Source organism: Pseudomonas sp. B33.4 (assembly GCF_034555375.1).
GTDB lineage: Bacteria > Pseudomonadota > Gammaproteobacteria > Pseudomonadales > Pseudomonadaceae > Aquipseudomonas.
This window is the reverse complement of record NZ_CP140706.1, coordinates 172672-288014: the sequence shown is the minus strand read 5'-3', so window position 1 is coordinate 288014 and position 115343 is coordinate 172672. Positions and strand designations below refer to the sequence as shown.

The 115343-nt window shown below is 59.6% G+C and carries 102 protein-coding genes and 1 tRNA gene (2 of these 103 only partly in view); 41 read left to right on the top strand and 62 right to left on the bottom strand.

Annotation, left to right across the window (positions count from 1 at the left end; translation table 11 throughout):
* A protein-coding gene (locus tag U6037_RS01250) for a Fic/DOC family protein (RefSeq protein ID WP_126359108.1) crosses the window boundary here: on the top strand, positions 1–37 show its final stretch. The gene continues 563 nt to the left of window position 1, outside the view; the window shows 37 of its 600 coding nt (coding positions 564–600); its start codon lies off the left edge, out of view; it ends in the stop codon at positions 35–37.
* A gap of 119 nt (positions 38–156) precedes the next feature.
* On the opposite strand, the gene U6037_RS01245 is transcribed toward U6037_RS01250, so the two are convergent.
* Positions 157–1698 (bottom strand): phosphoenolpyruvate carboxykinase, encoded by a 1542-nt coding sequence (locus tag U6037_RS01245; protein WP_007917942.1) that lies wholly within the window; start codon positions 1696–1698, stop codon positions 157–159.
* 182 nt (positions 1699–1880) lie between these two features.
* On the bottom strand, positions 1881–2783 hold the full coding sequence (gene hslO, locus U6037_RS01240; protein WP_322845535.1) for an Hsp33 family molecular chaperone HslO: 903 nt from the start codon (positions 2781–2783) through the stop codon (positions 1881–1883).
* Between the two features lie 105 nt (positions 2784–2888).
* Between hslO and U6037_RS01235 the strand changes: the two genes are divergently transcribed.
* On the top strand, positions 2889–3689 hold the full coding sequence (locus tag U6037_RS01235; RefSeq protein ID WP_077570224.1) for a phosphatase PAP2 family protein: 801 nt from the start codon (positions 2889–2891) through the stop codon (positions 3687–3689).
* 158 nt (positions 3690–3847) lie between these two features.
* On the opposite strand, the gene U6037_RS01230 is transcribed toward U6037_RS01235, so the two are convergent.
* On the bottom strand, positions 3848–4255 hold the full coding sequence (locus tag U6037_RS01230) for an RNA-binding S4 domain-containing protein (RefSeq protein WP_150649933.1): 408 nt from the start codon (positions 4253–4255) through the stop codon (positions 3848–3850).
* 116 nt (positions 4256–4371) lie between these two features.
* Here U6037_RS01230 and U6037_RS01225 point away from each other — a divergent pair, with 116 nt between their 5' ends.
* The 3 genes from U6037_RS01225 (at position 4372) to rimK (ending at position 6549) form a co-directional block, all read left to right on the top strand.
* Entirely contained in the window at positions 4372–5151 is a 780-nt protein-coding gene (locus U6037_RS01225) for an EAL domain-containing protein (protein WP_322847270.1), read from the top strand.
* 76 nt (positions 5152–5227) lie between these two features.
* Positions 5228–5647 carry an ATP-dependent zinc protease gene (locus tag U6037_RS01220; protein ID WP_231982547.1) on the top strand — a complete coding sequence of 140 codons (420 nt, stop codon included), beginning with the start codon at positions 5228–5230 and terminating at the stop codon, positions 5645–5647.
* Complete coding sequence (gene rimK / locus U6037_RS01215; protein WP_007949201.1) at positions 5644–6549, top strand: 30S ribosomal protein S6--L-glutamate ligase; 906 nt, start codon at positions 5644–5646, stop codon at positions 6547–6549. Before U6037_RS01220 ends, rimK begins: the two co-directional genes overlap by 4 nt.
* A gap of 201 nt (positions 6550–6750) precedes the next feature.
* Here the strand turns inward: rimK and U6037_RS01210 are convergent, their stop codons facing one another.
* Together U6037_RS01210 and ompR are read right to left on the bottom strand one after the other, a co-directional pair.
* Complete coding sequence (locus tag U6037_RS01210) at positions 6751–8064, bottom strand: ATP-binding protein (RefSeq protein ID WP_007917930.1); 1314 nt, start codon at positions 8062–8064, stop codon at positions 6751–6753.
* Between the two features lie 113 nt (positions 8065–8177).
* The gene (gene ompR, locus U6037_RS01205; protein ID WP_034151877.1) at positions 8178–8918 is read right to left on the bottom strand and encodes a two-component system response regulator OmpR; all 741 of its coding nucleotides are present in this window, start codon (positions 8916–8918) and stop codon (positions 8178–8180) included.
* 358 nt (positions 8919–9276) lie between these two features.
* On the opposite strand from ompR, the gene U6037_RS01200 reads away from it, so the two are divergent.
* The 7 genes from U6037_RS01200 (at position 9277) to tauD (ending at position 17713) form a co-directional block, all read left to right on the top strand.
* Positions 9277–11601 (top strand): Tex family protein, encoded by a 2325-nt coding sequence (locus tag U6037_RS01200; RefSeq protein WP_322845534.1) that lies wholly within the window; start codon positions 9277–9279, stop codon positions 11599–11601.
* On the top strand, positions 11601–11984 hold the full coding sequence (locus U6037_RS01195; protein ID WP_007917925.1) for a PaaI family thioesterase: 384 nt from the start codon (positions 11601–11603) through the stop codon (positions 11982–11984). The genes U6037_RS01200 and U6037_RS01195 overlap by 1 nt, the downstream gene beginning before the upstream one ends.
* A 213-nt stretch (positions 11985–12197) precedes the next feature.
* Positions 12198–13781: a glutamate--cysteine ligase gene (gshA, locus tag U6037_RS01190; RefSeq protein ID WP_064388987.1), complete on the top strand. Its 1584-nt coding sequence runs from the start codon at positions 12198–12200 to the stop codon at positions 13779–13781.
* A 330-nt stretch (positions 13782–14111) separates the two neighbouring features.
* Complete coding sequence (gene tauA / locus U6037_RS01185; protein ID WP_322845533.1) at positions 14112–15089, top strand: taurine ABC transporter substrate-binding protein; 978 nt, start codon at positions 14112–14114, stop codon at positions 15087–15089.
* Positions 15090–15105: 16 nt separating this feature from the next.
* Positions 15106–15900: a taurine ABC transporter ATP-binding subunit gene (tauB, locus tag U6037_RS01180; RefSeq protein WP_322845532.1), complete on the top strand. Its 795-nt coding sequence runs from the start codon at positions 15106–15108 to the stop codon at positions 15898–15900.
* Positions 15897–16736: a taurine ABC transporter permease TauC gene (gene tauC / locus U6037_RS01175; RefSeq protein ID WP_322845531.1), complete on the top strand. Its 840-nt coding sequence runs from the start codon at positions 15897–15899 to the stop codon at positions 16734–16736. Before tauB ends, tauC begins: the two co-directional genes overlap by 4 nt.
* Positions 16737–16870: 134 nt before the next feature.
* A complete protein-coding gene (gene tauD / locus U6037_RS01170) occupies positions 16871–17713 on the top strand; it encodes a taurine dioxygenase (protein ID WP_322845530.1) in 843 nt (280 codons plus the stop codon).
* A gap of 201 nt (positions 17714–17914) precedes the next feature.
* Here tauD and mgrA read toward each other — a convergent pair whose 3' ends face one another.
* The 3 genes from mgrA to U6037_RS01155 all read right to left on the bottom strand — a co-directional run bounded on the left by mgrA (position 17915) and on the right by U6037_RS01155 (position 22565).
* A complete protein-coding gene (mgrA, locus tag U6037_RS01165; protein ID WP_322845529.1) occupies positions 17915–18952 on the bottom strand; it encodes an L-glyceraldehyde 3-phosphate reductase in 1038 nt (345 codons plus the stop codon).
* A 66-nt stretch (positions 18953–19018) separates the two neighbouring features.
* Positions 19019–20338, bottom strand: coding sequence for an LLM class flavin-dependent oxidoreductase (locus U6037_RS01160; RefSeq protein WP_322845528.1), 1320 nt, complete (start codon positions 20336–20338; stop codon positions 19019–19021).
* Between the two features lies 1 nt (position 20339).
* Positions 20340–22565: a TonB-dependent receptor gene (locus U6037_RS01155; RefSeq protein ID WP_322845527.1), complete on the bottom strand. Its 2226-nt coding sequence runs from the start codon at positions 22563–22565 to the stop codon at positions 20340–20342.
* Between the two features lie 206 nt (positions 22566–22771).
* On the opposite strand from U6037_RS01155, the gene U6037_RS01150 reads away from it, so the two are divergent.
* Both U6037_RS01150 and U6037_RS01145 read left to right on the top strand, forming a co-directional pair.
* On the top strand, positions 22772–23809 hold the full coding sequence (locus U6037_RS01150) for a LacI family DNA-binding transcriptional regulator (RefSeq protein ID WP_322845526.1): 1038 nt from the start codon (positions 22772–22774) through the stop codon (positions 23807–23809).
* Positions 23810–23998: 189 nt separating this feature from the next.
* Positions 23999–24259: a hypothetical protein gene (locus tag U6037_RS01145; protein ID WP_322845525.1), complete on the top strand. Its 261-nt coding sequence runs from the start codon at positions 23999–24001 to the stop codon at positions 24257–24259.
* A gap of 24 nt (positions 24260–24283) precedes the next feature.
* Here U6037_RS01145 and betT read toward each other — a convergent pair whose 3' ends face one another.
* Positions 24284–26245, bottom strand: a complete 1962-nt coding sequence (betT, locus tag U6037_RS01140; RefSeq protein WP_322847269.1) for a choline transporter BetT — start codon at positions 26243–26245, stop codon at positions 24284–24286.
* Between the two features lie 400 nt (positions 26246–26645).
* Positions 26646–27572 carry a serine O-acetyltransferase EpsC gene (epsC, locus tag U6037_RS01135; RefSeq protein WP_016983653.1) on the bottom strand — a complete coding sequence of 309 codons (927 nt, stop codon included), beginning with the start codon at positions 27570–27572 and terminating at the stop codon, positions 26646–26648.
* Between the two features lie 190 nt (positions 27573–27762).
* Here epsC and U6037_RS01130 point away from each other — a divergent pair, with 190 nt between their 5' ends.
* The 12 genes from U6037_RS01130 (at position 27763) to U6037_RS01075 (ending at position 40092) form a co-directional block, all read left to right on the top strand.
* The gene (locus tag U6037_RS01130) at positions 27763–28755 is read left to right on the top strand and encodes a D-cysteine desulfhydrase (RefSeq protein WP_322845524.1); all 993 of its coding nucleotides are present in this window, start codon (positions 27763–27765) and stop codon (positions 28753–28755) included.
* Positions 28756–29062: 307 nt separating this feature from the next.
* Positions 29063–29863, top strand: a complete 801-nt coding sequence (tcyJ, locus tag U6037_RS01125; protein WP_095047088.1) for a cystine ABC transporter substrate-binding protein — start codon at positions 29063–29065, stop codon at positions 29861–29863.
* Positions 29863–30528 (top strand): cystine ABC transporter permease, encoded by a 666-nt coding sequence (gene tcyL / locus U6037_RS01120; protein ID WP_322845523.1) that lies wholly within the window; start codon positions 29863–29865, stop codon positions 30526–30528. The genes tcyJ and tcyL overlap by 1 nt, the downstream gene beginning before the upstream one ends.
* A 4-nt stretch (positions 30529–30532) precedes the next feature.
* Positions 30533–31282, top strand: a complete 750-nt coding sequence (gene tcyN / locus U6037_RS01115) for an L-cystine ABC transporter ATP-binding protein TcyN (RefSeq protein WP_322845522.1) — start codon at positions 30533–30535, stop codon at positions 31280–31282.
* A 470-nt stretch (positions 31283–31752) separates the two neighbouring features.
* Entirely contained in the window at positions 31753–32517 is a 765-nt protein-coding gene (locus U6037_RS01110) for a hypothetical protein (protein WP_322845521.1), read from the top strand.
* A 268-nt stretch (positions 32518–32785) separates the two neighbouring features.
* On the top strand, positions 32786–34027 hold the full coding sequence (locus tag U6037_RS01105) for an SfnB family sulfur acquisition oxidoreductase (RefSeq protein ID WP_322845520.1): 1242 nt from the start codon (positions 32786–32788) through the stop codon (positions 34025–34027).
* A 25-nt stretch (positions 34028–34052) separates the two neighbouring features.
* Positions 34053–35246, top strand: a complete 1194-nt coding sequence (locus U6037_RS01100) for an SfnB family sulfur acquisition oxidoreductase (RefSeq protein ID WP_322845519.1) — start codon at positions 34053–34055, stop codon at positions 35244–35246.
* Entirely contained in the window at positions 35246–36604 is a 1359-nt protein-coding gene (locus U6037_RS01095) for an LLM class flavin-dependent oxidoreductase (protein WP_322845518.1), read from the top strand. Before U6037_RS01100 ends, U6037_RS01095 begins: the two co-directional genes overlap by 1 nt.
* A 125-nt stretch (positions 36605–36729) precedes the next feature.
* Positions 36730–37539, top strand: a complete 810-nt coding sequence (locus U6037_RS01090; RefSeq protein WP_150649914.1) for a MetQ/NlpA family ABC transporter substrate-binding protein — start codon at positions 36730–36732, stop codon at positions 37537–37539.
* 2 nt (positions 37540–37541) lie between these two features.
* Positions 37542–38663 carry a methionine ABC transporter ATP-binding protein gene (locus U6037_RS01085; protein ID WP_322845517.1) on the top strand — a complete coding sequence of 374 codons (1122 nt, stop codon included), beginning with the start codon at positions 37542–37544 and terminating at the stop codon, positions 38661–38663.
* Positions 38653–39297, top strand: coding sequence for a methionine ABC transporter permease (locus U6037_RS01080; RefSeq protein WP_039756400.1), 645 nt, complete (start codon positions 38653–38655; stop codon positions 39295–39297). Before U6037_RS01085 ends, U6037_RS01080 begins: the two co-directional genes overlap by 11 nt.
* A gap of 168 nt (positions 39298–39465) precedes the next feature.
* Entirely contained in the window at positions 39466–40092 is a 627-nt protein-coding gene (locus tag U6037_RS01075) for a class I SAM-dependent methyltransferase (protein WP_322845516.1), read from the top strand.
* Between the two features lies 1 nt (position 40093).
* On the opposite strand, the gene U6037_RS01070 is transcribed toward U6037_RS01075, so the two are convergent.
* The 4 genes from U6037_RS01070 to U6037_RS01055 all read right to left on the bottom strand — a co-directional run bounded on the left by U6037_RS01070 (position 40094) and on the right by U6037_RS01055 (position 47660).
* Positions 40094–42346: a glycoside hydrolase gene (locus U6037_RS01070; RefSeq protein WP_322845515.1), complete on the bottom strand. Its 2253-nt coding sequence runs from the start codon at positions 42344–42346 to the stop codon at positions 40094–40096.
* Positions 42347–42436: 90 nt separating this feature from the next.
* Positions 42437–45499, bottom strand: coding sequence for an efflux RND transporter permease subunit (locus U6037_RS01065; RefSeq protein WP_322845514.1), 3063 nt, complete (start codon positions 45497–45499; stop codon positions 42437–42439).
* Positions 45496–46560 (bottom strand): efflux RND transporter periplasmic adaptor subunit, encoded by a 1065-nt coding sequence (locus U6037_RS01060; protein ID WP_322845513.1) that lies wholly within the window; start codon positions 46558–46560, stop codon positions 45496–45498. Before U6037_RS01060 ends, U6037_RS01065 begins: the two co-directional genes overlap by 4 nt.
* On the bottom strand, positions 46557–47660 hold the full coding sequence (locus tag U6037_RS01055) for an efflux RND transporter periplasmic adaptor subunit (protein ID WP_322845512.1): 1104 nt from the start codon (positions 47658–47660) through the stop codon (positions 46557–46559). The genes U6037_RS01060 and U6037_RS01055 overlap by 4 nt, the downstream gene beginning before the upstream one ends.
* A gap of 156 nt (positions 47661–47816) precedes the next feature.
* Here U6037_RS01055 and U6037_RS01050 point away from each other — a divergent pair, with 156 nt between their 5' ends.
* Positions 47817–49013: an AAA family ATPase gene (locus tag U6037_RS01050; protein ID WP_322845511.1), complete on the top strand. Its 1197-nt coding sequence runs from the start codon at positions 47817–47819 to the stop codon at positions 49011–49013.
* A 193-nt stretch (positions 49014–49206) separates the two neighbouring features.
* Here U6037_RS01050 and U6037_RS01045 read toward each other — a convergent pair whose 3' ends face one another.
* From U6037_RS01045 to U6037_RS00985, 13 genes are all read right to left on the bottom strand, one after another.
* The gene (locus U6037_RS01045) at positions 49207–50079 is read right to left on the bottom strand and encodes a transporter substrate-binding domain-containing protein (RefSeq protein ID WP_220557292.1); all 873 of its coding nucleotides are present in this window, start codon (positions 50077–50079) and stop codon (positions 49207–49209) included.
* Positions 50076–50858, bottom strand: coding sequence for an amino acid ABC transporter ATP-binding protein (locus U6037_RS01040; RefSeq protein ID WP_322845510.1), 783 nt, complete (start codon positions 50856–50858; stop codon positions 50076–50078). Before U6037_RS01040 ends, U6037_RS01045 begins: the two co-directional genes overlap by 4 nt.
* Positions 50855–51514 (bottom strand): amino acid ABC transporter permease, encoded by a 660-nt coding sequence (locus tag U6037_RS01035; protein ID WP_322845509.1) that lies wholly within the window; start codon positions 51512–51514, stop codon positions 50855–50857. The genes U6037_RS01040 and U6037_RS01035 overlap by 4 nt, the downstream gene beginning before the upstream one ends.
* A complete protein-coding gene (locus U6037_RS01030) occupies positions 51495–52160 on the bottom strand; it encodes an amino acid ABC transporter permease (RefSeq protein WP_008083580.1) in 666 nt (221 codons plus the stop codon). Before U6037_RS01030 ends, U6037_RS01035 begins: the two co-directional genes overlap by 20 nt.
* 908 nt (positions 52161–53068) lie before the next feature.
* Entirely contained in the window at positions 53069–53866 is a 798-nt protein-coding gene (locus U6037_RS01025; RefSeq protein WP_322845508.1) for a MetQ/NlpA family ABC transporter substrate-binding protein, read from the bottom strand.
* A gap of 166 nt (positions 53867–54032) precedes the next feature.
* A complete protein-coding gene (locus U6037_RS01020) occupies positions 54033–54965 on the bottom strand; it encodes a sigma 54-interacting transcriptional regulator (RefSeq protein WP_322845507.1) in 933 nt (310 codons plus the stop codon).
* Positions 54966–55019: 54 nt separating this feature from the next.
* The gene (locus U6037_RS01015; RefSeq protein ID WP_077570156.1) at positions 55020–55601 is read right to left on the bottom strand and encodes an alpha/beta hydrolase; all 582 of its coding nucleotides are present in this window, start codon (positions 55599–55601) and stop codon (positions 55020–55022) included.
* A gap of 383 nt (positions 55602–55984) precedes the next feature.
* Positions 55985–56386 (bottom strand): ExbD/TolR family protein, encoded by a 402-nt coding sequence (locus tag U6037_RS01010; protein ID WP_003220570.1) that lies wholly within the window; start codon positions 56384–56386, stop codon positions 55985–55987.
* 1 nt (position 56387) lies between these two features.
* Entirely contained in the window at positions 56388–57113 is a 726-nt protein-coding gene (locus U6037_RS01005) for a MotA/TolQ/ExbB proton channel family protein (protein ID WP_007919147.1), read from the bottom strand.
* A gap of 45 nt (positions 57114–57158) precedes the next feature.
* Complete coding sequence (locus U6037_RS01000) at positions 57159–57968, bottom strand: energy transducer TonB (RefSeq protein WP_322845506.1); 810 nt, start codon at positions 57966–57968, stop codon at positions 57159–57161.
* Positions 57969–58349: 381 nt separating this feature from the next.
* Positions 58350–58766: a hypothetical protein gene (locus U6037_RS00995; RefSeq protein ID WP_322845505.1), complete on the bottom strand. Its 417-nt coding sequence runs from the start codon at positions 58764–58766 to the stop codon at positions 58350–58352.
* A gap of 100 nt (positions 58767–58866) precedes the next feature.
* Positions 58867–60210 carry an aryl-sulfate sulfotransferase gene (locus tag U6037_RS00990; RefSeq protein ID WP_322845504.1) on the bottom strand — a complete coding sequence of 448 codons (1344 nt, stop codon included), beginning with the start codon at positions 60208–60210 and terminating at the stop codon, positions 58867–58869.
* 23 nt (positions 60211–60233) lie between these two features.
* Complete coding sequence (locus U6037_RS00985) at positions 60234–62594, bottom strand: TonB-dependent receptor (RefSeq protein WP_322845503.1); 2361 nt, start codon at positions 62592–62594, stop codon at positions 60234–60236.
* 165 nt (positions 62595–62759) lie between these two features.
* Here U6037_RS00985 and U6037_RS00980 point away from each other — a divergent pair, with 165 nt between their 5' ends.
* Entirely contained in the window at positions 62760–63704 is a 945-nt protein-coding gene (locus tag U6037_RS00980) for a LysR family transcriptional regulator (RefSeq protein WP_322845502.1), read from the top strand.
* 190 nt (positions 63705–63894) lie between these two features.
* A complete protein-coding gene (locus tag U6037_RS00975) occupies positions 63895–65511 on the top strand; it encodes an alkaline phosphatase family protein (RefSeq protein WP_322845501.1) in 1617 nt (538 codons plus the stop codon).
* A 198-nt stretch (positions 65512–65709) separates the two neighbouring features.
* Here the strand turns inward: U6037_RS00975 and U6037_RS00970 are convergent, their stop codons facing one another.
* The gene (locus U6037_RS00970; RefSeq protein ID WP_322845500.1) at positions 65710–66618 is read right to left on the bottom strand and encodes a TauD/TfdA family dioxygenase; all 909 of its coding nucleotides are present in this window, start codon (positions 66616–66618) and stop codon (positions 65710–65712) included.
* Positions 66619–66799: 181 nt separating this feature from the next.
* On the opposite strand from U6037_RS00970, the gene U6037_RS00965 reads away from it, so the two are divergent.
* Complete coding sequence (locus U6037_RS00965; protein WP_007917649.1) at positions 66800–67720, top strand: LysR family transcriptional regulator; 921 nt, start codon at positions 66800–66802, stop codon at positions 67718–67720.
* Between the two features lie 95 nt (positions 67721–67815).
* On the opposite strand, the gene U6037_RS00960 is transcribed toward U6037_RS00965, so the two are convergent.
* Positions 67816–68829, bottom strand: coding sequence for an ABC transporter substrate-binding protein (locus U6037_RS00960; RefSeq protein ID WP_322845499.1), 1014 nt, complete (start codon positions 68827–68829; stop codon positions 67816–67818).
* A gap of 387 nt (positions 68830–69216) precedes the next feature.
* Between U6037_RS00960 and U6037_RS00955 the strand changes: the two genes are divergently transcribed.
* The 3 genes from U6037_RS00955 to U6037_RS00945 are packed head-to-tail and all read left to right on the top strand — an operon-like array spanning position 69217 to position 73252.
* The gene (locus U6037_RS00955) at positions 69217–70815 is read left to right on the top strand and encodes an ABC transporter permease (protein ID WP_322845498.1); all 1599 of its coding nucleotides are present in this window, start codon (positions 69217–69219) and stop codon (positions 70813–70815) included.
* Positions 70812–71627, top strand: coding sequence for an ABC transporter ATP-binding protein (locus tag U6037_RS00950; RefSeq protein ID WP_322845497.1), 816 nt, complete (start codon positions 70812–70814; stop codon positions 71625–71627). The genes U6037_RS00955 and U6037_RS00950 overlap by 4 nt, the downstream gene beginning before the upstream one ends.
* A gap of 14 nt (positions 71628–71641) precedes the next feature.
* Positions 71642–73252, top strand: coding sequence for an arylsulfatase (locus tag U6037_RS00945; protein ID WP_322845496.1), 1611 nt, complete (start codon positions 71642–71644; stop codon positions 73250–73252).
* Positions 73253–73432: 180 nt separating this feature from the next.
* Here U6037_RS00945 and U6037_RS00940 read toward each other — a convergent pair whose 3' ends face one another.
* Positions 73433–74503: a fatty acid desaturase gene (locus U6037_RS00940; protein WP_322845495.1), complete on the bottom strand. Its 1071-nt coding sequence runs from the start codon at positions 74501–74503 to the stop codon at positions 73433–73435.
* Positions 74504–74603: 100 nt separating this feature from the next.
* Here U6037_RS00940 and U6037_RS00935 point away from each other — a divergent pair, with 100 nt between their 5' ends.
* Positions 74604–75608: an AraC family transcriptional regulator gene (locus tag U6037_RS00935; protein WP_322845494.1), complete on the top strand. Its 1005-nt coding sequence runs from the start codon at positions 74604–74606 to the stop codon at positions 75606–75608.
* 103 nt (positions 75609–75711) lie between these two features.
* On the opposite strand, the gene U6037_RS00930 is transcribed toward U6037_RS00935, so the two are convergent.
* Positions 75712–77097: a heavy metal sensor histidine kinase gene (locus U6037_RS00930; RefSeq protein WP_322845493.1), complete on the bottom strand. Its 1386-nt coding sequence runs from the start codon at positions 77095–77097 to the stop codon at positions 75712–75714.
* Positions 77087–77767, bottom strand: a complete 681-nt coding sequence (locus tag U6037_RS00925) for a heavy metal response regulator transcription factor (protein ID WP_016987597.1) — start codon at positions 77765–77767, stop codon at positions 77087–77089. Before U6037_RS00925 ends, U6037_RS00930 begins: the two co-directional genes overlap by 11 nt.
* A 135-nt stretch (positions 77768–77902) precedes the next feature.
* Here U6037_RS00925 and U6037_RS00920 point away from each other — a divergent pair, with 135 nt between their 5' ends.
* The gene (locus U6037_RS00920) at positions 77903–78388 is read left to right on the top strand and encodes a heme-binding protein (RefSeq protein ID WP_322845492.1); all 486 of its coding nucleotides are present in this window, start codon (positions 77903–77905) and stop codon (positions 78386–78388) included.
* A gap of 12 nt (positions 78389–78400) precedes the next feature.
* On the top strand, positions 78401–78811 hold the full coding sequence (gene uraH, locus U6037_RS00915; protein WP_008080038.1) for a hydroxyisourate hydrolase: 411 nt from the start codon (positions 78401–78403) through the stop codon (positions 78809–78811).
* Between the two features lie 163 nt (positions 78812–78974).
* Here the strand turns inward: uraH and U6037_RS00910 are convergent, their stop codons facing one another.
* On the bottom strand, positions 78975–79652 hold the full coding sequence (locus U6037_RS00910) for a Crp/Fnr family transcriptional regulator (RefSeq protein ID WP_322845491.1): 678 nt from the start codon (positions 79650–79652) through the stop codon (positions 78975–78977).
* 84 nt (positions 79653–79736) lie between these two features.
* Between U6037_RS00910 and U6037_RS00905 the strand changes: the two genes are divergently transcribed.
* On the top strand, positions 79737–80264 hold the full coding sequence (locus tag U6037_RS00905) for a DUF962 domain-containing protein (protein WP_322845490.1): 528 nt from the start codon (positions 79737–79739) through the stop codon (positions 80262–80264).
* A gap of 115 nt (positions 80265–80379) precedes the next feature.
* Here the strand turns inward: U6037_RS00905 and U6037_RS00900 are convergent, their stop codons facing one another.
* The 6 genes from U6037_RS00900 to dibA form a co-directional block, all read right to left on the bottom strand.
* On the bottom strand, positions 80380–81369 hold the full coding sequence (locus tag U6037_RS00900) for a sulfate/molybdate ABC transporter ATP-binding protein (RefSeq protein ID WP_003220514.1): 990 nt from the start codon (positions 81367–81369) through the stop codon (positions 80380–80382).
* A 3-nt stretch (positions 81370–81372) separates the two neighbouring features.
* A complete protein-coding gene (cysW, locus tag U6037_RS00895) occupies positions 81373–82245 on the bottom strand; it encodes a sulfate ABC transporter permease subunit CysW (protein ID WP_008080021.1) in 873 nt (290 codons plus the stop codon).
* Between the two features lie 13 nt (positions 82246–82258).
* A complete protein-coding gene (gene cysT / locus U6037_RS00890; RefSeq protein WP_038367238.1) occupies positions 82259–83077 on the bottom strand; it encodes a sulfate ABC transporter permease subunit CysT in 819 nt (272 codons plus the stop codon).
* Between the two features lie 154 nt (positions 83078–83231).
* Positions 83232–84245: a sulfate ABC transporter substrate-binding protein gene (locus U6037_RS00885; protein WP_034151823.1), complete on the bottom strand. Its 1014-nt coding sequence runs from the start codon at positions 84243–84245 to the stop codon at positions 83232–83234.
* Between the two features lie 146 nt (positions 84246–84391).
* A complete protein-coding gene (gene oscA, locus U6037_RS00880; protein ID WP_007917682.1) occupies positions 84392–84574 on the bottom strand; it encodes a sulfur starvation response protein OscA in 183 nt (60 codons plus the stop codon).
* Positions 84575–84787: 213 nt separating this feature from the next.
* Positions 84788–86707, bottom strand: coding sequence for a phosphodiesterase DibA (gene dibA / locus U6037_RS00875; RefSeq protein WP_322845489.1), 1920 nt, complete (start codon positions 86705–86707; stop codon positions 84788–84790).
* A gap of 146 nt (positions 86708–86853) precedes the next feature.
* Between dibA and desA the strand changes: the two genes are divergently transcribed.
* Together desA and U6037_RS00865 are read left to right on the top strand one after the other, a co-directional pair.
* Positions 86854–88038 (top strand): delta-9 fatty acid desaturase DesA, encoded by a 1185-nt coding sequence (gene desA, locus U6037_RS00870; RefSeq protein WP_242208792.1) that lies wholly within the window; start codon positions 86854–86856, stop codon positions 88036–88038.
* Between the two features lie 143 nt (positions 88039–88181).
* Positions 88182–89171 (top strand): sensor domain-containing diguanylate cyclase, encoded by a 990-nt coding sequence (locus U6037_RS00865; RefSeq protein ID WP_322845488.1) that lies wholly within the window; start codon positions 88182–88184, stop codon positions 89169–89171.
* A gap of 136 nt (positions 89172–89307) precedes the next feature.
* Here the strand turns inward: U6037_RS00865 and U6037_RS00860 are convergent, their stop codons facing one another.
* The 3 genes from U6037_RS00860 to gabD form a co-directional block, all read right to left on the bottom strand.
* Positions 89308–90519 (bottom strand): response regulator, encoded by a 1212-nt coding sequence (locus U6037_RS00860; RefSeq protein ID WP_322845487.1) that lies wholly within the window; start codon positions 90517–90519, stop codon positions 89308–89310.
* A gap of 137 nt (positions 90520–90656) precedes the next feature.
* A complete protein-coding gene (gene gabT / locus U6037_RS00855) occupies positions 90657–91934 on the bottom strand; it encodes a 4-aminobutyrate--2-oxoglutarate transaminase (RefSeq protein ID WP_007917687.1) in 1278 nt (425 codons plus the stop codon).
* 185 nt (positions 91935–92119) lie between these two features.
* On the bottom strand, positions 92120–93562 hold the full coding sequence (gene gabD, locus U6037_RS00850) for an NADP-dependent succinate-semialdehyde dehydrogenase (RefSeq protein WP_007917688.1): 1443 nt from the start codon (positions 93560–93562) through the stop codon (positions 92120–92122).
* A gap of 442 nt (positions 93563–94004) precedes the next feature.
* Between gabD and U6037_RS00845 the strand changes: the two genes are divergently transcribed.
* A tRNA-Arg gene (locus U6037_RS00845) sits at positions 94005–94081 on the top strand.
* Between the two features lie 76 nt (positions 94082–94157).
* Here the strand turns inward: U6037_RS00845 and U6037_RS00840 are convergent.
* The 5 genes from U6037_RS00840 to U6037_RS00820 all read right to left on the bottom strand — a co-directional run bounded on the left by U6037_RS00840 (position 94158) and on the right by U6037_RS00820 (position 97977).
* The gene (locus tag U6037_RS00840) at positions 94158–94448 is read right to left on the bottom strand and encodes a hypothetical protein (protein ID WP_416221696.1); all 291 of its coding nucleotides are present in this window, start codon (positions 94446–94448) and stop codon (positions 94158–94160) included.
* A complete protein-coding gene (locus U6037_RS00835) occupies positions 94445–95041 on the bottom strand; it encodes a hypothetical protein (RefSeq protein ID WP_322845486.1) in 597 nt (198 codons plus the stop codon). The genes U6037_RS00840 and U6037_RS00835 overlap by 4 nt, the downstream gene beginning before the upstream one ends.
* Positions 95038–95619 (bottom strand): RNA polymerase sigma factor, encoded by a 582-nt coding sequence (locus tag U6037_RS00830; RefSeq protein WP_322847267.1) that lies wholly within the window; start codon positions 95617–95619, stop codon positions 95038–95040. The genes U6037_RS00835 and U6037_RS00830 overlap by 4 nt, the downstream gene beginning before the upstream one ends.
* Before the next feature lie 30 nt (positions 95620–95649).
* Positions 95650–97329 (bottom strand): VWA domain-containing protein, encoded by a 1680-nt coding sequence (locus U6037_RS00825; RefSeq protein WP_322845485.1) that lies wholly within the window; start codon positions 97327–97329, stop codon positions 95650–95652.
* Between the two features lie 87 nt (positions 97330–97416).
* Positions 97417–97977 (bottom strand): YbhB/YbcL family Raf kinase inhibitor-like protein, encoded by a 561-nt coding sequence (locus U6037_RS00820; RefSeq protein WP_242208786.1) that lies wholly within the window; start codon positions 97975–97977, stop codon positions 97417–97419.
* A 140-nt stretch (positions 97978–98117) separates the two neighbouring features.
* On the opposite strand from U6037_RS00820, the gene U6037_RS00815 reads away from it, so the two are divergent.
* Positions 98118–99641 carry an FAD-dependent oxidoreductase gene (locus U6037_RS00815; RefSeq protein WP_322845484.1) on the top strand — a complete coding sequence of 508 codons (1524 nt, stop codon included), beginning with the start codon at positions 98118–98120 and terminating at the stop codon, positions 99639–99641.
* A gap of 96 nt (positions 99642–99737) precedes the next feature.
* Here U6037_RS00815 and pgaD read toward each other — a convergent pair whose 3' ends face one another.
* The 15 genes from pgaD to U6037_RS00740 form a co-directional block, all read right to left on the bottom strand.
* Entirely contained in the window at positions 99738–100271 is a 534-nt protein-coding gene (gene pgaD / locus U6037_RS00810; RefSeq protein ID WP_322845483.1) for a poly-beta-1,6-N-acetyl-D-glucosamine biosynthesis protein PgaD, read from the bottom strand.
* A complete protein-coding gene (gene pgaC / locus U6037_RS00805; protein ID WP_007917696.1) occupies positions 100268–101623 on the bottom strand; it encodes a poly-beta-1,6-N-acetyl-D-glucosamine synthase in 1356 nt (451 codons plus the stop codon). Before pgaC ends, pgaD begins: the two co-directional genes overlap by 4 nt.
* Before the next feature lies 1 nt (position 101624).
* A complete protein-coding gene (gene pgaB, locus U6037_RS00800; RefSeq protein ID WP_322845482.1) occupies positions 101625–103622 on the bottom strand; it encodes a poly-beta-1,6-N-acetyl-D-glucosamine N-deacetylase PgaB in 1998 nt (665 codons plus the stop codon).
* 12 nt (positions 103623–103634) lie between these two features.
* A complete protein-coding gene (gene pgaA / locus U6037_RS00795; RefSeq protein ID WP_322845481.1) occupies positions 103635–106115 on the bottom strand; it encodes a poly-beta-1,6 N-acetyl-D-glucosamine export porin PgaA in 2481 nt (826 codons plus the stop codon).
* A gap of 258 nt (positions 106116–106373) precedes the next feature.
* Positions 106374–107879 carry a YdgA family protein gene (locus tag U6037_RS00790; protein WP_322845480.1) on the bottom strand — a complete coding sequence of 502 codons (1506 nt, stop codon included), beginning with the start codon at positions 107877–107879 and terminating at the stop codon, positions 106374–106376.
* Between the two features lie 292 nt (positions 107880–108171).
* Complete coding sequence (locus tag U6037_RS00785) at positions 108172–108807, bottom strand: NADH:ubiquinone oxidoreductase subunit N (protein ID WP_322845479.1); 636 nt, start codon at positions 108805–108807, stop codon at positions 108172–108174.
* A 93-nt stretch (positions 108808–108900) separates the two neighbouring features.
* Complete coding sequence (locus tag U6037_RS00780; protein WP_322845478.1) at positions 108901–110343, bottom strand: efflux transporter outer membrane subunit; 1443 nt, start codon at positions 110341–110343, stop codon at positions 108901–108903.
* The gene (locus U6037_RS00775; protein ID WP_064389057.1) at positions 110340–111242 is read right to left on the bottom strand and encodes an HlyD family secretion protein; all 903 of its coding nucleotides are present in this window, start codon (positions 111240–111242) and stop codon (positions 110340–110342) included. The genes U6037_RS00780 and U6037_RS00775 overlap by 4 nt, the downstream gene beginning before the upstream one ends.
* Complete coding sequence (locus U6037_RS00770; RefSeq protein WP_007917703.1) at positions 111239–111448, bottom strand: DUF1656 domain-containing protein; 210 nt, start codon at positions 111446–111448, stop codon at positions 111239–111241. Before U6037_RS00770 ends, U6037_RS00775 begins: the two co-directional genes overlap by 4 nt.
* A complete protein-coding gene (locus tag U6037_RS00765) occupies positions 111445–113508 on the bottom strand; it encodes an FUSC family protein (protein ID WP_322845477.1) in 2064 nt (687 codons plus the stop codon). The genes U6037_RS00770 and U6037_RS00765 overlap by 4 nt, the downstream gene beginning before the upstream one ends.
* Complete coding sequence (locus U6037_RS00760; protein ID WP_103306495.1) at positions 113505–113933, bottom strand: MarR family winged helix-turn-helix transcriptional regulator; 429 nt, start codon at positions 113931–113933, stop codon at positions 113505–113507. Before U6037_RS00760 ends, U6037_RS00765 begins: the two co-directional genes overlap by 4 nt.
* A 143-nt stretch (positions 113934–114076) precedes the next feature.
* Positions 114077–114358, bottom strand: a complete 282-nt coding sequence (locus U6037_RS00755) for a type II toxin-antitoxin system RelE/ParE family toxin (protein ID WP_322845476.1) — start codon at positions 114356–114358, stop codon at positions 114077–114079.
* Positions 114348–114593 carry a type II toxin-antitoxin system Phd/YefM family antitoxin gene (locus U6037_RS00750; protein ID WP_095122322.1) on the bottom strand — a complete coding sequence of 82 codons (246 nt, stop codon included), beginning with the start codon at positions 114591–114593 and terminating at the stop codon, positions 114348–114350. The genes U6037_RS00755 and U6037_RS00750 overlap by 11 nt, the downstream gene beginning before the upstream one ends.
* A gap of 94 nt (positions 114594–114687) precedes the next feature.
* Positions 114688–114933: a DUF2789 domain-containing protein gene (locus tag U6037_RS00745; protein WP_322845475.1), complete on the bottom strand. Its 246-nt coding sequence runs from the start codon at positions 114931–114933 to the stop codon at positions 114688–114690.
* A 129-nt stretch (positions 114934–115062) separates the two neighbouring features.
* Positions 115063–115343 carry the 3' portion of a YbaK/EbsC family protein gene (locus U6037_RS00740; RefSeq protein ID WP_322845474.1) on the bottom strand. It continues 181 nt past the right edge of the window, so the window shows 281 of its 462 coding nt (coding positions 182–462); its start codon lies beyond the right edge, outside the window; its stop codon occupies positions 115063–115065.

Sequence of the window (115343 nt, the reverse complement as noted above, 5' to 3'; positions counted from 1 at the left end):
CTTTGACCGCTGCATTGGCGAAAAGCTGGCTCTTTAAGTGGCAGTATTCTGGTAGTTAAGGCCATTTTCTGCGGGAATATTGCCAGTTAGTCTTGTTTTCGCCCACAAAAAAGCCGCCCCTAAAGGGCGGCTTTTTCATTCACTACAAACCAAGTCTTACAACTTCGGCCCTGCAGCCTTGATCGCGTCGCTCACTTCGAACTTCTTGAAGTTCTCGATGAACAGACCGGCCAGTGCTTTCGCCGCCTCGTCGTACGCAGCCTTGTCAGCCCAGGTGTTGCGTGGGTTGAGCAGGTTGGTTTCAACGCCCGGTACGGCCAGTGGCACGTCGAGGTTGATGGTGTCGAGGTGTTCGGTGGCTGCACCGATCAGCGCGCCGCTCTGGATCGCTGCGATCACCGCGCGGGTGGTCGGGATGTTGAAGCGCTTGCCGACGCCGTAGCCGCCGCCGGTCCAGCCGGTGTTGACCAGGTAGACCTTGGAGCCGAAGCCGCGGATGCGCTTGATCAGCAGTTCGGCGTATTCGCCAGCCGGACGCGGGAAGAACGGTGCGCCGAAGCAGGTGGAGAAGGTCGACTTGATGCCGCTGCCGGAACCCATTTCAGTCGAGCCCACCAGTGCGGTGTAGCCGGACAGGAAGTGGTAGGCCGCTTGTTCTTCGTTGAGGATCGACACTGGCGGCAGTACGCCGGTCAGGTCGCAGGTCAGGAAGATCACCGCGTTTGGCTCGCCACCGAGGTTGTGCTCGGAACGCTTGGCAACGTGTTCCAGCGGGTACGCGGCGCGGCTGTTCTGGGTCAGGCTGACATCGGCGTAGTCGGCGTGCTTGGCGTCGTCGATAACAACGTTTTCCAGCACAGCGCCATGCTTGATGGCTTTCCAGATAACCGGCTCGTTCTTCTCGGAGAGGTCGATGCACTTGGCATAGCAACCGCCTTCGATGTTGAACACCACGCCTTCGCCCCAACCGTGTTCGTCGTCACCGATCAGGTAACGGCTTTCGTCGGCCGACAGAGTGGTTTTACCGGTGCCCGACAGACCGAAGAACAGGGTCACGTCGCCTTCTTCGCCGATGTTGGCAGCGCAGTGCATTGGCAGCACGTCAGCGGCCGGCAGCAGGAAGTTCTGCACGGAGAACATGGCTTTCTTCATCTCACCGGCGTAACGCATGCCAGCGATCAGCACTTTTTTCTGTGCGAAGTTGAGGATCACGCAACCGTCGGAGTTGGTGCCGTCACGCTCAGGCACGCACTCGAAGTTGGCCACGTTGAGCACTTGCCACTCTTCACGACCGGCCGGGTTGTACTGGGCCGGGTTGATGAACAGGCAACGACCGAACAGGTTCTGCCAGGCAGTCTGGGTGGTCATTTTCACGGCCAGGTAGTGATCTTCCGCCGCGCCTACATGCACGTGGGACACAAAGTGCTCTTGCGCGTTGTTGAACGCCTCAACGCGAGCCCACAGCGCATCGAACTTGTCGGCCGGGAACTTGCGGTTGATCGGGCCCCAGGCGATAGCGGCCTGGGTGGAAGGCTCTTCAACGATGAAACGGTCAACAGGCGAACGACCGGTGCGGTGACCAGTGCGAACAACCAGAGCGCCGGTATCGGCAAGCTCGCCCTCACCGCGATTCAAGGCTTCTTTTACCAGATCATCGACACTCAGATCGGTGTACACGGCGTTATTGGCTTGCGTCATGAGATTCCCCGTCGGCCAGTGGCCGAGTGTGCTCCAAACGTTTTGTAGTAGAAAGTCGTGCACTACTACCGCGACAAAAAGTGGGCCGGATTATGCCAGAAACGCCCAAAAAGAGTAGGGTCCTCCCGTCGTAACGGCGATATTCCGTCGTTACGCAGTGAATTTACCTGCGCTGAACCGTTTTAGTGCCGGGTATCTGACGGCGTGTCGACGCCTGCACCAGCGAACAATTGAGCAATATCGGCCGCGTCGAACAGGTATTGCTGATTGCAGAACTGGCAATCGATCTCGATAGTGCCGCCGTTCTCTTGAACCAATTGCTGTGCATCCTCAAGACCCAGACTGACCAGCGCGTTGCCCGAACGCTCGCGTGAGCAGGTGCAACGGAAACGCAGGTTCTGCACATCGAACAGACGCACCTGCTCTTCATGATAGAGGCGGTGCAGCACGGTTTCGTTGTCCAGGCTCAACAGTTCATCGGCGGTGAGGGTGCTGGCCAGCGCAGTGATGTGCTGCCAGCTGTCAGCGCGCTCTTCTTCGTCTTTCAGACGGTCGGCCGGCAGTTGCTGCAAGAGCATTCCACGGGCGCGACGGCCGTCGGCGAACAACTTGAAGCGGGTGCCGACCTGTTGCGACATGACGAAATAATTGGTGAAGCATTCCGACAGGGTTTCGCCGTCGAGATCGACGATGCCCTGGTAGCGCTGGCCGACAGTCGGGTCGACGGTCAGAGTCAGATCGCCGCCCGGCATCAGGTCGGCAAGGGTTGCGTCGGGTGCGATCTGCTCGGCGTTGTAACGCGCCAGACCACGGATATCGCGCTCGCTGGAGCATTCGATCATCAGCAGCGGAATCGGCCCTTCGGAACGTGCCTGCAGAATCAGCAAGCCATCGAACTTCAGCGTGCCCACCAACAACGAGGCCGCCGCCATCAATTCGCCGAGCAATTGCGCTACCGGCTCGGGGTACGGGTGCTTGGCGAGAACCTCGGCATAGCTGCGCTCAAGCGCAACCAGTTCGCCGCGCGTGTCGCTGTCATCGAAGATGAAACGTTGGGTGAAATCGGTGTCCGCTAGGTCGGTCATAATTTTGGGTATCTGAATGTGGTGACAAAATGGTTACAAGACGTGAAAATTTGCGCTTCTTGGCACCCTTTTTGGTGCCGACTGCTCTGCCATGGGAGGCATTTTATGAACAATCCGGGTTTGTTCCAATCTAGGTGGAACCTCGGCCGGCTGGTTCTGTGCAACGTAGTGCCGTTGGCGCTACTGGCTTTCTGGTTATGGCCTACGGGCAACGCGCTGTGTGTGATTTTCGACGAGTGGCTGTTCCGCTCACTCAACGCACCGCTGGCCAGCAACCCGATATGGCTCCACATCTGGGCAATTGCAAGTCTGCGACCGTTCGACATCGTCGTTGGCCTGATTCTGCTGACGCTACTGATCAAGGGCGATTGGGTGTTCAAGGCCATTGACGTGCGTCGCGCGTTTTTCGGTTTTTTCTCGATCCTGCTGTTGATGGTGGTGATCCGCGCGCTGTTTTCCAAGTTCGCTGACCATATGGACTGGCAGCACAGCAGCCCGTCGATGGTGCTGGAAGGTGCGGTACATATCAGCGATTACTTCCCGCATCTGGAGAAGACCTGGGAGCTGAAAGACCGCTCGGGCCAGAGTTTCCCGGGGGATCACGCTTCGGTATTACTGATCTGGGCGCTGTTCATGGGGGTGTTCAGCCGCACGGTCGGCCAGTTTGTGACGATCTGGGGCCTGGCGCTGTTGTTCATGCTGCCGCGACTGGTGGCCGGTGCGCATTGGGGCCAGGACGATTACATCGGCGGTGTGCTGCTGGCGGTGTGGGCGTTGGGCTGGGGTTACTACACGCCATTTGCGTATCACGCCTCGAACTTCTGGTTGAAAGTGACAGCGCCGATATTCGCGCTGCTGGGCAAGTTGCCGCTGGTGTCGCGGATGAGTGTGGTGCGTAGCGCCTGATACCGCGTCGAGTGTGGCGAGTGCTGCGCACTCGATCGCGGGCAAGCCACGCTCCCACAATGATTTTCAGCGTACACAAATCATGTGAGCACCTGAGAAACCTGTGGGAGCGGGCTTGCCCGCGATGGCGTCAGCACAAGCAGCGCAGAAGTAAGTTTTTACTCGTCGTTACTGCTGCCGCGAAACTTGAACAAATCCCGCCGCTGCTTTTTGCTCGGCTTGCCGTCGGTGCTCACCCCCAGCGACCCCGCCTTGCGCATCGCCGCTGCTGCTTCACGCTTGGCAATGCTCGCCTCAGTCTCCGAATACAACGTCTGTGCTTCAGGCGCCCCACGCCGCACAATCGACAACGCCTCGACCTTTACCGTGCGCACTTCAAACCCGGTACGAATCTCGAACTCATCGCCAATCCGTGGTTCTTTGCCAGGCTTGCAGCGCTCGCCGCGACAATGCACCTTGCCACTTTCAATCGCTGCTTTGGCCAAGGCACGGGTTTTGTAAAACCGCGCAGCCCACAGCCACTTGTCGAGACGGACCTTGTCGTCCTCTTCGCTTTTTTGTGCCATTTGAATTCCTCGTTCGGCCAGTAGTCGGAACTGTACTACCGTTTCTGTCAGGCGCAAGAACTCGGCCCTCCAGATAGAATGTGAGCTTGGCCGGTTCATCGGCATGGAGTGATCGAGTGACTAAATTTCCGTCTTCATTAACCTCGAACAACACCGGTTGCCAGGGCTGTCAGCACAGTGAACCGTTGGGCTTCGATTTTGCCTTTGCCTACCAACCTATCGTCGATCTGCGCAACCAGTCGGTTTTCGCCCATGAAGCGCTGGTCCGTGGGGTGCGCGGTGAAGGCGCACTGACTGTGTTGGATCAAGTTACAGAAGACAACCGCTACCGTTTCGATCAGCTCTGCCGGACCCGCGCCATCGAAGGCGCGGCCAATCTAAATATGCAGACACATTTGTCGATCAACTTCATGCCCAACGCGGTCTATCGTCCAGAGCTGTGCATTCGCAGCACACTGGAGGCGGCAAAAAAACACCATTTCCCGATTGACCGACTGATTTTCGAAACACTGGAAAGCGAGCACGTAGATAACTATCGCCATTTGACCAATATTCTGCGTGAATACCGCGAATTCGGCTTCAAGACCGCCATCGATGATTTCGGTGCCGGTTATTCGGGGCTCAATCTGCTGGCTGATTTCCAACCGGACCTGATCAAACTCGACATGGCGCTGATCCGCGATGTCGATCAAGACCGTGTTCGTCAGGCGATCGTCCGGGGGATTGTCACAATCTGTGCGGAGTTGGACGTTACAGTCATTGCCGAAGGCATTGAGAGCGCCGGTGAACGGGACTTCCTGGCGGACTGTGGAATATTTCTGATGCAAGGCTACTGGTTCGCCAGACCTGCATTCAAAGCATTGGCCCAGGTAACACCTGAGGCTTGGAAGCGTTAATCGTTGGTTGTTCCTATTGAAGACATTTGACCATTTGACCGTTGTCGGTCTGCGCGAGTGGGTGGCGCTCCCGAATTTGGGAGTCGCGGGCCTGCGGGCGAAAATCGACACCGGCGCCAGCACCTCCAGCCTGCATGCCACCGACATCGAGCCGTTCGAGCGTGACGGTGAGAAATGGGTGCGTTTCACCGCGCACCTGGGCACGGTGGTGCAGTTGCGTCACCGTCGCTGCGAAGCTCCACTGGTAACCCGCAAAACCATTAAAAGCTCCAACGGCCATGCGCAGGTGCGCTACGTGATCAGCACCACCCTGGCCCTTGGAGATCGAGTGTGGCCGGTCGAGTTCACTCTCGCCTGCCGCAAGTCCATGCGCTATCGCCTGTTACTCGGTTCCAAAGCCCTGATCGATGGTCAGTTGGTAGTCAATCCGGGCATCAAATATGTACAAGACAAGCCGGTGTTCCCGGTATCTACCTCCTCCACAGGTGTTGCATGAAGATCGCTGTGCTGTCGCGGAACCCGCGTCTGTATTCCACCCGCCGTCTGGTCGAAGCCGGAACCGAGCGCGGGCATGAAATGGTAGTGATCGACACCTTGCGCGCCTACATGAACATCGCCAGCCACAAGCCGCAGATACACTATCGCGGCAAACCGCTGGAGGGCTTCGATGCGGTGATTCCGCGTATCGGCGCGTCGGTGACGTTTTATGGTTGCGCGGTGTTGCGCCAGTTCGAAATGATGGGGGTGTTCCCGCTCAACGAATCGGTGGCTATCGCCCGTTCACGGGACAAGCTGCGTTCGCTGCAATTGCTGTCGCGTCGCGGTATCGGCCTGCCGGTGACCGGGTTTGCTCACTCACCGGATGACATTCCTGACCTGATCGACATGGTCAACGGCGCGCCGCTGGTGATCAAAGTGCTGGAAGGCACCCAGGGCATCGGTGTGGTGTTGTGCGAAACCGCCACGGCGGCGGAATCGGTGATCGAGGCCTTCATGGGCCTGAAGCAGAACATCATGGTTCAGGAATACATCAAGGAAGCGGGCGGCGCGGATATTCGTTGCTTCGTGGTGGGTGACAAAGTCATCGCCGCAATGAAACGTCAGGCCAAACCCGGTGAATTCCGTTCCAACCTGCATCGCGGCGGCAGCGCCAGCCTGATCAAGATCACCCCGGAAGAGCGCATGACCGCGTTGCGTGCGGCGAAGGTCATGGGCCTGGCTGTGGCGGGTGTGGATATCCTGCGCTCCAATCACGGGCCGTTAGTGATGGAAGTGAATTCGTCACCGGGCCTGGAAGGGATCGAGACCACCACCGGTAAGAATGTGGCGGGGATCATCATTGAGCATCTTGAGAAGAATGGCGGACCGAATATGACCCGCACCAAAGGCAAGGGCTAGAGCCAAGAGCAAAAGCCCCTCACCCTAACCCTCTCCCAAAGGGAGAGGGGACTGATCGGGGGATGCTTAAGAGATACGCCGACCTGATCTGGCTGTGCCGAATCCAAAATCGCCCCAGTCTTTCAGGTCGACGTATGACCCCAGACACCTCGGTCAGCTCCCTCTCCCTCCGGGAGAGGGCTGGGGTGAGGGGCTTTTGATCTACACAGCATCGCGCGGCAACATCAACCCCAACGGCAGCCGCACCCGTGCTTCCAATCCACCCCCGGACCGGTTACGCAATTCAACATTGCCGCCATGCATCGAAGCAATCCGCTTCACGATCGCCAAACCCAAGCCAGTACCCTTCCCGCCCCGCGCACGATCGCCCCGTGTAAACGGGTTGAAGATCGCCTCCAGCTCCGAAGGATCGATCCCCGCGCCACGGTCCATCACACTCAGCACCACATACGGCGCACTGACGTCACCGGACACATAAGCCGCGACTTCCACGTGACCGCCGGCATGATTCAAGGCGTTGCCGATCAGGTTGTTCAACAAGCGTTTCATCGATACCCGACGCAGCGGAAACGGCTGGATCGGCTCCAGACGCAAACGTACCTTCTCTTCATTCTGGTTATACGGCGCCGCAACCTCGCGCACCAGATCAGTCAGATCCACCTCTTCCACCGACTCGTCGCGACCATCACGAATAAACGCGAGGAACTGGTCGAGAATCGCGTCCATGTCTTCGATGTCGCGCACCATGTCATCGGTCAGGTCATTGCGATCGCCCATCAACTCCAGCGACAGCCGCAGCCGCGTCAACGGTGTGCGCAGGTCATGGGACACGCCGGCCAGCATCAACTCTCGCTCGCGGCCGGCCTGCTCGACGTCTTCAGCCATCTGATTGAAGGCGCGATATACCTCGGTCATTTCGCTCGGTGTGTCGCTGATTGGCAGACGCACGCTACGACCCTGACCCAGTTGCCGAGCGGCATACACCAGACGCTTCAAGGGTTGGTTGAGCTGGCTGACGAAAATCCACGCTGACGCCGTCGACAACAAGCCGATGGCGAGGAACCAGCCAAGCACGTTCCAGATTTTCTGACCGCGTAACGGGTGCGGATACAACGGCACCTTAAGCCAGCCATCACCGAGGCTCGGCGCGCGGACCCACAACGCCGGCGGCGAGTGCATGCGCAAGCGCACTTCGGTGTCGGCACCAAGTTCCGCCTGCATTTGCCGTTGGTAGATTTCGCTGTACGGCCAGTGCTGTTCGCCTTCCGGCACACCGGCGCCAACCACGCGGATCAGGGTCGCGGCATCAGCGATCTTCGCGCGGTTTTCTTCATCGGCGGCCCAATAGGCGCGCAACGTCAGGGCGACGCCGTGGCTGTATTGGCGGTCCACCAGCACGTCCTCGTTCATCAACAGATAAACCAGGGTCAGCGCCTTGGAAAACAGCACGACGATAAGCACCAGCCAAAGGGTGCGGGAGAAAAAACTTTGGGGGAACCAGACGGGGGTTTTCATCTATAACCGCTACACACTTGCAGGAGCGAGCAATGCTCGCATATTGCGGATTGCGAGTCTGCGGGCATGGCTGTTCAACCAAAACCTGCAGACCCGCTCCTACAAATCACCGATCACTTGGTGGCGGCACCATCGGGTACGAATACGTAACCCACGCCCCAGACGGTCTGGATATAACGCGGCTTCGATGGATCAGGCTCGATCATGCGGCGCAGACGGGAGATCTGCACGTCGATGGAACGCTCAAGGGCATCCCACTCGCGGCCACGGGCCAGGTTCATCAGTTTGTCGCGGGTCAGCGGCTGACGCGCGTTCATCACGAGGGCCTTGAGTACCGCAAACTCACCGGTGGTGAGCATGTGCACTTCTTCGCCGCGTTTGAGTTCGCGGGTGGCCAGCGACAACACGTAATCACCGAAGGTGACGTTTTCATCTTCACTGCCTGGCGCGCCCGGTACCGGAGCAGCCTGACGACGCAGGACGGCTTTGACGCGAGCCATCAGCTCGTCCGGGTTGAACGGCTTGGCCAGATAATCGTCGGCGCCCAGTTCCAGGCCCTTGATGCGGCTCAACTCATCGCCCTTGGCGGTGAGCATGATGATCGGAATCTGGTTGTTGGCGCCACGCAGGCGGCGGCAAGCGGTCAGACCGTCTTCGCCGGGCAGCATCAGGTCGAGGACGACCAGATTGAAAACTTCACGCGACAGCAGACGATCCATCTGCTCGGTGTTCGGTACGGTACGGGCACGGTAGCCCTTGCTGACGAAAAAACGTTCCAGCAGGCTGCTCAGCCCCGGATCGTCGTCAACGATGAGAATTTTTTCGCCTTCAGCAGTTTGTGCAGTGCTGCTCATTGGATGCTCCTTTTAGCTCGGCGCGCATTATGGCGTAGCTGCCGTTATACGCACCGTGTGCATTGTTAGCAGATTTTTCCTTCACTGCCAGAAAACCGGGGTTTATGCCTACAGACTGCGACGCCCCCGAATGACAGAACGCTGGTTATAATGCGCGGCGTTTTGTGCCAGGCAACGTCTGAATCGTTACCGCAGGTGGCAGGCTTTTTTTCCTGTCGCGCGCAGTAATTGTTCGATTTCACGGGTCAATGGGCTGCCTTTTGACCCAGGCAGCGGCAATTTTCTAGCCGCTCAACCAGACTCCGGGCCTTTATTTCCGTGCCTGCGAGCCTGATTTCACAATATGTCAGGTGGTTTTATGGACAGCATCAACAGCCGCATTGCCGAGGAGCTCGGCGTACGCCCACAACAGGTCGAAGCGGCCGTCGCGCTACTCGATGAAGGCTCTACCGTTCCCTTCATCGCCCGTTACCGGAAAGAAGTCACCGGCAGCCTCGATGACACCCAGTTGCGTCACCTGGAAGAGCGTCTGCGCTACCTGCGAGAACTCGACGAACGGCGCATCAGCATCCTCGCCAGCATCGAAGAGCAAGGCAAACTCACCCCTGCCCTCGAGCGCGACATCAAACTCGCCGACACCAAGACCCGCCTCGAAGACTTGTACCTGCCGTACAAGCAGAAGCGCCGCACCAAGGGCCAGATCGCCCTGGAAGCCGGCCTCGGCGACCTCGCGGATGGTCTGTTCAACGACCCGAATCTGGCCCCGGAAACCGAAGCGGCACGTTTCGTCGACGCCGAAAAAGGTGTGGCCGATGTGAAGGCAGCCCTCGAAGGCGCCAAATACATCCTCATGGAACGCTTCGCCGAAGACGCCAGCCTGCTGGAAAAACTGCGCAACTACCTCAAGCAGGAAGCGACCCTCAGTGCCCGCGTCATCGCTGGCAAGGAAGAGGAAGGCGCCAAGTTCCGCGATTACTTCGAACACGACGAACCGCTGAAAAGCATGCCGTCGCACCGCGCGCTGGCGATTTTCCGTGGCCGCAACGAAGGCATCCTCAGCTCTGCTTTGAAAGTCGGCGACGAACTGCCGGGCACCATGCACCCGTGTGAAGGCATGATCGGCCAGCAATTCAACATCCAGAACCAGAACCGCCCGGCTGACAAATGGCTCGGCGAAGTGGTGCGCTGGACGTGGAAGGTCAAGCTCTACACCCACCTGGAAACCGACCTGCTCGGCGAGCTGCGTGACGGCGCCGAAACCGAAGCGATCAACGTGTTCGCCCACAACCTGCACGACTTGCTGCTGGCCGCCCCGGCCGGTCCGCGCGCAACCCTGGGCCTCGATCCGGGCTTGCGTACCGGTTGCAAGGTTGCCGTGGTCGACTCCACCGGCAAACTGCTCGATCACGCCACGGTTTACCCACACGTGCCGCACAACAAGTGGGATCAGACCATCGCCATTCTGGCCGCCCTGTGCGCCAAGCACTCGGTTGACCTGATCGCCATCGGCAACGGCACCGCCAGCCGCGAAACCGACAAACTGGCGATCGAACTGATCAAAAAATATCCAGCGATGAAAATGACCAAGGTCATGGTTTCCGAGGCCGGCGCATCGGTGTACTCGGCGTCGGAACTGGCGGCCAAGGAATTCCCGGACCTCGACGTGTCGATCCGTGGCGCGGTATCGATCGCTCGCCGTCTGCAGGATCCACTGGCTGAACTGGTGAAAATCGATCCGAAATCCATCGGTGTCGGCCAGTACCAGCACGACGTTTCGCAGCTGAAACTGGCGCGTGGTCTGGACGCTGTGGTCGAGGATTGCGTGAACGCCGTCGGCGTTGATGTAAACACCGCTTCGGTGGCACTGCTGGCCCGAATCTCCGGCCTCAACTCGACGCTGGCGCAGAACATCGTGACTCACCGCGATGAGCACGGCGCGTTCAAAACCCGTGCAGCCCTGAAAAAAGTCGCACGTCTGGGCGAAAAAACCTTCGAACAGGCGGCCGGCTTCTTGCGCGTGATGAACGGCGACAACCCGCTGGATTCCTCGGCCGTTCACCCTGAAGCCTATCCGCTGGTGCAGCGTATTGCCGCTGAAACCGACCGTGATATCCGTTCGCTGATCGGTGATGCCGGGTTCCTCAAGCGCCTGGATCCGAAGAAATTCACCGACGAGACGTTCGGTCTGCCAACCGTGACCGACATCATTCAGGAACTGGAAAAACCGGGCCGCGACCCGCGTCCGGAGTTCAAGACGGCCGAGTTCCAGGAAGGCGTCGAAGATCTGAAAGACCTGCAACTGGGGATGATCCTCGAAGGCGTCGTCACCAACGTGACCGCGTTCGGCGCATTCGTCGACATCGGCGTGCATCAGGATGGTCTGGTGCACATCTCGGCGCTGTCGGAGAAGTTCATCAAGGATCCGCGTGAAGCGGTGAAGGCCGGCGACGTGGTGAAAGTGAAGGTCATGGAAGTCGACATCCCGCGCAAACGTGTCGGCCTGTCGATGCGCATGGGCGACACCCCGGGCGAGAAGATCGACGGTGCCCGTGGTTCGCGCCCGGGCTCGGCGCAGCGCCAGCCTTCGAACAATGCGCCACGCAAGGAAACTGCCACCGCCGCACCAGTGAACAACGCGATGGCCTCGCTGTTCGCCAACGCCAAGCAATTGAAGAAACGTTGATGGAGATTCCGGCCGGGCTCGTCGAGAGCGCGTTTTTCAAGCTGTTGGGCTGCCGCCTGCACAGCCTGGAAACCGGGGTGGCGCAAGTTGCCCTGGTGCTGGAACCGGAGCTGCGCAATCGCGGCGGCAAATTGCACGGTGGCGCGCTGTTCAGTCTGGTCGACATTGCCATGGGGCTGGCCTGTTCCAGCACCCACGGCTTCGATCAGCAGAGCGCGACCATCGAGTGCAAGATCAACTATATCCGCGCCGTTTCCGACGGCGAGGTGCTGTGCACGGCGCGGGTGATTCACCCGGGCCGGCGCACACTGGTGGTCGAAGCCGACGTGATGCAGGGCGACAAACTGGTCGCAAAAGCACAAGGCACGTTCGCTGTCCTGTAGCTAGACGCCATCAATTTGAGTTAATTTCGGCGCTGCGTCTGCGGCGTCGAACTTTTCCGTGCGCGCAATAGCCAGATTCAAGGAGTGAAGTTGGCGATCGACACGGGCCGTTGTGGCTCAAAAACCAGGCGATAACGCCAGTTTCAACTTCACCCTTGTAGACCGTCCTGCCCACCCCCATATTGGGGCGACTGACGCGTGAAGGAATCCAAATTGAGCGAACTTCTCAACCGCCGCCTGGCTCTGCTCGGCGAGCGCGCTAACCTCTCTCTGCTCGAGCAGTGCCTGCACGGTATCGAACGTGAATGCCTGCGCGTGACCAGCGAAGGTCGCCTGGCGCAAACGCCGCACCCCGAAGCCTTGGGTTCCGCGCTGACCAACGAACAGATCACCACCGACTACTCCGAGTCGCTGCTGGAATTCATCACGCCCGCCCTGCCCGATCCGGCTGATACGCTGGCGAGCCTGGACAAGATTCACCGCTTTGCCTACAGCAAACTCGGCAACGAGTACCTGTGGAGTCCATCGATGCCGTGCCCGTTGCCGGCCGAGGAAGACATCCCGATCGCCTATTACGGCACCTCCAACATCGGTCAACTCAAGTACGTCTACCGCAAAGGCCTGGCCCTGCGGTACGGCAAAACCATGCAGTGCATCGCCGGGATTCACTACAACTTCTCCCTGCCGGAACAGCTCTGGCCGCTGCTGCGCGAGACCGAAGGGTTTGTCGGCACGGATCGCGACTTCCAGTCGTTTTCCTACATCGCGCTGATCCGCAACTTCCGCCGCTACAGCTGGCTGTTGATGTACCTGTTCGGGGCGTCACCGGCGCTGGACGCCGGTTTCCTGCGTGGTCGTTCGCATCAACTGGAACAACTCGATCCGGACACACTGTATCTGCCGTACGCCACCAGCCTGCGCATGAGCGACCTCGGTTATCAGAGCAACGCTCAGGCCGGTCTGACGCCGTGCTACAACGATCTGGCGAGCTACACCGACAGCCTGCGCAAAGCCGTGGCCACACCGTACGCGCCGTACGTTGAAGTCGGCACGCACAAGGATGGTGAGTGGGTGCAGCTCAACACCAACATCCTGCAGATCGAAAACGAGTACTACTCCAACATCCGCCCGAAACGCGTGACTTACACTGGCGAGCGGCCGATTCAGGCGCTGGTGGCCCGGGGCATTCAGTACGTCGAAGTGCGCTGCCTGGACATCAATCCGTTCCTGCCGATGGGCATCGACCTCACCGAGTCGCGTTTCCTCGATGCGTTCCTGCTGTATTGCGCGCTGAACGACAGCCCGCTGCTGACCAACACCTCGTGCGGCAACGCCACCTCGAACTTCCTCAGCGTGGTCAAGGAAGGTCGTCGTCCGGGCCTGCAATTGCAGCGCGACGGTGAATCGGTGGAGATGAAGACCTGGGCGGCCGAACTGCTGGAGCAAATCGCCCCGCTGGCGGCGTTACTGGATCAGAGCCATGGCGGCGATGCGCACAGCAAGGCGCTGGACGCGCAACTAGCCAAGGTCAGCGATCCGTCCCTGACGCCATCCGCGCAGGTGCTGGCGGCGATGGCTGAGCATAAGGAGAGCTTTGCGCAGTTCTCGCTGCGTCAGAGTCAGGCGCATGCCGAGTTCTTCCGCAGCGAGCCATTGGCGGCGGATGAGCAGGCTAAGTTTGAGGAGTTGGCGCGTACTTCTCTCGCTGCGCAGGCTGAGCTGGAGCAGAACGAAGTGGGGGATTTTGATGTGTTTGTCGGGTCGTATCAGGCAAGCATTCTCGCAATCAGTAACTGAAGAGCCCCTCACCCTAACCCTCTCCCAGAGGGAGAGGGGACCGACCGGGTTGTTGGTACGAAGTACACCGACCTGAAATACCGAGCCGAACCCAGGCCTTGAAAAGCATAAAGGTCGGCTCCCTTTCCCCCCTCGCCCCCTTGGGGGAGAGGGCTGGGGTGAGGGGGCAAAGATCTAACGTCGAACGCAAGATCCGAAATATCCACAATCCCCCGAGCCTTAGATTTTTCCGCTCATAAGCTCATTCTAAAAAGTTATTTATTTACTGATTCTTAGATCATTTAGTCTCCTTTCACGCCGACGCTCGGTCGCCTGATTTGGAGCTTTTCAATGAAACTGAATTTCCCGCTTCGCCTGCTGGCCGTGGCCTCTCTGGCTGCCGCGAGTTTTCTGGCTCAGGCCGCCGACCTCACCGTCGCCTACCAAACCACTGTTGACCCGGCGAAAGTCGCCCAGGCCGACGGCGCTTACGAAAAAGCCACCAAAGCCGACATCGCCTGGCGCAAGTTCGACAACGGCGCCGACATCATCGCCGCTATCGCTTCCGGTGATGTGCAGATCGGCTACCTTGGTTCGAGCCCGCTGACCGCCGCGATCACGCGCAAAGTCCCGGTCGAAACTTTCCTCATCGCCACCCAGATCGGCGCCGCCGAAGCACTGGTCGCGCGCGACGGTTCCGGGATCAAGACCCCGCAAGATCTGATCGGCAAGAAAATAGCCGTGCCGTTTGTATCGACCGGTCACTACAGCCTGCTCGCCGCGCTGAAGCACTGGAACATCGATCCATCGAAAGTCACCGTGCTCAACCTCGCGCCGCCAGCGATTGTTGCGGCGTGGAAACGCGGTGATATCGATGCCACCTACGTTTGGGATCCGGCACTCGGCGTGGCCAAGGAAAACGGCAAAGTGCTGATCACTTCCGGCGAGCTGGCCAAGTTCGGCGCGCCGACCTTTGATGCGTGGATCGTGCGCAAAGACTTCGCCGAGAAGCACCCGGAAATCGTCACCGCGTTCGCCAAGGTCACCCTCGACGCCTACGCCGATTACCGCAAAGACCCGAAAGCCTGGCTCGCCGATCAATCCAACGTCGACAAACTGGTGAAACTCTCCGGTGCCAAGGCCAGCGATATTCCGTTGTTGCTGCAAGGCAACGTCTACCCGCTGGCGGCTGATCAGGTCGTCACCCTCGGCGCACCGACCACCAAAGCCATCACCGACACCGCCGCGTTCCTCAAGGAGCAAGGCAAGGTTGAAGCCGTGCTGCCGGACTACGCGCCGTACGTCAGCGCCAAATACATCACCAACTGATCGGGAGTTAACTGCGATGGCCTTGCTACAGCTGGAGCGCATCAGCGCACAGTACCCGGGCAGCCCGACACCGGTGCTGGCGGATATTTCTCTGACCCTGGGGCCTCAGCAATTGCTGGTCGCCCTCGGCCCGTCCGGCAGTGGCAAGACATCGCTGTTGAACCTGATTGCCGGTTTCGTCGAACCGAGCGCCGGGCGCATCACCCTCGACGGCGTGCCGGTCAAAGGCCCGAGCGCCGAACGCGGTGTGGTGTTCCAGGACGACGCCTTGTTGCCTTGGCAGGACGTGCTGGCCAACGTTGCATTCGGTCTGGAACTGGCCGGTGTCGCCAGGGACAAACGCGAAAAGATCGCCCGTGAAATGCTCGCGCTGGTGGACCTTTCCGGTTTCGAAAACCGTCGCATCTGGCAACTCTCCGGTGGCCAGAAACAACGCGTCGGCCTCGCCCGCGCCCTCGCCGCTGACCCGCGTGTGTTGCTGATGGACGAACCCTTCGGCGCCCTCGACGCATTCACCCGCGAGCAGATGCAGGAGCTGTTGCTGCAAGTCTGGCAGCGCACCGCCAAGCCGGTTTTCCTGATTACCCATGACATTGAAGAAGCGGTGTTCCTCGCCACTGACCTGATTCTGCTCGCGCCGAATCCGGGGCAGATCGTTGAGCGCCTGCACCTGGATTTCGGCCAGCGCTACGCCGCTGGCGAATCCGCCCGTGCGATCAAATCCGATCCGCGTTTTATCGAAACCCGCGAACACGTGCTGAGCAAAGTGTTCTCGCAACGCAGCGCCGGGCAACGGCAGGAGCGCGCATGAGCAGTTACGACGTTTCCTCGGCAGCGGTAAAACCCGTCAGTGCTTCGGTGGCGATTCCGGTACGCCGCAGCCTCAGCACACGCTGGATCAGCTTGCTGACGCTGTTTGCCTTGTTGGCGATCTGGTGGGCGGTGACGGCCACAGGACTGATCGAGCCGCTGTTCCTGCCGCCACCGTCCGCCGTGCTGCAGAAGGGCTGGTTACTGGCGACTACCGGTTACATGGATTCGACCTTGTGGCAGCACTTGGGCGCGAGCCTGAGCCGCATCGGTCTGGGCCTCGGTTTTGCGATCCTGACCGCCGTGCCAGTGGGTATCGCCATTGGTGCCAACCGCATCGCCCGTGGCGTGCTCGATCCGCTGATCGAGTTCTACCGCCCTATTCCGCCGCTCGCCTATTTGCCGCTGATCGTGATCTGGTGCGGCATTGGCGAATTGTCGAAAGTGCTGCTGATTTATCTGGCGATTTTCGCGCCGATTGCCATCGCTACCGCCACCGGCGTGCGCACGGTTGATCCGGCGAAATTGCGCGCGGCGCAGACGTTGGGTGCGACGCGTTTGCAGCTGATTCGCCATGTGATTTTGCCGAGCGCATTGCCGGACATTCTCACGGGCGTGCGCATTGGTCTGGGCGTTGGCTGGTCGACGCTGGTTGCGGCCGAACTGATTGCTGCCACCAGCGGCTTGGGTTTTATGGTGCAGTCGGCCGCGCAGTTCCTGGTCACCGACGTGGTGGTACTGGGGATTCTGGTCATCGCCCTGATCGCCTTCGCCATGGAAATGGGCCTGCGCGCCCTGCAGCGCAAACTGGTGCCGTGGCACGGCCAGGCCCACTAAAACTTTTTGAATCCCCCTGTAGGAGCTGCCGAAGGCTGCGATCTTTTGACCTTGCTTATAAAGATCAAGATCAACAGATCGCAGCCTTTGGCAGCTCCTACATAGGGTGATGACCGGAATTGAAGAGAAAGACCATGAGCAGCCTCCACATCACCCCGTTAAGCTCGGCCCTCGGCGCGCAAATCAGCGGCGTCGACATCAGCCAGCCACTGAGCCTGGAACACCGCGACGCGATCGAGCAGGCGCTGCTCAAATACCAGGTTTTGTTCTTCCGCAACCAGCCAATCGAACCGCCACAACAGGCGTGCTTTGCGGCGTACTTCGGTGACCTGCACATTCACCCGATCTACCCGAACGTGCCGGAACAACCGGAAGTGCTGATCCTCGACACCGCCGTCACCGACGTGCGCGACAACGCGATCTGGCACACCGACGTGACCTTCCTGCCGACGCCGGCGATGGGTGCGGTGCTCAGCGCCAAGTTGCTGCCGGAGTTTGGTGGCGACACGTTGTGGGCCAGCGGCATTGCTGCGTATGAAGCGCTGTCGGCGCCGATGAAAGGCTTGCTTGAAGGGCTGACGGCGACGCACGATTTCACTCGCTCTTTTCCGCTGGAGCGTTATGGCAATACGCCTGAAGCATTGGCGCAGTGGGAAGAGGCGCGACGCAAGAATCCACCGCTGTCGCACCCGGTGATTCGTACACATCCGGCCAGTGGGCGGCGTTCGTTGTTCGTCAATGAAGGCTTCACGTCGAAGATCAATGAGCTGTCGGAAACCGAGAGCGAGGCGATTCTGAAGTTTCTGTTCGCCCATGCAACGCGGCCGGAATTCACCATTCGCTGGCGTTGGCAGCAGGACGATATTGCGTTCTGGGATAACCGCGTGACCCAGCATTACGCGGTGGATGATTACCGGCCGGCGCGGCGGGTGATGCAGCGGGCGACGGTGTTGGGGGATGTGCCGTTTTTTCGTTGAGCCGTTTTTTACAGCAAAAGCCCCTCACCCTAACCCTCTCCCGGAGGGAGAGGGGACTGAATGGGGGATGCTTTAGAGGTACGCCGACCTGATATTGCTTTGCTGAATCCATAATCGACTCGGTATTTCACGTCGATGTAAGACGCAAGACACCTCGGTCGGCTCCCTCTCCCTCAGGGAGAGGGCTGGGGTGAGGGTGAATCACTCCGCCGTCGAAGGCCTCTCCCAAAGATTGATCCCACCCTCCTGGGCAAACCGGTCAATCTCCGCCAGTTCTTCAACACTGAAACTCAGATTCTTCAACGCCCCAACGTTCTCGATAATCTGCTCCGGCCGGCTCGCACCAATCAACGCCGAGGTCACCCGTGGATCACGCAGCGTCCACGCCAGCGCCAGTTGCGCCAGGCTCTGGCCGCGACGCTTGGCGATCTCGTTCAACGCCCGCACATGAGCAATGTTGGCGTCGGACAGATGCGAAGCCTGCAACGAACCACCGCCCGGACGATTGACCCGCGCATCCGCCGGCACGCCGTTGAGGTATTTGTCGGTGAGCAGACCTTGCGCCAGCGGCGTGAACGCGATCACGCCAGTACCGAGTTCATCAGTGGTATCCAGCAGATCTTTTTCCACCCAGCGATTGAGCAGGTTGTACGCCGGTTGATGGATCAACAGCGGTACTTTCCACTCTTTCAACAGCGCCGCCATCTCACGGGTTTTTACCCCGGAATACGACGAGATACCGATGTACAACGCCTTGCCCTGCTGTACGGCGGTGGCGAGGGCGCTGGCGGTTTCTTCCAGTGGGGTGTCCGGGTCGAAGCGGTGCGAATAGAAGATATCCACATAGTCCAGACCGAGCCGTTGCAGGCTCTGGTCGAGGCTGGCCAGCACGTATTTGCGCGAGCCACCGCCCTGACCGTAAGGGCCGGGCCACATGTCCCAACCGGCCTTGCTGGAGATGATCAGCTCGTCGCGGTACTGCTTGAAGTCTTCACGCAGCAAGCGGCCGAAATTAGTCTCGGCGCTGCCGTAGGGCGGGCCGTAGTTGTTGGCCAGGTCGAAGTGGTTGATGCCCAGATCGAACGCGGTGCGCAGCAAGGCGCGCTGGGTGTCGATCGGCGTGCTGTCACCGAAGTTATGCCACAGGCCCAGCGACAACGCCGGCAGCACCAGACCGCTGCGGCCGACGCGGCGGTAAGGGATGGAGTCATAGCGATTTTCGGCAGCGGTGTAAGTCATCGAATCCTCTCTTGTCTGTCTTGAAATGGGTGTCGACTTCATCGCTAGCAGGCTAGCGATTGGGTGCTACAAAAATCTATTGCCGGGTCGAGCGAGACCAAGGTTCTGGCGCAACGTCCGCCCCTCATACTCCGTTCTGAACAACCCACGCCGTTGCAGTTCCGGCACCACGCCATTGGCGAAGTCTTCGAGCCCGCCAGGCAGGTGTGGCACCAGCACGTTGAAACCGTCCGCAGCGCCCTGTTCGAACCATTCCTGTAAGCGATCAGCGATCTGCTGCGGCGTACCGACCAGGCTGTAATGCCCGCGTCCGCCAGCAATCTTGCGACCCAGTTCGGCAAGGCTCAGGTTCTCCCGCCCCGCCAACTCAGTGAGCAATTTCTGCCGGCTCTGCTGGCCGCTTTCCGTCAGCGGTAAATCCGGTAACGGCCCGTCCAGCGGGTACTTCGACAAATCGAAGTTGCCCAGCATACGCCCAAGCAAGGCGACGCCAACCTCGGGTTCGACTAATTGCTGAAACGTTTCACATTTTTCCTGCGCCTCGGCTTCGGTGCGGCCGACGACGACAAAAACTCCGGGCATGATTTTCAGCGATTCGGCGTTGCGCCCGTATTTCGGCAAGCGCCCTTTGAGATCGGCGTAGAACGCTTGGGCATTGGCCAGCGAGGTCTGCGCGGTGAACACCACTTCAGCGGTCTGCGCTGCCAATTCGCGTCCGGTTTCCGAAGAGCCGGCCTGGACGATCACCGGCTGCCCCTGCGGCGAGCGCGCAACGTTCAGCGGACCTTTGACCCGGAAGTGTTCGCCGACGTGATCCAGTACATGCAGCTTCGAAGGGTCGTAGTACGCTCCGCTGGCCTTGTCGCGAAAGAAGGCATCATCCTCCCAGCTATCCCAAAGCCCGGTCACCACCTGATGAAATTCGCGGGCACGGCTGTAGCGTTCGGCATGACCAATATGTTCGTCGCGGCCGAAATTCAGCGCCTCGGCAGCATTGTCCGAGGTCACCAGATTCCACCCCGCACGCCCACCCGACAGGTGATCAAGCGAAGCGAATTTGCGTGCCACGTGATACGGCTCGTTGTAGCTGGTGGTCGCCGTCGCAATCAGGCCGATGTGTTCGGTTACCGCACTCAGCGCCGAGAGCAACGTCAGCGGTTCAAAGTGATCGGAGCGCGCCATGCGACTGGCGATGTTCTGGGTCGGCGCGGCGACGCTGTCAGCGACAAACAACGCATCGAATTTCGCCGCCTCGGCGATCTGCGCCAGCCGTTTGTAATGGGTGAAATCCAGACCCGCATTCGCCGGCACTTCAGGATGACGCCACGCTGCCACGTGGTGCCCGGTGGCCATGAGGAACGCGCCGAGTTTCAACTGTCTGCTCATCTCAGAAATCCTTGCGCAGTTGCACGCCGAAGTAGCGCTCGTCATCCCGAGGAACGGCGCGATAAATGTAATTGCCACCGCTGGCGAGCAATGGTGAATAGGACTTGTCGGTGAGGTTCTTGCCCAGCAACGCGACGCGCCAGCCATTGCTGTAGTCAGCCAGGGCGACACTGGCGTTCCACAGACCGTAGGCGCCTTGCTTGGTGTCGGCGTTCTGGCTGATGTCGTACTGCACTTCGCTCTGCCAGCTGTAGTCGGTGCCCAGTTCGATATCCAGACCGTTATCCAGCGGGATGCTGTAGTCGGCGCGCACGTAGCTTTTCCAGTCTGGACTGAACGGCAGCGGTTTGCCGTTGACGTTGCACGACGCTGCTGCACCCGCCGGGCAGGCGAATTCATCGATGCGGGCACGGGTGTAAGCGAGTGCACCGGAGAACTTCAACTGCTGGGTCGCCTGCAAGGCGTAATCGAGTTCGACGCCTTCGGTGCTGACGCTGCCGGCATTGATCAATCGCGTCACCACTTGCCCGGCGACGGTGTCGAAGAAGTTCGCCTGATAGTTGTCGTAGTCGCTGTGGAACACCGCGAGGTTGGTGGTCAGGCGATTGTTCCAGCTCGTCGCTTTGATCCCCGCTTCCCAGGTATTGGAGGTCTCCGGTTTCAGCGCTTCGGTGTCACGCGGCTGCATGTTGAAGAACACGTTGTAAGCCGGACCTTTGTAGCCGCGCGAGTAGGTCAGGTAAGTGGTGACCGTATCACTCAGGTCGTACTGCACGCCGAGTCGGCCGGACCAGCCATCTTCATCCACTGAACCGGAACTGCTGGTGGCCGGTTGAATGCCGCTGACGGTGGTGGCCGAAGTGGAGACGCGGCGGTGATCGTATTCGAGATCATCGTGGGTGTAGCGCAGGCCGGCGATGCCGCGAAAGTCGGAGGTGAAGTTAAGCGTGCTCTCACCGAACACCGCATAGCTGTCGCTGGTGGTGCTGTAGTTGGCGACGCCACGGTCGGTGCGCGTGGTGGTGGTCAGCGTGCGCTGATAGGTCTCATCGTCCTTGCCGTGCATGTAGAACAGGCCGCCGACGTATTCGAGAAATTCGCCTTTGGGTGAGGCCAGACGTAGTTCTTGCGAGTATTGATCGAAGGCCAGATAGCCCTTGTCCGCCGTGCCGGGAAAGGCTGCGGTCACCGTGCCGAGACGGTCGCCGTCCTGATACTGGGTGTTGTCCCAGCCGCGCCATGCGGTAATCGAGGTCAGCGTGTAATCGCCCAGTTGCCAGTCGAGCTGGCCGGACAGGCCTTTGTTGATGTCCTCAACGTGGCTGCGCGTGTCGGTGTTGATGTCGCGGTTGTGGCTGCTCGCATTGACCGGGCTCAGCGCGTTGGCAAAAGCCGGGGTCAGCGACTTGCTGACCACTCCATTGGGGCCGTCGTCGTGGGACTGCATGTAGTCGGCAATCAGGGTGAAGGTGATGTCGTCGTTCGGGGTGAATTCGAGTTTGCCGCGCACGCCGCGATGGTTGTAACCGTTGACCTCCTGGCCGTTGTGCTGGTTGTCGACGTTACCGTCGTAGCTACCGAACAGGGTGCTGATCGAGCCTTTCAACGTGTCCGGAATCAGGCTGCCGCCGATGCCGAATCGAGTGCGGCTTTCGTTGCCGCTGTAGTACGACTGATCGATGTAGCCATGGGTCTCGGCGGTCGGCGCCTTGCTGGTGATGTTGAGCACGCCGGCCGAGGCGTTTTTGCCGAACAGTGTGCCCTGTGGGCCGCGCAATACTTCGACGCGCTCAAGATCCAGCAGATCGAGCGTGGACTGCCCCGGTCGCGCATACACCACGCCATCAATCACCGTCGCCACGGTTGGCTCAACGCCCGGCGAGGTGGAAATCGTACCGACGCCGCGCACAAACAACGAGGTGTCTTTGTTCGACGCGCCAGTGCGGAAATTCAGCGACGGTACTTGCTGAACGATGCTCGCCACGCCGTTGCGGTTATCGCGCTCAAGCTGCTCGCCGTCGATCACAGACACTGCGACCGGCACTTTTTGCAGCGACTCTTCGCGGCGCGTGGCAGTGACGGTCACGGATTTGAGTGTCGGCTCTTGATCTGCGCTCTCGGCGGCGAAGGCGTTGGGCAACGGCAACGCCACCAACCCCGTCAATAACCAGCCGGCGGCGCGAATGGATTGCGCCAGTGTGTGTGTCGCCCCAGGAATATTGTGCATGCTCTGCCCGCTCGAAATTGGCCCTGATCCGCTGCCGTTCTGCGACGACAGCGCCTGAATCGGTGTCTTGGGCATTCGCTCGAGCGAGTAGCAGACAACGCGCTTTGTTAGCGCTAACATCGCCAGTATTGGCAAGCCACGCATAGAGCGTCCAATACTGAAAAATTACTTTTATATGCGATTTTGTTTTTAAGAAGGATCGAGCCTTGAGCGAAGAACAACCGCGCAAACGCCGTGGCGCCGGACGCGTGACCCTGAATGCGGTGGCACGTGAGGCCGGGGTTTCGGCGATTACCGTGTCGCGCTATTTCAATCAGCCCGAGCAGGTGTCGCCCGAGCGCCGCGAACGCATCGCGGCGGTGGTGGCCGAGTTGGGTTATGTACCGAATCTGGTGGCCGGCGGGCTGGCCTCCGCGCGGGGAAAAATCGTCGGGATGGTGATTCCGAACATCTCCGGGCCGATCTTCGCCAATACCATCCAAGGCTTCAGCGACACTCTCAGCCGGCATGGCTATCAGCTGTTGCTGGCATCAAGTTACTTCAGCGCCGAGCAGGAAGAAAACGCGGTGCGCGCGTTTCTCGGCTGGTCGCCGGCGGCGCTGGTGCTCACCAGTCACTTTCACAGTGCCGGCACGGAAAAGATGATCGCCGAGGCGGATGTTCCGGTGATTGAAACCTGGGATTACCAGCCGGATCGCGAGCCGATGCAGATCGGTTTTTCGCACTTTGAAGTGGGCGTGGTGGCAGCGAAGTATTTGCTGGGCAAAGGCTATCGACGGATCGCCTTCGTGCAGAACAGTGCACCGGGCGACTTCAGCGCACTGGAACGCCGCGACGGTTATGCAGCGACTTTAAAAGAATCCGGCCTGAAACCCTGGGTCTTCGCTCCCGACGCTGAGCGCGCACCATTCGAGGCCGGCAAACAGGCGATGGATGCGCTGATGAACACCACACCGCGCCCCGACGCGATCATCTTCGCCAACGACAACCTCGCCGCTGGCGGCTTGCTTGCCGGGCAACGCGCGGGTTTAAAAATCCCCGAAGACTGCGCCGTTCTCGGCTTCGGTGATTACCCTTTCGCCGAGATGCTCCTGCCCAGCCTGAGCACGATCAAACCACCGGCGCTGGAGATTGGCGTGCTGGCTGCAACACGCGTACTGGAAAGCCTTGGCGTGTTGCCGAGCGACGAGATACAACGCCTGAATCTGCTGCAATGCCAAGTTATCGAACGCGAAAGTACCTGATGAGTATGGCAGGGGCTGGATTGGCTATGCTCTAAAGGACACAGAGGTGGCCCTTTCGCGAGCAGGCTCGCTCCCACAGGGATTTCCTGTGTACATGAAATTTATGTCCAGCCGAGATCCATTGTGGGAGCGAGCCTGCTCGCGAAGGGGCTCTTCCCGGCACTGCACCTTCATCAGGCAGAACGCCCCATGCACACCGCCATCATCATTTTCTTCGGCCTGGTCCTGCTCGCCCTCATGCTCTACATCGGCGAGCGCATCGGCTTCAGCCGCCAGACCATGGCCTACGGCTTCGCCGCCCTGTGGCTGGCATTGACGGTGATTAATGGCGCGGTGGGTGTGGTGCATGCGAAGCAACCGCTGGGTTCGGAAATAGCGATTGGCAGTGCGGTGTTCGGCGTGCCGCTGGCGGCGATGGTGTTGTTCATGGTGCTGAGCGCCGAGTCGTAAAACGTCCCGGCGCTCAACTGCCAATTAACGCACCAGATGCAGGAACTGCATGTGGCGTTCGTACTGGTCGAGGATGTCGTTGATGATCTGCTCTTTGGTGTAGCCGACCAGATCGTAGTCCTGACTGCCCTCGCTCAAATGCACTTCGGCGCGGTAGTAGCGGCGATTGTTGAGCTGCTTCGAGCCCATCCCGCCACGCGCGAAGGACGGCGTGAAGTAGCCGCGCATCTGCACCTGATAGATGAATGGATGCGCATCACCGTGGCCGATTTCGAGGCTGACGCTGTCATTCGCCGGATCCGGCTGGGTGACCACGTTCAGGCCTTTCTCAACGAACACCGCCGTCACTTCTTCAATCGCCGGACGCACCGTGGTGTCCATGAAACGGTACACCTCGTCGCGCGACGGGAAGTGCACCGCCTGACTCAGACGCTGACGCCAGCCGCCCGTGCCGCGTCGCGAACCGGAGACCGGTGCCAGCGAATGCAACTGCGCGATCTGCTTCTGCGACTCGAGATAGAACGCCTTGTGCAGGCCCCACATCATCAACAAAAGAATCAGCGAGAACGGCAACGAGGTCAGCACCACCGCTGACTTCAGCGCATCGATGCTGCCGGAGAACAACAGCGCACTGGTGATCAGCGCAGTCATCGCACCCCAAAACACCCGCAGCCATTTCGGCCCGTCTTCGTCCGGGCTGCCACCCTTGGCCGACAGGGTCGAGAGCACCACGGTGCCGGAATCGGCAGAGGTGACGAAGAACACGAAGCTGATAAACACCGTCACGGCGATGACGGTTTTGCTCCATGGATAGGTTTCCAGCAGCAGGTAAATACTCATCGACGGGTTGTCGAGGGCCGACATGCCCAGCGCGCTCATGCCGTGGTTGAGTACCTGATCGATGGCGCTGTTGCCGAAGATCGACATCCACGCGAGGGTGAAACCGAGCGGAATCAACAGCACGCCGAAGACGAATTCACGGATGGTGCGGCCACGGGAAATCCGTGCGATGAACAGACCCACGAACGGCGACCATGCAATCCACCAGGCCCAGTAGAACACCGTCCAGCCGCCGAGCCAGTCGCTCGGTTTGTCGTAGGCGTAGAGGTCGAAACTCTTCATCGGCAAGGCGCCGAGGTAGTCGCCGATGTTCTGGATCAAAGTGTTGAGCAAGTGCTGGGTAGGCCCGGCAAACAACACGAACAGCAGCAGCGCACAGGCCAGCAGCATGTTGATGTCGGACATCACCCGCACGCCTTTATCGACGCCGGAGACCGCAACAATGATCGCCGCGCCCATCATCAGCGTGATCAGGCCGACCTGAATCCACTGGGTGTGAGCGATGCCGAACAGGTAGTCGAGACCGGAATTGAGGTGTAGCACACCAAAGCCCATGTCGGCGCCCAGACCGAACACCGTGGCGATGATGCCGAAGCCGTCGACCGCGTAACCGATCGGGCCGTTGATGCGTTTGCCGATCAGCGGATACAGCGCCGAGCGCAGCGCCAGCGGCAGGTTGTGGCGGTAAGCGAAGTAGGCCAGCGCCATGCCGACGAAGGCGAACACGCCCCAGCCATGCAGGCCCCAGTGCAGAAACAGAACCTGCATTGCCTGACGCGCCGCATCCGCCGTGCCGGCCTCGCCTTGCGGCGGTTGCAACATGTGGGTCAGCGGTTCCGAGACGCAGAAGAAGAACAGCGTGATGCTGATCCCGGCGGCGAACAGCATGCCGGCCCAGGACAAGTAACTGAATTCGGGTTCGTCGTGGTCGGCACCGAGTTTTATCTTGCCGTAGCCGGATAAGGCGGTGACCACCACGAAGACCAGATACAGGGTCATCGCGAGCATGTAGTACCAGCCGACCGTGTTGGCCGCCCAGTTTTGCGCTTGCAGCAGCCAGGCGCCGGCCTGTTCAGGCATGGCGATGACGACGAGACCAAACAGCAGAATGACCGTCGCGGCGAAGTAGAACACCGGCGGATTCATGCGTACCAGACCGCTGGCGGGAGTAGACGATGCACTCATGAAACGTGCACCTCGAGGGGTTGAAACGTGGCTGAAATGATCGGACTCAGCAAAGGCAAGCCTCCTGTTGTGAGCGGGCAGCGAACCACCGGTTTAACTTGAATGAACGTTCAAGTTAAACATGGATGGGGGGGTAAGGACTAATCGTACGGCCAGGCGGTAGTTTTCCTACGCTAGCTCAAGGATGGGTATGACGCGGGTTTGAGGGTATTCGTTCACTGGAGAATTGGCTGATTGCCATTATCTTGATTCGGTCTGAAAACCATTCGCGAGCAGGCTCGCTCCCACATTTGAAACGCATTCCAGTGTGGGAGCGAGCCTGCTCGCGAAGAGGCCAGATGCCGCAACGCAATTTCAGAGCCTACTTCTGCGTCCCGTCATCATGTTGCAAATTCGCCTGGGTCAGATTGCACCCCGCCGGCACGCTGCGCGTCAGCCAGACATTGCCGCCAATGGTCGAACCCTTGCCAATGGTGATCCGCCCGAGAATCGTCGCCCCGGCGTAAATCACCACATCATCTTCAACGATCGGATGGCGCGGATGGCCCTTCTGCAACTGGCCGTCTTCATCCGCCGGGAAGCGCTTGGCGCCCAACGTCACGGCCTGATAAATCCGCACACGCTCGCCAATGATCGCCGTCTCGCCGATTACCACACCCGTACCGTGATCGATAAAGAAGCTACGGCCGATCTGCGCGCCCGGATGGATGTCGATGCCGGTCGCCGAGTGGGCGATTTCCGCGCTGATCCGCGCCAGCAACGGCAATCCGGCGCGATACAAATGATGCGCCAGACGATGGTGAATCACCGCCAGAATCCCCGGATAGCACAGCAGCACTTCATCGACACTGCGCGCCGCCGGGTCACCGTGATAGGCCGCCAGCACATCGGTGTCGAGCAGCGTGCGCAACCCCGGCAACGCCAAGGCAAAGTCCTGCACGATCTGAATGGCACGAGCCTCGACTTCGGTGTCGGCCTGCGCACTGTGGCGGGCGACGTAACGCAGTTCCAGACGGGTCTGCGCCAGCAAGGCATTCAGCGCCACATCAAGGGTGTGGCCGACGTAGAAATCCTCACTCTCTTCACGCAGATCCACCGGCCCCAGACGCATCGGGAACAGTGCACCACACAGCGCTTCGAGAATCTCCGCCATCGCCGCCCGCGACGGCAACTCGCGCCCACCCTGCTCGCCGGACGCGCGGCCGTTCTGTGCCCGCCACTGATCCCGCGCGCTGCGCAGTTGACTGACGATGGTCTGCAATTGCCAATGGCTGGAACGCTCGCTCACGGTAAAGACTCCTCACGGGCGGCCGGACTGTCTGGCCGCGTCAACGGCGCCTACTTTACGTCATGCTCGCGAAGGCGAATTAAGAACCGATAGTGCTGGGCTCAGTCGATTTGGCTATAAGCGATTGGCAGTTGCCCCTGCAAAAGCGCGTGCCTATAGTCCTTTCATCTTTCTCCGCCAGTACGGAATCATGATTAAGAATCAGCTGGATCGCTTTAACCGCCTCGACCTGCTCGGCCATCCGACGCCGCTGGAAAAACTCGAACGCCTGTCGTCCTGGCTCGGCCGCGAGGTGTACATCAAGCGCGATGACCTGACGCCGCTGGCCATGGGCGGCAACAAGCTGCGCAAACTCGAATACCTTGCTGCCGATGCCCTGGCGCAAGGTGCCGACACGCTGATCACCGCCGGTGCATTGCAGTCGAACCATGTTCGCCAGACCGCCGCACTGGCCGCCAAACTGGGTCTGGGTTGTGTGGCGCTGCTGGAAAATCCGCTGGGCACTGACGACAGCAACTACACCGGCAACGGCAATCGCCTGCTGCTGGATCTGTTCGACACCAAGGTCGAACTGGTCGACAACCTCGACAACGCCGACGAACAACTCGCCGCCCTCGCCGTGCGTTTGCGCAGCAACGGCAAGAAGCCGTATCTGGTGCCGATCGGCGGCTCGAATGCGCTCGGTGCGCTGGGCTACGTGCGCGCCGGTCTGGAACTGGCTGAGCAGATCAAGGACACCGGTCTGGATTTCGCCGCTGTGGTTTTGGCCTCTGGCAGCGCCGGCACTCACAGTGGTCTGGCCTTGGCCCTGGCTGAAGTGCTGCCGCAATTGCCGGTGATTGGCGTGACCGTCTCGCGTAGCGAAGAAGATCAGCGGCCGAAGGTTCGGGGCCTCGCCGAACGTACGGCGGATCTGCTCGGCGTCGAGCTGCCGGCCAGTTTCAAGGTCGAGTTGTGGGATGAATATTTCGGCCCGCGTTATGGCGAGCCAAATGCCGGGACGTTGGCGGCGGTGAAATTGCTGGCGAGTCAAGAAGCGGTGTTGCTCGATCCGGTGTACACCGGCAAGGCCATGGCTGGGTTACTCGATGGTATCGGCCGTCAGCGTTTCAATGAAGGCCCGATTATTTTCCTGCACACCGGTGGCGCGCCGGCGTTGTTTGCCTATAAGGACTTTCTCTGACTGATCGTTCCCACGCTCTGCGTGGGAATGCAGCCCGGGACGCTCTGCGTCCTTTCGACGCTGGAACGCGGAGCGTCCCTTGAGGCGTTCCCACGCATAGCGTGGGAACGATCATATATACACATTAGATCTAACAAATTAGATATTAAGTATTTTCAAGTCTAACGCAGTCATCTTATAGTCTCGCCGCAGGCGAATTTCGCGCAAGACGCATAAGCTGCTTTAAGGCAGGATAGCGCTGTCGTCGAAATCATAAATTCGCCAACTTTCCTTAAGCGTCTTCCATAAGAAAACACAGGGGCTCGTCATGAATTTTTCCGCACTACGTCGCAATCTGCTGGTGGGTTCGCTGGGCCTGGCGCTGAGCGCCGGTCTGATCGGCCAGGCAGTGGCCGGTGAGCAGCTGCAACAGATCAAGGACAAAGGCGTTATCAACGTCGGCCTGGAAGGCACTTACCCACCGTTCAGCTTCGTTGATGCCGATGGCAAGCTGTCCGGCTTCGAAGTTGAATTCTCTGAGGCGTTGGCCAAAGAGCTGGGTGTGAAGGTCAAGCTGCAGACGACCAAGTGGGATGGCATCCTCGCGGCGCTTGAGTCCAAGCGTCTGGATGCAGTGATCAACCAGGTGACCATTTCCGAAGAGCGCAAGAAGAAGTATGACTTTTCCGAGCCGTACACCGTTTCCGGGATTCAGGCGCTGGTGCTGACCAAGAAAGCCGCCGACCTGAACATCAAATCCGCTGCCGATCTGGGTGGCAAGAAAGTCGGCGTGGGCCTGGGCACCAACTACGAGCAGTGGGTCAAAGCCAACGTGCCGACCGCTGACGTGCGCACCTATGAAGATGATCCGACCAAATTCCAGGACCTGCGTGTCGGCCGTATCGACGCCATCCTGATCGATCGTCTGGCCGCACTGGAATACGCGCGCAAAGCCAAGGACACCACTGCCGCAGGCGAACCGTTCTCTCGTCAGGAAGCTGGCGTTACCTTGCGCAAAGGCGAGCCTGAACTGCTGGCTGCAGTGAACAAGGCTATCGAAAAGCTACGCGCTGATGGCACGCTGGCCAAGCTTTCGGAAAAATACTTCAGCGCTGACGTCACTAAATAATGGAAGCAACTTTCCAAATCGTACGGGAGGCCTTGCCCTTTTTGCTCAAGGGCATGTACTTCACTGTCATCCTCAGCCTGGGTGGCATGTTCTTCGGCTTCCTGCTCGGCTTCAGCCTGGCGTTGATGCGTCTGTCGCGCTTCAAGGTGGCGAACTGGATTGCCCGCATCTACGTGTCGTTTTTTCGCGGCACGCCGTTGCTGGTGCAACTGTTCGTGATCTATTTCGGCTTGCCACAGGTGGGGATCGAACTCGATCCGATCCCGGCCGCCATGATCGGCCTTTCGCTGAACATGGCGGCCTACATTTGTGAAATCCTGCGATCTTCGATCAGCTCGATCGAACGCGGTCAGTGGGAAGCCGCTGCGAGCATTGGCATGACCCGCGCGCAAACCCTGCGGCGGGCCATCCTGCCGCAAGCGATGCGTACGGCATTACCGGCGCTCGGCAACAGCTTCATTTCACTGGTCAAGGACACTGCACAGGCCGCCACGATTCAGGTGCCGGAGTTGTTACGTCAGGCGCAGTTGATCAGCGCACGTAACTTCGAAATTTTCACCATGTACCTTAGTGCCGCACTGCTCTACTGGATTCTGGCCTCGGTGCTCGCGCACCTGCAGAACAAGTTGGAAGAGCGGGTCAATCGGCACGACCAGGAGTCCTGACCCCATGATTGTCGTGGAAAAACTGACAAAGCAGTTCAAGGGTCAAGAGGTGCTCAAGGGCATCGATCTTGAGGTGAAAGAAGGCGAAGTCGTCGCGATCATCGGCCCCAGCGGTTCGGGGAAAACGACGTTCCTGCGCTGCCTGAATTTCCTTGAACAACCCACCAGTGGCCGGATCAAGGTCGGCGATATCGAGATCGATACCAGTCGCCCGTTGAACCAGCAGCAAGCGCTGGTGCGCAACCTGCGCCAGCACGTCGGCTTCGTGTTCCAGAACTTCAACCTGTTCCCCCATCGCACCGCGCTGGAGAACGTCATCGAAGGCCCGATCGTGGTCAAGAAGATGCCGCGCGAAGAGGCTGTTGCTCTAGGCAAAAAGCTGATGGCAAAGGTCGGGCTCGCCGGCAAGGAAGACGCTTATCCGCGTCGTCTCTCGGGTGGTCAGCAACAGCGCGTGGCGATTGCCCGGGCGCTGGCGATGGAGCCGGAGGTGATCCTGTTCGACGAGCCGACTTCGGCTCTCGACCCGGAACTGGTCGGTGAAGTGCTGGCGACCATTCGCGGTCTGGCCGAAGAGAAACGCACCATGGTGATCGTCACCCACGAAATGGGCTTTGCTCGCGATGTGGCCAACCGTGTGGTGTTTTTCGACAAAGGCGTAATCGTCGAGCAAGGTGAAGCCAAAGCGTTGTTTGCCAACCCGAAAGAAGAACGCACCCAACAGTTTCTCAGCAAGTTTCTGAATCACGCCTGAGAACTTTATTGCACTATCGGAAACTTCCACGGATGGAAGTTACCTTTTATCAAATCCCACCCCACACCTCACCCTTATCCAGAAAACCTTATTCGACGCAGTACATATATATGTTCTGCAACAGATAATGCCTGCCTGAAACCCACGCCACCTCGCATGAGCGCATTCGAATAAATCTGCACAAAAATCCGCATAAAGCCCTAAGTTCCGTGGTCTATTTCGCTTTAGCACCTAGGCATACGGCCACCGCAACGTAGGAAGCTTCTGATTAACTCGTAATTCACGGTTTAACTAATATCGTCTATTGACACCCCTTCCCACACACTCTTATCTAGTCGACAACCAGCACCACTTAGTTCAACAACCCCGTATTCAAGCTGAATAAAAGTTAAAGTTTTATTGCCAGTCTATTCACGCCTTTTGTTCTTTCAGAAACGGACTTCGCTGCAAGGCTTCATGGAGAGAAATCGATGACCCGCACTTCGCATACCCCCGAACTGGCAGCGCCGATCCTCGCGCCAGCGCAAAAAACCGGCATCAATCTGACCGCCGCCGCACACCTGCAGATTGAGGTACCGCCCTACCCCGATATGGACAGCGGAGACCTCATCGAGCTGTTCTGGAACAAATGCTATGTCGCTTCCAGAGTGCTGACGGCCGGTGACGTCGGCACCGCAGTCAGCCTGCGGGTGCCGGAGAGTTTCATCGCCAACGGCACCGCGCGCATTCACTACCGGGTGATGCAGGTCGGTCAGGGTCCGGCGTTTTCGGCGGCGACGCGAGTGCAAGTCAAACTGGACTGCCCCGGTGGTCAGCCTTCAGCGCTGAGCGCGGATGAAAACCAGCAATTGGCACCCGTGACAATCCCCGACGCGATTCGCCGCCAGGGCGTGAATCCGAACCAGATCAAACGCGGTGTTCCACTGACCATCGAGCCTTACCTGAACATGGCCGAGGATGACGCGATTACCTTGCGCTGGGGCGATGTACGCATGGATCTGGCGCCGATCACCGCCGCGGATGTCGGCTTGCCGATTCAGGTCTGGGTCCCACCGTCGGTGATTGTCGAAGCGGGCGAGGATCTGCGGCTGGACGTGACGTATTGCATTCTCGATCGGGTCGGCAACAACTCACGCTGGGCACCGCCACGCACCTTGAAGATCGGCTGCGTAAATCCGTATCTGAAAGTCCCTCTGAGGCAGGAACTCAAGGCGGCCGAATCGCGCCAGGCCTGATGCGCTTTACTGATGACGAGGGGGCGAGCCCCCTCACTTGAAACTCTTAACCAACCCGACCATCACCCCTTCTATACATATTCCTAAAAGTTAGTTTATTTAATATTTATACACGCTTAGGGTATATGAACCGGACCACCGGACATTCTTTCGTTCGCCGCACTTTTGCGGCGTTTTTCATGAGATGTGAGGTAGGTAGTATGGTCCGGAACACAATCACCCCAGTGCAGATCGCCAGGGCATTGCGTGCAGCCAAGGAGCGGCACTGATGTCCAGTCTGGCAGACGCAAACGTCCAGTCGGATCTGGACATCGCCCCACTGTTGTTGCCCGCGCAGGTCTTGCGCAACGACGCCCAAGCCATCAAGGCCGCCCATGAACTGGCGCAAGTCGCCCGCGTGCAGGCTGCCAAACGCGACCGTCAGCGCAAGTTGCCGTGGTCAGAAATCGAGCAATTCACCCGCAGCGGTCTGGGCAGCATTGCCATCCCGCGTGAATACGGTGGTCCGCAGGTTTCGTTCGTCACATTGGCCGAAGTATTCGCGATCATTTCTGCCGCCGATCCGGCGCTGGGACAGATCCCGCAGAACCAGTTCGGCATCATCAATCTGGTGCTCGGCAGCGCCACCGAAGCGCAGAAAAAGCAGCTGTTCCAGAGCGTTCTGGAAGGCTGGCGCATCGGCAACGCCGGCCCGGAACGCGGCACAAAAAACACCCTGGAGCTGAAAGCGCGGATCACCGCCCACGGTGATGATTACGTGATCAACGGCCAGAAGTTCTATTCCACCGGCGCACTGTTCGCGCATTGGGTGGCAGTGAAAGCGCTGAACGATGACGGCAAGCAAGTATTGGCCTTCGTCCGTCGCGGCACGCCGGGGCTGCGCATCGTTGATGACTGGTCGGGCTTCGGTCAGCGCACCACTGCCAGCGGCACGATTCTGCTGAACAACGTGCGTGTCGAATCGAACTTGGTGGTCGACAACTGGAAGATCAACGAAGTCCCGAATACTCAGGGCGCAGTGTCGCAGCTGATTCAAGCCGCGATCGACGCTGGCATCGCCCGTGGCGCCATTGATGACGCCATTGAGTTCGTCAAAACCCGCGCACGGCCGTGGATCGACGCCAAGGTTGATCGCGCCAGCGATGACCTCTACGTAATCGCCGACATCGGCAAACTGAAAATCGAACTGCACGCCGCCGAAGCGCTGCTGCGCAAGGCCGGGCAGGTTCTCGATCAAGTGCACGCCGCGCCGCTCACTGCCGAGTCCGCCGCCCGCGCTTCGATCGCTGTGGCCGAAGCAAAAGTGCTGACCACTGAAATCTCACTGCTCGCCAGCGAAAAGCTTTTCGAACTGGCCGGCAGCCGCGCCACCCTCGCCGAATTCAATCTCGACCGCCACTGGCGCAACGCGCGGGTGCACACGTTGCACGACCCGGTGCGCTGGAAATATCACGCGGTCGGCGCCTACCGCCTCAACGGCACTTTGCCGGCTCGCCATTCCTGGATCTGAGACGACCAGACATCTGGAGAAAAACATGACGCTTTCCCATCACGTCGCGGTCATCACCAGCGATGAGCAAGCCCTGATCGTCGCCAGCGACCTGGCCGAAGACTTCAAACGCGACAGCGCCCTGCGCGACCGTGAACGTCGCTTGCCACTGCCGGAACTTGATGTATTTTCCCGCTCGGGCCTGTGGGGCATCAGCGTGCCGAAAGAATACGGTGGCGCTGGCGTGTCCAACGTGACCCTGGCGAAAGTCATCGCCCTGATCGCTCAGGCTGACGGTTCGCTCGGGCAGATTCCGCAGAACCATTTCTACGCGCTGGAAGTGCTGCGGGTGAACGGTAGCCATGCGCAGAAACAACGGCTGTACGCCGAGGTTCTCGCCGGCCAACGCTTCGGCAATGCCTTGGCAGAACTGGGCACCAAAACGGCCCACGACCGCGTCACCAGTCTCAAACGCGACGGTGACGGCTATCGCATCAATGGCCGCAAGTTCTATGCGACCGGAGCGATTTATGCTCAGCGCATTCCAACATCGGTTGTCGATGAAAACGGCGTGCAGCAACTGGCCTTCGTCCCGCGCGACAGCCAAGGCTTGACCGTGATCGACGACTGGAGCGGCTTCGGTCAGCGCACCACCGGCAGCGGCTCCGTTGTGTTCGAAGACGTGTTCGTCTCGGCTGAAGACGTGCTGCCCTTCCAAAGCGCCTTCGAACGGCCAACCACTGTTGGCCCTTTGGCGCAAATCCTTCACGCCGCCATCGACACCGGTATCGCCCGCGCCGCTTACGAAGACGCGCTGCACTTCGTGCGCAGCAAGACCCGGCCATGGATCGATTCCGGTAACGACAAAGCCACCGAAGACCCGTTGACGCTGAAAAGCTTCGGCCACTTGAGCATTCGCCTGCACGCCACGGAGGCGTTGCTTGAACGTGCTGGCGAATTCCTCGACGCCGCGCAAGCCGAGACCAACGCCGAGACTGTCGCCGCCGCATCCATTGCCGTTGCCGAAGCACGGGCCATCAGCACCGAAATTTCCCTGGCCGCCGGCAGCACGCTGTTCGAACTGGCCGGCAGCCAGGCGACCCTGATCGAACACGGCCTCGACCGCCACTGGCGCAATGCCCGCGTACACACGCTGCATGACCCGGTGCGCTGGAAATATCACGCGGTGGGTAATTACTACCTCAACGATGAAAACCCTCCGTTGCGAGGGACGATCTGATGAGCGCCGCGAAAAAGAAGATCCTGCTCAATGCGTTCAACATGAACTGCATCGGCCACATCAACCATGGCCTGTGGACGCATCCGCGCGACACCTCGACGCGCTACAACACCATCGAATACTGGACTGAACTGGCGCAGTTGCTGGAACGCGGACTCTTCGACGGGCTGTTCATCGCCGACATCGTCGGCGTGTATGACGTCTATCAGAACTCGGTCGACGTACCACTGAAAGAGTCGATCCAGCTGCCGGTCAACGATCCGCTGCTGCTGGTTTCAGCCATGGCTGCCGTGACCAAAAATCTCGGTTTCGGTCTGACCGCAAATCTCACTTATGAGCCGCCGTATCTGTTCGCCCGACGCATGTCGACGCTGGATCATTTGAGCCGTGGTCGTGTTGGCTGGAACATCGTCACCGGTTACCTCGACAGCGCCGCCAAAGCCATGGGCCTCAGCGAACAGGTGGAACATGACCGTCGCTACGATCAGGCCGACGAGTACCTGGAAGTGCTCTACAAACTCTGGGAAGGCAGTTGGGAAAACGGCGCGGTGCTCAATGACCGCGAGCAGCGCATCTACGCCACTCCGGAAAAAGTGCACAAGGTCGAGCACAAGGGCGAGTTCTATCAGGTCGAGGGTTATCACCTCTGCGAACCGTCACCACAACGCACGCCAGTGCTGTTTCAGGCGGGCAGTTCCGATCGCGGTTTGCTCTTCGCCGGGCGTCACGCCGAGTGTGTGTTCATCAGCGGCCAGAACAAGCCGTCGACCAGGGTTCAGGTGGACAAGGTGCGCGCCAGTGCCGTCGAAGCGGGACGCAACCCCGAGGACATCAAGGTGTTCATGGGCCTTAACGTCATCGTCGGCGCGACCGAAGAGGCCGCATGGGCCAAGCACGCCGAGTACCTCAGTTACGCCAGCGCCGAGGCCGGCGTCGCACATTTTTCCGCGTCGACCGGCATCGACTTTTCCCAGTACGAAATCGACGAACCGATCCAGTACGTGAAGAGCAACGCCATTCAGTCGGCTACCAAGAACCTGCAAAACAACGACTGGACCCGGCGCAAATTGCTCGACCAGCACGCCCTCGGTGGTCGTTACATCACCGTGGTCGGCTCGCCTGAGCAAGTCGCGGATGAACTGGAATCGTGGATTGCCGAAACCGGGCTCGATGGTTTCAATCTGACCCGGATTGTTACGCCAGAGAGCTATGTCGATTTTATTGAACTGGTGATTCCAGAGCTGCAGCGGCGCGGGTCGTACAAGACCGCGTACGACAACGGCAGCCTGCGCGAGAAGCTGTTTCACGGTGAGGCGCAGCTGCCCGAGCAACACACCGGATCCTCATTCCGCCGCTAAAAGCATCGCTGGCAAGCCAGCTCCCACAAGGGTCTGTGGTGTTCACAAAACCTGTGGGAGCTGGCTTGCCAGCGATGAGGCCGCAACAGACACCACAAATCAATGCACTGACTGGAAAACTCATCATGACCCAGAAAACCCTGTCCCACCCAGTCAAAGCACTGGCCCTGGCCCTCGGCCTGTTCAGCTCGGCCGTGTTCGCCGCCGACGCACCGTTGAAAATCGGCACCACCGCCGCCTTCGCCATCCCGCTGGAAGCTGCCGTTGAAGAGGCCTCCAAACAAGGTCTGAAAGTCGAACTGGTGGAGTTCACTGACTGGATCGCGCCGAACGTCAGCCTCGCCGCCGGCGACATCGACGTGAACTACTTCCAGCACATCCCGTTCCTCGAAAACGCCAAAGCCGCCTCGGGTTTTGATCTGGTGCCGTTCGCGCCCGGGATCATCAACAACGTCGGCCTCTATTCGAAAAAATATAAAAGCTTCGATGAGCTGCCAGAGGGCGCCAGCGTCGCCATCGCCAATGACCCGATCAACAGCGGTCGCGGTTTGCAACTGCTGGCCAAGGCCGGTTTGATCACGCTGAAACCGGGCGTCGGCTACAAAGCCACCGAAGATGACATTGTCGCCAACCCGAAGAAGATCAAAATCCTCCAGGTCGAAGCCGTACAACTGGTGCGCGCCTACGACGACGCCGATCTGGTCCAGGGTTACCCCGCCTACATTCGTTTGGCGAAGACCTTCGATGCCGGTTCGGCGCTGCTGTTCGACGGCCTCGACCACAAGGAATACGTGATCCAGTTTGTTATCCAGCCGAAGAGCAAAACCGATCCGCGCCTGATCAAATTCGTCGACATCTACCAGCACTCGCCAGCCGTTCGCGCGGCACTGGATAAGGCCCACGGCAAGCTGTATCAAGCCGGTTGGGAAAGCTGAGCATGACGGCCGCGATCCAACGGCGACTGGAAATTCCAGAGCCACACAATGCTGAAAAAACCGAGCTGCACCCCGAGCTGAATCGCGCCCACGTACGCTTCATCGGTCTGGGCAAAACCTACAACGGTCGCCAAGGCCCGGTCGCCGCATTGCAGGGCATCGATCTGGCGATTTCGCGCGGTGAAGTGTTCGGCATCATTGGCCGCAGCGGCGCTGGCAAGTCGTCGCTGATTCGCACGATCAATCGCCTGGAACAACCAACTTCGGGGCGGGTGCTGATTGATCAGGTCGACATCGGCGAGTTCGATGAAGATAGTCTGGTTGCTTTGCGCCGGCGCATCGGCATGATCTTCCAGCACTTCAATCTGATGTCGGCCAAGACCGTTTGGCAGAACGTCGAGCTGCCGCTGAAAGTGGCTGGAGTACCGAAGGAACAACGCGAGAAAAAGGTTCGTGAATTGCTCGAGCTGGTTGGCCTGCAAGCCAAGCACAAGGCTTATCCGGCGCAATTGTCCGGCGGGCAGAAACAGCGTGTCGGCATCGCCCGCGCGCTGGTGCATGACCCGGATATTCTGCTCTGCGACGAAGCCACTTCGGCACTCGACCCGGAGACTACGCAGTCGATCCTCGGCCTGCTGCGCGAGATCAATAAACGCCTGGGCCTGACCATCGTCCTGATCACTCACGAGATGGCAGTGATCCGTGAAATCTGTGACCGCGTTGTCGTGCTTGAGCACGGGCGGGTTGTCGAACAAGGCCCGGTCTGGGAAGTGTTCGGCAATCCGCAGCACGAGGTCAGCCAGACCTTGCTCGCGCCACTGCAACACGCGTTGCCGGAGGAATTGCAGTCCCGCTTGCACGCGCTGCCGCCATCCTCCGACGCCGCTGTGGTGCTGCGCTTGCAGTTCACCGGCAGCGCCAGTGACGAGCCGGATCTGGCAGCACTGTTCGCGGCATTGGGTGGCCGGGTGAAGTTGCTTCAGGGCGGCGTTGAACGGATTCAGGGTCACGCGTTGGGGCAACTGTTATTGGCCGTCAGCGGCTCAGCGTTCAGCGCCGAGCAATTGCGTGAGCGCGCTGCACCGTGGGCGCAACGCGTGGAGGTATTGGGTTATGTGGTTTGATCGCTTGTTGCAGGGCTTTATCGACACGTTCCTGATGGTCGGCGTGTCGTCGCTGATCGCGTTGCTGGTGGGGATTCCGATGGCGGTGATCCTGGTCACCAGCGACAAGGGCGGGATCTACGAAGCGCCACTGTTGAATCGCGCATTGGGCGCGTTCGTGAACCTGTTTCGCTCGATCCCGTTTCTGATTCTGATGGTCGCGCTGATTCCGTTTACCCGGCTGATTGTCGGCACTACGTACGGTGTCTGGGCTGCCGTAGTGCCACTGACGATTGCGGCAACGCCGTTCTTTGCGCGGATTGCCGAAGTGAGTCTGCGCGAGGTTGATCATGGCTTGATCGAGGCGGCGCAGGCGATGGGTTGCCGGCGTTGGCACATTGTCTGGCATGTGTTGTTGCCGGAGGCGCTGCCGGGGATCGTCGGCGGGTTCACTATCACGTTGGTGACCATGATCAATTCGTCGGCGATGGCCGGGGCAATTGGTGCTGGCGGGTTGGGGGATATCGCCTATCGCTACGGCTATCAGCGCTTTGATAGTCAGATCATGTTGACGGTGATTGTATTGCTGGTGGCATTGGTGGCGGTGATTCAATTGGGAGGGGACCGGTTGGCGCGGGGGTTGAACAAGCGCTGAGCCTGGCTGGGCTCATGTAGCAACTTCACAACCGCTATCGCGAGCAGGCTCACTCCTACAGGGGAACGCATTCCAAATGTAGGAGTGAGCCTGCTCGCGATGGGCTGCGCAGCAGCCCCGCTTCATGGCGTATATTCGGCGAACCCCCATTGCCCGCGTATACCGACCATGAAGCAAACCCCCACCGACCTCGAACAGATCACCGCCACCACCCTCGGCCACTACAACTCGGTGGCCGAAGACTTCCGTGAGGGCACCCGCGATCACGATGTCAGCCAGAACATCGATGCACTGCTGCGGCATATTCAAGGTTCAGCGCCGTTTACGATTCTGGACTTCGGCTGCGGCCCGGGGCGGGATTTGCAGACGTTTACGCGCATGGGCCACATCGCCGTCGGTCTGGATGGCTCACAAGAATTTGCGCGAATGGCTCGCGAGGACAGTGGCTGCGAGGTATTGCAGCAGGACTTTCTGAAGCTCAATCTGCCGGCGGAACGCTTCGACGGGATCTTTGCCAATGCGGTGCTGTTTCATGTGCCGTTGCAGGAATTGCCACGGGTGCTCCAGCAATTGCATGGTGCGTTGAAACACGGTGGGGTGCTGTTCAGTTCCAATCCGCGAGGGGATAACCGTGAGGGCTGGAACGGGCCGCGCTATGGCTCTTATCACGATCTTGAGGCGTGGCGAGGATTATTGACGGCAGCGGGGTTTGCCGAGCTTGAGCATTACTATCGGCCGGCGGGATTACCGCGTGAGCAGCAGCCCTGGCTGGCCAGTGTCTGGCGCAAACGCTGAATCAGGGCGGAGTCTGAACCTTATAACGGCTGACTGCGCCCTCAGCAGTCAACGCCGTAAGGCTTTCACCCGGCAGTAACTGTCCCTGCACTTCACGCGAGACCTGATCAAAATTGGCCAGCAGTCGCGTACCGTCTTCAAACGTCGTCTGCTGTACTTTTCGATCCTCACTCAGCCAGTCGAAATCGATGAGCGCCTGAGTTCCCAGACGTTCGTGCAGCGGACGAAAAAACTCATCCTGACGCACGATCAACGGCAAACGCTGTGCGAGTGTCGCTGCACTCAGGTGATACAGCGGCGGCACGTTGTACAGCAGTTGCATGAGTTGATTTTCCGTCCCCACATTGCTCAATTTCAGACTGTCGAACAACCAGTGGTGAGTGGTGATGACGGAACCGTGGAACACGGCCTGATACAACGGCAAACGGCTGGCAGGATCAAAATAGACGTGTCGGTAGGACGCCTTCAACAGCGCAGGCTTGAAGAAAACCGCGGGTTGCTCCGGTGGATACCAAAGGCCAACAAAGTATTCGGAATCAGTCACGCGGCTCATCTCGGCATCGCCCCAACCGATTACCGGCGTCTGCATGCCATGGGCAAACAGGATGCCCTGCGCGGTCGTTGCGTTGCCGTCCTCGGAACCGCTCGGCAGTTGCAACGCTTCGTTGATCCAGCGTGACGCCTCAACATTGCCCTCGGCATTCTGTGCCTGGGTCATGGTTGCCTCAGGGCGGTAACTGTCGAACAACATGCCGGCGGCGTAGGCATCCAGAAACCAGCTATTGAAGCCTGCGGCATTGCCAATGGCACTGATACGACTTTCCAGCAATGGCCGCACGCAGCGTGGATCGGTGTAGTGACCTGATTGCTGGAAGCCGGATTTCAACGCACCGCTTTCCTGCACAATCGCACACTGGCTATTGGCGTTGTCACCCAGATGCGCAGTGGCCCAGTCCGGGTTTTCGTCTCGGCTGAGCGCCGTTTCGTAAGAGTCATAGGGTGCGATCAGGTATCCCGCCTCGACGCCTGCGCGAACCGCTTCGGGGTGCCAGAGCCCACCTTCCCAACCGTCGCCAAGCCCCAGCCACAAACGCGACAGACCGGCGCTGCGCAACTGTTCGAAAGTATCGCCTGACAGCGTGTTGCCCCATCGCGCGGGATCAGGCGTCAGCGCCTCACCGAAGGCGTCGGCCAATTGCCCGCGCAGTTCGGCATAACCATTGGCCAGTGCTTGCATGTCCGGCACCGCTCGCGCCTGCCAGGTTTTGCGCGCCTGAGTGTTCAACGCCCGGTTGAGGCCGCGCAACAATACGGTTTGCTGATAGGTGTTGAGCAGCGTCTCGCTGGCGATCAGTTGCAGCGCTTCGCGCTCCATCGCCGCGCGCAGCGCGCTGGCCAGCGCTCCGGGGCCGCGCAACCTTGCGAGCAGCGCCGGCCAGTTGCGCACATCGTTGGGGCCCAACAAACCGTTGCCCCACAAGTAAACATGGCTGGCGCCCAGCAGCTTGCTCGCCTGCGGGGTTTTCGCCAACTTGCTGCTGAGGGTTTCGTACTGGCCGTTGTCAATCAGCCATTGCTTGTAGCGTTTGGCCCCGGCCAACGGTTCAGCATCGCCGAGAAACAGCTTGAACGTCAGCGGCTCGTGAGGTTCAAGTGCGGTAAACCGGTGGCGCGCCGACAGCGCCAGCGTCTCGCCATCGGCCTTGAAGCGCAGCTGATTGTTGTAGGGGTTGGTCATCAACCAGTGCAGGGTAAAAGCGTCATGATCAACGCCCCATAGCGGCAGACTCAGATCCTGAGTCGTATCGAGCACTCCTTGAGCAAGCAGAAATGTTTGCCACACCGAGTCGCCACGCGGCACGTAGCGGCCCTCAGCCAGCGGCCAGATCAGTGCACGGCCCATCGCACTGCCGGGCTGATGCACAAACTCCAGTTCGGAGGGGGTTCGAGCGGTAATGGAAAACGATAATTCACGCTGATCAAGTTCAACGCTGAGCGCCCACACGCCATCGTCCCACAGCCAATCGACACGATCGTCACGCCTGAGCAGCTGGCTGACCTTGTGCTGCAATACACCCGTCGACGCCTGGACAGCCGGACCGCCGGCAGGCTCGACACGCACGGCTAATGTCGCGGGATTGAGCTGAACCCGCCACAGCGAGTTCTCCAGCACAATATCGGCCAACGATGTGGGCGCCAGCGTCAGGCCGGCCATCAGCAACAATTGGCGCAACCAGCCGGCAACGGTCGACATCAGGCGTCCCCCCTCCTCAAATGGAGGAGGGACGTTAACGCAAACCTGCGACGCTGTAAGTCAGACCGTTCCCAAAGATGTAACAACCAATCATTGCGCCGCTTCAGCATCCTTCTTCGGCTCGCGAATCTTGTACCAGGCCACATACAGCGCCGGCAGGAACAGCAACGTCAGCAACGTCGCCACCACGATCCCGCCAATCATCGCGTACGCCATCGGTCCCCAGAACACTTCGCGGGCAATCGGGATCATGCCCATGCTCGCTGCGGCGGCGGTCAGCAGGATCGGCCGGCGCCGATGCTCGGTCGCCTCCACCACTGCATCCCACGGCGCATAGCCCTTCTTCTCGAACTCATCGATCTGCGTCACCAGAATCACCGAGTTACGGATGATGATGCCGATCAGCGCGAGAATCCCCAGAATCGCCACGAAACCCATTGGCGTACCGGTCGGCACCAGCGCCAGCACCACACCGATCAGCCCCAGCGGCGCGACACTCGCCACCAGGAACATCTTCTGCACGCTGTGCAACTGGATCATCAGGAAGGTCGCCATCAAAAACAGCATCAACGGCAAGACCTTGGCAATCGGCCCCTGCGCCTTGCCGCTTTCTTCGACCGTACCGCCGGTAGCGACTTTGTAGCCGACCGGCAGTTTCTCGGCGAACGCATCAATCGACGGCTTGAGGATTTTCACCAGATCGGTCGGCTGGATCTCGTCGCGCACCGAAGCCTTGATGGTAATGGTCGGCAAGCGATCACGACGCCACACCAGCGGCTGCTCCAGTTCATAACGCACGGTGGCGAAAGCCAATAGCGGAATCGACGTACCGCTCGGCGTGACAATCTGCAGGTTTTGCAGGGTCTCCGGCGTGCCGCGTTCGGAGTCCACCGCGCGCCCGACCACGTTGATCAGGTAGATATCGTCATCGACCTGGGTCAACGGCGAGCCACTGACGATGCTGTTCATCAGGTTCGCCACGTCTTCGGACGACAGCCCGAGCTGACGCGCCTTGTCCTGAGCGATATCGATGCGCAGGACTTTGCCCGGCTCGTTCCAGTCGTAAATGATTTCGCCGATGTGCGAATTCTTGTCCAGTTCGGTAGCAAGGTCGATGGCGTGTTTGCGCACTTGATCGATGTCCTTGCCGCTGACCCGGTACTGGATCGGCCGCCCCACCGGCGGGCCCATTTCCAGCGCCTGCACGTAGCTGCCGATACCGACGAACTCTTTGCGCAAGCGCTCACGCAACCTTTCACTCAACGCCTCGCGGGACTCGAAGCCTTTGCTGACGATCACCAGTTGCGCGTAATACGGGTTCTGCAACTGCTGGTCGAGCGGCAGGTAGAAACGGATCGCGCCCTGACCGATGTAGGTACTCCAGCGCACGATGTCCGGGTCGCCCTTGAGGGTTTCTTCCAGTTTGTCGACGGCCTTGCGAGTTTCGTCGATCGAGGCGTTTTGCGGCAGGTTCAGGTCGACGAGAATTTCCGGGCGATCCGACGCCGGGAAAAACTGGTTCTGCACAAAGCGCATGCAAAATACCGCGAGCACGAACATCAGCACCGTGAAACCGATTGCCCACCAGCGGTTGCGCATGGCCCACAACAGTCCGCCATTGAACGCTCGGCCAATACGCCCTGGCTCAGCGGCATGGGGTTTCACGTTGGTGCTGAGGATGTGCACGCCGATCACCGGGGCGAAGAACACCGCCACCACCCACGAGACGATCATCGCCACGGCGATCACCGCAAACAGCGTGTAGGTGTACTCACCGGCGGAACTGGCGTTGAGGCCGATCGGCACGAAACCGGCGACGGTCACCAGTGTACCGGTGAGCATCGGAAACGCCGTCGAGGTGTAGGCGAACGTCGCCGCCTGCTCCTTGGTCTCGCCCATTTCCAGGCGCGTGACCATCATCTCCACGGTAATCATCGCGTCGTCCACCAATAGGCCGAGGGCGATGATCAGTGCACCAAGGGAAATCCGCTGCATGGTGATGCCGCTGTATTCCATGAACACAAAAACCATCGCCAGCACCAGCGGAATCGAGCACGCCACCACCAGCCCGGCGCGCACGCCGAGGCTGATGAAACTCACTACCAACACGATGATCACCGCTTCGAACAGCGCACTGGTGAAGCCGCCAACGGCTTCTTCTACCACCACGGCCTGATCGGAAACCGTGTGCACACCGACACCGACCGGCAAGTCTGCCGTCAGTTGGTCGATACGTGCGTGCAGTGCCTTGCCGAACTCCTGAACGTTGCCACCCTTCTGCATGGCAATGGCCAGACCGATGGCCGGTTTGCCGTCGAAGCGGAATTCCGGAGTCGCCGGGTCGACGTAACCACGGCTGATCTCGGCGATATCGGCCAGACGATAGAAGCGGTCATTGAGCTTGAGGTTGACCTCGGCCAGATCCTTCTCCGAGGCGAACTGCCCCGAAGTCCGCACGGAGATCCGCTCGGGTCCGGCCTCGATCACACCCGCCGGGGTCACGGCATTCTGCGATTGCAGACTGTCCACCACCTGGCGCTGATCGATGCCCAGCGCGGCGAGTTTTCGCGTGGAGAAGTTCAGATAAATCACTTCGTCCTGCTGGCCGACCATTTCGATCTTGCCCAGCCCCGGCACATTGCGGATCTCGGCGCGAGCCTGCTCCACATAGTCGCGCAGCTGGCGCATGGTCAGGCCATCGGCGGTAAAGGCATAGACCGAGCCGAACACATCACCAAACTCATCGTTGAATCCCGGCCCCTGAATGCCTTGGGGGAACTGCCCGCGAATATCATCGATCTTCTTGCGCACCTGGTACCAGATTTCCGGAATGTCCTTGGCGCTGGTGGTGTCGCGCAGGTACACGTACACCGTCGACTCGCCGGGGCGCGTGTAGCTTTTCACGTAGTCGAGGGAATCGAGTTCTTCGAGTTTCTTCTCGATGCGGTCAGTGACCTGCTTGAGGGTTTCCTCCTGGGTCGCGCCCGGCCATTTGGTCTGGATCACCATGGTCTTGATGGTGAACGACGGGTCTTCTTCGCGCCCAAGGTTGAAGTACGAAAACACGCCCATGAGCAATCCGACGAACATCAGGTACCAGACGAAAGACTGATGCTTGAGGGCCCATTCGGAGAGGTTGAAAGAGCCTTTCATTGACTGTCCTCGTCAAGTTTTACCGATTGCCCGGGTTTGAGGCTGTTGACGCCGGCGCTGACCACACGCTCGCCGTTCTTCACGCCGCCCGCCAGTACGACGCTGTTGTCGGTACGGCTGATGACCGTGACGTCGCGGGGGCTGACGGTTTTGTTTTGCGTATCGATTACCCAGATCCGCGGTTTGCCATCGACCTCCTGCAATGCCGTGGCGGGCAATTCGATGCGCGGTTTGATTGCCGAACTGAGGGTCACGCTGATCGCCGTGCCGAGGCGAAAGCCGTCGGGCGTGTCGGCCAGAGTCAGGCGTGCACGCCGGGTGCGCGTAGCACTTTGCGCCTGTGGTTCGATTTCACGAATGATCGCGGTGGTGTTGATGCTCGGATCGAGTTGCGCGGCCACCGAGAACACCACGTCGCTGGGGATCTGATCGACCAGGGTATCGGGCAGATCGATCACCGCTTCCTTGATGTCCGGTTGCGCCAGAGTCACCACCTGCTGACCGGCCGTGACGACCTGCCCGGCCTCGGCATTCCACGCAGTGACGACGGCGCGGTGGTCGGAGCGCAGTTCGGTGTAGCCGAGTTGATCCTTGCTCTGATTGACCGCCGCACGCGCCTGATCCAGCGAGGCCTGGGTGGTTTTCAGATCGGTGGTGGCAATGTCCAGTTGTGCCTGCGCCCCGACGCCACGATCGAACAGCGCCTGCTGACGCCGAGCGTTGGCTTGCGCGTTGATCAGTTGCGCCTGAACCTTGGCCAGATCGCCTTGAGCCGAACGCAACTGGTTTTGCTGATCGGACGGGTCGAGGGTGGCGAGCAGCGTGCCCTTCTCCACCTCGGCGCCGACATCGACGTTACGGCTGGCAATACGGCCACCGACGCGGAAACCGGTGTTGCTCTCGTAGCGAGCCTGAATGCTGCCGGCAAAACGCCCGAGAGTCTCTTCACTAAGCGCCTCGACCTTGACCGACAGCACCGGACGTACCGGCTCGGGCGGCGGTTCTTTCTTGGAACACGCGGCCAGCAATACCACCACGGATAACAACCACAAGCGCTTCATGGCTGTGCTCCCGGTTGCAGATCCTTGTAAGTGTTTGCGGCGATCTCGACTTTCATGCCGGGATGCAACAATTGCCCGCCGGCGACGATGACTTTTTCGCCCCCCTTGAGACCTTCGCTGATGATGACTTTGCCGGTCAGGTAACGGCCGACCGTGACCGTGTGCAATTGCGCCTCACCTTTGTCGTCGACCAGCCACACCGCCGGGTCACTGATATTTTTCGTCAGCGCCGACCACGGCAGTTCGACTGCCGATTTGCCGGAGCCTTTGGCCGTGGCACTGACCACCGAACCGAGCTGCATGCCCGGCGGCAGTTTGTCGAGGGTGACTTTGACTTGCACGGTGCCGGACTGCGCGGATACCGCCGGGGTGACTTCGCGCACGGTGCCGGTGGTTTTGATCTCGGGGTTGTCGAGCAGGCTGACGGTGATCTTGTTATCCGCAGGGCGCTCGGCAAGCAGCGATTCATAGACGTTGAACACCGCATCGCGATCGCCATCACGGGCCAGACTGAAAATCGGCGCCGTGGCCTGCACGACCTGGCCGACTTCGGCCTGACGCTCGGTGATCACACCCGGGGCATCGGCAATCAGCGCGGTGTAGCTGAGCTGATCCTTGGCGTTGGCCAGTTGCGCCTGCGCCGCGCTCAAGGCGCTCTGGCTGCTGCGCAACGCGGCTTGGGCGGAGTCGTATTCGCTCTGGCTGGTGTAGCCCTTGGGCAGGAGTTTTTGCTGACGCACGAAGGCCGCCGCACTTTGTTTCACCCGGGCTTGTTCAGCGACGACCTGGGCTTGAGCCGAGTCGACGTTGGTCTGCAAATCCTTGGGGTCGAGTTTGGCCAGCACCTGCTTGGCGGTGACCCGGTCACCGACGTCAACCATGCGCTGAATGATCTTGCCGCCGACGCGGAACGACAATTCGGTCTGCACGCGCGCCTGCACGTCACCGGTCAATGTCACCGAAGCCGCGTAATCCGCGGGTTTGACTTCCTGTACAAAGACCCTTGGCAGGTATTCCTCAGGGGCTTTTTTCTCGCCGCATGCGGTCACCAAAGTGAGCAGACTCAGCATGATCGCTGTTTTCAAACCGGGACTCGCCATGCAGACTCCTTCCTGTGTACGAACGTGCAAGTGACGATACGACTGTGAGCTTAGAACAGGGTTCAACGTTCGCCCGCTCGTCCCCCCATATTTCCATATCGGCGCTGCCGCAGGGATATTCTGTCGCAGATTCAGTGCATCCAGAGAAGGACTTCCATGCTCAACACCCTGGCAGTGGCCAATTACCGCTCGATCAATAAATTGGTGATCCCGCTGGGCCGACTGAACCTGATCACCGGCCCCAACGGCAGCGGCAAGTCCAATCTTTACCGGGCCTTGCGTCTGTTGGCGGAAACCGCACAGGGCGGCGTGGTCAATGCGCTGGCCCGTGAGGGCGGGCTGGATTCGACCTTCTGGGCCGGGCCGGAAACCATCAGCCGGCGCATGCGTAACGGTGAGGTGCCAATCCAGTCGACAATGCGCAAAGGCGTGAAGCGTCTGCGCCTGGGATTCGCCGGGGACGATTTCAGCTATTCGATCAGCCTCGGACTCCCCGAACCCGAAGGGCATTTCATGTTGTCTGACAACCCCAATCGAATTCCTTCGCGCTTCAGCCTTGACCCACAAATCAAGCGCGAATGCATTTGGGCCGGCCCGCATTACCGGCCCGCCAGCCTGTTGGTGGATCGTGACGGTCCGATGATCCGTGCTCGGGAAGGGCGCAGTTGGGACGTGTTGGCGCAGCACATACCGAACTTCGACAGCCTGTTCGATCAGGTCGGCAGCCTGCGTAGCTCGCCGGAAGTGTTTCAGATGCGCGAGTTCATCCGCCGCTGGCGCTTCTACGATCACTTTCGCAGCGATGCCGACGCGCCGGTGCGTCAGCCACAACTGGGTACGCGTACGCCGGTGCTGCATCACGACGGCCGGGATCTGGCGGCGGCATTGCAGACCATCATCGAGATTGGTGATGGCGACGCGATGCGTGCGGCGATAACCGATGCGTTTCCGGGTGCACGCGTGCATATCGAAGCGCAGGCCGGTGGACGCTTTGCCATCGAGTTTTATCAGGAAGGTTTGTTGCGGCCGCTGTCGGCGGCGGAATTGTCGGACGGGACGCTGCGCTATTTGTTGCTGGTCGCAGCGTTGCTGACGCCGAGACCGCCGTCGCTGATGGTACTGAACGAGCCGGAAACCAGTCTGCATCCGGATTTGTTGCCGGCGTTGGCGCGGTTGATCATTCGTGCGTCTGAGCAGTGTCAGGTGTGGGTGGTGTCGCATGCGCGGCGGTTGATTTCGGCGTTACAGGAGGATCCGGAGTGCAATTGCATTGTGCTGGAGAAGACACTGGGGGAGACCGGGATTGTCGGGCAGAAGGTGCTGGAGACGCCTGCTTGGTATTGGCCGGATTGAGTGTGGCAGACAAGAACCCTCACCCTAACCCTCTCCCAGAGGGAGAGGGGACTGACCGAGTGGTTCTTTCGAGTTACGCCGACATGAAAGTCTCGAGTTGAACTCAGGTTTTGAAAAGCCCAGAGATCGGCTCCCTCTCCCTCGGGAGAGGGCTGGGGTGAGGGGCAGGCCTCACCACCGACCTAACAGACAATCACCCCTGCCACTTGCCCCCTTCAACAATCACGCTCTCAGGCTTGGTGTCATCGCTCAGTTCCTTACGCACATATTGGTCATACAGTTTGAGCAGATACTTCTCCTCGCCCAGCTTGGTCAGCTCGGTATTCACCCAGTCGCGCAGCTCGATATTGCCCTTCTTCACCGCCGGCGCAATCGGCGCTTCTGCACCCAGTTTTTCATCCAGCACACGATAGCCCGGGTTTTGCTTGGCCCAGCTGAACAGCACCAGGTTGTCCTGCGCATAGGCGTCGCCGCGACCATTGGCCAACGCTTGCAGCGATTCGGAATTTTTCTCGAACTTCAACAGTTTCCAGTCCGGGTGATTCTTGGTCAGCCAGATATCCGCCGTGGTGCCGGTGGTGACGATGGTGGTGCGGGTCGCCAGATCATCAAGGTTTTTCACCGCGCTGCTTTGCGGCACCAGCGCCTGCACCGCGACCTTGAGGTTCGGATTGGTGAATTCCACCGCTTCCTTGCGCTCAGGCGTCACGGTCATGTTGGCGAGGATCAGGTCGACCTTGTCACTTTGCAGAAACGGAATACGGCTCGCCGGCTCAACGGCAACGAACTCGACCTTGTTTTCATCGCCGAGCAGATCCTTGGCAAAACGCCGACCGATGTCGGTATCGAAACCAACATAACGCCCAGCCTCGTCGACAAAACCGAACGGTGGCTTGTCGGTGAACACGCCGACAATCAACTTGTCGCGAGCCTTGATCTTGTCCAGGTAACCGGCCGGCGCGGTGCTTTCGCTGGCAACCTTCGGCTTCGGCGGTTCTTCGGTTTTGCTGCAACCGGCAAGCAAGGCGAGGCTCAGTAGAGGCAGTAAAAAAGCGGCAGTTTTCATAACAGTTCCAGTTCCTTTGTCGGATTCGTTTTTGGCAGTGTTGCAACGAAGGAGAACTTCTCCAGAAACTGCTGCGCGCGTGCGGTTTGCGGGTTCGTAAAGAAAATCTCGGGCGGGTTCTGTTCAAGGATGCGCCCGGCATCCATGAACACGATGCGGTCGGCCACCGCGCGGGCGAAGGCCATTTCATGGGTGACGATCAACAGGGTCATGCCCTCACGAGCGAGGCCTTGAATGACCTGCAAAACCTCCTTGACCATCTCCGGATCGAGGGCGGCGGTGACTTCGTCGAAGAGCATCACGCGCGGGTTCATGCACAGCGAGCGGACGATGGCGATGCGTTGCTGCTGCCCGCCGGAGAGCTGACGCGGGAAAGCATCGCGCTTGTCCGCCAGACCTACGCGCTCAAGCAGCGCTTCGGCTTGTTGCTGGGCTTCGCGGCGTTGGCGCTTCTGCACCTTGAGCGGGCCGAGCAGCAGGTTGTCGAGCACGCTCATGTGCGGGAACAGGTGATAACTCTGGAAGACCATGCCGATCTGCTGACGGATTTCACGCCAGTCAGTGGCCTTGTCCAGCAGCTCGCGGCCGAGAAATTTCAGGCTGCCGCTGTCGGCCTCTTCCAGGCCATTGAGGCAACGCAACAAGGTACTTTTGCCGCAACCGCTAGGGCCGAGGATGACGATCACTTCGCCGCTCTGCACCTGCAGGTCGATGCCGTTGAGCACCTGCTGCTCGCCATAGAATTTGTTGAAACCGTGAAACTCGATCAATGCGCTCATGCTTGCGTCCAGCGCCGCTCCAGCACGCGCGAGGCGGCCGAGAGCGGGTAGCAGATGAAAAAGAAAAACAGGAACAACGCGCCGTAGATCAGCACCGATTCGTAGGTGCGTTCGATGATCTGCTGGCCGACCTTGATCACGTCAACCACACCGATCAGCACCGCCAGCGAACTGGTCTTGATGATCCGCGTGTAGACGTTGATGGTCGGCGGCGTCATGCGCTTCAGCGCTTGCGGCAGCAACACGTAGCCATAGAGTTGCGCAGCGTTCAGACCAATCGACAGCCCCGCTTCACGCTGCCCGCGTGGCAACGAATGCAGCGCACCACGCGCCACTTCGCCGACCTCGCTGGCGCCCCACAGCGACAACACCAGCACTGCGCACCAGAAACTCGGAATGCTCAGGCCAAAGAAAATCGGCAAACCGAAGAACAACAGGTACAACCAGACCAGCACCGGGATCGCCCTGAACAGTTCCAGATACACCCGCAAAATCGCGTTCAGCCACGTCACGTTCAACGTGCGCAACACGCCGTAGAGCACGCCACCGACGGTGCTGATGGCGATGCTCAGAAACGAGATCGACAAGGTTTGCCCGGCGCCTCTGGCCAATTGCGGCAACGACACCCAGAGCAACTCAAGACCCGAACTGGCCATGCTGGAGCCTCCTTTCCAGACGGCTGAGCAGCAGCGACAGTGGCAAGAACAACAGCACGCAGATCAGCGTCAGCACGGCGAGCATTTCGTAGGTTTTGTAATAAAGCGCGATGTAGCTCTTGGTGGTGTAGAGGATTTCCGGCACCGCCACCGCCGAGACCACGGTGGTTTCCTTGAGCAGGAAAATGAAATTGGCGAACAGCGACGGCAGGCTGAGGATCCCCGCTTGCGGCAGGATCACATAGCGCAGCAACTGGCCGTGGGACAGGCCGATGGAACGCCCCGATTCCAGTTGCGCCTGCGGCACCGCATCGACACCGGCGCGCAGCACTTCGGTGAGGTAAGCGCCGCCAAGGAAGGTCATGGTGATGATCGCGGCAGTGAAACCGGACACCTGAATCCCCACTGCCGGCAAGGCGAAGTAGACGAAGAACAACTGGATCAGCAGCGGCGTGTTGCGTGCCAGTTCCACGTACAGGCCGACCAGTTTTTGCAGGTATGGCGTGCGGAACACCAGAATCGTCGCGTTGAGCAGCGCCACCAGCAACGAGGTGCCAATGGCGATAAAACCCACCTGCAGCGTCACGCCCACGGCTTTGAGAAACGCCGGCAGGGTGCTAAGGATAAATGCGTAATCGAAAGTCATGAAACGTCCTGAACGCCGCTCGGTAAGCGACGGTGGTGCAGTCCATGGACAGCGGGTGGCTGTCCGGCAAGCACCGACTTTATAGGTATAAAAACGAGAATTTAAATACCGTTAAAGCATATTGATATCACCCAAAAAACTATCCTGTGGGTTTGCCGGGAAGGAATAAGAAGGCTATTTTCCTTTTCGCTGTAGGACGGATCTTTTTTTCACGAAAGCCCTCCAAGGACGAACAGCTTTTGGCCAGACTCCCCCGGCCAAACCCATAACAAGGAAGAGAACATGGACGTAAAAGTGCCGCAGCGACTGGATCCGCAGGAAATTGTGAAATTGTTGGTGGCGTTGAGGCGGGCGCTGAAGGCCACAGCGTAAATCAAAAGCCCCTCACCCCAGCCCTCTCCCGGAGGGAGAGGGAGCCGACCGAGGTGTCTTGCGTCATACATCGACCTGAAAGACCGAGTCGATTATGGATTCGGCAGAGATCTTTCACATCGGCGTACCGCTACGACATCCCCCCGATCAGTCCCCTCTCCCTCCAGGAGAGGGAGCCGACCGAGGTGTCTTGCGTCATACATCGACCTGAAAGACCGAGTCGATTATGGATTCGGCAGAGATCTTTCAAATCGGCGTACCGCTACGACATCCCCCGATCAGTCCCCTCTCCCTCCAGGAGAGGGAGCCTACCGAGGTGTCTTACGTCAAACATCGACCTGAAAGATCGAGTCGATTATGGATTCAGCAGAGATCTTTCACGTCGGCGTACCTCTACAGCATCCCCCGATCAGTCCCCTCTCCCTCTGGGAGAGGGTCAGGGTGAGGGGCTTTTCCAACGCACACACAAAAACGCCGATGCCCATCACTGGCCATCGGCGTTTTCATACCTTGAAGGGGTTCACTCAAGCGTCAGATCAGAACGCCGGCAGTACCGCGCCGTTGTACTTCTTCTCGATGAACGCTTTGACTTCCGGGCTGGTCAGGGCTTTGGCCAGTTTCTGGATCGCGTCGCTGTTCTTGTTGTCCTCACGGGCCACCAGGAAGTTCACGTACGGCGAGTCAGCGCCTTCAATCACCAGCGCATCTTTCTGCGGGTTCAACTTGGCTTCCAGCGCGTAGTTGGTGTTGATCATGTCCAGATCAACTTCCTTTAGCACGCGTGGCAGCAGGGCCGATTCCAGTTCCTTGAACTTGAAGTTGTGCGGGTTCTTGGCGATGTCTTTCGGCGTTGCCACCGCGTTTTTCGGATCTTTCAGTTCGATCAGGCCAGCCTTTTGCAGCAGGATCAGCGCACGGCCGCTGTTGCTGCCTTCGTTCGGGATCGCGATGGTCGCGCCGTCCGGCAGTTCAGCCAGGGTCTTGTACTTGCTCGAGTAGCCACCAAACGGTTCAACGTGCACGCCCTGCACGGTCACCAGGTACTTGGACTTGTCGTCCTTGTATTTGCCCTGGTTGAAGCTGTTCAGGTACGGCAGGGTCTGGAAGTAGTTGGCGTCCAGACGCTTCTCGCCAACCTGTACGTTCGGCTGAACGTAGTCGGTGAAGACTTTGATTTCCAGATCCACGCCTTCTTTGGCCAGGGTCGGTTTGATCAGCTCGAGGATTTCAGCGTGCGGGACCGGGGTCGCGGCAACCACCAGTTTCTCGCCGGCATTGGCCAGGGAAGCAGTCAGAGCAGCCGCCAATGCGGTAAACAACAGAACCTTTTTCATGCAGTGTCCTTATCGAAAATCACGGTCGTCATCGACGACGGCATTAATACGTGTGCCAGTGAAGTGATATCGCTGGCGTGGGTCGGACAATACCGGGATTTTTTATTCCCGGACAATAACGTTTATTCAGCTTCATATTCCATTTTGTTCATGTTGAACGAAACGGTTACAACGCCTCACCCAAACGAATCAGCAAATCTTTCAATGCCTTACGCTCATCTACGCTGCCGCCGATGTTGATTTGTGCAACCAGCCGTTCGATCTGAAGCTGCGGCCCAGACACCTCAGGCAGGTTCAGGTGCTCCGGCAGAATCTCGTCGCCGGTACTCACCAGCAACGCAAAATGAATGACGTTTTCCAGCTCGCGGGTGTTGCCCGGCCAACTGTGTTGTTCGAGCACATGCTGCGCCGCCTCGCTGATCAGCGGCACGGGCAGATCCAGACGCTGGCTATAGATGCCCAGGAAATACTCGGCCAGCGAAAGAATGTCACCGATGCGCGCGCGCAAGGCAGGCAGTTCCAGTTGCCCTTCGCTCAAGTAGTGATAGAGGCGCTCATGAAATTTGCCGGCGTCCACCGCTTGCGCCAGATCGATGCTGGTCGCCGCGACCAGGCGCACATCCACCGGGCTCGGTTGAAGCGCACCGACACGGGTGACTTCGTGATTCTCCAGCGCTGCCAGCAACTTGATCTGGATCGGCAGCGGCAAATCGCCTATTTCATCGAGATACAAAGTGCCGCCATTGGCCGAACCGAACCAGCCCGCGCGACTGCTGGCTGAGCCGCTGTAACTGCCGGCGGCATAGCCGAACAGTTCGGCATCGGCGTAGGTTGGGCTGATCGCACCGCAATTGACCGAGACGAACAGACCGCTGCGATCACTGGCGCGATGGATATGTCGGGCAAGCAGTTCCTTGCCCGTGCCGGTCTCACCGCGGATCAACACCGAGACCGATCGTGGTGCCAGTTGCTCAAGCTCTTCACGCAACTGCCGCGAGCGCGGGTCGACAAACACCAGCGCTTTGGCGCGAATGCTCAGGGGACTTTTTTCAGCGTCGGGAAAGGTCAGCAATGGCTGACCGAAGGTTTCAAAACTCATGGCAGACTCCCGCCCAAAACCGCCGGGAGACGGGGGCGTTGAAAGAAATATAAATCAGGCGCGGCGGCGGGCGTGGTGTTCCATGCGGTTTTGCAGGCGATAGAGATAAGCAAAACCCTGCTCCCAACGCTGATGCCCGGACTTGACGTTGATGTGTCCGGCACCGGCGAGAATCCCCGCCTCGGCACCCCAGTTGCGCGCCAGTTCGAGCGCTCGCGGCGCACTCACGGCGGCGTCGTTATCGGAGCTGACCACCTGGCTCGGAAACGGCAGCAAATCAGTCGGAATCGGTGCGAAGTTACGCAGCGCAGGCGCGCAGGCCGGGCGCTCGACATCGGCTGGAGCAACCAGCAAGGCGCCGCGTACCTGACGCAGGTATTGCAACGGCGCCGTGGCCGCCCAATGGGCAACCGTGACGCAGCCGAGGCTGTGGGCGATAAGGATCACTGGCGTGCTGTCGGCAGCAATCGCTTCGGCCAATGCCGCGACCCAATCTTCACGACGCGGCGTCAGCCAATCGGCCTGCTCGACTCGCGCGCTGTTCGGCAGGCTGTTCTGCCAGTGGCTTTGCCAATGATCTTCTGGCGATCCTTGCCAGCCCGGCACAATCAGATAGCGGATTGATTCGTTGCGCATGGGGAGCTCTCCTGCGTCGTGTCTGTTCCTGAAGGAGTATAGGGAGGGGATTTATATTCGTTAAGGAATAAGAAGCTATTTATTAAGACCTGAATTGCATATGTGATTTGTGGATGACTTTAGATACCTTCCCCCTCACCCCAACCCTCTCCCCCAAGGGGGCGAGGGGGAAAGGGAGCCGATCTATGCGGTTTTCAGATTTGGAGTTCGACTGGATATTTCAGGTCGGCGTAACACGTGAGAACAACCGAGATCAGTCCCCTCTACCTCTGGGCGGTCCGACGTTTCGGGAGGGTTAGGGTGAGGGGCTTTTCTCCCCCGCCAGAAATAAAAAAAGGGCCGCACCCTGCCAAGGAGACGGCCCCGGAAAAACGTTAAATCTGTCACCGCGCAGTAATCACCGACAACTTGGTAATCCCCGCCCGCTCAATCGAGGCCATGGCCCGCGCCACTTCGCCGTAGTTCACCCCGTCATCCGCCTGCAACTGCACGCGCACTTCCGGGTCCTTGGCCTTCGCCGACTTGAGGTTGAACTCCAGCAAGTCCGGCTGAATCTCGTCCTTGTTGATAAACAGCTTGCCGGCGCCATCAATGCTCACCACCAACGGATCCTTCTGCTCGACCGGCGCCACCGCTTCAGTCTTCGGCAGGTTGATCGGGATCGCGTTGGTCAGCAGCGGTGCGGTGACGATAAACACCACCAGCAGCACCAGCATCACATCCACCAGCGGCGTCACGTTGATCTCGCTGAGCACCTCGTCACTGTCTTGCGTGGAGAAGGCCATATCAGGACGCCTCCTTCACTTTTGCTGCGTTGCCGGTTACTGCGACCTTGTGCGCAGTCGGGTGGATCAATACGCGGAACGCACTCTTCTGCGCCAGGCTGTAGAAGTCGTGGGCGAAGTCATCCAGATCCGCCGCCGTCAGTTTCAACCGACGCAAAAAGTAGTTGTAAACCAGCACCGCCGGTACCGCGACGGCGATACCCACGCCCGTTGCGACCAGTGCCGCACCGATCGGGCCGGCCACCGTTTCCAGGCTCGCCGAACCGGCCGCGCTGATTCCCTTCAACGCTTCCATGATTCCCCACACCGTGCCGAACAACCCAATGAACGGCGACGTACTACCAATACTCGCGACTACCGCCAGACCGGTTTCCAGCGAACGCCGTTCGCGAACGATCTGCTGGCGCAATGCGCGCTCCAGACGATCCTGATGGTTGATCGCCTGGCTCAAATCATTGGCCTGCGGCGCCTCGCCCACTTGAATCGCCGCGTAACCGGCCTGCGCCACCCGGGCCGCAGCGCCGGGTTGGGTTTCGCTCAACTCAGCAGCGGAATCCAGACTCGACGCCGCCCAGAAACGTTTATGAAAACGCCGATCCTGCGCCTTCAGCCGCCCGAACTGCCAAGCCTTGAGCAATGCCAGGCCCCAGGTGGCAACGGAAAAAACCACCAGCAGCCAGATCACCGCGCTTTCGATGGATTCCAGTGGAGATGCCAGTAACGTCATGATGTATTCCCTCGTGTAAACGTTTCGCGCGAATTTGGTTTCGGTTTAATGAATCTTGAAATCGATGGGCACGCTGACCCAGCCGTCCTGAGCGACATCACCTTGCTTGGCCGGGACAAAACTCCAACGTTTCACAGCGTTCAGCGCCGCGTCGTCGAGCTGTTGCCGGCCACTGCTTTTGGCAATCTGGATCTCGCCCGGTTTGCCGCTGGCCAGTACATGCACGCGCAGCAACACCGTGCCTTCCCAACCGCGACGCTGAGCCAGCGACGGATATTCCGGTGCCGGGTTTTTCAGGTACGCGGCATTTGCCGAGGCCGGGGTTACCTGTGCCGGCGCGGGTGGAGCAGGTGGTGCTGGCGCCGCAACCGGGGCTGCCGGTTGTGGCGGCGCGGGCGGTTGTTCGACCGCTTTCGGCGCTGGCTTGGGTGCCTGTTTAACCACCGGCTTGGGTTTCGGAACGGGTTTTGGCGGCGGTGGTTTTACTGCGAGTTCGTCTTCCACTGGCGGTGGTGGTTCAACCACTGGCGCAGGTGGCGGCGGCTCGACAACCGGTGGTGCTGGCGGTGCCGGACGCGAGAACTCGATAGTCATCGGCGGAATTTCCGGCGGCACGATCGGCAGCACCGGCGTCGGCTTCTGGCTGATCCAATAGATCACCGCGCCATGCACCACCAGCGCGAGCACGCCGAGCAGAATTGTTTCGCGCCGACTCAGAATGCCCTTGGGCGCACGCTGCAAACGCAACTGCCCCAACGGCACACGATGCGGCCGGCCGATATCGACCAACTCGCCACCCGGCGTCTGACGCCACAGCAATTCCTCTGCGCTGGCGGCGGTCTGGACATTGCCCATTGATTCACTCCCTGCGGTCTTTTTGCGTTCTCTACAAAAACTGCCGATCGACCGTTTGTTGAATCCCCCACGGCGAATCGATGGGTGAATCATTGGGCTTGACGCTTATCTCCGAAAGTAATCTTTAACGTTATGCATAGGCTTTTATGGAATATATAAATTGATCAATTCCGCCAAAGCCACGTGCCACGCGGGCTGCAGCGACAGGTGAGAAAGTGCATGCTTTTCAGGCATCGAAAGTATTCATGCAACGCATCAAATTCGCCTGCCCCGGTTTTGCAGGACGACTAATACCAAGTAGATAGTTGATAATGATTTTTTCTGAATAACAAAAAAACCGGAGCACTTTCGTGCGCCGGCCTTTTAAATTTTTAAGCAAGACTACTGTTTTACGAATTCCCCGCCCAGGGTCACCACATCACCATCGAAGTTTGTACGGGAGCCGGCAGCGCGCAATTTTGCGTAGTTATGATCCGGCGAAAACAGTGTCCATGTCTGATAACCGCTATTACCATTCTGAGCAAGTACTGCAATGGTGGTCGGGTTACCGGTACTGTTCTGAAAATGGTAGTTTCCATAACGGATGTCGTAATTCACGCCACCCTGACTCAACGTTCCGCTGAACGAGCCGTTGGAATCATTACCATCGGTAATCACCAGCTTGGCGCCAGAGTTGGAATTTACATAAGTGCCATTAATGCTCGACATAACGAGATTTCCTTTATCGTTGGGATAAGTGTCTTCCGATGAGAGCAAGTTTCCTCCTGGAAACTCACGACAGTCAGGATGGTTGGACATTCAACTCTTGTCCACGCGAGTTACTAACGAAATTGCAATAAGCACTATTCAACCCGCTCATAACTTATCGCCGTTCGTTCGAGCACTAATTCCAATTCAACTAACGGCTGGCATTGGTTTGCTGCACGCCGACAACGGGTGCAATAACCGCTGTCTCGGAGCGTGGCGTGTCCGTTGGCACCCAGTCATAACTCACAGGGAGCGCCCGATACACCCAGTTGCTGATCGCGTCGCTGCCCGGCGCCTTGCCAAGATACGGGCTGACGTATTCCCAGACGTTTTCACCGCCGGCCGTCACCTGGAAAAACCGTCCGTTCATGCCCTCGTCGATCAGCGTGTTGCCATTGGGCAGGCGCCGCGCACTGCTGATGAATGAACTGTAGAACGCCCACCCAGGCTGCTTCGAATTCGCAGCGCTGTACTGCCAGATAATCTCGTTTTTCAGCGGGTCGATTTCCAGCACGCGCGAGCCGGAAATCAACCCGAGGGTGACGTTCGGATAACCCGCCGAACCCTGGTTGTCGAACACCAGCAGATTGCCGGCGCCAGGTAATCCGGCCGGGATGATGTGTGCATCATGCTGACCGACAAACTGATCCACCGGACGTGGCAATTTCTGCGCAGTTTTCGGGTTGATCAGCGGCAGGTTCGGGCCGAGACGCCAGACCACTTTGCCGCTGTTCTTGTCGATGATCGCGATGAAGTTGGCGTTGCGTGAATCGATCAACAGGTTGTCCGGATTGAAGCGTTTGTCACCGGCATCGAACCACTTGTTCGGCCCGACCAGACTGAGGTTGTTGATATGCAGGTAGTCCGGATTTTCACTGGCGCGCACCAGCTTCAACTGCTCGGCGGTGAAGCCGAATTCATTGAGATGCTCGGACGCCAGCCACTGCCATTTCACCGCGCCGTCGGGGCTGACTTCATAGATCGCATCGTCGATCACCTCAGGGACTTTGAAGCCTTTGACCTTATGCACCTTGTTCGCCAGCACCACCGTGTTGCCGTTACTCAACCGGCGTTGATCGTGATGCTGCTGCGCCGCGCCGCCGGGGGCCTTGTCGCCCCACTGCCAGACGACTTTGCCATTCCAGTCCAGTTCACCGACGCTCTGATTGCCCAGACCGTTGCCGGCCGAACCGAGTTTGCCGGGATCCTTTTCACTCAGTTGCAGCAGCACATGCCCGCGCTCGCCGCCGACCAGTTTTGGATCGATGATCGCTGACGGGAAACCTGCCTGTGGCCAGGTTTTCACCTCGTTGCCGTTCATGTCGATCAAGTGTGTCTGTTTGTCGGCGCCGCTGAAAATCACGTACTGGTTGAACGCCTTGTTCGGGTCGTAACGGGTGACGCCGGTCGGGTAGACACTCGGCGCGGCGAAGGCGCCGGCACTGAGCACTGCGCCGGACAGCAACACCGGCAAAGCGGTTTTGATACGCAACATGATGCAGCTCCTTAAATGACCAATCAGAAGTCGTAGCGACCGGTGACGCCGAGGGTGCGCGGTGTGCCGAGCAGGCCTTCATAGCCGCCGTTGCCGCCTGTCCACAGGGTCGTGTAGTAGGTTTTGTCGAAGGCATTTTTCAGCCACAGCGACACGTCCCACTGGCCTTGGTTGAAGTCGCCCCGCAGGCCGGTGGAGAAGTTGACCACGGCGTAACTGGGGATCTGGCCGTAGTCGGAATCCTCGACCGTACCGACCGCTTTCGAGCGGAATGCGTAGCTCGCGGTGACGTAAGGTTCGAAGCCGTTATCCAGATTCCATTTGTATTCGCCGTTGGCGTTACCGATCCACTTCGAGGCGCCGACCACTTGATGCCCGCTGAGGTCGCAAGACGCTGGAGCACCCGGCGCCTGACTGACTTCCGGCGGGCACGGGGCATCTTTGTACGAGAGGTAGCTAACGTCGTTGTAGGAGCCGTTGATGTTCAGGGTCAGACCGCGCAGCGGGATCACCGTGCTCTCGAACTCGACGCCGCGCGAACGCACGGAACCGGCGTTGGTCAGGTACTGGACGCGATTTTCCGCGTCGTAGGCGTTGGTCTGGTAAGCGTTGACCTGAGTCCAGAACACGTTGGCGTTGAGTTGCAGACGGTGATCCCACAGCGTGCTCTTGAAACCCAGTTCGGCGTTGTTCGCGCGTTCAGTACCGATCAACAGCGAATCGGCGCCGGCCACCGGCGCGGATCCGACGGCGAGGTTAACCCCGCCGGATTTCTCGCCGTGGGACAACGTGGCGTAGCCCAGAACATCATCGGTAATTCGATAGCTGAGGTTGAGCAGCCCGGAGGGACTGGAGCTGTACTGATTCAAGTCGCCGGAATCGTAAGCGCCGGCACGACCGCGCCTGGCCGTTGCCGCAGCACCCGTCACCGTTGCACCACCCACCGGTGCATTGCGCGTGACCCAGGCGGATTTCTCTTCATAAGTGCCACGCACCCCGGCGGTGAAATCCAGCCGCTCGGTGAGGTGCCAAGTGCCTTGGGCGAATAGCGCAAAGCTGTCGGTCTTGATATGACCGTTGCCGACGCTGGTGACGTTGGCCAGTGCACCGGCCGGCGTGCCGTTCCAGATATCGGCCTGGGGTCCGTAATAGGCAAAGGATTTATTGTCCAGATCCGAGCCAAAGTAGTAGGCACCGACCACGTAATCAAAGAACTCACCCTTGGGCGAGGCCAGGCGAAATTCCTGCGAATACTGTTTGTCTTCCACCGAAACCCCGGCGTTGTAACTGGCCGGCACGTTGAGGCCGTCGTCGTTGCGCGGGGTGAAATTCCAGAAGCGATAGGAGCTGATCGAGGTCAGTGTGAAGTCGCTCGGCAGCGTCCAGTTGGCCTCCACCGAGGTGCCGCCCTGATGCACGGTGACGTGCTGGTCGTTGTCCAGATTGACCTTGCGGTGCGAGCCGTTGACCAGCGTTGCGCCAGCCGCATTGGCACGCGACTGATATAGGTTGACGCCGTTGATGGTCGGCCCGGTGTTGTACAACACGCGGGTGCCGGCGCTGGAATCTTCTTCGTTGTAGTCACCGATCCAGCGCAGGTTGAAATCTTCGTTGGGCTTGAACAGCAGTTGCGCGCGGAAGCCCTCGCGCGAGCCACCGTTGAGATCATGGCCGTCGTATTCGTTCTTGATGTCGCCGTCACTACGGGTTCGATAAGCCGAAAAGCGTCCGGCCAGTTGATCATTGAGCGGCCCGGAAATCGTGCCCTTGGTCTGGAAATAACCGTCCTCGCCGACCGAGGTTTCGATGCTGCGTTCGGGCGTAAAGGTCGGCGCGCGGGTGCTGATGTTGATCACCCCGGCGGTGGTGTTTTTGCCGAACAGCGTGCCCTGCGGCCCACGCAAGACTTCGAGCTGTTCGATGTCCATCAAGTCAAACACCGCCATCCCCGGGCGGCCCAGATAGACGTTGTCGATGTACAGACCAACGCTGCCTTCCAGGCCATCGCTGGCCGGGTTATTACCCAGGCCACGGATCGATACGCTGGACTGCCGCGCATGCATGTAGGCGACATTGACGCTCGGCACCAGTTGCTGCAAATCCTGAATCCGGTAGACCCGTTGCGTCTCCAGATTCTGCCCGCTGACCACGCTCATTGGCGTTGGTACATCTTGCGAACTTTCTTCGCGGCGACGGGTGGTGACGGTCACGGTTTCCAGTTGCGAACTGTTGGCGGCAGGCTTGCCGGCCGGCACCGGCGCCGGGGTTTCAGAATCGGCGGCGTAGCCGTGAGTCCAGCTCGCGCTTCCTGCCAGCAACAGGGCCAGAGGCAGGCGTTTGAGCCGTCGTGGCGTTAAGGGTGACGCAAGGTTCAACGGACTCATGGCGCGGCTCCTGGTCAAAAAACACACAGACATCTTCAGCGCTGCATATTCTTTTAAGTTATTTATTTATGGTTTTACAAATATTTACTGCATAAGAGATTGCCTTTATAAGGAGTCGACCTAATGCATATCCAATGCATTTCCCGGATATTTTTTATGTGAAAAATGCATATCGACTTGCGTCAACTTCGTCACTTCATCGCCCTGGCTGAACAACGCAGCTTTGTGGCTGGCGCGCAGGCGGTGAACCTGTCGCAGTCGGCGTTCAGCCGCAGCATTCAGGCACTCGAGCACAGCGTTGGCTGTCAGTTGGTCGATCGCGGGCGCAAGGAATTACCGCCGACCAAGCAGGGTCAGGTCCTGCTCGAACATGCGCGGCGACTGGTCAGTGGTGCGAAGCAGATGGCCAACGAGATCAGCCAGTTCAATGGGCTGGAGGCTGGGGAATTGCGTTTCGGTTGTGGGCCGGCGCCGGCGGCGGGATTGATTCCGCGTGCGATCGGCAGCTTTATCGGGCGCTATCCGAAAGCGCGGGTGCAATTTCAGGTCGATGACTGGCAGAGCCTGAGCAAGCGCCTGATGAGCGAGGAGTTCGAATTCTTTGTCGCTGACACACGCTACTTCGAGGCGGATCCGGATTATCTGACGCACCGGTTGCGGCCGCGTAAATGGCATTTCTGTTGCCGCGCAGGGCATCCGCTGGCGACTTTCGATAAGGTCAGCGCAGAGCAATTGATGAGCTATCCGCTGGCGGTGAGCATTCGTCCGCCGAACCTGCGCAAGGTCATTGTCGATCTCAGTGGACGGCCGGATTTCACCCCGAATGTCGAGTGTGAAAACAGCTCGAGTCTGCTCAGCGTGGTGCTGCGCTCCGATGCGATCGGGATTGTCGGGGCGTATTCCGATGCGCTGCATCAAGCCAAGGGAGAGTTGGTGTGTTTGCGCATTGAAGGGTTGGCGGATGATCTTGAGGAGCTATACACCCGCTATGGGATTGTCAGCCGGGCAGGGTATCGGTTATCGCCGTTGGCCGAGGCGATGATTGAGCAGATCAAAGCGATTGATGCTGAGGATGAAGAAGTCTGTTCACTGGACGGACTCGCTGTCTGATCTACCGTTATCGCGAGCAGGCTCACTCCTACATTTGAAATGCGCTCACCTGTAGGAGTGAGCCTGCTCGCGATGGCGTCAGTGCAGGCACCGATGCACTGCCTGCATAAAACCCATTCCCCAAATGCACTTGCCGAACACCCCCACGCCTAGCGAAATACCTCGCCTGTCCCATTGACCGGTGAACCCCATGCCCACCCCGCCAAACCCCGTGCGCAACGTGCTGTACATCATGTGCGATCAACTGCGCCGCGATTATCTGTCCTGCTATGGCCATCCGCACCTGCACACACCCAACATCGATCGCCTCGCTGCCGCCGGCGTGCGTTTCAGCCGCGCCTACACCCAAGGCACGATCTGCGGCCCATCGCGGATGTCGGCTTATACCGGTCGCTACGTCAGCAGCCATCAAGTGGCGTGGAACGCCGTGCCGTTGCCGCTGGAAGAACTGACCATCGGCGATTACCTGCGCCCGCACGGCATCCGTACCGCACTGGTCGGCAAGACCCACGCCACGGCGAATGTCGATGCCTTGCAACGGCTGGCGATCAATCCTGACAGCGAGCAAGCCGAAATCCTCAACGAAGTCGGCTTCGAACCGTACATGCGCCACGACGGCATCTATCCCGACGATCCGCTGTTCGACGACAAACGCGAATCCGCGCCCTACACCCATTACCTGCGCGAGCACGGTTTCGACGGCAAAAATCCCTGGCACGACTGGGCCAATGCTGCCGAAGGTGAGAACGGCGAAATCCTCAGCGGTTGGAAAATGCGTCATTCGAATTTGCCAGCACGAATTCCCGAGCAACACTCAGAGACTGTCTACACTACAAATCGAGCCATCGACTTCATCACCGAGCAAGGCGAGAAATCGTGGTGTTTACACCTTTCCTATATCAAACCGCACTGGCCCTACATCGTACCAGCGCCGTACCACGCCTTGTACAGTACGAAATCGATTCTCGAAGCGGTCCGAGCGACGCCCTCCGAAGCCAGCAAACACCCCGTATACACTGCCTTTCGCCAGCATGAGGAAAGCCTCAACTTCTCCCGCGACTCAGTACGATTGACTGTAATCCCTACGTACATGGGTTTGATCAAGCAGGTGGATGATCAACTCGGACGGCTGTTCGATTTTCTGCAGAGCAATGGCCGCTGGGATGACACGTTGATCGTGTTCACCAGCGATCACGGCGATTTCCTCGGTGATCACTGGCTCGGCGAGAAGGAGTTTTTGCTGGAGCAGGCGGTGGGGGTGCCGTTGATCGTTCGTGACCCTCGGGTGGCGGCGGATACGACGCGCGGGACAGTCGATGATCGACTGGCGGAAACCATTGATGCGTTGCCGACCTTTCTTGAAGCACTGGGATTGCCGGGGGCGGAGCATCGGCTTGAGGGGAGATCGTTGATCCCGCTTCTGCACGGCGAAAATCCGGACTGGCGACGCTATGCAATCAGCGAATACGACTACGCCTTTCAGGCGCCGGCGCGTGAGCGTCTGGGCCAGCCGATCGACCGTTGCCGCATGACCATGGTGCGCAGCGAGCGCTGGAAATACCTGGCGTACGACGGTTTTCGACCGCAGTTGTTTGATCTGCTGAATGATCCGCAGGAGTTGCATGATTTGGGTGATGAACCGGCGTATGCGGCGGTGCGCGAGGAACACGCGGGGTATTTGTTTGAGTGGGTGCGCGGGTTGAAGCGGCGCACGACGATCAGTCATCAGGAGATTGATTTGCGTGGGCAGCGGTTTCGTTATGGTGAGCCGGAAGCCGAGAAGGTTGTTCAGATTGGTGTTTGGTAGTGGGAAGAGCCCCTCACCCTAACCCTCTCCCGAAGGGAGAGGGGACTGAATGGGAGATATTTCAGAGGTACACCGACCTGATCGTGCTTCACCGAATCCATAATCGATAAATATCTTTCAGGTCGATGCATAACGCGAGACAACTCGGTCGGCTCCCTCTCCCTCTGGGAGAGGGCTGGGGTGAGGGGCTTTTGATCTTCAATCGCGACCTTTGATGGTCTGGCTACGCTGTCCCGAAGCTCCAACCGGCACTTCACCCTTCAACGTCACCCGACGCACCACGCGATCCTGAGTCCCGTAATCATCAATCGCATAGTGCTGCGTCGAGCGGTTATCCCAGATCGCCACGTCACCGGCCTTCCAGCGCCAGCGCACGGTGTTTTCCTGACGGATCACATGGCTCTGCAACAGCCCGAACAGGTGTGCCGAATCCGCCTGCGAATAACCCTTGATGCGTTTGACGAAATGCCCCAGCAGCAAGCTCTTCTCGCCGCTGATCGGGTGTACGCGGACCACCGGGTGCTCAGTCTCGTAAACGGTGGAGGTGAAGACCTTGCGATAGCGCTCAAGCTTCTCCGCCGAGACGTCCGGCTTGGCGCTGGCGTAGTCGTATTCGTTGCTGTGCACGGCGACCAGTTTGTCGGCCAGTTCACGCAGCTCGATCGGCAAGCCGTTGTACGCCGTCGCGGTGTTGGCCCACAGCGTGTCGCCGCCGAAGGCCGGGGCGACCACCGAGCGCAGGATCGAGGCTTTCGGGTAGGCGTCGACGAAGGTCACGTCGGTGTGCCAGGAGTTGGCGCGCTGGCCTTCAGCGCCGTCCAGCTCAAGCAGATAACGCGTGCCTTCACGCGACGGCACGGTCGGGTGCGCCACCGGCTCGCCGAGCAGATGGGCGAAGGCCTCCTGACGCTGATCGTCGAGTTGGGTCTGTTCGCGGAAGAACACGACTTTGTACTGAACCAGTGCCTGTTGAATGGCTTCGACGGTGGCGGCGTCCAGCTCACCGGACAAATGCACGCCACGAATCTCGGCGCCGATACGACCGGCCACCGGATGAATTTCCAGCGCGTGGACAGCGGGTTTTACTGCGAGTGCGGCATTGCTCATGGGTAGACCCTCATCGACTGCTTACGGTTGGACGGCAGCGAAACAACGCTCTATCTATATTCCATTTACATCTAATAGATATTCGCATGCTTCGTTGACGGAATAAGAGCTTGCATTTAAAACCTCTAGCAACCCTCGTCGCAAATGCCTTCGAGCTATTTTTAGGATGCCGGAAAAGCATATGGATCTTCGCCAGTTGCGTTACTTCATCGCCCTCAACGAACACCGCAGTTTTGTCCGTGCGGCGGATGCGATGGGCATCACTCAACCGGCGTTCAGCCGCAGTATTCAGGGGCTCGAGCAGGAGTTCGGCTGCGTGCTGGTGGATCGCGGCAACAAAGATTTGCGCCCCACGCCTGAGGGCCAGGTGGTGCTGCAACACGCCTTGAGCCTGGTCCAAGGTGCCGCGCTGCTCAGCGCCGAAGTGACGCAGATGACCAAGCTCGATGCCGGTGAGGTGCACTTCGGTTGCGGCCCGGCGCCAGCGGTGAAACTGGTACCGGACGCGGTGGCGCAATTCATCAATGCGCACCCGAAAGTGCGCACCTGTTTTCAGGTGGATAACTGGGAAAAACTCAGTCGCGCGTTGAGCCGTGAAGAGATCGAATTCTTTATTGCCGACATCCGCCATTTCGAGTCCGACCCGAACTTCCAGACCCAGGCACTGACGCCAAAACGCGGTGTGTTTTTTTGCCGGCCGGGGCATCCGTTATTGGCCAAGGAAAGCCTGTCGACCAACGACATGTTCGACTACCCGCTGGCGACCACGCTGATCCCGCCGGGCATTCGCAAATTGCTGGCAAACCTCAGTGGCCGCATCGATTTTTCACCGACCATCGAGACTGAGCACTTTCCGGCGCTGGTGAAGGTGGTGCTGCAATCGAATGCGATCGGCGTCGGTACGGAAGAGGCGTTTGTCGAGGACATTGCCAAGGGCTCGCTGGTGTTGCTGCACTGGCGCAATCTGCCGCAGAACCTGGAGAGCATGAATGCGCGCTGCGGGATCGTCAGCCGCACCGGATTTCGCTTGTCGCCGGCGGCAAGGGCGATGATCGAGACGTTGGTGGCGGTGGATCGGCAGGAAGTCAGCGTCGCCGTTTAGGACGCTATCGCGAGCAGGCTTACTCCTACAGGGGAACGCATCCCAAATGTAGGAGTGAGCCTGCTCGCGATGGCACCGGGTCAAACGCTAGAGATTCAGAGTTTGGCCGCCGCCAACTCAGGCGCCACCCAATCATTCACCTTGAACGGCTTGCGAATCAGCTTCTGCTGCGCCGCCAGATCGACCTTGTCCTGCAGACTGCCAAGGAACACCGGATCCAGCGTCGATGGGAACACTTCGCTCAACTTCTGATCCTGCAGATCCTGCGTCAGAATCACCGGCGGATAACTCGCCAATCCTGAGACCAATTGCACGTAAGCAGCCTTGTTGCTGTCCTGCGTCAACCACTCAACAGCCTGCTGTTGGGCCTTGAGCAGCTTGGCCACGACTTCCGGGTGCGCATCGACAAACTTGCCCGTGCCGACCAGCACCGACTGCACACTACCCGCACCGCCGAGATCCTTGGTGTTGAGCGGCAGTTCGGCCAGCCCTTTGGCCTGCAATGCGGTTAACCCGGAACTGCCCCAGGACGCATCGATCTGCTTGGCTGCCAACGCCGCGACCGCTGCGTTGAAATCCAGATTGATGACCTTCAGATCCTTCTCGCTCAAACCCTGACTGGCCAGCGCCGCATCAAACGACAGCTGCGTTGCCGTGCCACGGAAGATCGCCACGCGCTTGCCTTTCAGATCCTGCAGAGTCTTGATCCCTGACCCCGGCACCACGCCAAGATACTGTTTTACTCCACGCGCACTGGCGCTGAGCAACCGCGTATCGAGGCCATTGGACTTGCCGATGATTGCCGCCAGATCGCCCAGATACGCCAGATCAACCTGGCCATTGGCGAATGCCTCATTGATCACCGGCCCGGCGCCTTTGAAGAAACTCCACTGAATCTTGATGCCCTGCTCAGCGAAGGCCTTTTCGAAAATCTGCTGATCGCGCAACACATCCACCACACCGCCGCCGCTGTGCTGGGTTCCGGCGCTCAGGTCGGGCACGGCGATTCTGATTTCCTTGAGTTCGTCGGCATGCGCGGTGAACGCCAGCAGGCCCGCCAGAGCAGGAGCGGCAAACAGACTGAGAACACGTTTGAAGGGAAAGTTCATGGGTGCAGCTCCTTGATCACGACGGGCGTTGAGGAGCCGAAAGTAGGCCGAATGAACACCTGCACTTAAATACTATAAATGCACATTTTTATATCTTTTGGATCTAAGCAGGAAATGGCGGGGCTTGCAGCGGCATATGCATTAACAGCATGGAAAATATTCTTCGAATGCATTGGATGCGCGTGGGCTGGAGGCCTTAAATGGCCTCGCTTATCTCTTAAAAGAATCCATATCGACATTGTTATAACTATTTATTTTTAGCTAATACCGCTAAGGATCGCAGCCTTCGGCAGCTCCTACAGGGGCCACGCAATTCCATGTAGGAGCTGCCGAAGGCTGCGATCTTTTGATCTTGATCTTGAGCCAACCCGACAACGGAGGTCACCCATGGCCCGCCAATCCTTGCTCAGTCTCCCCCTACCCGTGCCGCCGCTGAAAAGCCGCCGTACCTGGCCCAGCCTGAACCAACGCCTGTTGCCATGGCTGCTGCCGCTCAGCCTCTTCGCTCTGTGGTGGCTGGCCGCACGCAATGAATGGATGAGCGAGCAGATCCTGCCCGCGCCGTCGCTGGTGTGGAACAGTGCTGTCGAGCTGTCTCAAGGCGAATTGTGGAGCCATTTGTGGATCAGCCTGCAACGTTTGTTCTGGGGTTTGCTCGCAGGGATTTCGGCGGGTGCTGTGCTCGGCGCCGCGCTGGGATTCAATCGTCGTCTTGAACGTTTGATCTTCCCCACCTTCGCCGGACTTTCGCAAATACCGACGCTGGCGTGGATCCCGCTGTTCATGGTGTTTTTCGGCATCGGCGAAGTGCTGAAACTGGTGGTGCTGATCAAAGCCGTCGTGGTGCCGGTGACCCTGCATACGCTGGTCGGCGTGCGTGACGCACAACCGAAATTACGTGAAGCCGCCGCTGTTTTACGTCTGCCGCCGCATCTGCTGATTCGTCGCCTGGTTCTGCCCGCCGCTCTTCCCGCGTTCATGGCCGGCGTGCGTCTGGCGCTGGCGGCTGGCTGGACATCGTTACTGGCAGTCGAACTGCTCGCCTCCAGCGAAGGCATCGGCTACCTGATGGTCTGGGCGCGGCAGTTGTTCATGCTCGACATCGTTTTCGTGTGCATCGTGGTGATCGGTGTAATCGGCGTGGCGATGGATCGCGGCATCGGTCTGCTCGACCGCAAACTGGTGCACTGGCCGCACCCCGCCACCGCCGAAATTCGTCGCGGCCCGCGTTATGAAGGCTGGCAGCGCCTGCAACCGTGGCTGCTGCCGCTGAGCCTGCTGGCGCTGTGGCAATTGGCGAGTGAGCAGCAGTGGGTCGACGCCAACATTCTGGTCAGCCCATTGGCGGTGTTGATCACTGCCTGGGACGGTCTGCTCGATGGCACGCTGATCAGCGGTATGGCCCTCAGTCTTGGTCGTACACTCGGTGGCCTGTTGCTCGGCGGCGGTCTCGGGTTTGCCCTGGGCCTGTTGCTGGGTCTGTCGAACATCAGCGAACGCCTGCTCGGCCCGACCCTCGCCGCCCTCCGTCAGATCGCCATCTTCGCCTGGGTGCCGCTGCTCACCGCGTGGTTCGGTCTCGGTGAACTGGCCAAGTGGGTGTTCGTCGCCCTCGCCGCCTTCTTTCCGCTGTTTATCGCCACCCAACGCAGCGTCGCCAACCTCTCGCCACAACTCAACGAAGCCGCTCAAGTGTTGCGTCTTAGCCTCGGCCAACGCCTGCGTCGGCTGGTACTGCCGGGTGCCGCGCCGGGAATTTTCGCCGGCCTCAGACTGAGCCTGATCTACGCCTGGCTCGGCACTATCGGCGCGGAATACTTCATGCCGTCCAACGGCGGCATCGGCAGCCAGATGATCGGCGCACAACAACTGCTGCGCATGGATTTGATCATGGCCGGCATGCTTTTCGTCGGTCTCACCGGCGCCCTGCTCAACCTCATTGGCCAACGCCTGGAAATTCGCGCGACCCGCTGGAGACACGCATGAACGCACCGATTGTCAGCTTCAAACATGTAGGCAAATTCTTCGACGTCGACGGTTTCGAACTGGAGGCGATTCGCGAATTCAACCTGGACATTGCCGAGGGCGAGTTTGTCGCAATTGTCGGTTCCAGCGGCTGCGGTAAATCGACGTTACTGCGGTTACTGGTGGGCCTTGATACGCAGTTTCGCGGGCAGATTACCGTTGACGGCAAAGCCGTCAGCGGCATCGGCGGCGAGCGCGGCATCGTCTTTCAGGAGCACCGTTTGTTTCCGTGGTTGACCGTCGCTGACAACATCGGCCTGGGCCTGGTCAACGAGCCGCTGAGCGCTGCGCAGAAGCAACAGCGGATCAACGATTTCATCGATCTGGTCGGCCTGCGCGATTTCACCCGCGCCTACCCGCACCAGCTCTCTGGCGGCATGGCGCAACGTGTAGCGATCGCTCGCGGCCTGGTTGCCAGCCCCAGAATTCTGCTGCTCGACGAACCGTTCGGCGCTCTCGACGCGCTGACCCGCCAGCAGATGCAGGACGAGCTGTTGGCGATCCGCGACCGCGCAAAAATCACCACGATCCTCGTCACCCATGACGTCGAAGAAGCGATCTTCCTCGCCGACCGCGTGGTGGTGATGGAGCCGCGTCCGGGGCGGATCAAGCAAGTGGTCGACATCGCCCTGCCGCACCCGCGCCAGCGCAGCAGTTTCGACTTCCATCAGTTGCGTGAAGAGCTGCTGCACGAGCTGACCAGTGACGACCATTACCAACCGAGCGTGCCGGTGCAGATCCGCGATCTGCCGCTGACGTTCATTGCCTGCTGAACAGGAGTTTTGCGATGCCGCAACGTCCCAACTTTCTGGTGATTCTGGCCGACGATTTAGGCTTCTCCGACATCGGTGCGTTCGGCGGCGAAATCGCCACGCCGCACCTTGATGCCCTGGCCAACAATGGTCTGCGCCTGACCGATTTTCATACCGCACCGACCTGCTCGCCAACCCGTTCGATGCTGTTGACCGGCACCGACCACCACATCGCCGGCATCGGCACCATGGCCGAAACGCTGACCCCGGATCTGATCGGCAAACCGGGTTACGAGGGTTACCTTAATGACCGCGTCGTGGCGCTGCCAGAGCTGCTGCGCGAAGCCGGTTATCAAACGTTGATGAGCGGCAAATGGCACCTTGGCCTGAAAGCTGAACTGGCGCCGCATGCCCGGGGCTTCGAGCGTTCGTTTTCGCTGCTGCCCGGCGCGGCCAACCACTACGGCTTCGAGCCGACCTACGATGAGCAAACCCCAGGCCTGCTGAAATCCACGCCGGCGCTGTACATCGAGGACGACACCTTCATCGACGAACTGCCCAAGGATTTCTATTCCTCCGACGCCTTCGGCGACAAGTTGCTGCAGTACCTCAAGGAGCGTGACCAGACCCGGCCGTTCTTCGCCTATCTGCCGTTCTCCGCGCCGCACTGGCCGTTGCAGGCACCCGCAGACATCGTCGAGAAATACCGTGGTCGTTACGACGCCGGCCCGGAAGTGCTGCGTCTGGAGCGGCTGGAAAAACTCAAAGAACTCGGTCTGATCGAGCCGGACGTCGAGCCACATCCTTTGATTCAGTTGACCCAACAGTGGGACGCATTGAGCGAGGAACAAAAACAGATTTCCGCGCGGGCCATGGAGGTCTACGCAGCGATGGTCGAGCGCATGGACTGGAACATTGGCCGGGTCGTCGAATATCTGCGCCAGCAAGGGCAACTCGACAACACGTTCATCCTGTTCATGTCCGACAACGGTGCCGAAGGCGCGCTGCTTGAAGCGTTCCCGAAATTCGGCCCGGAACTGGTGACGTATCTCAGCCAGCACTATGACAACAGCCTCGACAACATTGGTCGGGCTAATTCCTATGTCTGGTACGGGCCGAACTGGGCTCAAGTGGCGACCGCGCCATCGCGGCTGTTCAAGGCGTTCACTACCGAGGGCGGGATTCGCGTGCCGGCGCTGCTGCACTATCCACAGCTGGCGATCAAAGGGCAGATCAGCCACGGTTTCGGCACGGTGATGGACATCACGCCAACCATTCTCGATCTCGCTGGCGTGCGTCATCCGGGCAAGCTCTGGCACGGCAAACCGGTGGCGCCGCTGCGTGGCAAATCGTGGCTGGGGTTCTTGTCCGGCGAGACCGCGCAGGTGCATGACGAGCATACGGTGACGGGTTGGGAGTTGTTCGGGCGCCGGGCGATTCGGCAGGGCTCATGGAAAGCGGTGTGGATTCCCGGGCCAGTGGGGCCGGCGGCGTGGCAGCTTTATGATTTGAGCAGTGATCCGGGGGAGATTCATGATCTGGCGCTGAGTCAGCCGCAGAAGCTCAGCGCGTTGATCGGGCATTGGCAGCAGTATGTCGAGGAGACTGGGGTGATCTTGAGTGAATCGCCGTTTCAGCCGGATTGAGGGGAAGATCAAAAGCCCCTCACCCCAGCCCTCTCCCGGAGGGAGAGGGGGAAAGGGAGCAGATCTTCATGCTCTTCAAACCTGAGTTCGACTCGCAGTTTCAGGTCGATGTATCAAGCGCAAACAACTCGGTCAGTCCCCTCTCCCTCTGGGAGAGGGCTAGGGTGAGGGTAAGCAGTGTCAGGCCTCCACCACCTCACCAGACACCGCGATCTCATCCCGACGAACAAACCGGTTAGCCCGCCCAAACGTGCCGAAATCATTAAACCGCACGCCCATCTCACGCATCACCTTATGCGCCACCGGCACGGTCATCTGGCGGATATAAAACGGTTCCTTCACGACAAAATGATGAATCCCGTGACTGCTGCCAAAGTTGAAGCAGAACGCCTGCAACGGCCACAACCACCAAGGGTTCAACACCTGGCACTGTTGCAGCACATTGCCCAGTTCAACGTCCCCGTAGTAATGCATGTTCGAGCTGATGAAGTGCAGGCAGAACGTGCGCAACACGTTCGGACCGATGATCACCACAGCGGCGATATCAATTACCTGCATCACCGACAACGTGGTTGCTGACCATTCGATCGGCGCACCCAGCAGGTACGCGATGCCGTTGGCCGCATGAAAACCGAGAAACACATACCACGCGCCCCAATGCACCAGCGCCAGCGGCGCGTAGACCTTCAGCGTGCGCTTGATGATGCTGAACTTGTGCGCCCAGGTCTTGGCCCGCAGCATGCGGATAAACGCCGACATCACGTTATCGCCAACCATCAGCAACCGCGCAAAACCCCACGGCTCGCCGTTGGTGATCGCGCGTTCTTCCATGTCGGTTTCGGTGCCGGAGACCTTGTGGTGATTGAGGTGCAGATGCCGACGAATCCACGGATTGATCGTGCTCGGCCGCGCCAGCCACACCAGACCCATCATCAAATTGTGCGGCACGCGTTGCTTGCGGAAATACATGCTGTGGATCAGGTCGTGCTCCAGCTCATGGGTCAGCGAAGCGAAAAACGCATTGAGCAACAGGCACGCCCACCACGCCATATGGCCGGTGATGTACAGCGTCGCCGAGCCGATCATCCCGATCAGGGCAAACGCCAGAATCCCCGCGCCCAGCGCATCCTGATGCTTGAGAATCGGGTAGCGATCACGCAATTCGACGCCTTTGGCCAGCACCACTTCGCGAATATGTGCTGATCGCTGGGCCGCATTGTGTCGCTGGCGACTTGCAGAAGTACCGTCCATGCTTCCATCCTCGGGTTTATGATGTTCGCATCGTGCCTCGCCAAGGCTTCAATTGCGGTAGCCGAGAACGCCAACCTGTTGACCGGAAGCGCCAATCAGCATGAAGGAACCGACCTCCCTCGCCAGCTGGACCCGTGCCTTGCGCAAACAACTCGATGCGCTGGGACTGGACAGCATTGCCCTGTGCCAGCAGGCCGGGCTCGACCCGAATTTGATGGACGATCCCAACGCGCGCTATCCACTGTCCGGCACCACGCGCCTGTGGGAAATTGCCGTGCAGGTCAGTGGCGATCCGGCGATTGGCTTGCGCGTGTCACGCTTCGTCAGCCCAACCACGTTCCATGCCCTCGGCTATGCGCTGGTCGCCAGCGGCAGTTTGCGCGAGGTGTTTGAACGCATCGTGCGCTATCACCCGGTGGTCAGTGATGCGCTGGAACTGGAGCTGAGTCGTGGCGACGACCGCTATCAATTCCGTCTGAAAATTCCGTCAGGCAATCCGGCGCCAGCCTTCGAAGCCATCGACGCGTTCACCGCGATCTACGTGCGCACCTGCCGCAATCGCCTCGGCCGCGATTACGCGCCACTCGCCGTGTATCTGCGCCGCCCGGAACCGAGCGATGCGCACCAATGGCACAAAGTCTTCCGCGCCCCGGTGCATTTCGGCTGTGCCGAGGATCGTCTGGAGTTCGCCCTCACCGACTTCGACAGCCACCTCGACGACGCCAACCCGGAACTCGCCGAACACAATGAAGCGGTGCTTAAACGCACGATGGCCCAGCTCCAGCCGCTGACTTGGGAGCGCAAGGTGCGCGATGCCATCGAAGAACAATTGCCGGAAGGTGAGCCAAGTGCTGAGCGAATTGCTCAGGCCTTGCACCTGAGTTTGCGCAGCTTGCAACGGCATCTGGCGGATGAGGGTTGTCGCTTTGATACATTGCTCAATGAAAGCCGTGAGAACCTCGCACTGCTGCACCTGCGCGATCCGCAGTGCTCGTTGAGTGAGGTGAGTTATTTGCTCGGGTTCGCCGACACCAGCAGCTTCAGCCGCGCGTTCAAGCGCTGGACAGGGATGACGCCGGGGCAGTTTCGTGATGGGTTGCGCTGATCCAGAATCAGGTCGTCTGATCTGGCGCCATCGCGAGCAGGCTCACTCCTACAGGGGGAACGCATTCCAACTGTAGGAGTGAGCCTGCTCGCGATAGTGTCTTTTAATTCACCACAAACCCCAGCTCAAAAACAGTGCCGTCAGCATCACTAATCACCCGCACCTGTCCCCCATGCAACTGCATGATCGACTGCACGATCGCCAACCCCAACCCACCCGAATCCCCCGGTTCTGCACGCGACGGATCAACGCGGTAGAAGCGGTCGAACAGTTTGCTCAGATGCTCCTGCGCAATCGCGGGGCCATGGTTGTGCACTTGCAACCAGCACTCACCCGGCTCGTCGCGGCGACGCAGACTGATCACCGATCCTTGATCGGCATGACGCACGGCATTGGCCAGCAGATTGCCGAGTGCTCGTTGCAGCAATTGCTGATCGGCAAGCAATTCACCGCGCAATTGATTGTCCAGCCGCACCTCGCGGTCATCCGCCAAGGCTTCAAAGTAATCACACAGTTCACTGCCAACACTGGGCAAATCCAGGATTTGCAGATTCAGCGCGCGTTCGGCCTGTTCTGCCCGGGCGAGGAACATCAGGTTTTCCGCCATGCGCTTGAGCCGTTCGAACTCTTCCATGTTCGACGCCAGCACTTCCTGATACTCCTCGGTGCTGCGCGGATGATTCAGCGCCTGGCCGTTGCTCGCCAGCAAGGTGTGCAGCGGCGTACGAATCTCGTGGGCGAGGTCAGCGGAGAATTGCGACAGGCGCTGCACGCTGTCGTCCAGTCGCGCCAGCATGCCGTTGAGCGCCTGCACTGGTTCAAGCAATTCGGCGGGCGTGCCATTGGCGGGCAGGCGTTGATCAAGGCTACGCAGATCGATGCCGCGCACCGCTTCGCTCAACTGCCGCAACGGTGGCAGGCCCCGACGCAGCAACAGCAAACCCAAGGCAAAAGCGAGCAACGCGCCGAGTCCAACCGAAAGGTACAAGCGCATGCGATAGCTGCCGAGCATCTGCTCGCGCTCGCTCAGCACTTTGCCGGCAATGATCGTGAGCGGCTCGCCGTTCGGGCCCTGCGCTTCGCCGGACAACAGCGCCAGTTCAGCACCGTCCGGCGCTTGCCAGGTCAATACATCGGGACGCTGTGGCGTTTGCTCGCGGGGGATGGCGTGTAATGCGGGCAAATCGCGTTGCCGTGGATTGATCGCGATCACGCCCGATCCGTCGGCGCGGCGCACCAGTAGCAGGCTGTCGAGATTGCCGAGCATGTTCTGATACAGCCGAGGCCGCGCCTGCAAAGCACCTAGGCTGTCGCTGTCGGCGAGCAAGGCGCGCACTTGCTCCAGTCGACCGAGCAACGCGAGGTCGTCGCGGTAGGCGATTTCCGAGGCCAGCGAGCGATAGAGAAACACCCCAATGGCGCTCAGCACCAAAGCGCAGACCAATGCGAACGCCAGCGCCAGGCGCCAGGCGATCGACCTAGAGCGCATCGTCCGGCGCTTCCAGTTGATAGCCGACGCCGCGCACGGTGTGGATCAGTTTCGGCATGTACGGATCATCGACTTTCGCGCGCAAACGACGCACCGCCACTTCGACCATGTTGGTGTCGCTGTCGAAATTCAGGTTCCACACCTGCGAGGCGATCAGCGTGCGCGAGAGCACTTCGCCCTGACGGCTGGCGAGCAATTGCAGCAGGGCGAATTCCTTGTTGGTCAGGGCAATACGCTGACCACCACGACTCACGCGGCGCCGCAGTACGTCGATTTCCAGGTCGGCGATGGTGTACGACTCGGCTTCGCGCATCGGCCCGCGCCGCAGCAACGTGCGCACCCGCGCAAGCAGTTCAGCGAAGGCGAAGGGTTTGAGCAAGTAATCGTCGGCACCCAGTTCGAGACCGCGCACACGGTCTTCGATGGCGTCCTTGGCGGTGAGGAACAGCACCGGCGTGGCGCCGCGCTGGCGGATCAGCTGCAACAATTGCCAGCCATTGAGGCCGGGGAGCATCACGTCGAGGATGATCAGGTCATATTCCTGTTGCTCGATAAAGTAACGACCATCGAGACCATTGAGCGCCACGTCCACGGCAAAACCCGACTCGCCCAGGCCTTTGGCGAGGAAATTCGCGGTTTTGGCTTCATCTTCTACGACCAGCAAACGCATGGCACACCTCGATTGACAGGCACACAGGCTAGGCGCCTTCGACGGCGTTGCCCATTACAAACTTGTAATCAGACTGACGAGGTTCTGACGAAGACCGGCGATTAAGGTGACGACCTTCGCTTTTGGAGCCTGCCCATGACCCTCAAATACCTTGTCGCCAGCCTGGCCGTCAGCCTCAGCGCCAGCGTGTTCGCAAGCCCTGAACTGCCACGCCATGCCGACCTCGACCTGAAAACCGCGCAACTGCTGGCCAACACGGCAATGAGCGATTGCACCGGCACGGTGTCGGTGCTCGACCGTGGCGGCAATCTCCTGGTGACCTTGCGCGGTGACGGCGTTGGCCCGCACAACACCGTTGCCAGCCAACGCAAGGCCTACACCGCGCTGTCGACCAAAACAGCGACCCGGTTGTTTGCCGAACGGGCTCGCAGCAATCCGGAAACCGCCAACCTCAACACCCTCGACGAACTGCTGTTGCTCGGCGGCGGCATTCCGCTGTTCCTCGGCACGGAACTGGTTGGCGCCATGGGCGTGGCCGGTTCCGGCGGCGGTGAGCAAGACGAAAACTGTGCAATCAAGGCTGCCGGGAAAACCGGTCTGGCCATCACCCGTTCCCAATAAGGAGATGCATCCATGAATACTTTGCGCATGACCTTCGCCGCGCTCGGCCTGAGCGCTTTTTCAAGCCTGGCGCTGGCCGCTGGCAACCCGTTGAGCGTGCACGTGCTCAATCTGGAAAACGGCCTGCCGTCGCCGGGCATTAACGTGACGCTGGAAAAACACGTCGGCGAGAACTGGCAGCCTCTTGCTCAAGGCACGACCAATGAACAAGGGCGCATCGCCGAACTGTTCCCGGCCAAGCAGCCTTTTGAAGCGGGTGAATACCGCGTGGTATTCAAAACCGGCGAATACTTCAAGAAGGTCAAGCACGACACATTCTTTCCGGAAATTCCGGTGATCTTCGAAGTGAAGCAGACCGATCAGCACTACCACATCCCGCTGCTGCTCAGCCCGTATGGTTTCTCGACCTATCGCGGCTCCTAAGCCCCACTCCCACAGGTTCTGTGGTTTGCCTGAGATATCATGGAGGGCGGAAACCCCTGTGGGAGCTGGCTTGCCAGCGATGGCGTCCGTTCAGCAGACATCGATGTCGGCTGATGCACCGCTATCGCTGGCAAGCCAGCTCCCACAGGGGCCGGGTGCATTGTCAGATTGTTGCCAGGGCGCGCAATCGCTTGGCATCAAGGATTTCGATTTCGCCATACCCGAGCCCGATAATCCCCTGCCCCTGCAAATCCTTGAGAATCTGGTTGGTGGTCTGGCGCGACAGCGACAGCATCGACGCCAACTGCTCCTGCGGCAGTTGCAGCACCCGGCGTGGCGCGTCGAGTTCGCCGTAGCCTTCGGCGATCATCAGCAAGCGATGGGCCAGACGCGCCGGCGCCGGCAGCAGGCTCAGTTGTTCAAGATTGATAAAGGTCAGGCGCAGTTTGTGGCTCATCAGTAACGCCAGATGCCGCCAGTACACTGGATTTTCATCAAGCAACTTCAACAGCGTCGCCTGAGGAATGTTGAGCAAGGTGCACGGCCCGACGGCAAAGGCGTCATGCGTACGAGGCTGACCATCGAACAGGCAGATTTCGCCGAACCAGTGCGGCGCCTCGACCAGACTCAACAACGCCTCTTTGCCTTGCTCGCTCACCGCACCGATGCGCACCGCGCCGTCGAGCACCGCATACAAGCCGCACGGCGCATCACCGCGCTGGAACAAACGTTGCCCCGCCGTCAGCCGCCGCTCCCGGGCCGCCGTCAGCAGACTATCCTGAAAGGACGCCGGCAGATGACTGAACCACTGCCCGGTCATCAATCGCGAACGTATTTGCATAAACACTCCTGGATTGTCGCCTGCCTGACAGAGCGAACCCTGATCCCGAGGGATGATGCGATCAACCCTACCGGAGGAACAACAATGAAAAGCCTCGTCGACCATCTCAGTCAATACGCTGCCTACCACCGCGATCCGCGCAACATCGCCAGCCACTTTATCGGCATTCCGCTGATCGTGGTGGCCGTTGCGGTGTTGTTGTCACGGCCGGAATGGTCGCTGGGCGGGTTGTGGATATCTCCAGCTGTGATCGTGGCGCTGGCCTCGGCGTGGTTTTACCTGCGTCTGGAAGTGAAGCTCGGGGTGTTGATGACGGTGCTGATGGGCTTATCCGTCTGGGCCGGGCATGTGCTGGCGCAGCAGAGCACCCTGGTCTGGCTGAGCAGCGGCCTGGCGATGTTTGTAGTGGGCTGGGTGATCCAGTTTGTCGGGCATCACTATGAAGGGCGCAAACCAGCGTTTGTCGATGATGTGTCGGGGCTGATTGTCGGGCCGCTGTTTGTCGTGGCCGAGTTGGCGTTCATGCTCGGGATGCGGCATGAGTTGAAAGAACAGATCGAGGCGCGGGCGGGGGTGGTGCGGGTTAATCCGAACAAAAAAGCGGCGGCTTAGGCCGCTTTAAAAGATCGCAGCCTGCGGCAGCTCCTACAGTTGGTTTGGTCGATCACAAAATATGTGACCAACCGAAACCCCTGTAGGAGCTGCCGCAGGCTGCGATCTTTTGATCTTAGAGGCTGGCGACTTTCTGCCAGACCTTGGGTTTGAAGAACAGCGTTTCACCCTTGGCCAGACCGATCAGGCTGTCGTGATCCTTGACCACTTCGGCCTCGATCAGATCAGTCTGCCCTTCTACCTTCAACGTCACCCGCGTGGTCGCGCCCAACGGCCGAATATCACGCACCTCAGCCGCATGGTGATCTTCCAGCTCATGCTTGGACAACGACACCTCGTGCGGGCGGAACAGCACGTGGTTGTCGTCGCTCAACAGCAAGCGGTTCGAATCGCCGAGGAAGTGATAAACGAAATCGCTGGCCGGGTTTTCGTAAACGTCGCCCGGTGAGCCGATCTGCTCGATCACGCCCTTGTTCATCACCACGATACGGTCAGCGACTTCCATCGCCTCTTCCTGGTCGTGGGTCACGAACACCGAGGTCAGATTGATGTCTTCGTGCAGACGCGCCAACCAGCGGCGCAGCTCTTTCCGTACCTTGGCATCGAGGGCGCCGAACGGCTCATCCAGCAGCAACACTTTCGGCTCAACTGCCAAGGCGCGAGCCAGCGCAATACGCTGACGCTGTCCACCGGACAACTGCTCCGGGTAACGATCCGACAGCCAATCCAGCTGCACCATGTTCAGCAGTTCGTGAACCTTGGTCGCGATCTGGCTTTCGCTCGGGCGCTGGTTTTTCGGTTTCATGCGCAGGCCGAACGCGACGTTGTCGAACACGGTCATGTGACGGAACAACGCGTAGTGCTGGAACACGAAACCGACGTTGCGATCACGCACGTCGTGGCCGGAAACGTCTTCGCCATGGAAAACGATGTTGCCCTGATCCGGGGTTTCCAGACCGGCGATAATTCGCAGCAGCGTGGTCTTGCCGCAGCCCGACGGGCCGAGCAGCGCGACCAGCTCACCGCTGTGGATGTCCAGGCTGATGTTGTCCAGCGCCTTGAAGGCATTGAAATTCTTGCTGACGTTACGCACTTCGATCGACATGACTTATTCCTCCGCGGCGCTGGCGCGCAGGCGGTTGATACGGTTTTCGCTCCACTGCTTGGCCAGCAGGATGAAGAGCGCCAGGATCAGCAACAGGCTCGCCACGGCGAACGCGGCCACGTGGTTGTATTCGTTGTAGAGGATCTCGACGTGCAGCGGCAAGGTGTTGGTCACCCCGCGAATGTGCCCGGAAACCACCGACACCGCACCGAACTCACCCATGGCCCGCGCAGTACACAGCACCACGCCATAGATCAGGCCCCATTTGATGTTGGGGACGGTGACGTGCCAGAACATCTGCCAGCCATTGGCGCCAAGCAAGCGCGCGGCTTCTTCTTCCTGCGTACCTTGTTCCTGCATCAGCGGGATCAGCTCACGGGCCACGAACGGCACGGTGACGAAAATCGTCGCCAGCACGATGCCCGGCAGGGCGAAGACGATCTGGATGTCGTGATCCTGCAACCACGGCCCGAACAGGCCCTGCGCACCGAACATCAGCACGTAGACCAGACCGGCGATCACCGGCGACACCGAGAACGGCAGGTCGATCAGCGTCACCAGCATGCTCTTGCCACGGAACGAGTATTTGCTCACGCACCACGCGGCGCTGACGCCGAACACCAGGTTCAGCGGCACCGAAATCAGCACTGCAAACACGGTGAGTTTCAGTGCCGAAAGCGCGTCCGGTTCAAAGATCGCGGTGAAGAACGCACCGAGGCCATTTTTCAAACCCTGCGATACGACGATGAACAACGGCAGCAGCAGAAACAGGAAAAAGACCAGCCAGCCAAGGCCGATCAGGATTCTGCGCGAAGTGGCACTGCCACGGCGTGCAGCGTTGGCCGAAGAGGCGGCCGCAATAGACGATTGGGACATGGTTCGCGCCTCCTTATGGGGTTTCGATGCGCCGCTGCAGCAAGTTGATCAGCAGCAACAGGACGAAGGAAACCACCAGCATCAGCACGCCGATAGCGGTGGCGCCGGTGTAATCGTATTGGTCGAGTTTGACCATGATCAGCAGCGGCAGGATCTCGGTTTTCATCGGCATGTTGCCGGCGATGAAAATCACCGAACCGTACTCGCCAACGCCACGGGCGAACGCCAGGGCAAAACCGGTCAGCCAGGCGGGCAGCAGAGCGGGCACGAGGATGTGGCGGAACACCTGCAAGGGTTTCGCACCGAGGCACGCGGCGGCTTCTTCGACTTCACGGGGAATGTCGGCCAATACCGGTTGCACCGTGCGCACCACGAACGGCAGCGTGACGAAGGTCAGCGCTAGGGTGATACCGAGCGGGGTGTAAGCGATTTTGAAACCGAGGTCGGCAGCGAATTGCCCGACCAGTCCGGCCGGCGCGTACAGCGCGGTCAGCGCGATACCGGCCACCGCTGTCGGCAGGGCGAACGGCAGATCGATCATCGCGTCGATCACCTTGCGCCCCGGGAAGGTGTAGCGCACCAGCACCCAGGCCAACAACGTACCGATGATCCCGTTGATGATCGCCGCACACAGCGCGGTGCCGAAGCTCAGCTTCAACGCGGCCAGCACCCGTGGCGCGGAAATGATCGTCCAGAACTGATCCCAGGTGAGTTGGGCGGCGTGGACGAACATCGCCGCCAGCGGGATAAGCACAATCAGGCTGAGGTACACCAAGGTGTAGCCAAGCGTCAGCCCGAAGCCGGGTATGACGGGGGAGATACGACGCGACATAAAAGTCCTTGGTTAAAAACGCATCAATGTGGGAGCGAGCCTGCTCGCGAAGAGGGAGTATCAGTCAACATCCCTGTCGCTGAAAAACCGCCTTCGCGAGCAGGCTCGCTCCCACATGTCATGTGCCCAAACATCAGGCTCGTTAAGGGTGAGATTACTGCGCCTGATAAATCTGGTCGAACACGCCACCGTCGTTGAAGAATTTCGGTTGCGCGGTTTTCCAGCCGCCGAAGTCTTTGTCGATGGTCACCAGCTCGAGTTTCGGGAACTGCTGGGCGTACTTCGCAGCCACGTCCTTGTCACGCGGACGGTAGAAGTTCTTCGCCGCGATCTCCTGACCGGCCGGGCTGTACAGGTGCTTCAGATAGGCTTCGGCGATCTGCTCGTTACCCTTCTTCTCGGCGTTCTTGTCGACCACCGCCACTGGCGGCTCGGCGAGGATCGACAGCGAAGGCACGACGATGTCGAACTTGTCGGCGCCGCCATCTTCTTTCAGCGCCAGGAACGCTTCGTTTTCCCAGGCCAACAGCACGTCGCCCTGACCGTTGTTGACGAAGGTGATGGTCGAACCGCGTGCACCGGTGTCGAGGATCGGCACGTGCTTGAACAGGGTCTGCACATATTCTTTGGCTTTGGCTTCGTCACCGCCGTTGGCTTTCAGGCCGTAGGCCCACGCGGCGAGGAAGTTCCAGCGCGCACCGCCGGAGGTTTTCGGGTTCGGGGTGATCACCGAGACGTCGTTCTTGACCAGATCGCCCCAGTCCTTGATGCCTTTCGGGTTGCCTTTACGTACCAGGAACACAATGGTCGAGGTGTACGGCGTGCTCGCTTCCGGCAGACGCTTCTGCCAGTCGGCGGGCAGGGTCTTGCCGAGTTTGGCGATTTCGTCGATGTCCCCAGCCAAGGCCAGGGTCACGACGTCAGCGCGCAGACCGTCGATCACCGCACGCCCCTGCTTGCCCGAACCGCCGTGGGATTGCTGGATTTTCACAGTGTCGCCGGCGTGATCTTTCTGCCAGAACTTGATGAATTCTGCGTTGTAGTCCTGATACAGCTCGCGCGTCGGGTCATACGACACGTTGAGCAGTTCGTAATCCTTGGCAACGGCGGAACCGGCAAACACGGCACTGGCCAGCGCGGCCAAAGCGTAACGGCGAATCGACGACATGGTGAAAGCTCCTGGAATTCTGGTGGTGGCTTTTTCTTATGAATATCTGGAATCGGGTGTGCCGGCTAAAGATCGCAGCCTTCGGCAGCTCCTACACACAGCCCCCTGTAGGAGCTGCCGCAGGCTGCGATCTTTTGATCTTCAACTCAGCCCGGTTGTTTACCCGGTTGCTGCAAACGGAATTTCTCTTTGCGTTCGATCTGCACGACTTGCGCGTTATGCACAGTGATCTCCACCGCGCCGAAACGCAGATCGCGCAGGGCGCTCTGGATTTCACGCAAGATGGTACTTTCGTCCTGACCGTCAACGCTGCGAAGGGATGCGCTCATGGTGCTGCTCCTTTGAATGGGATTTGCCTGGCAGTGGGCGGCACTGCGTTCGGCGTAGGAGCAATATAAGAGAGGCGCGGATATTCTTAAAAAGACTATTTAAGAATGTTTATATAACTGAAAAACATTATGTGATGGGGCAAGGGTTTGCAGCCTGTTGAAGCAAAAGATCGCAGCCGTCGGCAGCTCCTTGATCGGACGATCATTTGATCTTCAACCAATCAATGGCGCACGATCCCAATCGATTTCGACCGCCGGACTCGGCCGCCCAAACCAGTATCCTTGCCCCAGATCGCATTCCTGCTCGAGCAGAAACGCCGCCTGCTCGACCTGCTCGATACCCTCGGCATGCACTTGCATGCCCATGCTCCGGGCCAGCGCGATGATCACCCGCACGATCGCTGCGTCATCCTCGTCCCACGGCAGCCCGGCGACGAAACCCTGATCGATCTTCAACTTTTGCACAGGCAAGCGCTTAAGTCGCAACAGCGATGAATACCCGGTACCAAAATCATCGATGGCGAGGCGAATGCCCAACTCACGCAAACGATGCATCTGCTCCAGCGCCACCTCTGGATCATCCATCACCGCGCTCTCGGTGACTTCCAGCTCCAGATACGCCGGATCCAGCCCGGTTTCGCGCAACACCTGCGCCACCTGTTGGTACAACTCACGACGAGCGAACAATCGTGACGAAACATTCACCGCGACAAACGACAGCACGATTCCAGCCTGCTGCCACTGGCACATTTGTCGACACGCCTGCTGCATCACCCAAGCGTCGATCTCGGCGATCAACCCGGTGCGTTCAGCGATCGGAATGAACTCTGCCGGCGACACCAGACCACGCACCGGATGCTGCCAGCGCACCAACGCTTCGACGCCGATCAGGCGACTGGTTTTCAAGTCATGCACGGGTTGGTAGTAAACCCGCAGCTCCTGCTGCTCAAGCGCGCGGCGCAGCTCGAAAGCGATTTCCACCCGTTGTTGGGCGTGGGCGGTGAGTTCTTCGGTGTACAAGGCGTAACCGTTGCGGCCGCTGCTCTTGGCTTTGAAGAGCGCCGCGTCGGCATTGCGCAACAACTGTTCGGCGCTCAACGCGTCACTGGGGAACAGGCTGATGCCGATACTGGCGTTGATGAACAGTTCATGACCATCGACGCAGAACGGCTCCTTCAGCGCATCGAGAATGCGTTGCGCCAACGCGGCCGCCTGCACCAGCTGTGGACAACTTTCCGCCAGCACCGCGAACTCATCGCCACCGAGGCGGGCCAGTGTAATGCCGGGGCCGAACAGCGCCTGCAACCGCGCCGCCACGGCCTTGAGCAAACGATCGCCGACGTTGTGACCGAGGCTGTCATTGATCATTTTGAAATGATCCAGATCGAGCATCAGCAACGCACAGCCGCGCTTGTGAATCTGCGCCGAGGCCAGCGCCTGTTCGGCGCGATCGCTGAACAACAGACGATTGGGCAGATCCGTCAGCGGGTCGTGGTGCGCGAGGTGTTTGAGCTCATGCTCGGAATCCTTGATCGCACTGATATCGGAGAACACCGCCACGTAATGGCTGAGCCGGCCCTGATCATCGTGAATGACCCGAATGGTCTGCCACTGTGGATAAATCTCGCCACTTTTGCGCCGGTTCCAGATCTCGCCGCTCCATTCGCCCTGCGATTCAAGAGTGGCGAACATCGCCTGATAAAAACCCGGCGGATGGTGGCCCGACTTGAACAGGCTCGGCTGTTGACCAAGCACCTCTTCACGCTGATAGCCGGTGATCTCCATGAACGCGCGGTTGACGTGCACGATCAGTCCATCACGGTTAGTCACCAACACGCCTTCACGGGTGCAATCGAACACCGCCGCCGCCTGGCGCAAGCGCTCGCGATCAGCGTGACGCTCACGCAAACGCGCGCCAATCCCGAGGAACTCGCACAAACGCGCGCGCGCCAGGAAGATCAGCCCCGCGCTGACCGCCGCAAACAGGTAACCGTTGATCAGTTGCCATCGGGCAAGATCGACGGAGTTATCGAAGAAATTGTTTAATAAATGATCAGTGCCCTGCAGCCAGATAGCGGCAAGCACGAGATAGAGCAGCGCTGCACGCAAAGCATCGCGGTAAGTGGCAGGCATTCGGCTGTCCATGTCCCTACAAAAAGGTTGGAATTATAGGTCAAGAAACATCCAGCGACTCTTATCTGAAAGGGCGACTGGTTTTATCTGTGTGCTTAGTGATAATGCAACGGCTGTTTTTATCTTTATCGAGGGCCCTATAGCCTATGTGGTACGAAGGTTTTCTTGGCTTGTCGGCCTGGTCTCTGGTCGCAGTCACCTTGCTGATGACCCACGTGACAATTGTTGCCGTCACGGTCTATCTGCACCGCTACTCAGCCCATCGCTCGCTGGAGCTGAATGCTGGCCTGAAGCACTTTTTCCGTTTCTGGCTGTGGCTGACCACAGCGCAGAACACCCGCGAGTGGACCGCCATCCACCGTAAACACCACGCCAAATGCGAAACCGAAGACGACCCGCACAGCCCGGTCATCAAGGGTTTGTCGACGGTACTGCGTACCGGCGCCGAGCTGTACCGCGCCGAAGCCCAGAACCCGGAAACCCTGCGCATCTACGGCAAGAACTGCCCCGAAGACTGGATCGAACGCAACGTCTACAGCCGCTATCCGCTGCTGGGTGTGGCGATCATGGGCGTCATCGACCTGCTGCTGTTCGGCACCATCGGCATCACCATCTGGGCGATCCAGATGATGTGGATTCCGGTGTGGGCCGCCGGCGTGATCAACGGCCTGGGCCATGCGGTCGGCTATCGCAACTTCGAATGCCGCGACGCGGCGACCAATCTGGTGCCGTGGGGCATCCTGATCGGCGGTGAAGAACTGCACAACAACCATCACACCTACCCTAACTCGGCCAAACTGTCGGTGAAAAAGTGGGAGTTCGATCTCGGTTGGGCGTGGATCAAAGTCTTCAGCTTCCTGCGTCTGGCCAAGGTTCAGCGTGTGGCACCAATCGCCCACCGCGTCGAAGGCAAGGGCAGTCTGGACATGGACACCGCCATGGCCATCCTCAACAACCGCTTCCAGATCATGGCCCAGTACCGCAAATTGGTGATCGGTCCGCTGGTCAAGCAAGAGCTGGCCAAGGTCGATCATTCGGTGCGCCACCAGTTCCACCGCGCCAAGCGTCTGCTGTCGCGGGAAACCAGCCTGCTGGAAGATCGTCATCACCTGCGCATCCAGACCATGCTCGAGCACAGTCAGGCGTTGAAGGTAATTTACGAAAAACGCTTGGCCCTGCAGCAGATCTGGGTCAAGACCAGTTCAAATGGCCACGACATGCTCGCCGCCATCAAGGAATGGATTCACGAAGCCGAGGCCAGCGGTATCCAGTCCCTGCGCGAATTCGCTGATCAGTTGAAAACCTACTCGCTGCGCCCTGCGGCGGTCTGAGACCGTTGATCGGTGCACCCGGCTCCCGGGTGCACCCTTCGGAACTTCGCCAAAAATCGCCTATCTCAAAGACACTTCGCCATCCCGGCGGGCTGTACTGTGGCCGTTGTCGAATTGCGGCACGTCCTTTGAGATCTGTGCCGATGGTCAATAACAATCAAAAAGACTCATCCCTCCCGCAGTGGCCCGAGGCCGCGCAAACCCTGATGGCGCTGATGCACGCCCAAGGCGAGGTAGCCCGCCTGAGCGAACGCGAACAGCTGTTCAGCTCGCTGCTGGTCAGCGTCAACGCCGTGCTCTGGGCGTTCAACTGGGAAACACGGCAGGTGCTGTATGTCAGCCCCGCCTACGAACGGATTTTCGGGAGCTCCGCCGGCCTCCTGCTCGCCGATTACAACCAATGGCGTGACAGCATCTACCCCGACGACCTGGAATACGCCGAACGCAGTCTCGCCGAAGTCCTGCACAAAGGTGCGGTGGAGGATCGCGAATACCGCATCATCGCCGCCGACGGCCAAGTGCGCTGGCTCAGCGACAAATGCTTCATCAACCGTCAGGACGAGCCCGGGCAACCGGTGATCATCGTCGGCATCGCCGAAGACATCACCGACAAAAAGCAGATGGAAACCGAGCTGCATCGCTTGGCAACCACCGACGTGTTGACCCAAAGCAGCAATCGCCGGCATTTTTTCGAGTGCGCCAACCGCGAATTTGAGGAGGCGCGTGTGCAAGGCTCGCAAATGGCCTTTCTGCTGCTGGATATCGATGATTTCAAAATGATCAACGACACCTATGGCCATCCGGAGGGCGACAACGTGCTGCAACGGATTGCCGAGTGCGGACGCGGCTCGTTACGTCGAGGTGATCTGTTCGGACGGATTGGTGGGGAAGAGTTTGCGGCGGTGTTTCCGGGTTGCGCCCCGGATATGGCTATGCAGGTCGCCGAACGGTTGCAGCAGGAGATTCAGCGTCTGAGTTTCAGCCATGACGGCCAGACGTACGGCATCACTGTCAGCCAAGGATTGACCAGTCTGACCGAGGCAGACGAAAGCCTCGACAGCCTGTTCGCCCGCGCGGATGCGGCCATGTATGAGGCCAAGCGACAGGGCAAGAATCGCATTATCTCTGCCTGAACCGTATCTCAGCTACACAGTGATCCATTGTAGGAGTGAGCCTGCTCGCGATAGCGGAGTGTCAAACGAACCGTAGTTGTCTGACACTCCGCTATCGCGAGCAGGCTCACTCCTACAGGGGTTTGCGTAAGTCGGATTATTTACGCATCCGCATCAATTCCGGCAAGCCTATCTTCAGCAACCGCGCCGTGCGGCTCTTCGCCAGTTCCTCAACGCCTTCATGTTCGGTCAGATGGGCCATCTGCGCTGCCATGTTCATCACCAGCGCTTCACGGGAATACACACCGCCACCGAGCTGGTAGACCGACGCAATCAGCTCACGCAGCTCCAATGGCAAACGCCAGCGGGTGCGCAGGGCCGAACCATAAGCGGCACCGAACTCGGCCAGCGCCTCGCCGACTTCCTCCAGCTCATCCAGTTCACCACCGGCCTGCTGCCATTCCTGCAGACAACGCAGCAACGCCAGATCACCCAAGCGATGCAGCATGCCAGCGCAGTAACAGCGCTCCTGATCGAGATCGAGCAGGCGCGCCAGGGTGCGCGCGTATTCAGCGGTGTGCAGCGACAGCCCCCAGTAACGCTCAGCGTAATCGGCCAGACAGGGATCACTGAGCTTGGCACTGCGCTTGAGCGCCAAGCCCAGGATCAGGTTCATGCTTTGCCCGGTGCCCAGCCGATGCAGGGCCTGCGCCAGGGTTTGTACTGGCGCGCCGTGGTGTTGCGCGGCGCTGTTGGCCGCAGCGATCAACACAGCAGTGATCTGCGGATCGGTTTTAATTTCATCTTCCAGCAGCTTCAGATCCAGCCCGCTGGGGTTGAGGCTGCGTTTGACCGCCACTTGCACATCGGTCATCAGCGGCGCGCCGTCAGCCTGCTCTCGGCGGCGCTCAAGGAAAACCGACAGAGTCATGCCCGGCGCCAATGCCGGCACCTCACAGAACACTTCCTCACCGGCATTGAGCAACAAACCCTGCAAACGCTCAGTCAGGCTTTCCATGTTCAGCGGTTTGGTCAGATACGCCGTCGGTGCCAGCGGAATGGCTTCACGCACACTGGCGCTGTCGTTGCGGCTGCTCATCAGAATGAATGGCAGCGGCGGATTGCGTTTGCGCTGCCGCACGCTGCGCAACACGCTCAAGCCATCGACGCCGGGTAGCTCCCAATCGACAATGGCCAGGTCATAAGGAATTTCGCTGAGCATCGACATGGCTTGCTGGCCATCGGCACACAGATCCAGCCGCGCATCGCAACGCACGTTCAGCAACACTTGTTTGAGCAGGTCGCGAGACCACGGATCAGCCTCGGCGATCAGCACTCGCGGTACGGCGGGTAAATCAACGGCAGTCATGCGCGCTCTCCCTTGCAATGCCTGAACCTTAGCCAATGCTGGCCATTGGATACAGTGCTAAAGCGTCCGATGTGCTTCAAGGGGCGTAAAAAAACCCGCCGAAGCGGGTTTTTTGTCGATCAGGTCACACGGGGTGATCAGAGCTCGGAGAAGCACTCTTCGATGATCGCCAGACCTTTGTCCAGTTGCTCGTCCGGCGAGGTCAGCGGTACGAGGACGCGCAGAACGTTGCCGTAGGTGCCGCAGGACAGCAGGATCAGCCCCTTGTCGCGCGCCTTGGCCACAACCGACGCTACTGCTGCAGCGTTAGGCTTGTGGCTGTCGCCGTTTTCGAACAGCTCGACCGCGATCATCGCGCCCAGGGCACGGACTTCACCGATCACCGGGTACTTGGCCTGGATAGCTTTGAGGCCAGTGACCAGACGCTCGCCGACAGCCTTGCAGCGGTCCAGCAGTTGCTCTTCTTCGAACACTTCCATCACGGCCAAAGCAGCGGCGCAAGCGATCGGGCTACCGGCGTAGGTGCCGCCCAGGCCGCCTGGCGCGATGGCGTCCATGTATTCAGCCTTGCCGCACACACCGGCGAGCGGGAAGCCGCCAGCGATGGATTTGGCGAAAGTGGTCAGGTCGGCAGCAACACCCATCTGTTCCATGGCGAAGAACGTACCGGTACGGCCAGCGCCGGTTTGCACTTCATCAGCGATCAGCAGGATGCCGTGCTGGTCGCACAGAGCGCGCAGACGCTTCATGAATTCCTTCGGCGCGACGTAGAAACCACCTTCGCCCTGAACCGGCTCGATGATGATAGCGGCGATGTCTTTCGGCTCGGCGTCGTTCTTGAAGATGCGTTCGATGGAAGCGATCGAATCGTCGATGCTCACACCGTGCAGTTCGTTGGGGTACAGCGCGCGGAAGATGCCGCCTGGCATCAGGCCCATGCCGGCCGAGTACGGCACGACTTTACCGGTCAGACCCAAAGTCATCATGGTGCGACCGTGGTAAGCGCCGGTGAAGGCGATCACGCCAGCACGGCCAGTGGCGGCACGGGCGATTTTCACGGCGTTTTCCACGGCTTCGGAACCGGTGGTGACCAGCAGGGTTTTCTTGGCGAAATCACCCGGCACCTTGGCGTTGATTTTCTCGCACAGCTCAACGTACGGCTCATAAGCCAGTACCTGGAAGCAGGTGTGGGTCAGCTTGTTCAGCTGTTCGGTCACGGCGGCGATGATTTTCGGGTGCACGTGGCCGGTGTTCAGTACAGCGATACCGCCGGCGAAGTCGATGAACTCACGACCTTCAACGTCAGTCACGGTAGCGTTCTTTGCCGATTCAGCGAAGATCGGGTGAATCTGGCCAACACCACGTGGAACAGCTGCGGTACGACGGGCCATCAGTTCAGCGTTAGTCTTGCTCATTACAGTCCTCATTCGCCGCTCATCGGGCGGCGTGGTTCAAGGATTAAGCGGGAGGAAGCGACGGTGGCAGCATGCGATGATCGACTGCCACGGCGTTCCCGGCCGCAGAGAAAATTCCGGTTTGAAACGACGCAAAGGGACAGCGCTCTCGTGCCCTTTGCGTTTGCAGCGATCCCTTTCCCGGCTTAGATGCCCAGGCAGAGGTATTTGATTTCCAGGTAATCTTCGATGCCGTACTTGGAGCCTTCACGGCCCAGGCCCGAGGCCTTGATGCCGCCGAACGGCGCGACTTCATTGGAGATCAGCCCGGTGTTGACGCCGACCATGCCGTATTCCAGGGCTTCTGCCACACGGAACACACGGCCCAGATCACGTGCGTAGAAGTACGAAGCCAGACCGAACTCGGTGTCGTTGGACATCGCGATCACTTCGGCTTCATCTTTGAAGCGGAACAGCGGCGCCAGTGGACCGAAGGTTTCTTCCTTGGCCACGGCGGCGTTTTTCGGCACGTTGGTGAGGATGGTCGGCTCGAAGAAGTTGCCTTCCATCGCCTTGCCACCGGCCAGTACGGTTGCGCCTTTGGCCACAGCGTCAGCAATGTGTTCTTGCACCTTGGCCACGGCTTTTTCGTCGATCAGCGGGCCAGTGGTGGTGCCGTCTTCCAGACCGTTGCCGATCTTCAGTTTGGCTACAGCCACTTTCAGCTTCTCGGCGAACGCGTCGTAGACCGAATCCTGAATGTACAGACGGTTGGCGCAGACGCAGGTCTGGCCGTTGTTGCGGTACTTGGAAATGATCGCGCCTTCAACGGCCTTGTCCAGGTCAGCGTCGTCGAACACGATGAACGGCGCGTTGCCGCCCAGTTCCAGCGAGACTTTCTTGATGTCCTTGGCGCATTCCGACATCAATTGACGACCGATTTCGGTCGAACCGGTGAAGGACAGTTTGCGCACGATCGGGTTACTGGTCAGCTCACTGCCGATGTCGCCGGCGCTGCCGGACACGACGCTGAACACGCCTGCAGGAATGCCCGCGCGCTGAGCCAGTTCGGCCAGGGCGAATGCGGAGAATGGAGTTTGCGAAGCAGGTTTGAGCACCATGGTGCAACCGGCGGCCAGCGCCGGCCCGGCTTTACGGGTGATCATCGCAGCCGGGAAGTTCCACGGGGTGATCGCGGCGGTCACGCCGATTGGCTGCTTGATTACGATCAGGCGCTTGTCTGGCTGGTGACCCGGAATCACGTCACCGTAGATGCGCTTGGCTTCTTCGGCGAACCACTCGATGAACGAAGCGGCGTAAACGATTTCGCCCTTGGCTTCGGCCAGCGGCTTGCCCTGCTCGAGGGTCATCAGGCGCGCGAGGTCGTCCTGGTTCTCGATCATCAGTTCGAACCAGCGACGCAGCTTGCCGGCACGCTCTTTGGCGGTCAGTGCACGCCAGGCCGGCAGCGCCTTGTCGGCGGCTTCAATGGCACGGCGGGTTTCGGCCGCGCCCATTTTTGGCACGGTACCGAGGATTTCGCCGGTGGCCGGGTTGTTGACCTTGATCGTCTGACCGTTGTCCGCATCGACCCAAGCGCCATCAATGAAGGCTTGCTGGCGGAACAACAGGGTGTCTTTAAGCTGCATGTCGGCTTTCCTTAACAGCACCGCGGCCTGCGCGGAGCAAATTATGATTGTAGAAAGGCGCCTCGCAAGGCTGCCGTCAGGGAAATCAGTGACCGGGTGTGGCGCATCAACCGTGGACGATTCGAACCACCGGCGCGTCAACGCCCGGTCAACGAGCGTTTGAAATCTCAAACGGATCGTAGGATCAAAGGGGTTAAAGGACAATAGGTCGTTCGAAAAAAAGAACAAAAACGACGTGTTTGTGGATTTTTTCAGATCAACGAGCAAAAAGCTCCAGCCGCAGGCAAACCTTAGATCAGTCCCGCGAAAGCGCCAAACGAGGGTTTTGCAGGACGTTACAGCTTTAAGGAATGCAGCGATTTGCGCCGACACGCGCACTGACAATCCGCGCCGAAACCCAGCATGGACGCCCCGAGCCGACCTAGGTATGATGTCGCCCGCTGCACCAGTAGCTCAGCTGGATAGAGTACTGCCCTCCGAAGGCAGGGGTCGTGGGTTCGAATCCCGCCTGGTGCACCATTGATTTAACGAGAAAGCCCCGGACTGATAAAGGCCGGGGCTTTTTTGTGGGCGCCGAAAATGCGAGAGGCGGCTGTCACTCCGTCGTCCAGTCAAACTCATCGTAATCATCGTCGTCTTCTTCCTCAGCCTCGTCCTCAAAGACGTCCTCTTCTTCAAGCACATTCTCTTCCGGCTGATTCAGCAGAAACTCCTTACGCGTCTCGGTAATCGCTCGCCGCATCTCTTCGCCCTTGTCCGGGCAGTTGAGCAGTTGGGCGATGCGGTCAATTTTTGCTGCCACGTTGTCCTCCAGCGCATTGGCAATAGCCCGATATTGCGCGTTTTTGCGGGGCAATGCCAAATGGCTGAGGGGGCAGGCGGTCATTTTTTCTGCAACTGTTGGAGTCGGGCGTCGAGATCGGCGTTCGGGTAGCGTTTGTGCAGGTTGTTGAACAGGCTGTCGGCAGCTTGCGATTGGCCGGATTCGCGCAGGTGCAGGACTTCGCGCAGTTGTGCGTCGAGACCGTTTGCCGGGGCGGCGGTGCGTTTGCTGAGTTTGGCTGCGTCGGCGCTGATTGCTTCATTTTGCATGGGTGCGGCCATTTCCATAATCGGTGCGGGTGCGGGCATGGCGCCGGCCGGGGCGGACAATCGATGCAGCTGCGCTGATTCCGTTTCGGCCATGGGCACGGCCAGTCTTGGGGCCGGGGCGTAGTCGTACTGGCGCAGCGGTTGAGGATCTCGTTGCACCAGCGACAACATCAATGCGACGCCAACGAGGCTGGCGAACGCGACTTGCCAGCGTGGTTTGCGGCAAGCGTCCAGCCAGCGTTGCCACAGGCTTGGTTTCAGCGCAGGGGTTTGACGCTGCGCGGCGTTGAGGATGAACGCATCGAGATGCGCTGGCGGCTCAGCATTTTGCTGTTCGCGGACGTGTTTGATCAGCGGATCTTCAGGTGTCTGGCGGGCGTCAGTCATGTGAGTACCTCCTCGGCCAGCAGCCGACGCAGTTTTTGCTGGGCGTAGCGCAAGCGGCTTTTGACGGTTTCCAGCGGCGTTTCGGTGAGAGTGGCGATTTGTGCCAGATCGAGGTCGCCGTGGGCGCGCAGCAGGAACACTTCGCGCTGGTCGGCGGGCAGGGTTTGCAGGGCATTTTCCAGGCGTTGGCTGTCGCGGCTGAGGCTGAGCAGTTGTTCGGGATCGTTAGCTTCGTCACTGACGGCATGAGCTTGTTCGTCATAGCTGTCATGCAGCGGTTGTCGGGCGTCGTGTTTGCGCCAGTGGTCGATCAGGCGATTGCGCGCTATCTGGAACAGCCATGTACGAAATGTCGCCCGGCCTTGTGGCTGACTGCTGCTGCGGATCAGGCTCAGCCAGGTCTCCTGAAACACTTCGTCGGCCAGTTCCGGTTTACCGCTCAAACCGAGCAGAAACCGGTACAGGCCTTGGCGATGGCGCGCGTACAACATCTCGAACGCGGCGCCGTCGCCCTCGCGATAACGCGCCAGCAGCGATTCATCGCTGTTGGCGGCTGAGCTGTTTGCCGAGGCAAACAGCTGACTGATGAAGCCTTTCAGACGACTCACTTATTCGATCCGTCGTTCAGTAGCCAGCGCATTCGATGCGGTTGAGCTGCGCAAACTCTGCGCCAGTTCGACCAGTTGCACGAACTCGTTACGCAAGCCGAAGCGATCATCACCGCGAGCGCCACGGGCCAATGCCTCGGTGTCTTTCAGGCTGAAGTCGCCGGTGTAACGACCGTCCTTGAGTTGTTGGGAGAACGCGGCAACGGCAGCGGCAAAGCGCAGGTCTTCGCTGGCCGGCGCAACTTGATTGGCAATCGGCCGCTCGATCAGCAGACTTTTCCCACCGTCAGGACGTTGATAACGCACACGCAGCATGGCCAATTCTCCGCTTTTCCCGGAAACCACCGCTGCGTTTCGACCGTAACGCAGCGGTTCCAGCCAGCCCTTCTCGCCTGCCGGAACAATTTCGTACAGCGCAGTCACCGTGTGCCCTGCGCCGATTTCGCCGGCATCGACTTTGTCATTGCTGAAATCCTCACGCTTCAGAGCGCGGTTCTCGTAGCCAAGCAGACGATATTCGCTGACCTGTGCCGGGTTGAATTCCACCTGCAGTTTGACGTTTTTCGCCACCACGGCGAGGGTCGAACTCAACTGATCCACCAGCACTTTGCGCGCCTCGCGCAGGTTGTCGATGTAGGCGTAATTACCGTCGCCGGCATCAGCCAGTTGTTCCATCAAGTGTTCATTGTAGTTATCCACACCGAAACCCAGCGTCGTCAGCGAAATCCCGGTTTTGCGTTTATCCACAGCCATTTGTTTGAGGCTGTCGAAGTCACTGACGCCGACGTTGAAATCACCATCGGTGGCCAAGAGGATGCGGTTGATGCCTTTGGGGATGAAGGCCTGCTGCGCCATTTGGTAGGCCAGTTCGATACCCGAGGCGCCAGCGGTCGAGCCACCCGCGGTCAATTGCTCGATGGCCGTACGAATTTTCGCTTTCTCGCGTCCGGAAGTCGGCTCCAGCACTACTCTCGATTCGCCGGCATACACCACCAACGAAACGCGATCCTGATCACGCAACTGATCGACCAACAATTTCAGCGTGCTTTTGACCATCGGCAGGCCTTCGCGGCGATCCATCGAGCCGGACACATCGACCAGAAACACCAGATTGGCCGGTGCCAGTTCCGCCACCGCGCGGTCGGAGGCCTTGATGCCGATGCGCAGCAAGCGGGTGTGCGGGTTCCACGGTGAGGCCGCCAATTCAGTCGTTACGCCAAATGGCGAGTCGTCACTGGGCACCGCGTAGTCGTAGCGGAAGTAATTGACCATTTCTTCCAGCCGTACCGCGCCTTCCGGCGGCAGGCGGCCCTGATTGAGCAACCGGCGTACGTTGGCATAAGCGCCCGTGTCGACGTCAGCACTGAACGTTGAAACCGGGGTTTCGACGACGCTATGGATCGGGTTATCGGCCAACGCCTGATACTGCTCGCGCTGCGTTTCGCGATAGCCCTGTGGATAACTTTCACTCAACGGCATCGGAGCACTGCCCGCATTGGGCATCTTGTACAGCGCGCGTTTGGCCATTGAAGTGTCAGCCGTGACCGCTTCCTGCTGAACCAGCACCTCAGGCTGCGCCGGCGCTGGTACAGCAGCGGAATCGGGTGTGGACGAAGCACCGCAGCCGGCGAGCGCCAATAGCACACCAACCGCAACAGGACGCAAGAGAGGATGAGACATGGGGGCTGACCTCGGGATGAAATTGATCATTCATCCACTAAGACGGGCGGCCCCTTCAGTTCGGGTTAAACGCCACTGAAAATATCTTCAGCGGTGATAACGCCGCACTGCACTGCTGTTGCGCAGCACATGGCCTTTGATTTTCTCCATCAGTTCGGCGCGGGTCAAACCGGCCGGCAACGCGTCTGGCGCGAGATCCAGTGCGTAGATCTGGATGATGTAGTGGTGCGCACTGTCGCCCACTGGCGGGCACGGCCCCATGTAATGGGTGTTGCCTTTGCTGTTGGTGCCGCCGACGCCTTCGAACGCAGACTTGGCGCCGACGCCCGCAGCAATCTGGTGCGTGGTGGCTTTGATGCCGTAATGAATCCAGTGATCGACGCCCAGGCCTTTCTGGCCGTCAGGATCATGCATGACGATCGCGTAACTCTGGGTCGCGGCGGGGCCAGCATTCCAGCTCAGGGCCGGCGACTGGTTCTTGCCGCCGCAACCGGCCGCGTCGCTGGCCGCGGCCGAGGTGAACAGGCGATTATCGGAAACACCCGGGATGTTCAGGGTGAAACGCTCCTGGGCCTGCGCCGGAAACTGCACGCAAAGGGTGACGGCAATGGCCGCAAGCCAAGGGTTGAGAGAGGTCAATCGGGTCATTCCGGGAGCACCTTGTGCAGTTGGGCCGTGTTCGGCCTGCAAACTATAGCCGTACCGTTCGTGCCGTGGCAGTAGCAAATGGCTGAACCTCGCACTACGACGCAAACTCACAAGAGAAATGCCCCGCGAGGAAGCCGACCATGTCCCTGCACCGCGTCGCCCGTATCGCCGATGTCCCTGAAGACCGTGGCCTGCAAGTTGAAATCGGTGAATGCAAGATTGTGCTGCTGCGCGCCGGTGGGCAATTACGCGCATTTCAAGGCGAATGCCCACATGCCGGCGCGCCGCTGGCTGACGGTGCGTTGTGTCACGGACGCCTTATCTGCCCGTGGCACAAGGCTGAGTTTCGCGCGGAGGATGGCGCGTTGTGCGAGCCACCGGCGCTCGACAGCCTCAAACGTTATCCGCTGGAGCTGCGTGGTGATGAGGTCTGGGTCGATGATCAGCCGTTGACGGATCCGCATACCCCTCCGGCGGATGATTCCCGCACGTTCGTAATCGTCGGCGCGGGTGCGGCCGGTACCGCATGTGCGGCGGCGCTGCGGGAAAAAGGTTTTGGTGGCCGCATCGTGATGATTGATCGCGAGGCAGATGCCGGTTACGACCGCACGGTGCTGAGCAAATTTGTTCTCGCAGGAGAAATGCCCCCCGAGGAAACCCCTCCGCTGCGAGATGAAGCTTTTTATAAAGAGCAGCGCATCGAACGGCTGGAAAAAGAAATCACCTCTCTCGACGCCTCAAGCAAGGTTTTGCACCTGAGCGATGGCCAGACCCTGCGTTATGACGCGGCGGTGCTGGCTACCGGTGGCGAGCCGAATACGCTGAAATTGCCTGGCGCCGATCTTCCGCAGGTGTTCGTACTGCGCTCAAAAGCCCAAGCCAAACAGATCATGACAGCGGCCAGCCCCGATCAACGCGCCGTGATCATCGGTGACAGCTTCATCGCCCTCGAATGCGCCTCGGCCCTGCGCCAGCATGGCCTCGACGTCACGGTACTCGCACGTCACGCGATTCCCTTCGCCGCGCAATTCGGTGAGGCCGTGGGCAAAGCCATTCGCGCTTTGCACGAGGAAAACGGCGTGAAATTCATCACCGAGCACGAAGCCACAGAGATCATCGGGGAGGGCAAGGTCGAAGCGGTGCTGCTGGACAATGGTCTGCGCCTTTCAGCCGACTTGGTACTGGCGGGGATCGGCGTGCATCCGGCGACCGAAGCATTCGCCTCACTGCCTCGGGAAGAGGATCAGTCGCTGCGTGTCGATGACGGCATGCGCGTGCGCGAAAGCCTGTGGGCCATCGGCGACATTGCCACGTTCCCGCTGCATGGTCAGCCGCAACGCATCGAACATTGGCGCCTGGCCCAGCAGCACGCGCGAGTCGCGGCTACCAACATGCTGGGTGGCGAGGAGCATTATCTGGACGTGCCGTTCTTCTGGACCTGGCACTTCGGCAAGAATTACGACTACCTCGGCCACGCCGAACATTGGGATGAAGTGGAGTTTCTCGGCGAGCCTGAACATCCGCCATTTATTGGTCTGTTCGGCAGAAACGGCATTCTGGTCGCTGCAGTCGCCTGCGAAAAAGAACGCGCCATGGCGCTGCTGGCCGAGCGCATGAAGCAACCGCTGGCAATGGAAGAGGCCTGGACACTGATCCGCGATTGAAAAAAACCGTGCAGGAGCTGCCGAAGGCTGCGATCTGTTGATCTTTAAAGTCAAAAGATCGCAGCCTTCGGCAGCTCCTACACGGGTTTTCGTGCTTCAGGTAAGCCGGTTTACCGGCTCGCGATTGTCGTCATCTTCGGCATGCAGAAAGATCACCCGTGGATGCTCCAGCGGTGCCAGCGGCGGCGGCAACTCCTGCTGCTGAACCGGCCAGAAATGCGTCACCACATGGCTGATGTCGCCTTCCTGATCGTTGTGAATGGTCATCACCCCGGGCGTGCGCAGTTTCTGAAAGCGCTCATCGCAGAGTTTGAAGCTCTGGCTCAACCCTTCATCGTCGATCACCGGCGACGGCAGCCGGCGCTGGGCGAAACTGCGGCTTTTGCGCTGCTGGTAACGCGCCCAACCGATCAGAATCACCGCGTTGACCAACGCCACCCACAGATAAATCTGCAGGGTGCCCAACGCTTCAAACGCCGAGTTGTCGATACGCGGCCCGCCCGCATGGGTTTCGACCAACGGCCATAGTCCACGGATCAGCAAGAACAGCAGCCCCACCCACGCCACCACGGTAAGCACCACATCGACCACGACCAGAAAGGGCCGCTGGCGGGTCCGGATGATTTTCATTTGATGACCTCCTCTTCGTCGTCGCCAATCGGTTTGATACCCCGGTCGGGACTGACCCAACGCGCACGTTTCTGATGTTGGCCGAACAAGACTTTCGGGAAGCTGACCAGCGTGGTCAGCAAACTGACAAACCAGAAGGCAATCGGGTACCAGACCACCCAGAACATCGTCTTGCCCAACCCCGGCTCGTAGCGGCGGTCGATGATGATGCTGACGGCGAACTGCACCAGACAGACAAACGCCAGCAGCAACCCGGTAAATGCCGGCGGCATCAGGTGATCCACCGCGATCGCCTCCGGCATGACCACAAATTTGCCGACGCCCCAGAAAATCACCGACAGCAGGAAGGTAAACGCCCAACCGGTCGACAGGCAGTATTCGAACAGCAGTGGCCACAGGTAACGATGGCGGTACTGCCAGATGCCACGGATGTTCTTGAACAGCACTTCGGCGCCGCCCTGAGCCCAGCGCAACCGCTGTTTCCACAGACCGCCGAGGGTTTCCGGCATGAGGATCCAGCACAGCGCGCGCGGCTCGTAGAAGATGCTCCAGTGATCCAGTTGCAGTTTCCAGCTGATGTCGATGTCTTCGGTGATCATGTCCGGGCTCCAGTAACCGACCCGGTTCAGCGCGCTACGGCGGAACGCGACGATCACTCCGGAGACGGTGAAGATCCGTCCGAACACCCGTTGCGTACGTTTGATCAGACCGATGATCGAGGAGAACTCACCGACCTGAACCCGCCCGACCAGCGTCGAACGCGTGCGAATCCGTGGGTTGCCGGTCACCGCGCCAAGACGTGCGTTATCCAGCATCGGTGCGACCAGATAGGCCGCCGTGTTCGGTGCCAACAGCGCATCACCGTCGATGCACACCAGATATTCGCTGCGCGCAGCGATCGCGCCCATGCGCAGAGCGACGGCCTTGCCCTGGTTTTCCGCCAGATGCAGCACGCGCAGACGTGGATCTTCCTTGGCCAGCGCATCGAGCACTTCGGCGGTGTTGTCCTTGGAGCCGTCGTTGATCGCAATGACTTCGATGTTCGGATAATGCTGGGCCAGCGCCGCGTGGATGGTGTCGGCGGCGTTGTCGCCTTCGTTGTAGCAAGGGATCAGGATCGAGATCAGCGGCTCGCCTTCCAGTGGCGGCGGCAGGGTGTCGTCCTGCCACGGCCAGTGGCGCTCCCAGTGCAGCCAGAAATACAGGCCACCGGCAATCCACAACCCGGACATGAACAGCGGGTAGAAGAACACGAAGTCCATCAGGAACTGCCCGGTGACCAGGAAGATCAGGCCCAGCGGCACGCCGAGGACGAGCGCCAGAACAAGCAGGGCTAACAGTCTATCCAGCATGTTATGGATTCCATTTGTTGGAGAGCGCAGGCCTTACGGTTTTCAGGTCCGGCAGGTTGTCGAGGAAGTTGTCCGGGTAGTAACCGAAACTGGTCGCGCCCTGACGCTTGAGACGGCCCATCCAGTCCGCCAGATGCGCGCCGTCGATGTCAGCCTGATCCTTCTTGGTCCAGTCGCGCGCCTGCAATTCGAACACCGTGCGATCCAGTGCGCCGGGGCGTTTTTTGACCGTGGCCACCAGCGCTTCCAGCCACGGGCCGGACTCTGCCTGGGTCTGTTTTTCCATCAGCGGCATGGCCATCGGCGCGGTCCAGTCGTAGGTCGCGAGGAAATCGTCAAGGTTCTGTGCGTACCATTCTTCGCTGTGTGGATTGAGCATCGGCTCGGCGAAGATGTTGCGCGCGGTCTGCACCTGCGGGCCACGGATGGCGCGGACTTTGGCGGTCAGCTCGTTGGTGAAGTCGATGAGGTATTTGCTCTTGAAGCGGGTCCAGCGCTGCATCGCGGCCGGATCGTCGCGCAGGGCGGCAATCGAACCCGGCAAGCCATGGGCAGCGTAGGCTTTCAAGGCTTCAGGGCTGGCGTCTTCAAAGTCCGAAAGCACCGCATCATCGTGATAAAGAATGCCGTCGACCGAGGTCAGGCGCGCCACGTCTTCGTAGATTTCACCGATGATTCGCCGCACCTCGGGATCGAACGGCGACAGACGTTTGTACTGGTCCGGATCGACGGCTGTGGTGCCGGTTTTCGGGTCCCAGCGGGTGACGCGCGGCAGCTTCGAATCAAGGCCGAAACTGAGCACCGGCATCCAGGCAAAAACTTTCACGTGGGCACGAGTGCGCAACTGCCAGGCAACCCGGTCGAAGATGTCGGCTCGTACCGGCAAATGCCGATTGGGGAAGTACAGCGAGTGCACCAGACCATCGCCCTTGGGATCAGCGAAGGCTTGCAGGAACACTGTGTTGGCGCCCATGTCCGCCATGCGCTGCACCAGTTTGCCGAGGTTGATGTCTTGTTGCGCCGGGTCCGGGTCGTAGACGTTGTCCAGATCGACATGCACCACGCGCATGGGCAGATCCGACTGCACGCCGACGACGCTGTTGGCGAAGTGCTCGCCGTCAGGGTCGGAGGCGACGAGGAAACGCGGGCTGCTCATCAGGTTGTCGAGGGCGTCGAGACCGTCGTCCAGGGTCAGGGCCATTTCATAGCCCTGCTCGCCGACCACGGTCAGCGATGTGCCGTCCGCCGCGCCATACGGCCAGACCCAGACGCGGGGTTTCTTGCCGGTGACCTTGCGGATTTTTTCCGAGATGTTGTTCACGTCGGTGCGGATCCGTGCCTGGAATTCGGCCTCGGATTCATAGCGCCTGGTCAGCGGATCGTAGCGCCGGGTCGCGGCAGCAGGCTGCAGGTTGCCCTGCGGGTTGGCCAGAATGCCTTTGTGGTTGGCGTCGGTGTGCGCGGCGATTTCCACCAGACCGGATTGCGAGATTTCGCGCACCTGATCCCAGGTCAGGAAATCCGAACGTGCGCGCGGGGCACCGGCGAAGTCCACCGGTTGATTGAGCGGCGTATCGATCCAGCTGCCGACCGGCGCCAGCAGCGCGTGCCAGCTATAGGCGCGCAGTACCGGCAGCACACGGGTGTAGAAGCTCGAATAACCGTCGTCGAAACTGAGCAAAATCGCTTTCGCCGGCAACTCCGGGCCGCCCTTGCGCGCGGCCATGATCTGGTCGACCGTCACCGGTTTGTAGCCGTTTTCGCGCAACCAGGCGAGCTGCTCGATCATGCGCTCGGTGCGCACCGCCACCACCGCCTGATCGGGGTCACGGTCTTCGACATCGTGATAGGCGATGCCGAGCACGTGGTTTTTCGGCCACGGTTTTTCGCTGGCCGCCAGCGGACGCTCGGACGGCGGCGCGAATGCCGGAGCTTGCTGGGCGCAGGCGCTGACCAGCAGCGCTCCCAGCAGAAGGATGAAACGCGAAATCAAAGGCATCTTCAAACTCTTCTAGAAGCGGAAAGTGAGGTCGACGAGCAGACGCAGATCGGTCTCCCGATCCCCGTCGTAGGGCCGGTTGATCACACTGAGCAAACCGCCCACCTCGAACACGTCGTTCCAGGCATAACGCTGGCCGTAACCGAGCAACGCCATGCCACCGGTGCCGTGATCACGCTGGCTGTACGTCCCCGCGCCGGCCTGGAACTGCTGGCTCCACGAAGTTTCGTAGCGGTGGTAGAGCACGTGATTGACGTTGACCAGCGGCATCACGCTGAAGTCGGATTTGGGGTTGAAGTACGGCACGTCATCGGATTTGGAGTTGTGGCTGGTGCCGACTTCCAGTCCCGCATCGACCTGCACGTTCGGTGCGCTGTAGACGCCCTCGCGGCCGGTGAGCAAAGCTTCGACGCGGTTGTTGCCGTCGCTGAAATGCGACGGGCTCACCGACAGCCGCCACTCGCGGCTTTCGTTGGCGCGCCAGCGGATGAAACCGCTGCCGCCATTGGCCTTGATGTCGCTGTTGAGCGCGCGCAATGGCGTTTCAGCCGAGAGGTATTCGAGGCTGCCGCCGTACTGCCAGTTGTCGTTGATGTCGCGGGCGATCGCCAGACGCGCGCCTTGTTTGTCGCCGAAACCGTAATCGTGATTGGACACTTCCGCTTCGAGGGTCATGTCGCGGGTGCGCCGCTCCAGGCCAACGCGCTGGAAGCGGTGGTGACCGGTGCCTTCGGCGAAGTCGCCGGTGGCATACCCGGCCCCGGCGAACACCCGCCAGTCTTCATCGATCGGCGGGCTGTACAGGGTGGTCTGGATGCCGAAATCGCGGCTGCCGCTGACGGCTCCGGCATCGCCACTGCCGCCACCGTTGGCCTTGCCGCCGTAGGCTTCGACGCGCAGCTCGGACATGTCATGCACTTCGCGTTCGCGGGCCAGACGCTGCACCTGGCGGTTATCCGGATAACGTGCGACGACGTCGTCGGTCAGCGCATCCATTTGCCGCCATTCCTGCAGTTCCATGGCTGTGTGGGCCTGGCCAATTTCCAGGCCCATATCGCGCGGGACCATGCTCTCGGTTTCCTTGAGCTGGTTTTCCGCGCGGCGCGGCCATTGCCGGGCCAGGTACAGATCAGCCTGAGCCAGACGCAGACCAATGTTGCCGGGGGCCTGATCGACCAGATTCTGCAAGCGTTCCTCGCCGTGCGGCAGGTCGGAACCGTAGGTGCCGGCCTGCGCCGCGAGTTGCTGGGCGTCCATCCATTCATCGTTGGGGTTGCCGATGGGCAGCCCTTTGAGTTCGACACGCGGACGCTGAGACTTGGCGGCGTCCTCGGCGACTTTGCGTGCCTCATCAGCGCGGTCGCTTTCCAGCAACGCGTAGTACAGCGCAGTGGTGTCTTCGAGGCGATCACCGACATCGGCGTCCGGCGCCGCAAGCACTTGGCGATACAGGTCGGTGGCGATTTCCGGTTCACGCTGATCCAGATAAGACGCCGCCACCCAGCGCAGGGCGTAGGTCGGAATCTTCACGCCCTCGGCTTGCAGCTTCTGGTATTCGGTGATGACGTCGGCGGTACGCGCCCGGGCCTTGAGTGCGCCCATGCGGTCGATGCGCCAGCGAACCACATCGTCGTGTGCTGTGGCGTCCGGCGTCCAGGTGGCGAGCAGTTTGTCGTAGTCAGCCAACGCGCGATCGGCGATGACGTAGCGCTCTTTTTCACTGCGCGTGGCGAGTTCGGCCAGGCGTACGCGCTCGGCGGCGAGATCGCCTTCGAGGCGACGCAGGGTCACCGGATCGATCAGGCCCGGGCGTTGATTGGCCAGGCGCAACGCCGGTTCCGGCAGACGCGCCTTTTGCAGGGCAACCACGTATTCGCGAGCGACTTCCGGTTTAGTGCCGGCGCGTTTGAAGGCCTGATCGTATTCGAACAGGGCATCGTAAGGTTTGTTGTCGCGGGTCAGGGCGTAGCCCAAGGCGAGACGGCGCGACGGATCATCAGGTTTGGCCGCCACCAGCGCTTTGGCGCGGGTCACCGCTTCGTCGGGTTTGCCAGCATCCGCCTGAGTCAGGGCCAGGCCCAGTTGCAGATCGGCGTTATCCGGCTCCAGCGCCAAAGCCTTGTTGTAGACCTGAGTCGCTTGATCCCAACGCTTGAGGTTGCGGTAGGCGCGCGCAGTGGCGGTCAGCGCCTGCACCGGCAGCACGCGGTCGCGGCCTTGGGTTTCGTAGACCTGCACCACTTCAGTGTCGAGTCCAGCCCAACTGGCAATTTGCAGGTGATCGCTGATCTGCCCGGTGGTCGACTGGCCGGGTGGCACCTGACGCAAAAGCGTCAGCGCGGGCGTGGTTTGCCCGGCACGGGCGTCGCGCACCATCTGATCGTAGGGTGTGTCGGCAAACGCTAGCGCCGGCCAGAGCAATTGGCTGCACAGCGCGACTCGAAACAAAGGGCGTAAACCACGATGTAATACGGGAACATCAATACGCGGCATTCGTCAGCATCCTTACATGGCCAGCCGGGTCGCAATGCCCTCCTTGCCCATTCGTAACGGTGGCCGCCGATGCACATCCAACGGCCAAGCTTAGTCAGGCAGTCTTGCACGCAAGCGTAGACCAGATTCCACAACGCAATAATTGTTCAGAATCGCAGTGACGGCTCAGCCGGCACGCCGAAAACCCGAACGCCAGACAGCAAAACGCCCGGCGTCCGTTCAACACAGAGGCCGGGCGTTGCTATTAAGAGCGCAGGATTACTGCACTTGCGTGACGCCTGCGAACTTGCTCATCAGGAAGCCGACGAACTGCTCGACGGTCATCTTCTGGCCGTTGAATTCGACCTGATTGGCGGCGTAATGCAGCTTGGTCACGACGTTGGTGCCGTCGACGACCGCAAGCTGCGAACCGACCGCCATGCCGGCGAACATGTCAGCCGCTTCCTTGGACTGATCGACGATGGCTTTGGCATCGGTCTGACCGTCGAGTTGCGCCTGCACGCTGAGCAGATCGACCAGCATCGGCTTGGACACCTGGATATTCAGATCCAGCAATGCGACCAGTTGTTTGCCCAGTTGATCCGGCGGCAAGTCCATCGATTGCGGCTTGGTCAGGTCGATCACCAGATTGGCCTTGCTCTCGCCGTTGGCAGTGTTGAACGACAGGTTTTCCAGGGCAATCTGCGGGCCGGCGGCCAGCAGTTTCTGCAGGTCGGCTTTGACCTGGACGTTTTCAGCTTCGGTGAGGTTCAGCTCCGGCGCTGGCAAGCCCTGGGCTGCGGCTTCGGCGGCGGCTTTTTCATACGGCTGCAATTTGGTCTGGTAGATCTGCATCAGCGACATGGTCGACGGGATGTCGAGGTTTTTCAGGCTCATGGCCATATTGGCCGAGCCGATTTTCTTGTCGTTGAGGCTGACTTCGCCAATCTTGTAATCAGCACGACCCGAAGCATTGCTGCCGGTTTCCTCGGTGAGGTTCTTCATTTCGAAGTTCTTCACGCCGAGCACCGATTGCTTGGGGCCGAAGGTGGTTTTGCTGTTGGTCAGCACCAGGGTGTTTTCCCCGGTGTAGTAGCCGTAGCTGCTCTTGGCGAGGTTGCTGGCCAGGGTCAGACCGTTGAGTTCGACCTGCACGGGCGCTTGGTCTTCAGCCACGGTGACCAGTTTCAGGTTGTCCATGTAGCCGTCTGCCTTGACCTTCTGCGCTTTGGCATTAGCGGAGATGTTCATGGTCAGACCGGAGAACTTCAGGCTCGACTGCTCATCCAGCACGGTTTCGAACGGCAGCAGATCGAGGGTGCTGGTGGTGGATTCGTCATAGCCGATGCTGGTCACGCCTTTGAGCGGCGCGGCGCCCTTGGTGGCGGCGAACCACTTCTCGGTGGCCGGGTTCTTTTCCAGCTCATAGTTGCTGGTGGCCATGACCGGCAGCCATTTCAGCGAAACCAGACGCGAGAACGGCAGCGGGCCATGCTCGATGTGGTCGACGAACAGCAATTCGACTGGTTTGTCGCCAAACATCTCGCCTTCACCCTTGAGGCGGTAGTGCGCGGTGCTGGTGAAGGTGTGGCGGTCGAGCGACACCAGTTCCAGCGACGCGGTGCCGTTGGAGCCGGCCATCGCGGTTTGCAGCTCTTTGTTGGCATTGCTGACGGCGTTGTTCAACACGCCTTCGATCTTGGTCCCGGTGTACCAGGCCCCGCCTGCGCTGATCGCGCCGATGGCAACAACAATTCCGAGGAGCACGCCTGCTGATTTATTCATGAATGACCTGATCGATTTCCGTGGCTGTGAGTGTGGTCGTCTTCCCTGAACCCGTGACCGGGTCGCGGCTCGACTGCGCTGAATTCAGCGGTGGAGATTAGCACCGGGCGCGCAAGGTGGCCCAATGTTTAAAGGTTAAAGAGTGTCTATGGGGAGAATGGACAGTCGCTAGGCTGGAAGAGTTTCGCTGTTTTTTAGGGCGCTATCGCGAGCAGGCTCACTCCTACAGGGAAACGCATTCCAAATGTAGGAGTGAGCCTGCTCGCGATGAGGCCGGTCGATTCAGCGAGAATCAGGAATACTGAACCTCGATCTCATCCAGTTGATGATCAAAGCTTTTAAGCCGCGCGGTCCACGTGTAGACCAGCACTTCAAAGTCCCGATCGATCACCGCCCCGCCCGGCCCATCGGCGCGCGGATCGCAGAAATCCAGTTGATAACGCTCGCGGGCCATGGCTGTAGCGACATCGGACAATTCCCGGGCATTGTTGAGCCAATGCCAGCCTTCGCCATCAATCTGCTTGTCGAGTTCCAGGCACTGTTTTTTCAGCGCTTCGAGGCTTTTTTCCAGCGGCGTGCCGGTGAGTTCGCCCATGACTTCGGCGAAGGTTCGCCCCGGTTGCCAGTAACTGCCCCAGAAATACCGGTCGAACACGGTTTCGACTCGGCGCAGGGCGACTTTGGTATCCCAGATCAGCACCAGGGTCTTGCCCTGTTCAAGCTGGCGTTTCTTGACCCGCTGCACCTGAATCGACGCCCACGCCACGACGACGATTGCCATGACCGCAATCAGCGCGACGGCGCTGTCGAGGAAAACCATGGCCTTGTCGATCTGGTGAGCGAGCATGATGCCGTAGAAATAGGTGGCCGACAGCAGCACCAGCGCTGCGAGGGCGCACCAGAAGCCGAGAGCGTAAGGGTTTTTCATTATTGGTTTCCCCTAGACCAGCGCTAGCAATGTGCGCTGAAGGGGCGCTTTGCACGGGGCGCCCCTTCAACACTTCAAAGCATAGCAACGGCCTCAGGGTTTGCTGGGGCTTGGAGCGTGCGTTCGTCCGCTTTCCCAGCCGCCGCCCAAGGCGAGGAACAAATCGATCTGGCTCATGGCGACCTGGGTGTTGGCGGCGGCCAGTTGCGCGGTGACATCGGTGTAGGTGCGGGTCGCTTGCAGATCCGCCAGGAACGACTCACGGCCGGCCTGGAAGAAGCGGTGCGTCTGGTCCGCGGCCAATTTCGCCGACTGCTCGGCATCGGCCAGCGCATCGCGGCGTTGCAGCAAGGCACTGTACTGGGCCAGACCGGTCTGGGTTTCGCGAATGGCGTTGAGTACCACGCCATCAAAATGCGCCAGCGCGCCTTGGGTGGTCGCTTCGGCTTCACGGATGCGCGCACGGGCGCCGTTGGTCGGCACTTTCCAGCTCAGCGACGGGCCGAAACCCCAACGGTTGGTCGACGGATCACCGAGGTCGTCGATGATGCCGACGGTGCCGATGGTCGCGCCGATGCTGATGTCCGGGTACAACTCGCCGGTGGCGACGCCGATCCCGGCGGTGGCGGCGGCCAGACGCCGCTCAGCCTGACGAATGTCCGGGCGCCGCTTGAGCAACGCCGCGCCGTCACCGACCGGCACCAGTTGAGCGATCTTCGGCAATTCGGCGCAAGTCGCGGTGCCAGCCGGCAACTGATCGACCGGTTTTGCCAGCAGCATCGACAGACGGAACAACCCGGCCTGACGCGCCGCTTCATAACGCGGCATGTCGGCGCGCAGGGATTTGAATTGGGTTTGCGAGCGGGTGACCTGGGTTTCATCGCCACGACCGGCATCGCGCAGGCGCTGGATCAGCGTGGTGCCTTGCGATTGCAAGTCGAGGGAATGCTGGGCGATTTCGCGTTCTTCGTTGGCTGCGCAGACTTGCGTATAAGCACGCACCACGTCTGCCACCAAAGTAATGCGCGCGGTATCCGCTGCGGCTTGGGTTGCATCGGCGTTGGCCTTGGCGCCTTCGATACCGCGTTGCAACGTGCCCCACAGGTCGAACTGATACGAGGCGCTGATGCCGATATCGCCAACGTTGGCCACTGGGACTTTCTCCGGCAACAGGAATGCCTGACCGGATTCCTGCAAACGCTGGGCACCCATTTTCACGCCGCCGCTCCAACCGCCGGCAGCCTCCGCCTCATCGACCTGAGCGCGGGCGCGCTGCAAATTGGCGGCGGCGACGCGCAGGTCGGTGTTGGAGGCCATGGCCTGCTGCACCAGTTGATCAAGGCGTGGGTCTTTATACAGCCGCCACCAATCCGCCGGCACCGGCGCCGAGACCACAGGCTTACCGTCGACGGCCAGTTCGCCCTGAAAATCCTTGCGCTGAACTGCCGAATTCTCAGGCACGTGATAGTCCGGCCCGACCATCTGACACGCCGACAACATCATGCCCAACCCGGCGATCATCAGGGCCCTACTCATTGCGCGGGCTCCTGCTTCTTATCGTCGACCTTTGAGTCTTCGATGATCGACACCGTGGCAGTGCGCCCGGCGATCATGCGGAAATCTTCCGGCACATCATCAAAGGCAATCCGCACCGGAATCCGCTGTGCCAGCCGCACCCAGCTGAACGCCGGGTTAACGTTCGGCAGCAAGTTGCTGCCACTGGTACGGTCGCGGTCTTCGATGCCGGCGACGATGCTTTCGACATGCCCGCGCAGCTTGGCACGGTCGCCGATCACGCGGATATCCACCGACTGGCCGACATGAATGCCGTCAAGTTTGGTCTCTTCGAAATAGCCGTCGATGTGGAACGAATTGCTGTCGACCACCGACAACACCGGACGCCCGGCGGTGACGAATTCCTGCGGACGCGGCGCGCGGTCGTTGACGTAACCGTCCACCGGGCTACGGATTACCGAGCGATCGAGGTTGAGCTGCGCGCTGTCCACGGTGACCATGGCTTCGGCCAGTGCCGATTGCGCGCGAGCGACCTTCGACTGGCTTTCTTCCAGTTGCTCAGCCGGCACCAGATTACCGAGGCCACGGTTACGCTTGGCTTCACGCTGGGCCTGAGCGAGGGTTTCTTCGCGGTCCGCGACAGCCGCTTTGGCCTGACGCAGGGCCAGTTTGAAGCGATCCTGGTCGATGCTGAACAGCACCTGGCCACGCTTGATCAACTGGTTGTCTTTCACTTCAACCTGTTGGATCAACCCGGACACGTCCGGGGCGATCTGGATGATGTCGGCGCGAATGTGGCCGTCACGGGTCCACGGCGCGAACATGTAATACATCACCATGCGCCAGACGAGGACAACGGCAAAAGTCACGATCAGCAGGGTCAGTACCACGCGACCGATGGTCAAAAACGGTTTTTTCATGTCATCAGGTATCGACTGAGTGAGTCCACGCCGTACAGCAGTACCGCGTAGAGCGCCACGTTGAACAATGCCCGGTGCCAGACCAGACGGTAAAAGTGCACGCGCGTAAGCACGGCATGCACCAACAAAAACAGCACATAAGTGATGCCCATCAACACCAGCAAGGTCGGCAGGAAAATGCCGCTGATGTCCAGATCACCAATCATAGGGGCGCTCCATCGGGCAGCGGTTCTTCGGGCTCGGCGCTGGAGACGAATTCGACGCCGGGCAGCAACGCCAGACGCAAACCGCTCAAGGCGTGCAACAGGTTTAGCCGGGTTTCATCGTCGCCGTGGCCATTGAGCGCGCGGCGGGTGCGATCCAGGGTCATCAGCAACGGGGCCGGGGCCGGCAAGCGTTCACCGGCCTTGAGGCAGGCACGGAAATACTCGCCGACTTCACTGACCACTTGCTGCAACAACAGGTTCGGCGCGCCCGTCACCCGTGGGGTGTAGGCGAGCAAATCGAGCAGGTTCAGGCCGACGCGCACTTCGCGCATGGCGATGCCGGTGTCCTGCCCGGTGAGGGCCAGACGCGGCAGGTGCTGCATCAGCCGATCGAGCAACTGCACGCCCAATTTGCGGTGCTCGGCGAGGTTGGCCGGCTCGGTCATGTGGACGATGTCTTTCCAGCTGAAACGCGTCAGGCGTTTCGCTGCCAATTCGGCACCAAACGGGCGCGCCACCAGCGTCCAGATAAACGCGAACAGCAGACCGATCGGCCCCGCGAGGTTGGAGTTCACGAAAGCGAAAAAGTCCGCATCGTAAGCGCCCTGAATACTGATGAACGACGAGGTGTTGACCAGCGTCAGCAGCATGCCGAGGTAGAAGCGCGGTTGCACCGTCAACGTGCCGACGCAGATAAATGGGATGGAAAACGCCAGCACCAGCATCGGGAAGTCGTGCAGGTTGGGCAGAATCAAAAACAGATAAAGGCTGGCGAACAGCACCGACATGCCGGTCCAGAAAAAGAACCGGTAGATCTGCGGTGCTGGGTCGTCCATCGAGGCGAAGAAGCTACAAGCCACCGCGGCGAGAATCACCGCACTGCCGCCGTCCGGCCAGCCGAGCAGAATCCACAGCACCGAGGCGGTGATGATCGCCAGAACGGTCGAGGCCGCCGAGTAGAGCATCAGCCCACGATCAATGAACGGCGTCAGACGACCGAGGCGCCAGTGACGGTAGACCGCGCGCCAGCTGTCCTGGCGCTCGCAGAGAATCGCGTCCTGCAGACTGCGGCAGTCCTGCCATAAATCGATGAATTCACCGAGGCGATAAATCGAATTGGAGAACAGCAGTTGCCTGCGATCCTCAAGCGCCTCGACGCTCGGCTGCAGGGCTTCGAGCTGATCTTTCAGCACTTGCCAGCGGTCGAGATCGGCGTCTTGGTGGCCCAGCCATTCGCGGGTCGCGACGAGCAGTGGTTCGAATTTATCCACCAGCTCTGGCGTACGCCGTTCGAGGGCGTAGAGCGAATCTTCCAGCGCATCGATCACTGGTAATAAATGAATCATGCGCCCGCGTAACTCTTTGGTGTTGCGCACGGTTTGCGGTCGCGCGCCTTCGTGGGGCAACTGGCCGATCATCAATTCGAGGCTGTTGAAGTTGGCGACCATGGCCATGCGCAGCGCGGTGACCTCTTCGGGCTGCACGTCGCGGCTGAGGAATTTCAGGCTGTAGGTGGTTGCGTCGGCGAACCACTTGCTCACGGCGTCGTTGAACACCGGCGCCAAGCGTCGCGGCCAGAACATCGCACCGACCACGGCGGCAACAGCAATGCCGAGGAAAATTTCCTCAGTACGCGCCTCGGCCACGTCCCACACCGCCAGCGGGTTATCCACCACCGGCAAGGCAATCAGCGGCAGGGTGTAACCGGCGAGCATCAATGCGTAGCTGTTGGCCGTGCGCAAATGCAGGGACATGAACAACAGAATCCCCGTCCACAACGCAATGACCACCACCAACACATAAGGGCTCTGGACGAACATCGGCACGAAAAACACCGCCGCCGCCGCACCGAGAAAAGTACCGATGGCACGGTACAGCGCCTTGGAACTGGTCGGCCCGAGAAACGGGCTGGAAACGATGTACACCGTGGCCATCGCCCAATACGGACGCGGCATCTGCATGAGCAAGGCGATGTACAGCGCGATCATCGACGCTGCAAAAGTCCGGATCCCGTAGAACCAGTCGCGGGCCGGCGGAATGCCGGAGAAAAAACCGTTCAAGAATTAACCACCACAGGCGGACTGGCCGCCTCAAAAGCTCTGAGTACCCGAAGCGTAGCTTCCAGATCGCTCTGGTCGATGCCCTCAAGCACTTCATGACGCAGACGCACCAGTTCGATCTCCACCGCCTGCACCAGTTCACGACCGGTGTCGGTCAGGCTCAGGCACTTGGCGCGGCGATCCTGGGCATCTTCGGTACGGCAGACGTAGCCGGAATGGCACAACTGATCGAGCAGACGCACCAGCGACGGACTCTCCATCCCCGCGGCCTGCGCCACTTGCACCTGCCGCACACCCTCGCCCAAACGGCCGATCATCAACAGCGGCACGGCGCAGGCTTCGGAGATTCCATAGTTGACCAGCGTGGTCTGGCAGATCTTCCGCCAATGCCTGGCGGCTACCACCATGGCACTGCTGATGTTCATCTGGAGAGCGTCGAGTTCGTTCGGCACGGGGAAATGCACACTGTTAGTTTGCTAACTATCAATATCGCATTGGAGGGGAATTTCAGTCAAGTTTTGAAACAAATTGCCTGCTGGGGCGAAGAGAGCCGCCGCTGAGAGATAAATCAGCGCTTTTTTGCATTCTCATAAACGCTACTGCGCTCACGTTTACCGACCGCTACGACTGAAACAACGACCCTCTCGTCAATGACCTGATAAACCAGACGATAGCCTGAAGCCTTCAATTTGATCTTGTAGCAATCAGGCATTCCATGAAGTGCGTCAGCGGAGACTCTGGGCAGCTTCAATCTCTCACCCAGCTTCTTTTTGAATTGTTCTCGTAGTGTATGACCCAACTTGTTCCACTCTTTGTGAGCGGATGGCAAAAATTCGAGCTTATAGATCATCCAGGCTTACCGAAATTGGCGTCTCATGGCTACGGGCGCGAACGATTTCAGCAAGCTCCAAATCATCAAGTCGCTCCATCATTGCTTCGTACACATCCGCTGGCACCATATAGCCCATAACGCGATTGTGGTTAAGAACAGCCACGGCACCGCCATGAGCGCCGCTCAGCACAGCGGAAGGGTTTTTCTTTAATTCTGAGACACTGACAGCCATATCGGCCAGAACGCTTTGCATAATAAAAGACCTCAATTGAGGTCGTTATTTTGGTCTATTTTTTGATCCTCAACAACCGTTCCACTCAATTGAATGACAAGAGAGTGGCTTTCAGTCAGCCCTCACGCCCCTTGCGCAACAACACATCCAACTGATCCACCACCTCTGCCCAGTCAGCGTCATCCAGAATCTCGTCGCGTAAAAATTGCGACTGGCTCCTCGTCCAGAAAAATGCATCGGCCAAATGCAGTTCGGGTTTGAGCGGGGAATGGCTAGCAATGAATTGATCGATGCTGGTCGGGTCGTTTTCCAGGCCGAGTTGTTTGAACAGGGATGGGAGGCTGTGGGTTGGTTGTTCCATTGCTGAGCTCCTTCAAAAGTGGGGTGTTTGGAAAATTATTTGCGAGCAGGCTCACTCCTACAGGTGGAACGCAATCCCATTGTAGGAGTGAGCCTGCTCGCGATGAGGCCAGCGAGCCCACTACAAAACTTAATCACTCAACTCCCGCACCTCGGCATGCGGCACCATTTTCAGAAACTCCGGCATGCTCATGTGCAGCAGGTAATTGTGGTTGCCCGCCTCCAGATAAATATCCTTTTGCCGCGTCAGCAACGGGTCGATGACCATGTCCAGGCCATAAGAGCCACCCAGCGGCGGTACCGCACCGCGTTCGCAGTCATCGAAGATGTGCGCCAGATTGCTTTCGCGGGTCAGTTGCCATTCGCCGCTGGTGCGTACCTTGCTCAGATCAAGGTGACGGCTGGCCGGCA

Bases quoted from the DNA above. Each gene is read 5' to 3' on its own strand.
- U6037_RS00860 (WP_322845487.1), bottom strand. From the start codon at position 90,519: ATGACTGCCGTTGATTTACCCGCCGTACCGCGAGTGCTGATCGCCGAG.
- U6037_RS01040 (WP_322845510.1), bottom strand. From the start codon at position 50,858: ATGAGCGCATTGATCGAGTTTCACGGTTTCAACAAATTCTATGGCGAG.
- U6037_RS01000 (WP_322845506.1), bottom strand. From the start codon at position 57,968: ATGGGCAATGTCCAGACCGCCGCCAGCGCAGAGGAATTGCTGTGGCGT.
- U6037_RS00840 (WP_416221696.1), bottom strand. From the start codon at position 94,448: ATGACCGCCTGCCCCCTCAGCCATTTGGCATTGCCCCGCAAAAACGCG.
- dibA (WP_322845489.1), bottom strand. From the start codon at position 86,707: ATGCCTGCCACTTACCGCGATGCTTTGCGTGCAGCGCTGCTCTATCTC.
- U6037_RS00930 (WP_322845493.1), bottom strand. From the start codon at position 77,097: ATGCGCTCTAGGTCGATCGCCTGGCGCCTGGCGCTGGCGTTCGCATTG.
- U6037_RS01130 (WP_322845524.1), top strand. From the start codon at position 27,763: ATGATTAAGAATCAGCTGGATCGCTTTAACCGCCTCGACCTGCTCGGC.
- U6037_RS01100 (WP_322845519.1), top strand. From the start codon at position 34,053: ATGACGCTTTCCCATCACGTCGCGGTCATCACCAGCGATGAGCAAGCC.
- U6037_RS00905 (WP_322845490.1), top strand. From the start codon at position 79,737: ATGAAAAGCCTCGTCGACCATCTCAGTCAATACGCTGCCTACCACCGC.
- U6037_RS01235 (WP_077570224.1), top strand. From the start codon at position 2,889: ATGAACAATCCGGGTTTGTTCCAATCTAGGTGGAACCTCGGCCGGCTG.
- U6037_RS01005 (WP_007919147.1), bottom strand. From the start codon at position 57,113: ATGACGTTACTGGCATCTCCACTGGAATCCATCGAAAGCGCGGTGATC.
- desA (WP_242208792.1), top strand. From the start codon at position 86,854: ATGTGGTACGAAGGTTTTCTTGGCTTGTCGGCCTGGTCTCTGGTCGCA.
- U6037_RS00995 (WP_322845505.1), bottom strand. From the start codon at position 58,766: ATGTCCAACCATCCTGACTGTCGTGAGTTTCCAGGAGGAAACTTGCTC.
- U6037_RS00975 (WP_322845501.1), top strand. From the start codon at position 63,895: ATGCCCACCCCGCCAAACCCCGTGCGCAACGTGCTGTACATCATGTGC.
- U6037_RS01050 (WP_322845511.1), top strand. From the start codon at position 47,817: ATGCTCAACACCCTGGCAGTGGCCAATTACCGCTCGATCAATAAATTG.
- pgaA (WP_322845481.1), bottom strand. From the start codon at position 106,115: ATGCCGCGTATTGATGTTCCCGTATTACATCGTGGTTTACGCCCTTTG.
- U6037_RS01155 (WP_322845527.1), bottom strand. From the start codon at position 22,565: ATGCACAATATTCCTGGGGCGACACACACACTGGCGCAATCCATTCGC.
- U6037_RS01110 (WP_322845521.1), top strand. From the start codon at position 31,753: ATGACCCGCACTTCGCATACCCCCGAACTGGCAGCGCCGATCCTCGCG.
- U6037_RS00775 (WP_064389057.1), bottom strand. From the start codon at position 111,242: ATGAAAAAACCGTTTTTGACCATCGGTCGCGTGGTACTGACCCTGCTG.
- gabD (WP_007917688.1), bottom strand. From the start codon at position 93,562: ATGCAGCTTAAAGACACCCTGTTGTTCCGCCAGCAAGCCTTCATTGAT.
- mgrA (WP_322845529.1), bottom strand. From the start codon at position 18,952: ATGACTTACACCGCTGCCGAAAATCGCTATGACTCCATCCCTTACCGC.
- U6037_RS00980 (WP_322845502.1), top strand. From the start codon at position 62,760: ATGCATATCGACTTGCGTCAACTTCGTCACTTCATCGCCCTGGCTGAA.
- U6037_RS00910 (WP_322845491.1), bottom strand. From the start codon at position 79,652: ATGCAAATACGTTCGCGATTGATGACCGGGCAGTGGTTCAGTCATCTG.
- U6037_RS00920 (WP_322845492.1), top strand. From the start codon at position 77,903: ATGACCCTCAAATACCTTGTCGCCAGCCTGGCCGTCAGCCTCAGCGCC.
- U6037_RS01070 (WP_322845515.1), bottom strand. From the start codon at position 42,346: ATGTCGACCGTTGCCGGCTGGTTGCGCCAATTGTTGCTGATGGCCGGC.
- gabT (WP_007917687.1), bottom strand. From the start codon at position 91,934: ATGAGCAAGACTAACGCTGAACTGATGGCCCGTCGTACCGCAGCTGTT.
- U6037_RS01200 (WP_322845534.1), top strand. From the start codon at position 9,277: ATGGACAGCATCAACAGCCGCATTGCCGAGGAGCTCGGCGTACGCCCA.
- U6037_RS00960 (WP_322845499.1), bottom strand. From the start codon at position 68,829: ATGAACTTTCCCTTCAAACGTGTTCTCAGTCTGTTTGCCGCTCCTGCT.
- U6037_RS01025 (WP_322845508.1), bottom strand. From the start codon at position 53,866: ATGAAAAAGGTTCTGTTGTTTACCGCATTGGCGGCTGCTCTGACTGCT.
- U6037_RS00900 (WP_003220514.1), bottom strand. From the start codon at position 81,369: ATGTCGATCGAAGTGCGTAACGTCAGCAAGAATTTCAATGCCTTCAAG.
- pgaB (WP_322845482.1), bottom strand. From the start codon at position 103,622: ATGCCTTTGATTTCGCGTTTCATCCTTCTGCTGGGAGCGCTGCTGGTC.
- U6037_RS01065 (WP_322845514.1), bottom strand. From the start codon at position 45,499: ATGAAAGGCTCTTTCAACCTCTCCGAATGGGCCCTCAAGCATCAGTCT.
- U6037_RS01095 (WP_322845518.1), top strand. From the start codon at position 35,246: ATGAGCGCCGCGAAAAAGAAGATCCTGCTCAATGCGTTCAACATGAAC.
- tcyN (WP_322845522.1), top strand. From the start codon at position 30,533: ATGATTGTCGTGGAAAAACTGACAAAGCAGTTCAAGGGTCAAGAGGTG.
- U6037_RS00750 (WP_095122322.1), bottom strand. From the start codon at position 114,593: ATGCAAAGCGTTCTGGCCGATATGGCTGTCAGTGTCTCAGAATTAAAG.
- U6037_RS01085 (WP_322845517.1), top strand. From the start codon at position 37,542: ATGACGGCCGCGATCCAACGGCGACTGGAAATTCCAGAGCCACACAAT.
- U6037_RS00925 (WP_016987597.1), bottom strand. From the start codon at position 77,767: ATGCGTTTGCTGGTCGTAGAAGATGAAGCCAAAACCGCGAATTTCCTC.
- U6037_RS00790 (WP_322845480.1), bottom strand. From the start codon at position 107,879: ATGAATAAATCAGCAGGCGTGCTCCTCGGAATTGTTGTTGCCATCGGC.
- U6037_RS00985 (WP_322845503.1), bottom strand. From the start codon at position 62,594: ATGAGTCCGTTGAACCTTGCGTCACCCTTAACGCCACGACGGCTCAAA.
- U6037_RS01015 (WP_077570156.1), bottom strand. From the start codon at position 55,601: ATGCGCAACGAATCAATCCGCTATCTGATTGTGCCGGGCTGGCAAGGA.
- U6037_RS00990 (WP_322845504.1), bottom strand. From the start codon at position 60,210: ATGTTGCGTATCAAAACCGCTTTGCCGGTGTTGCTGTCCGGCGCAGTG.
- U6037_RS00865 (WP_322845488.1), top strand. From the start codon at position 88,182: ATGGTCAATAACAATCAAAAAGACTCATCCCTCCCGCAGTGGCCCGAG.
- U6037_RS01105 (WP_322845520.1), top strand. From the start codon at position 32,786: ATGTCCAGTCTGGCAGACGCAAACGTCCAGTCGGATCTGGACATCGCC.
- ompR (WP_034151877.1), bottom strand. From the start codon at position 8,918: ATGAGCAGCACTGCACAAACTGCTGAAGGCGAAAAAATTCTCATCGTT.
- U6037_RS01230 (WP_150649933.1), bottom strand. From the start codon at position 4,255: ATGGCACAAAAAAGCGAAGAGGACGACAAGGTCCGTCTCGACAAGTGG.
- U6037_RS01090 (WP_150649914.1), top strand. From the start codon at position 36,730: ATGACCCAGAAAACCCTGTCCCACCCAGTCAAAGCACTGGCCCTGGCC.
- uraH (WP_008080038.1), top strand. From the start codon at position 78,401: ATGAATACTTTGCGCATGACCTTCGCCGCGCTCGGCCTGAGCGCTTTT.
- U6037_RS00785 (WP_322845479.1), bottom strand. From the start codon at position 108,807: ATGAAAAACCCTTACGCTCTCGGCTTCTGGTGCGCCCTCGCAGCGCTG.
- U6037_RS00970 (WP_322845500.1), bottom strand. From the start codon at position 66,618: ATGAGCAATGCCGCACTCGCAGTAAAACCCGCTGTCCACGCGCTGGAA.
- U6037_RS01010 (WP_003220570.1), bottom strand. From the start codon at position 56,386: ATGGCCTTCTCCACGCAAGACAGTGACGAGGTGCTCAGCGAGATCAAC.
- U6037_RS01060 (WP_322845513.1), bottom strand. From the start codon at position 46,560: ATGAAGCGCTTGTGGTTGTTATCCGTGGTGGTATTGCTGGCCGCGTGT.
- U6037_RS00760 (WP_103306495.1), bottom strand. From the start codon at position 113,933: ATGAACATCAGCAGTGCCATGGTGGTAGCCGCCAGGCATTGGCGGAAG.
- tauB (WP_322845532.1), top strand. From the start codon at position 15,106: ATGGCCTTGCTACAGCTGGAGCGCATCAGCGCACAGTACCCGGGCAGC.
- rimK (WP_007949201.1), top strand. From the start codon at position 5,644: ATGAAGATCGCTGTGCTGTCGCGGAACCCGCGTCTGTATTCCACCCGC.
- tcyL (WP_322845523.1), top strand. From the start codon at position 29,863: ATGGAAGCAACTTTCCAAATCGTACGGGAGGCCTTGCCCTTTTTGCTC.
- U6037_RS00820 (WP_242208786.1), bottom strand. From the start codon at position 97,977: ATGACCCGATTGACCTCTCTCAACCCTTGGCTTGCGGCCATTGCCGTC.
- U6037_RS00770 (WP_007917703.1), bottom strand. From the start codon at position 111,448: ATGATTGGTGATCTGGACATCAGCGGCATTTTCCTGCCGACCTTGCTG.
- U6037_RS00825 (WP_322845485.1), bottom strand. From the start codon at position 97,329: ATGTCTCATCCTCTCTTGCGTCCTGTTGCGGTTGGTGTGCTATTGGCG.
- tcyJ (WP_095047088.1), top strand. From the start codon at position 29,063: ATGAATTTTTCCGCACTACGTCGCAATCTGCTGGTGGGTTCGCTGGGC.
- pgaD (WP_322845483.1), bottom strand. From the start codon at position 100,271: ATGAAAATCATCCGGACCCGCCAGCGGCCCTTTCTGGTCGTGGTCGAT.
- U6037_RS00835 (WP_322845486.1), bottom strand. From the start codon at position 95,041: ATGACTGACGCCCGCCAGACACCTGAAGATCCGCTGATCAAACACGTC.
- U6037_RS01245 (WP_007917942.1), bottom strand. From the start codon at position 1,698: ATGACGCAAGCCAATAACGCCGTGTACACCGATCTGAGTGTCGATGAT.
- tauD (WP_322845530.1), top strand. From the start codon at position 16,871: ATGAGCAGCCTCCACATCACCCCGTTAAGCTCGGCCCTCGGCGCGCAA.
- U6037_RS01045 (WP_220557292.1), bottom strand. From the start codon at position 50,079: ATGAAAACTGCCGCTTTTTTACTGCCTCTACTGAGCCTCGCCTTGCTT.
- U6037_RS01145 (WP_322845525.1), top strand. From the start codon at position 23,999: ATGCACACCGCCATCATCATTTTCTTCGGCCTGGTCCTGCTCGCCCTC.
- U6037_RS00885 (WP_034151823.1), bottom strand. From the start codon at position 84,245: ATGTCGTCGATTCGCCGTTACGCTTTGGCCGCGCTGGCCAGTGCCGTG.
- U6037_RS00815 (WP_322845484.1), top strand. From the start codon at position 98,118: ATGTCCCTGCACCGCGTCGCCCGTATCGCCGATGTCCCTGAAGACCGT.
- U6037_RS01055 (WP_322845512.1), bottom strand. From the start codon at position 47,660: ATGGCGAGTCCCGGTTTGAAAACAGCGATCATGCTGAGTCTGCTCACT.
- U6037_RS00950 (WP_322845497.1), top strand. From the start codon at position 70,812: ATGAACGCACCGATTGTCAGCTTCAAACATGTAGGCAAATTCTTCGAC.
- U6037_RS01160 (WP_322845528.1), bottom strand. From the start codon at position 20,338: ATGAGCAGACAGTTGAAACTCGGCGCGTTCCTCATGGCCACCGGGCAC.
- U6037_RS01030 (WP_008083580.1), bottom strand. From the start codon at position 52,160: ATGACTTTCGATTACGCATTTATCCTTAGCACCCTGCCGGCGTTTCTC.
- hslO (WP_322845535.1), bottom strand. From the start codon at position 2,783: ATGACCGACCTAGCGGACACCGATTTCACCCAACGTTTCATCTTCGAT.
- U6037_RS00745 (WP_322845475.1), bottom strand. From the start codon at position 114,933: ATGGAACAACCAACCCACAGCCTCCCATCCCTGTTCAAACAACTCGGC.
- U6037_RS01075 (WP_322845516.1), top strand. From the start codon at position 39,466: ATGAAGCAAACCCCCACCGACCTCGAACAGATCACCGCCACCACCCTC.
- betT (WP_322847269.1), bottom strand. From the start codon at position 26,245: ATGAATCCGCCGGTGTTCTACTTCGCCGCGACGGTCATTCTGCTGTTT.
- U6037_RS01195 (WP_007917925.1), top strand. From the start codon at position 11,601: ATGGAGATTCCGGCCGGGCTCGTCGAGAGCGCGTTTTTCAAGCTGTTG.
- U6037_RS00755 (WP_322845476.1), bottom strand. From the start codon at position 114,358: ATGATCTATAAGCTCGAATTTTTGCCATCCGCTCACAAAGAGTGGAAC.
- U6037_RS01035 (WP_322845509.1), bottom strand. From the start codon at position 51,514: ATGGCCAGTTCGGGTCTTGAGTTGCTCTGGGTGTCGTTGCCGCAATTG.
- U6037_RS00940 (WP_322845495.1), bottom strand. From the start codon at position 74,503: ATGGACGGTACTTCTGCAAGTCGCCAGCGACACAATGCGGCCCAGCGA.
- cysT (WP_038367238.1), bottom strand. From the start codon at position 83,077: ATGTCGCGTCGTATCTCCCCCGTCATACCCGGCTTCGGGCTGACGCTT.
- cysW (WP_008080021.1), bottom strand. From the start codon at position 82,245: ATGTCCCAATCGTCTATTGCGGCCGCCTCTTCGGCCAACGCTGCACGC.
- U6037_RS01210 (WP_007917930.1), bottom strand. From the start codon at position 8,064: ATGAAAACCCCCGTCTGGTTCCCCCAAAGTTTTTTCTCCCGCACCCTT.
- pgaC (WP_007917696.1), bottom strand. From the start codon at position 101,623: ATGCTGGATAGACTGTTAGCCCTGCTTGTTCTGGCGCTCGTCCTCGGC.
- tauA (WP_322845533.1), top strand. From the start codon at position 14,112: ATGAAACTGAATTTCCCGCTTCGCCTGCTGGCCGTGGCCTCTCTGGCT.
- tauC (WP_322845531.1), top strand. From the start codon at position 15,897: ATGAGCAGTTACGACGTTTCCTCGGCAGCGGTAAAACCCGTCAGTGCT.
- U6037_RS00965 (WP_007917649.1), top strand. From the start codon at position 66,800: ATGGATCTTCGCCAGTTGCGTTACTTCATCGCCCTCAACGAACACCGC.
- oscA (WP_007917682.1), bottom strand. From the start codon at position 84,574: ATGAGCGCATCCCTTCGCAGCGTTGACGGTCAGGACGAAAGTACCATC.
- U6037_RS01020 (WP_322845507.1), bottom strand. From the start codon at position 54,965: ATGAGTTTTGAAACCTTCGGTCAGCCATTGCTGACCTTTCCCGACGCT.
- U6037_RS00780 (WP_322845478.1), bottom strand. From the start codon at position 110,343: ATGAGTAGGGCCCTGATGATCGCCGGGTTGGGCATGATGTTGTCGGCG.
- U6037_RS00945 (WP_322845496.1), top strand. From the start codon at position 71,642: ATGCCGCAACGTCCCAACTTTCTGGTGATTCTGGCCGACGATTTAGGC.
- U6037_RS01080 (WP_039756400.1), top strand. From the start codon at position 38,653: ATGTGGTTTGATCGCTTGTTGCAGGGCTTTATCGACACGTTCCTGATG.
- U6037_RS00935 (WP_322845494.1), top strand. From the start codon at position 74,604: ATGAAGGAACCGACCTCCCTCGCCAGCTGGACCCGTGCCTTGCGCAAA.
- U6037_RS00955 (WP_322845498.1), top strand. From the start codon at position 69,217: ATGGCCCGCCAATCCTTGCTCAGTCTCCCCCTACCCGTGCCGCCGCTG.